We start from the raw sequence: 115,343 nt of genomic DNA on the forward strand, positions 1-115,343 counted from the left end.
AGGCAACACCTGTCAAGAATTTCAAAGAACTACTGCCGCAATTTATCAACAGGGACTTGATATAAATAGATGGGGTTGCTGGGGTGGATACTTTGATCCAAGCGAGTTTGTACATTTTCGCAAGCGGATCGTCATAGAAGGCGCTGAAGCGTTGCTGAAAATCTCGATCCAACTCTTCGGCAGGGAGCTGGTGATGGGTGATGTGTACATCGACACCACAGTTCTGGAAAAGAACGTGACATTCCCCACTGACAGCAAGCTCTATCGAAAAGTCATCGCCCAAAGCCTTATCATCGCCAAGCGTGAAGGCATCTGGCACAAATCAATCCGAATTAGCCAGCTTCGTTGTAAGCTTGGCCTTGGCCTCCTTATTTTCAAATCCTCGTTAACATGGCCTTGACCTTGCTATTTAGCCATCACTAATAATCCCCATCTATACTATACCCGAAAGGGTATATTCTAGTTTTTAATCAGCATTATTATACCCGAAAGGGTGCTATTGTTGCGTGCTTAGAAAAAACATACCCGAAAGGGTGTAATCTAAGATAAAAACACTATATTTACACCTTAAAGGGTATAAAATGAAATTAGCACGTTTTGTCAAGGAAAAGCGAAAAGCAGTGAATCTCACACAGCCTGAGCTGGCAGAAAAAGCGGGTGTAGGTTTACGTTTTGTTCGAGAATTAGAACAAGGAAAGCAAAGTTTACGATTGGATAAAGTAAACCAGGTGCTGCGTTTATTTGGCTATGAAGTAGGTGCTGTTCCTGCTAAAAAGGAAAATGAACAATGAGAAAGGCAATGATAAAAATGGATACGCAATTGGCAGGATGGCTATCGCAAGACGATAGTGGGTATCATTTTGAATATGACAAAGCGTATCTAAGCCAACCAGAAGCAAGACCCGTAAGTTTAACGCTGCCATTGCAGGACGCTATTTATACATCGAATGTGTTGTTCCCATTTTTTGATGGATTAATTCCAGAGGGTTGGTTGTTAGATATTGCCGAAAAAAATTGGAAGTTAAATCCGAGAGACCGTATGGGGTTACTGCTAGCCTGCTGCAAAGATTGCATCGGAGCAGTAAGTGTAGAAGCACTAAAAGCGGAGGATATGCCATGAATAGATGTTTATTTTGCTATCAACCATTGACTGAAAAAGAATTGGACTATCATGGCTCTTGCTCAAAAAAGATATTTGGGCAGCCATCAGCCCCTCTATTGCCATACTCGGAAGCCGATTTAGAGCCTTTAGCAAAAATGGTCATACAAAGTCAAACAGCCGTGACTGGTGTTCAGGCTAAATTATCCCTTCATATAGCAAGCGGTAACAAAGATGATTCGGCGAAAAGATTTACCATCGTTGGACTATGGGGGGGATATATATTGAAACCACCAACAGAATTATATCACCAACTGCCCGAGGTGGAAGATGTAACCATGCATTTAGCCCGTTTAGCTAAAATTAAAACGGCTCCTCATAGCCTCATTCGTTTGGCATCAGGCAACCTTGCTTACATTACCAAACGAATAGACAGAACGAAAAAAGGGAAGCTTGCAATGGAGGATATGTGCCAGTTAGCCGAGCGACTTACCGAAGATAAATACCATGGTAGCTATGAGCAGATTGGCAAAGCCATCCAGAAATATTCTGCCACTTCGGGTTTAGACGTTGTCAATTTCTTTGAGTTAGTTTTGTTTTCTTTCTTAACAGGCAATGCTGATATGCACCTCAAAAACTTTTCCTTATTGGAGCAACCGGGATTGGGTATGGTGCTATCACCAGCTTATGATTTAGTAAATACATCATTGGTCAATCCGGCCGATGATGAAGAGTTAGCATTAAATCTCAATGGGAAAAAAAAGAAACTAAAAAAACAAGATTTTATTGCAGCTATGACCACATTGAAAATAAACGAAAAACAGCAACAAAATATTTTCACGAAAATGGTAAATGCGAGAGCAAAGTGGATGGAGCAAATAGACATCAGTTTTTTAAGTGATGAATTTAAGAATCAATATAAAACAATAATAAATGAAAGGTTGAGTCGTATTGTCTGATTCCAGATGAATGAAAATGAGGTGTTAGTTCTGTTCACTTAATATTTAAACCGTCTCTGAGAGTTTCTCCAAAACATTCAGAGATCTTTGAAAGGCTTAAGACAAACAGTCGAAAATTTTAAGTATCTATATTTTTATATATGATCAAATAATTCTAAATTGAGTTCATGGTTCTTGATTATTTCTAAACATTTAAACATTCCAAGTCATGAACAAACTCATCATTCCTCCCGACCACCAACGTGCTTGCCTCAATGTGTTAGAGCATGTGTCGCAAAACATGCCTTTTAAACGCGACGAATTCAAGTTGCTCGACAGTGCCATCCGATGGATGAAAAAGCCATCGACTCGTTTCACGTTCCAATTTGGCATTCGCCTGTCGTATGGGGGCGAATCGACTTACATCGATATTGAGTATGACGGATGGTTGTTCACCATGTCGCAATGCAACGTGGCACGCTACCCCGATTCGGGCAGTGATTGGTACACTGCTTATGAATTTAAGCGTAGTCCTGATTACCAAAATGAACAGGGTGAAGTGTACAATTGGGAAAACATGGCCATGAATTTATTGGGGTATTATGGGCAGGATGATGTGTGTGAGACGCTTGAAGTGACCATTAGTAGGGTGGGGTGATTTAAGAATGTTTTCAGCATATGAACTCGAATAACTTTCTGTATATCCGTTGGTTTAACACGTGAATTTCTGCTAATGCCTCATTATATGAAATCTTGTGATGCGTAAATTTTCCTAATGAAAATTTACAACAACGCTTTGCTCGCCTCATCCAGCACATCATTCTCAAAACTGTCCAGATAAATTTGAGTAGTGCGTTCACTGTCGTGCCCCATGGCTTCGCTGATCACCGAAGTGGAAATACCGGATCGCTTCAATACCGTTGCGTAAGAGTGACGGGCAACATAAGTGGTAAGTGGTGTCGTGATGCCTAATTGTTCACCAATGCTTTTCAAGTCTTTATTTGTTTGACCCAAAACTTTGTGTACGAGGTTTTGAATACTCACGGGGGTGTTGTGTCTATGTTCATCCAGAATGGGAAAGATGTACGAATCCTTATCTCTATAATTGCTATCTCTGTAAAAGGCGAGTATTTCAAGAGCCGGATCTAACAGCAGGATGTTGTAGTATTTATCGGTTTTCAATCGGGTATAGGTCAGTCGGTTCGCTTTGATGTTATCCCATTTGAGCATTGCTATATCCGAGAAATTTATTCCCCGATTGTAATAACTGAATAAAAAGATGTTTTTAGAGCGGTGCAACTGACTGCCCGGTTCACATGCAAAGTTGCGAATCAATTCAATCTCTGCTTTAGAAATAGCTCGTTTAATGGTCTTTGTGCTTAGATGTGAGATCTTATAGGTGTTGAAAGGATAAATGTCTTTTTTACATGCACCTTCGGCGATAGCTCTATTAAGGACAGCCCGCAATGTTCGCATGTAAAAAGAAATCCCATTGTCAGTGGTGCCTCTCGATTTAAAATCGGCCTCATATTTCTTTAAAAACGATACAGTAATATCCCTAAACGTCAAATCCGTTCGTCCATCTTTTAAAATGAATGTTCGTATGGAATTTTTCAAATCGAAGTAACATTTGGCAGTACCGAGTGAACCTATGCCACAGGGGCAACGGGGGCGTTGACAATCGGTTGGGCAGGCTTCTACCATGTTTCGGGTGAAAAGCGGGACGGTCTCCCTTTGTCCTCCCGATAACACGCCCATGATGAAATCACATGGTGGCACCGTTGCCGGCGCGTGGCCCATCCACCAAAGCACCAGGGTCGATGCCTCCGACATTGTGTCGAACAATCCCCTCCGAACTCATCGTTGGGGGGGCGTGAGCCGGTGGCAGGGACGTATCGGTTGGCGGTGAGGACACCCTTTCGCGGAATCACATTCGTAAAAGCGCCCCGCACAACCACGATTGACAAAACACTACGGTTTGATGACCCGGCTAAAGCATCTTCATCATCACAAGAAAAACAGAGCTTCTATCAAAAGAGCCGCCGGAAACACTTCCCGACGGCTCTTTCAATTATCAGCACAAGCGTGCGAAACCCTTATTTTTTAATGAGTTTCAGCACCCGCTCATTCACTTTTACCAGGTAATTGCCTTGCTTGAGGTGACCCACAGGCACTTCGCCACCCACATCAACCGTGGTGGTAGTCACCACACGGCCGGTGAGGTCGGTGATGGTGACATCGGCAGGTTGCTCAATGCCCGATACCCTAAAGCCATCGGGGGTGGGGTGGAGCGACAGGGGCGCAGCAGGAGGGGTGCTACCAATGTCGGTGAATGTGGTTTTAAGGGCTTTGGTTCCAGATAATGCGGGGAAGGTGGCATTGGTCATTTCGCAATATATCTTTTCGTTTGGGATCTTCAAAAAAGTGAATATGCCTTCGTTATTGGTATAATCTTTTTCGTCTGTCAGGGTGATGCCACTCATGGTTTTCCAGGTATAAGAGGTGTAATAGTCATTGTTGAGGATTAGGCTGCTCAGGTCAATGGGAGTATCGATTTCAAACGAAGTGGCAATGTTTATTAAATTCTGAGGCGCTTAGCACACATGTGTCATCGGTGGTAAGGTGCCAAAGGTCAAATGATTAAAAGAGCAGTCTAGCCCCTCGTAGAATCTATTCGGTGCTACATTGAGCGAGGTGAGCTTGTTATGAGAACAATCGAGAGCAGCCAAAGCCACATTGTGGCGTAAATCGAGCGTGGTGAGTTGATTATAGTGGCACAATAGCCTGAATAAAGCTGTATTATGGGTCACATCCAGCGTGGTGAGCTGATTCGTGCTACATTCTAGTTCTTCTAAAACCGAATTATGCAGCACGTCGAGCGTGGTGAGTTGATTATTGTTGCAGACCAACGTTTTCAACCCTGTATTGTATGATATGTTCAGCGTGGTGAGCTGATTAGAGCTATAATTTAGCGCTTTCAAAGCGCTCTGATGGCTCACATCGAGCGAGGTGATATTATTATTGCTACAATCAAGTGATGACAATGCCTTCACATGGGTCAAATCGAGCGAGGGAATACGATTGCTGCAACAGTTTAACTCTTGCAAAACTGCATTTTGGCTCACATCGAGCGAGGTAATTTTATTATAGCTACAATCAAGTGATGACAAAGCCTTCACATGGGTCAAACCGAGCGAGGTAATACGATTGCTGTAACAGTTTAGCTCTTGCAAAACCGCATTATGGCTCACATCAAGCGAAGCGAGCTGATTCGTGTGACAGATGAGCGTTTCTAAAGCTGTATTCTTTGTGACATCGAGCAAGGTGAGCTGATTCACTTTACAATCAAGGTATGCTAAAGAGCCATTGTGGCTCACATCAAGCAACGTGAGCTGATTCGAGTAGCAGATTAGAGTTGTCAAATCAGCACTTTTTGTGACATCTAGTGCGGTTAAATTTTGGCGGCGGCAATTTAAAACACTGATAGCTGACCCATATATTTTTACAATGCGTGATCCTAAAATGGTGCCATCTATATCATTACAACATGTACTAATTGTTTTAGATACCAACTGACCATCCCCAAAATCTATCTGCACCTCAGTTGGGTCTGATTTGGTGGCCAAACTAAACCAAATGGTTTCCCCCACTTTTTTTGCCGTTGTCATGGTTATCACCGGTTCGTTGGCTAAGGCTTTTGCATTCAGGCAAATCAATGCCAGCAGCAGGAGTAACGTTTGTTTCATGCTTGTCGATTAAATTTTTTGATCATCTGTTTTGTTAAGTGTCGGCTAAAGTAGAAAAAAAGTTTATAACGGTTAAAAGTTAAATACGTTTTAATGATTAAGTTTAACATCGGTTTTGTAAACATGCATCCGCTTTATGGTGGTTGAAGGCTGTGTACATAGGGGTTGCAGCACATTCAATGAATATAAAGATGACTCATTTCGGTTTTAAATGATGTCATTTTAAGTTGAAATGACATCGTTTTAAGTTAGAACAACATCACTTTAATGGGAGATGATATCATTTCGGGTTCAAATGATATGGGTTTTAATGGAAACCACATCATTTGAATGTCGAATGATATCATTCGGCGTTCAAACGATATCAGTCCGTAACTGTATGATATCATTTGTTGGCCGAATGATGTGGTAACGCACTGAAATGATAAAGTTGATGGTTAAAAGCATGCCGTTAAGAAAGAAAAATTGTATCAGCTTAATATTTTATTCACTTAATTAAATCAAATTCCTTATGTCGAAAGTAAAATTGGAACTCAGCAAAAAAACAGCTGCACAAAAAATTGACCTGGGTAAAACCATTGTCTCCAAAATGACCGGCAATGCCACCTTTGCAACCCCCAATCCGCCATTGGCTGCCATAACAACGGCCATTACCAACCTGAGCGCAGCAACCGCCGAAGTGGTGGCTGCCCGCAAAACGGTTGAAGTTAAAATGATTGCTGCTAAACTTGCTGAAAGTACGCTCGACAGCCTGTTGACACAAGAAGGCAATTATGTCGAAAACATCAGCAATGGCGACGAAGCCAAAATATTGAGTGCCGGCATGGATGTCCGAAAAGACGCCTCGGCAGCGGTTGCACTGCCCGACAAAGTGGCCTCGGTCAATGCCACCATTGGCGACAGTGCCGGCGAAATTGACCTGTCGTGGGACAAAATTGAGGGCGCCAAAAGTTACGTGGTCGAAACTGCCCTCAGCAGCATGGATCCTCTGGAGTGGAAGCACATGGTGGTGTCGACCCGCTCAAAAGCCGAGGTAAACACCCTCAAAAGCGGCGTTTCGTACCACTTGCGGGTGGCTGCCGTGGGGTCGGTCGGGCAGGGCCCCTGGAGCGACCCCGTGGTGAAGGTGGCTCCCTAAGCAATAATGCTGCCTATACATCAGATAACAAAAGAGCCGCCGGATACATTTCCGGCGGCTCTTTCTTTTATCATGCACAAGCGTGCGAAACCTTTACTTTTTAATGAGTTTCAACACCTGTTGGTTCACTTTAACCAGATAGGCTCCTGACTTGAGGGCGTTAACAGCAACATAACCATCTATATCCACAATAGAAGTAAGTACCACACGGCCGGTGAAATCGGTGATGGTCACGATAGTTGGTTGCACAATGCCAGACACATTAAAGCCATCCTCACAAGGGTTGGGATAGATAGACAATGTAGGTGCTAAAGAGGCATCTTCAACAGCATTGGAGATGCCAATGGTGGTTAAAGTGGTTCTAAGCACATTGGAACCCGACAAATCGGGAAAAGTGGCATTGGTAATCTCGCAATAGACCTTTTGAGATGGGATGGTTATAAATGTGGTAATGCCATCGTTGATGGTATAATCGGTGCCGGCGGTTAGTGTTGTGCCGCTTTCGGTTTTCCAGGTATAGGTGGTGGTATTATTACCCACAGTGAGCTGGCTGCTTAAGTCAATGGGGGAATTGATAGCATATGTAGTTGCAATAGTTATAGATCTCTGAGGGGCATATTTAAAATAAGTCATCGTACTGAGGGGTAAGGTTGAATAGGTGAGGTAATTGTATCTGCATAATAAAGATGTCAAAGACGTATTCTTGGTCACATCAAGCGAGGTGAGTTGGTTTAATTCACATTGCAAGGTTGTTAATGCAGTATTACTGGTTATATCGAGAGAAGTGAGTTTGTTATTGTCGCAGTTCAAAATTTTCAATGCAATGTTCTTGGTCATATCGAGCGTGGTGAGCTGATTTCGGCAACAGTCTAAAGATGTCAAAGACGTATTCTTCGTTACATCAATGGATGTGAGTTTGTTGTGATCGCAATACAGAGTTGCCAAAGCAATGTTCTGGGTCATATCGAGTATGGTGAGCTGATTATAACTGCAGTATAAGTTTATCAAAGAGGCATTCATCAATACATCAATGGATGTGAGTATATTATTGTTGCAGTACAAATATGCTAAAGCTGTATTTCTGGTCACATCAAGCGAGGGAAGCTGATTGTTGCTGCAGTCTAAAGTTGTCAAAGACGTATTCTTAGTCACATCGAGCGTGGTAAGTTCATTGTTGTTGCAGTACAAAGATGTCAAAACTGTATTCTGGGTCACATCGAGCGTGGTAAGCAAATTGTTGTTGCAGTACAAAGATTTCAAAGATGTATTCGTAGTCACATCAAGCGAGGTGAGCTGGTTAGTATTGCACCACAAACGTATCAAAGCCGTATTTTGAGCTACATCGAGCGTGGAAAGCTGATTATTGTAGCAAGACAATGTTGTCAAAGCTTTACTCTTGGTCACATCGAGCGATGTGAGCTGATTATCGAAGCAATCCAAACCTTTCAAAGATGTATTCTGAGTCACATCAAGCGTGGTGAGTTGATTATGGTAACAGTCTAAATATTCCATAGATGTATTCAGTGTCACATCGAGCGTGGTGAGCTGATTATGGTGACAGGACAAAGATTTCAATGCTGTATTTTGGGTTACATCTAGTGTGGTGAGTTTGTTTGAGTAGCAGTTAAAACTTGTCAATGACGTGTTTTTGGTCAGATCGAGCGTGGTGAGCTGATTTTCATAGCAAGACAAAGAACGAAGAGTCGTATTCTGAGGCAAGTCGAGCGAGATGAGCTGATTCTCGCTGCAGGACAGTTGTTCCAATGTCATATTCTGGGTTAGATTGAGTGAGGTGAGCTGATTTTTTTCGCAGTACAAAGTTGTCAAAGTCGTATTATTCGTGACATCTATTTCTGTCAACATTTGAGAACGACAGGATAAAACGTTGATTCCAGCCCCATATATTTTCACTGTTTGTGAACCCACAAGTGTGCCATCGATAGTTGTAAAATAAATACCAATTGTTTTATTAACCAGTGTGCCATCTCCAAAATCAACCTGAACAACAGTATTAGCATTAGTGGCACTCAAAATAAATGAAATGGATTGATTTAAACTTTTAGCCGTTGTCATGGTTATAACAGGTTCAACAGTTTCGGCCTTAGTGGTGATGCAAATCAATGCAAATAACAGTAGTAAAGTTTGCTTCATGTTTCAGTTTTAAATTGGTTGATAGTATGCTTAATTTAGATTGGCTAAAGTAGAAAAAAACATCACACAGATTAAAAGGAAAACACGTTATATATATAAAAAGGGAGAGAAACAAAAAAGAGCCGCCGGATACATTTCCGGCGGCTCTTTCTTTTATCTGCACAAGCGTGCGAAACCTTTACTTTTTAATGAGTTTCAACACCCGCTCATTCACTTTTACCAGGTAAGTGCCTTGTTTGAGATGACCCACAGGCACATCACCATCCACATCAACCATCGTTGTGAAAACCACACGCCCGGTGAGGTCGGTGATGGTGACATCGGCAGGTTGCTCAATGCCCGATACCCTAAAGCCATCGGTGCAGGGGTTGGGGTAAACCGACAACGAAGGTTTGCGTTCATCGGCAATGCCGGTGCTCAGGGTGATGGTAAACGAAGCCGTGGCCACGTTGCCGGCCGCATCGGTCACGGTTAACACATAGCTGCCCGAGGCATTGATGCCGGTTCCCGATGCATATGCCACAGCTGTGCCTGCATCTTTGGTGAGGGTGGCCGTGCCTTCGTTAAAGGTGGGCGATTGGGCTGAGGTGTAAGTGCCACTGTTAACAACTCCGCTGATCACAGGCGCCTCATTGTCGTAGGTACGTGTCAGCGAAGTGGCTGCCGTGCTGAGGTTGCCGGCTACATCTTGAGCCACACCGGCTGCAATGGCCACGGTGACCAAACCTTGGCCAGATGGTGTTACCGAGAAAGTATAAATAGTGCCATTTCCTGAGAAACTTCCGATAGTGCCATTGGTAAGGGTTACATCCGAATAGATAAAATTAGTTACCGCCTCGCTAAAGGTTACAGTTACAGGAATGGGCGTGGTGTAGGTGATGGCAGCTGATGTGCTTGTAATTGTTACCGTGGGCACAACGCCATCAATCACAATGGCTTTGTTGGCACCCAGCGAGTTGGCCGCGCCGGGGCTGGGCAACGTAAGGATAGCATTGTTGCCGGCAACATCTTTGATGGTTCCTCCGGCCAGACTTAACGAGGAGATGCTTGTATAATCCAAATCGGCAATCACATGACCAGTGCCTACAGTATAGTTAAAAGTCAGCGTTGATGAGCCGCTGCCCATACTGTAAGATGCCGTTCCTCCTGTGGCCAGTGCAAGCGTAGGCGTGCCGGTAACCCCTACAGATTCGCTGAAATTAACGGTGATGGCAATCACATCGCCAATTTTGTAGGCCCCGTTGGCGGTCGTTGAACTTACCGAAGTCACCGTTGGCACAATGGCATCGACTTTCACTCCTGTGGTACTGCCCACACTGATTAATGTAAGGGTGGAATTGTTGCCCGAGGCATCTTTTAATGTGCCCCCATTGGCGGTGATGGCTGAACCCACTGATATGCCATCGTTATCTGCATTGCCTGATGCCACGGTGTAACGGAATATCAATGCAGAGGTGCCGCTGCCGCTGACATAAGTAGCATTCTTCGCTCCCCCCGTGTTGAGTGTGATGGATAAATAGGGAGTGCCACCGGCTGTGACCACCGTGATGGCTTTGTTAAAATTAACTGTGAAATTTAGATTTTGACCTGCCACATAAGTGCCATTGGAAGGAACCGATACCGATGTAACAGCAGGCAACGCATCGGTGGTGAAGGTCAACACCGAGCCATATACCACACCTTCTGAATTGATGGCGTAAGCTCTGACCGAATAGCCGGTATTAGGTGTTAACCCTGACACCGATTCACTAAACAGCCCCAAGCCATTACCATTTGTGTCTTGCGTAACGCCAGTTCCGCCAATGGTTGGGTTGGCATTAACGTTTGTTTGGGCATAAACAACCCCTCGACCGGTCACGGTGGCTCCGCCTGTGGCCGTCACGTTACCGCCCAAAGTCGCCGTTGTGGTTCTAAAGGTGGCAATGGTACTGGTACTAACGGTGGGAGCGTCCAAATTATTGATGGTAATGGTAAAGGCTTTCTCGAAATACAAGCTGCCCTGATCGGTGGTGCGCACCCTTACCGAGTAGCTGTTTTTGGCTTCGAAGTCGGGACTGTTGGTAATGCGCAAATTGGAGCCACTGATGTTGAACGAAGCATTGTCGGTGTCTCCCGTACCCGCAACCAGAGTGTAGGTAAAGGTGTTGCCCGCATTGGGGTCGGAAGAACTAAGGGTTCCCACGGTACTGTTGCCCGCCACGTTCTCGTTGATGGTGGTGGCCGACAATGAGATATTGGTAGGTGTTTCGTTTAAAACGACAATGGTGGTTAATGTGGTACTAAGCGACAAATTGGGGTATGTGCCATTGGTCATTTCGCAATAGACCTTTTGGGCTGGGACTTTAACAAAAGTGGTAATGCCACCACTGATGGTATAATCGGTGCCAACGGCTAAAGTGTAACCGCTCGCTGTTTTCCAGGTGTAGGTGGTGGTGGTACCATCAATGGTGAACTGACTGCTTAGGTCAACCAAACTGCCGGTGTTAATGGTAGCGGGGATGGTGAGATTAGCTTGGGGGGCGTAATTATAGACGGTCCATGTTGATTGTTTAGTGGGAAGCGATGCAAAATTGAGTTGGTTACTGTAACAATTGAGTGTTGTCAGCGCGGTGCACTTGGTCACGTCAAGCGCTGTTAATTGGTTGTATTCACAGGAAAGATCTGTCAGCGCAGTGCACTGGGTCACGTCAAGCACTGTTAATTGGTTGTTTACGCAGGAAAGATCTGTCAGCGCAGTGCATTGGGTCACGTCAAGCACCTTCAATTGGTTGCTCCTACAAGCGAGATCTGTCAACTTGGTGCAGGAGGTCACTACAAGCGACTTCAGTTGGTTGTAGCTGCAGTTCAAAGTTGTCAAGGCGGTGCAGGGGGTCATATCAAGCGCAGTCAGTTGGTTGATGCCGCATTCGAGATATGTCAGTGCAGTGCAGGGGGTCACGTTAAGCGACTTCAGTTGGTTAGCGTTGCAGCTAAGATATTTCAGCGCGGTGCATTGGGTCACGTCAAGAGTAGTCAGTTGGTTTTTGCCACAGGAAAGAGTTGTCAGCGCAGTGCAGGGAGTCACATCAAGCGCAGTCAGTTGGTTGTTATTGCAGAAGAGGGATGTCAGTGCGGTGCATTGGGTCACGTCAAGCGCCTTCAGTTGGTTGTTGTCGCAACTGAGATATTTCAGCAGGGGACAGGGAGTCACATCAAGCAATGTCAGTTTGTTACTGCCGCAACCGAGAGTTATCAGCGTGTTACAAGAGGTCACGTCAAGCGCAGTCAGTTGGATGCCGCCGCAGTAGAGAAAAACAATGCCGCTTCCATAAATTTTTATTGTCTGAGAACCGATTAAGGTTCCTGTAATCGTAGAAGAAGCCTGATCAACATATGCGATTATGGTTTTATTAACCTTGTTGCCATCTCCAAAGTCTACCTGAACAGGGGTGTTTGCACTTTGAGCAGCTAAATAAAACGTAATGCTTTGCCCAACAGCCTTCGTCGTTGTCATAGTAATGGCCGGTACTGGATCTGCAGCCTTAGCGTAAAGGCAAATCACTGCCAACAGTAAGAGTAAAGTTTGTTTCATGTTTTTATGATTAAAGAGTTTGATAATCTGTTATATTAAGTGTTGGCTAAAGTAGAAAAAAAACATCAAACAGGTTAACCCATCTTGCAGCTTTCCATCCAAAATTCATTAAAAAAACACCTTTTTTCACCTCAAAATAGGCTCTTTTGCTCTATTTGCTTTTGTAATACATTGATAATCAGTGTCTGAATTTTCGAAAAATCATTTGTAGTACACAAGGGGGTATTGTATATCAGCGGTTTACATGTTTACTTTGGGGCATGTATTTCAAAGTATCCATGCGCACCAACCCCGAAACGGGAATCTATAGCGGTTATTACCGTGTTTAGTGGAGAGCTAGCGTCATTACGCTACCTTTACAAAGCGAAAATCTGTAGTACACAAATCCGAACTCGAAAATGAACAATTCATTGAAATACAGGCGCTGGCTTTAGGATAGCTGCAAAATGGGTTAATAGGCAAACACGTTATATATACAAATGGGAAGAGAACTGAGGTAAATATAAAACGATGTAGCATCCCGCTACGCCGAAAATTCAACAAAAGAGCCGCCGGAAAAAACAAAAATGAGTTTCAACACCCGCTCATTCACTTTTACCAGGTAAGTGCCTTGTTTGAGATGACCCACAGGCACATCGCCATCCACATCAACCATCGTTTTTAAAACCACACGCCCGGTGAGGTCGGTGATGGTGACATCGGCAGGTTGCTCAATGCCCGATACTCTAAAGCTATCGGTGCAGGGGTTGGGGTAAACCGACAACGAAGGTTTGCGTTCATCGGCAATGCCGGTGCTCAGGGTGATGGTAAACGATGCCGTGGCCAGGTTTCCGGCCGCATCGGTCACGGTTAACACATAGCTGCCCGAGGCATTGATGGCGGTTCCCGATGCATATGCCACAGCCGTGCCTGCATCTTTGGCCAGGGTGGCACGCGATTGGGCTGAGGTGTAAGTGCCACTGTTAACAACTCCGCTGATCACAGGCGCCTCATTGTCGTAGGTGCGTGTGAGCGAAGTGGCTGCAGTGCAGAGGTTGCCGGCTGCATCTTGAGCCACACCGGCTGCAATGGCCACGGTGACCAGGCCTTGTCCCGATGGGGCGATGTTAACGGTATAGGTGGTTCCCGTTCCGGAGATTACACTGTATGTTCCGTTGGTCACCGTCAGGTCGCCAACCTCAAAGCCGGTGACCGATTCACTAAAGGTGATGGTGACAGGGATGGTTGATGCATTGGTTGAACTGTTCGATGCAGAAGTGATGCTAACCGTGGGCGACACATTGTCGAAGGTACGGGTGAGCGAAGTGGCTGCCGCGCTGAGGTTGCCGACCGCATCCTGCGCCACACCGGCTGCAATGGCCACGGTAACCAGGCCTTGTCCCACTGGGACGATGTTAACGGTATAAGTGGTTCCCGAACCTGCGAATCCGGAGGCCGTTCCGTTGGTCACCGTCAGATCGCCAGCAATAAAGCCAGTGACCGATTCACTAAAGGTGATGGTGACAGGGATGGTTGATGCATTGGTTGAACTGTTCGATGCAGAAGTGATGCTAACCGTGGGCGACACGTTGTCGTAGGTACGGGTGAGCGAAGTGGCTGCCGTGCTGAGGTTGCCGGCCGCATCCTGCGCCACACCGGCTGCAACGGCAACGGTGACCAAGCCTTGTCCCGATGGGGCGATGTTAACGGTATAAGTGGTTCCCGAACCTGCGAATCCGGATGCCGTTCCATTGGTCAACGTCAGGTCACCAACCACAAAGCCGGAAACCGATTCACTAAACGTGATGGTGACAGCAATGGGCGATGCATTGGTTGCACTGTTTGATGCAGAAGTGATGCTAACCGAAGGCGACCCAGTGTCGTAGGTGAAGTTCAGTTGGTTAGATGCCACATTGCCCAATTGCGCCACATCGAGTGCCGAAGCGTTGGGCAACGAAATGGATACAGCGCCTTGCGCTGATGGGGTTGCCGTAAGGGTGTACGTTTTTCCACTACCTGATAACGCGCTTAGGGTTGCATTGGTAACACTGAAATCGGACAGTGATAAACCGGTCACATCTTCACTAAAAGTCACCGTCACCGGAATGGCCGCGTTGGTGGTTGAAGGAGCTGTTGTGGAGAGAACAACGGTTGGGTTCACACTGTCGAAGGTGCGGGTCAACGAAGTGGCTGCCGTGCTAAGGTTGCCGGCTGCATCTTGCGCCACACCGGCTGCAATAGCTACGGTTACCAAACCTTGGCCAGATGGTGTTACCGAGAAAGTATAAGTAGTGCCACTTCCTGAGAAACTTCCGATAGTGCCATTGGTAAGGGTTACATCCGAAGAGATAAAATTAGTTACCGCCTCGCTAAAGGTTACAGTTACAGGAATGGGCGTGGTGTACGTGATGGCAGCTGATGTGCTTGTAATCGTTACCGTGGGCACAACGCCATCAATCACAATGGCTTTGTTGGCACCCAACGAATTGGCCGCGCCGGGGCTGGCCAACGTAAGGCTGGCATTGTTGCCGGCCACATCTTTAATGGTTCCTCCGGCCAGACTTAACGAGGAGGTGCTGGTATAATCCAAATCGGCACTTACATGACCAGTGCCTACAGTGTAACTGAAAGTCAGCGTTGATGAGCCGCTGCCCGAACTGTACGCTGCCGTCCCACCGGTGGCCAGTGCAAGCGTGGGGGTGCCGGTGACCACCACCGACTCGGAGAACTGAACCGTGATGGCAATCACATCGCCTATCTTATATGAACCATTGGCGGTCGATGCGCTCACTGTTGTGACCGAGGGCTCAACGCCATCCACTTTCACCCCGGCAGTGCTGCTCACGCTGTTCAAGGTCAGCGTGGCATTGTTGCCCGATCCGTCTTTTAATGTGCCCCCATTGGCGGTGATGGCCGATCCCACGCTCACGCCATCGGCATCGTTGTTGCCTGCTGCAACCGTGTAACGGAACGTCAGAGCTGAGGTGCCGCTGCCACTGTTGTATGCAGCATTCACCGTGCCGCCGGTATTCAGCGTGATGGGGAGGTAAGGCGTGCCTCCGGTGGCGTTCACCGTGATGGCTTTGTTAAAGTTAACCGTGAAATCGAGATTTTGACCGACCCCATAGGTGGCGTTGGCAGGCACTGCCACCGAGGTCACCATGGGGATAGTCCAATAGGTGTACTGATTGGCAGCACCGATGGTACTGGTTCCGCCTGCGGTGGTTACCGTTACGTTTACATTCCCGGCCGAACCCGCAGGGGCAGTGGCCGTGATTTGGGTGGTAGAATTAACTGTAAAACCGGTGGCTGCGGTTGAACCAAATTGAACCGCTGTTACTCCCGTAAAGTCGGTTCCGGTAATAGTGACAGATGTTCCTCCGCCTGCTGGACCACTGGTGGGTGAAATGCCGGAAACTGAAGGAGCTGCAAAATAGGCAACCGTTGGTGCAGTATTTCCAACTTCAACTTTCCATCCTGTGGTTGGAACGTTTGTTGATGTACTTTCGTTATAAAACCGCACGGTTCCTGTTCCACCCCGATCCGTCGATTCCCAAATTTCCCACTCTTCGCCATAGCTTGGATTATTGCGATATTCAAGCCGAAAAGTACTACCAGCCTTGTCGTAAAAGGCTCGGGTGGTTCCCGAAACAGTGGTTGTCCCGGCATAGGTATAGGTTCCGTTGGGTTCAGAACCGGTAGCTACACCCCCCGAGACAACAACCGTTTGGGCTAAAATCGTCCCGCTGGTAAGCAACAAAAGAACCAGCAGCGTGAAAAAGATTTTAATGGATTGCAAGCGTGAAAGGTGCGTCATTGCTTTGGGATGATTGTTACACCCCGGGAGATGATGATTTTGATTCCCGGGAGATTTGAACTGTTGAGAAGTAGTTGTGTCTTTCATTTTTACTGATTATATGGTAAATAATATCATTAATAACTCAAAAATGAACGGATGGGTTGAACTAATTGAACAAATATCGCCCCATCCTTCATCATATTATCTGATAAAAGACTCCTTTTAAGGTCTTACCGGGAAAAGACCTTGCCAACAAATAATATAGTTGAGACCCAGGGTGGGTTGCATGTTGTTGACAGGAGCACCGGTTCCGGTGGCACCAATGGCCTGCGCATTCATTTGCACATCGGTAGTAGCGGCATAATTACCACTGGTATCCTGATTAGGTGCCGGATAGTTGTTCTGAGGGGTCGCCACAATGTTTCGCCCGGTTGCGCTGGCATTGGCATTTAATGGGTGATTATGCGCCGGTAGCTGAGCGGTTGTTAAGGTATTGGTGTTGGTGCCTGTTTTCACTCCCAAATTAATGAGGGTTAATCCAGTTCCCTGGCGAGGTCCGGCAGGCACTCTTCCCCGAAGATCAGGCAAGGCAAAAGTGTTTCTTCCATCACCACCGTAAGTAACACCTATTACTGCATACAATGTCTGATATTGATTAACAGGGAGTAATTGACCGTCGCAAAAAAGCCATCCCTCAGGGGCAAAGTTGCCTGCAAAAAGTACGATTGATCCAACGAAAGCATCTTCCATAATTGAAAAGATTTAAGATAAATGAATTATAAAATAGTTCAAAGGAAGGTATGTACAAGGGCTTCCCAACCTAAGAAGTGGCACTAAACCATAAAGAGTGTGCCAGTCAATGAAATCAAGGACGTGCCGGGTAAAGCCCCTGGCAACAAATAATATAGTTGAGACCCAGGGTGGGTTGCATGTTGTTAACGGGTGCGGGTGTCGCTGTTCCTGCAATACCAATTGCCTGTGCATTCATTTGCACATCGGCTGTTGCGGCATAATTGCCACTGGTATCCTGATTCGGTGCCAAATAGTTGTTCTGAGGGGTCGGCACTATGTTTCGCCCGGTTGCGCTGGCATTGGCATTTAATGGGTGATTATGCGCCGGTAACTGAGAGGTTGTTAAGGTAATGGTGTTTGATCCCAATGCCTGACCTAAATTGATGGGTATTAAGCCATTTCCCTGGCGAGGTCCGGCAGGTACTCTTCCACGAAGGTCTGGCAAGGCAAATGTGGTGGTTCCGTTACCACCATAAGTAGTCCCAAGGAGTGAGAACAACGCATTATACTGATTAATATTCAGTATTTGACCATCGCAAAACATCCATCCCATTGGGGCGTAATTGCCTGCAAAAAGTACGATTGTTCCAAGATAAGCTTCATCCATGATTTGTTGAATTAAAAAGGTTTAACAATTGATTTTATTTAAAGTAAAAAACTTCTTTTTGTCCGGAGAGTTCCATCACTTCGGTGCTTCCTTCTACTTGCATGACAACATTGGGCAAATCGACCTGTTCATACCAAAAATGGAGCATTTGTCCCCACTGACAGGTAATGTCACACACTTTTAGGGGCATATTGAGTGAGCAGTCACCATCGCCCAGCTTATGCCCATTGTACACATCAATGGAGGTGTGTAACTGCAACAGATTGGCATCACAGGGTAAAGCGGGCAGCGATAGCGAGGCCGTAAAGTGATGCAAATGATTGGCATCAACCCGCATGGCTTCGCCTAAAGGGATGCGCACCACATTATCATATGTGTAGGTTTCGTCATTCCATTTCCCCCGCGATGAAAGAATGGCATTAATGGTGATGCGTTGTGGAATAAAAATGCCATGCGAAGGCATCTGTGGAATCAGATTTTGCATAATGGCCACCTGTGGCTCCTTTTTGAGGGCGGCCTGCATGGTTTCGGAAATCACCAGGTCGTACGGGTGCTTCACTTATAGGTCGATGCATCGGCCAGGTGCACTTCGCCCACAAAACCGCTCAGTCCCAGTTTCATCAGTACATCGGCAGTCGATTGCAATGATACCGGGTTGATGTCCATTAAATCGACCGTTAGTTCCCGGGGATTTAAATCAATGAGTAACGGGGTGATGAGAGCAGCATAGGGCCCTGTGCCGGCATACAACACCCTGATGGGGCGATGTGCATGAGTGGAAAGCTGATGGGCAATGGCCTGGTGGATGCCCCTGAGGAAGATGGCCGTTCGCTTCATCTCCAACAAACAATGGGCGGCTTGCGATGGGGAAATGGCCTTGCCCGATGGCAGATAAATATTGGCGTCGTTTTGATCGGTAATGGTGACCGGCGATAGTGATGTGTAAACCCGGTACATCGTGTCGACTGCCTGTTTCATGCAGGCAATGTCGTTGTGGCAATGCAGAATGAGATTTCTTGCCTGCTTTAATGCGTCAATCATTGGCAATCGAATAAGGGTATTGTGGTGGTTTTAAGTCATGTAAAGAAAATGATTAAATATTAAACAATTGTTGTTTGTGAATTTTTTTTTGAATCAATGTGTCAAAAAATCAAAAGGCGTTGTGGCGAGCGGGAGGTGTTGTCTTTCATACAGATGGAGGTGAATTTCTGCCCCTCTTCACGCCAACCTGTATTGCTGCCTCCCAAGTTCGTTCATCGCAAATATTTCCCCCGGCGCCCCTCGGTTAATGACTCTTCCCTGGCGCAGGTGCAGCACGTGCGAAGCCAGGCGGCACACTTCGGCCGGGTCGTGGCTCACCATTAGGGTGATGGTGCCCAGCAGGCGGTGGGCTTTGGCGATTTCGTCCTGCAGCGACAGGCGCATGTCGTAGTCGAGGGCCGACAGGGGTTCGTCGAGCAGTAACAGGTGGGGCTGCGAGGCCAGAGCACGAGCCAGAGCCACGCGTTGTTTTTGTCCACCCGAGAGCTGATGCGGCTTGCGATTGGCCAATGCCCCCAGTTCAAAGCAGTCGATGAGGTGTTGCGCCGATGGTAGGTGGGGTGTGCGCTGGCCAAAGCGGATGTTCTCGAGCACCGTCATGTTGGGAAACAGGGCGTAGTCCTGAAACATGTAGCCCACATTGCGTTGCTGCGGGGGCAGGTGGATGCCCCGCCCGGCATCGAACCACACTGTGCCGTTGAATTCGATGCGCCCGGCATCGGGGCGGGTGAGGCCGGCCAAAATGCGCAGCAGGGTGGTTTTGCCCGATCCCGAATGGCCAAACAGTGCCGTGAGGCTGTGGGGGGCAATGGATTCGCAAATCCTCAGCGGGCGAATGCCCTCGGAGGTCATCATGTTTCGGTGAATGTCGATGTGTAGCATAGCAGTGAGGGATGGGGATTAACGATTCAATGTCGTTGAGTTAGTGCGATTCATAGATGAGACAAGAAGATGATTAGACCAAAGACAGATAGATTAGACTGAAGAGACGAAGAGAACGGATTTATATATCTGTTTTGATCTCATCATCTGTTTCATTGTCTGACATCTTTTTCTCTTCACTAAACGGCATTGATTAACGATTCTCTTTTTTGTGCATGGCGTTGATGCTGTAAATAACCGTGAGCAGCACCAGCGAGGCCACAAAGAGCACCAGTGAGTAGCGGTTAGCGCCGGCAAAGTTGAGGGTTTGCACCTCGTCGTAAATGGCGATGGAGGCCACGCGGGTTTCGCCCGGCATGTTGCCCCCCACCATAATCACCACGCCAAATTCGCCAATGCAGTGGGCAAAAGTCATGGCCACGGCGGTGATGAGCGACGGCTTAATGTTGGGCAGGATGACCCTGAAGAAGGTGGTCAGTCTCGATTTTCCCAGTGTGTAGGCGGCTTCGCGCAGACTCACGGGCAGTGCCGCCAGCCCGTTTTGCAGGGGCTGAATCATAAAGGGCAGGCTAAACAGGACACTGGCAATGAGCACTCCCTCGAAGGTGAAGGCCAAGCGAATGTCGAACTGCTGTTGCAGCCAACGGCCGGGTGCATGGTCGGGGCTGTAGGCCGTGAGCAGGTAAAAGCCCAGCACGGTGGGGGGCAGCACCATGGGCATGCTGATGAGTGCCTCAACCAGCGGTTTGAGGCGGAAGTTATAAAACGCCAGCAGGCAGGCCACCGTCATGCCCACCACCAGCAGGATGGCGGTGGTGAGCAGGGCCAGTTGACCCGTCAGGGCAAGGGTGTCGACAAATGCAGTGTCCATGCGGTGGGGGTTTAAATGGGGTGATTAGTGAGGCGTGGTGTAGCCGTATTTTTCCCAAAGGGGCTTCATCTTCGGGGAGAGCACGTATTGAATAAATCGTTGCGTCTCGGGGTTGGCCACCGGGGTTTTGATGCGTACCAGCGACTGTTCGATGGGGGAGTGCAGCGACGTGTCAATCAGGTAATAGCGACCCTTGGCAGCCATCTCGGGCGAGAGCGCCAGCGATAGGGCAATGAAACCCACCTCGGCGTTGCCCGTGTAGGCAAATTGTGCTGTTTGGGTAATGTTTTCGCCATACACAATTTTGCCGGCCAGGCGTGTCATCAGGTTTTGCGCGGTGAACAGCTCGATGGTGCGGGTGCCGTAGGTGGCCACGTCGGGATTGGCCACAGCAATTTTTTTCACCCGGGTATCATCCAGCAGTGCCAGTCCTTTGCTTACATCCAGGGTGGTGCTGTACATCACCAGTTTGCCTTTGGCGTAAATGATGGCATCGCCCACCGTAGCGCCACGTTGTTTGAGTTTGGCGGGGAAGTCGGTGTCGGCGCTCATAAACAGGTCGAAGGCCGCCCCGTTGAGGATTTGTTGCGACAGCTTGCCCGAACTGCCATAGGTAATCAGGATGTTGGTTTTGGGATGTTCAGCCAGGTAGGCGGTTTTAATGTCGTCCAACACAAATTTGAGGTTGGCCGCTGCGGCAATGTTCAGTTTTTGTGCCTGGGTGGTTATCCCAATGGCGATGAGGATGATGGTGATGATGGTTTTCATGTTTGATGGTTTTTGTTTTGTTTTTTGGGGCGTAGAGACAGGGCATGCCCTGTCTCTACACCCCCCGCAACGCAATGCCCCCGTTATCAACCCAACAGAATAACGAATGATGAAAAAAAATGACCGTTGGGTCATTGATGAATGTTGCCTGTTATGAAAACAGGCAGTTGTTGAGTTGCCGGTTGCATTCCCTGAAGAATTCCATCAGTTCAATTTCCTTTTGGGCGTAGGTGTTGAGCAGTCGCAGCCCGTAAGAGCTTAGTTGGCATCCGCCGCCGTCGCGACCGCCTTTTTGCCGCAGCACAATGGGCATGGGCGAGAGGTGGTTCATGCGGTTGATGAGCGTCCAGGCGTGCTGGTACGACATTTTGAGGTTGCGAGCCGCTGCATTGATGGAGCCGTCCACAACAATTTGGTTGAGCAACCGATATTGTGTAGCCCCCATCAACAGTTCGTCTTTGCAGTAGATGGTGATAGAGCCATCCATGTTAAAGGCTTGTCGTTTGGTGCCGGGGGGGGTGAGGGGCTGGGGGTGTGCATTCATGGTGGGGCGATGTTGGGTTTACACGTGGGGCGCTCATTAGTGGAGTCCTTGAGGTGGTGATGAATGTATTTCAAAGGGTGTGCCTTTTTGTTTAACTGTCATGAAATGAATGGCGTGGTAGTGTATGTGGTGGAACTAAGTGGACGGTGCATGCTACGTATAGGTAGGATTTTTGGGCCTGTCTACATTTTTGTGGGTTTTTGATGCTGCGGTGGGATGTGCGACATGGGGGGGAATGGGAGATAATTGGTTTTTGATGGATGGTTTGAGGTGGGGTGGGTATGAGGCGTGTTTTTTTTGGGTGGAGATGTGTGTTTTGAGGGGGTGTAATCTAAAATCATTATAAATTTCCCATAAAGCCCGGGTGTGGTGGTGGGGTTGTTTTGATTTGATATAGTTTTGTGATGTAGAGTTTCTTTTTGAAAGTAAAAGAAAGTTAAAAGCATTAAAATTGTAAATCATGCCCGATTTTTTTGAACCTGTTGATGAGAATTGTTATGGGGTGAAGGAGTTGAACCTCTTGCTCGAGTTTAGCGATTTGCTGAGCAATAAGGAGATTGATCTGAACCGGGTCATCGGGCTGTTGGGGCAACACATCATGGCCGAGCGGATGATTTTAACCATCCTCAATCGCGAGAGCGCCCGCATCTTTATCGAGGGCACTTATGGCATCCCCGAGAGCGAAACCGCCGAAGTAATTTACAAGCTGGGCGAGGGGGTGGTCGGGTCGGTGATTAAAACCGGCGAAACGGTGTTTATTCCCAGTATTGCCGATTCCAAACTGTTTCTCAATCGCACGCACTCACCCACCTCGGTCGATGGGGTGGCCGTATCGTTTGTGTGTGTGCCCATTCGTTATAAAGATGAGGTGATTGGCACCCTCAGTTTTCATAAGGCCTACAGGCGGCTGCAGGCTTATGCCGAACATGCCCGTTTGCTCAAAATTGTGGGGTCGATGATTGGTCGTGCCGTGCGACGCAAGCAGGAGTATGCCGAGGAGATGGAGCAGCTGCGCTCGGAGAACAGCCAGTTGCGCGGTCAGCTTAAGGAGCGCATCAAGCCCGACTACATCAAGGGCAACTCGGGTAAGATGAACGAGGTGTTTGCACTCATCGACAGCGTGGCCTCCACCGATGCCACGGTGCTCATTCGCGGCGAGAGTGGGGTGGGAAAGGAGCTCATTGCCGATGCCATTCATTATAATAGCACGCGCAAGGCCATGCCGTTCATCAAGGTGAATTGTGCGGCATTGCCCGAGAACCTGATCGAGAGTGAGCTCTTTGGGCACGAAAAGGGTGCGTTTACGGGTGCTAGCAACGTGCGCATTGGTCGTTTTGAAGCGGCCGATGGTGGCACCATTTTCCTTGACGAATTTGGCGAGATTCCCCTCTCCACCCAGGTGAAGCTGTTGCGGGTGTTGCAACAGCGCGAAATTGAGCGCGTGGGCAGCACCAAGCCCATTCTGGTGAATGTGCGCATCATCTGCGCCACCAACCGCAACCTCGAAAAGCTCATTGCCAGCGGAGAGTTTCGCGAGGATTTGTATTATCGCATCAACGTGTTTCCGTTGTATGTGCCCTCGTTGCGCGAGCGCATCAACGACATTCCCGTGCTCACCGATTTCTTTATCGACAAATTCAACAAACGTCACGGCAAAAACATCAAGCGCATCACTTCTATGGCCATCGACATGCTGATGGTGTATCACTGGCCGGGCAACATCCGCGAACTGGAGAACTGCGTTGAACGAGCTTGCATTCTGTGCAACGATGGCGTCATCAGGGCGCACAACCTGCCGCCCACGCTGCAAACGGCCGCATCGAGCAAGACGGGCGAAACCGGAACGCTGGAAATGATTCTCGAGAAACACGAAAAGCAAATCATCATCGACGCCCTGGTGTCGACCAAGGGCAACATGGTGAAGGCCGCCACCCTGCTGGGCATCACTGAGCGAATGATGGGCATCCGCATCAAAAAATATGACATCGACCCCAAGCGCTTCAAGACCAAACATATCGAGGAGGGGGGCTGATTTTTTGTGTCCGCCGGCTAAAGCTGGCGGCAATTCATCTGGCGACAATTCATCTGACTATTTGTCTAAATGCTTTTTTCAGATGTTGAATGAATCTTACCTTTGCCATTCTTCCAGGCTCGGGATGATGCTATAAAGTCTTGCGTCTTGATACTTATGTCTTGATACTCCCATCTTAATACAACTACACAATGCCCCTCATTGACTTTCTGTTTTGCGACTACGAAAATCCCACGCATTTGCAAGAGCTGGCGCGCATGCTCAATCACTACATGGCCGACCCCATGGGCGGGGCCGAGCCACTCAATAAACTTCAACAGCTGCGCCTGGTAGATGGGCTGGCCAATCATCCGGCGTCGTTTGTGTTGTTTGTCACGGTTGATGATCAAGTCGCCGGCATGGCCACATGTTTTATCAATTTTTCCACCTTTAGGGTCAAACCCTACATCAATGTGCACGACATTGTGGTGGATACCCGTTATCGTGGTCAGGGGTTGGGACGGCAACTGATGCAGCGCATCATCGACATTGCCGCCGAGCGCGACTATTGCAAGGTGACCCTCGAAGTGCGCGACGACAATTTCGTGGCTCAGTCGCTCTATCGCAGCCTGGGGTTTGATGAGTGTGAGCCCAGAATGTATTTTTGGCAGAAGGTGCTGTAGTGAAGCAAAGTCCCCTGAAAGCCCCCCTAAATCCCCTGAAGGGGGACTTTGGGTTTGTTTCGTCTTTAATTGCTTTATTAGGTTTGTTTTGCACTTCTTTCCTCAGGCACTTTGTCGCTTTCTTCCTTTGCTGCTTCTCTTTTGCACTCTCCTCCTTTGCCACTTTGCTACTTTCCTCCTTTCCCCCCTCCCCGTCATTTTTACTCATTTTTCCCTACCTAAATGTAGTGCGTAAGATGAGGGGGTGTTTGTTAAGTGGTAGACATTCAGGTGTTAGTGTGTTGTGGTACGGCGTTTGTTTTATCGGCATCAGTAACCCTAAAGCACGAAATTATGAAAGTCGTTATTCCCGTCATCGACAAAAATGCCCAGCGATACACCATTGCCGATGGTTTTAGCGAAACCGAGTGCATCTGTATTTACGACACGCACGACAATGATGTGGTGTGGCTCGAGAAGCGCTCCATCAGTCAGGACATGAGCGAGCTGCTGCCCGAGCTGGCACGCAACCAAATGACTCACATCATCACCCGATCGGTGCAGCCCATGGCTTTGAGTGTGCTTACGCGCAGTGGTTTCTCGGTGTTCAAGTCGATGGGCGACAACTTGTTTCTCAATCTCGAGTTGTTCAATCGTGAGTGTCTGCCCATTTTCAATATGAACGCGGCGATGCTCAATGCTTCGTCATGTGGCGGCGCCTGCAGTACCTGCCGGTCGGCCGACTGTAAAAACTGATTGAACCACCTTAAAAACCATTTCACCATGTCCATTGCCAATGCCATGACGTTCATTAAGAATGTCGAAACCAACAAGTCGCTGCGCAAGGCTTGCTATGCCTGCAAAAGCAAAGATGAGTTGCTGGCCATGCTGGCCGGCCAAAAAATGGCCTTCTCGCAGTTTGAGTTCGATGAGGCCGTGAATGTGATGCTTTTTAAGTGTCAAAGTTACGAGCAGGCCGACTCGGTGAAGCAGACCGAGGTTTGGTTCAGCCTTTTTAGATGAATGCCATCCATCCATCCATTAAAATCAACTCTCATGATACACGACACATTATCTGCCGCACCCCTTTCGGGGCAACCGGTTCGCTTTAATAACCTCGACAAGGTTCGCTTTATCATCAAAGATGCCACCAGCCTGGATGTGGCTTATGCTTACGACGATTTGGTGTTTGCCGAAAATGCCGTCTTCATCCTGCAATTCGACCCGCTGGATACCCGTGCCTATTTTTGCTATTTCAATGCCGACTGTCATGAGGCCAATCGGGTGGCCTTGATGGCCAGTCTGCATGCTTCGGCCGAGCTTAACGCCGCATCTATCACTTATAAGGGGCAGTTTGAGCTGTTGATGAACGGGCAGGAGGATACTTTTGGTGTGCGCTTTTTTTAATATGAATGTTTGAATATTTGCCGTTGAAAAAGGGTGCCGCATGCGGCACCCTTTTTTTGTTGTTGATTTGGTTTAAACCTTCGGGGTTTTTAAAACCCCGAAGGTTTGAACCATCAATGCAATTAACCCAATGAATTTATTCTTTTTTCGACCAACGCTTTTATTTCGCCAATGCCGGTGATCATTTGTTCGATGTCGGCATCGGTGGGGGTGCGGTAGCCAAAGCCTTCGAGAGAGCAGATGGCTTCAAATTTGCCCACCAAAATGCAGGTTTGTTTCATGGTGTCGGTCAGTTCGGGCTCCACGGCTTTAGTTTCGTTGAACAGGGCTTGCGGCATGTGGTGTTCGGCGTGTTGGTCGTAGCTGGCCAGCAGACCCACGAAGTATTTCTCAACGCACATCACGGCCATGTTGTAGCGCAAATCGTTGTTGAATCGTTTGGAGCTGGTGAGGCCGCGCAGCAGAGCCATGTAGTAGCCGTTGGCATATTCTATGCAGTCGGTGGCCAGTTTTTTCATTTCGAGGTCTGTGGTGAGTGTTTCCATAATTGTGCGTTTTAGTAGGTGAATGATGCGTCAGGGGAAAGCCTGTGAGGGCATCAATGCAAATGGCATACCGAAAACAGGATGGCGGTGTGTTTGTGTGGGGGTGCCCTCTTGTTTGTGAGGGGGTAATGTGTGGTAAATGTGTGTCTATTGCGCACTTGACCCTGTATTGATAAGGGTGATTGGTTGAAATTAACTTGAAATGACCGATGATGCCAAAAAATACCGTGCCAAACTTCTCTTGTAAAGCTACATTAATGTAGGACACCCCCCGGGGAGGTACATATTTGTAAAGGTTTGAAATCCCTTAGTACCCCCATTAGATTATAATCATTCTTGATAAAAAACATATAAATCTGAAAAAGAACCCCTTTGATGATGGGGTGGTGTGAATTTGAAAAGGTGTATTTCGGTTTGGCATGGTTGTTTCTATACCCTTGTCAGGTTAAACAACTAAAAAACTGGAAAACATGAGAAAAATTGCAATTTATGGGAAAGGCGGTATCGGGAAAAGTACCACCACTCAAAACACAGTGGCCGGTTTGGCTGAATTGGGAAAAAACGTGATGGTAGTGGGTTGTGACCCCAAGGCTGACTCCACCCGTCTGTTGCTTGGCGGTTTGGCTCAAAAAACAGTTTTGGACACCCTGCGCGACGAAGGCGAGGACATTGACCTGGATGATGTGCTCAAAAAAGGATTTGGCAACACCAGCTGCGTTGAGTCGGGTGGTCCTGAGCCGGGGGTAGGATGCGCCGGTCGTGGTATCATCACTTCCATCAACCTGCTGGAACAGTTGGGCGCTTACGATGACGACAAACAACTCGACTACGTGTTTTACGACGTATTGGGTGACGTGGTGTGCGGTGGTTTTGCCATGCCAATCCGCGACGGGAAAGCTCAGGAAGTGTACATCGTTTGCTCGGGTGAGATGATGGCCATGTATGCTGCCAACAACATCTGCAAATCTATCGCCAAGTTTGGAAAAGTAGGCGATGTGCGTCTGGGCGGACTCATCTGCAACTCACGTAAAGTGGACAACGAAGCCAACATGATTGAAGAGTTTGCCAAACAGTTGGGAACCCAAATGATTCACTTCGTGCCACGTGACAACATGGTGCAGCACGCCGAAATCAACCGTAAAACCGTAATTGACCATGCTCCCGCCCATCCGCAGGCCGACGAGTACCGTGCCTTGGCTAAAAAAATCAACGATAACACCATGCACGTTATCCCAAACCCCTTGTCCATCGAGAAACTTGAGAAGTTGCTCATCGACTTTGGTATCATGAACTAACAAACGGCGAAGAGCGATGATTGGGTTCCGGACAGACGGACAAGACAAAAAAACGGATGCTCTATTCTTGATTTATCTTCTCTGTCTGTTTTCCGCGCCAATCATCGTCTTCCCTCACAATCATCAATTCATTGTCCATAAAAAGTAAAAGGAGGAAACCCTATGTTTTTATTAAGAGCCATTGTACGTCCCGAAAAATCACCCGTGGTGATGAAAGCGTTGTTCGATGCCGGTTTTCCGGCGGTAACCAAAAGCTCCGTGTTTGGTCGCGGTAAGCAGCGTGGTCTTAAGGTTGGCAACGTCACCTACGACGAACTGCCCAAAGACCTGTTGATGATCATGATTAACGAAAAGGACAAGGACTTTGTGGTGGAAACCATCATGAATGCGGCTCGCTCGGGCGAGAACGGTCAGTTTGGCGACGGTAAAATCTTTGTCACTCCGGTGGTAGAGTCATACACCATCTCAAGCGGTAAAAAGGAAATTTAACCAGCGGGGAGTCTTGGTGTGGGGCTTAACACAGAGTCAGAATAAACGCAAAGGCGCGAAGGCGCTGAGTTATTTTGTTGCGCCATGCGTTTAAATAACAAAGCAGATAACTCAAAAGAGTTATATAATAGATGTTAAGATACAGAGGGAGAATCGGAGTTCCTGTGTCAGGCATTGAAAACTCTGTGCCTCTGTGTTCATTGAAAACTCGGTGTCGAGAAATCAGTTTCACATTAAAATCTATCATCATGAAGTTAATACTTGCCATCATACGCATCGCTAAGATGCAGGAGACCAAGGAGGCCCTCTCGGCCGTTGATCTCCCATCTTTCACCGCCATGTCGGTGCTCGGGCGGGGTAACGGCCACGGCGACCTCGAAAAGGCTGCCGAAGTGAGCGCCCAGTACCACGAGCTCATCACCGACATGCCACGTCTCAAATCCAAACGGATGATCACCCTGGTGGTCACCGACGACAAAAAAGATTTGGCCGTGCAAACCATTATTAAAGCCAATCAAACCGGCAAAAGCGGCGACGGGAAAATCATTGTGGTCAATGCCACCGATTCTATCCGCGTGCGCACCGGCGAACGAGGCGATTCGACACTTGATTAATTGAGGAGGACAATACTATGGGCGACAAAAAGAAAGTGGACTTGACGACCTTTAAGGACGCAGTCCTGGATAAATACCCCAAAAAAGTGGGGAAAAAACGGGCCAAGGCCATCATCAATAACGACCCCGACAATATGCCGGTCATTCAGGCCAACATCCGCACCATCCCCGGCATCATCACCCAGCGCGGGTGTACTTACGCCGGTTGTAAAGGGGTGGTGCTCGGGCCTACCCGTGACATTGTGAACATCACGCACGGCCCCATCGGTTGCGGTTTTTACTCGTGGCTCACTCGACGCAACCAAACTAAAACAGAAAGCGATCAGGATGCCAACTTCATCCCTTACTGCTTCAGCACCGATATGCAGGACAGCAATATCGTGTTTGGCGGAGAGGAAAAACTGAAACAAGCCATCCGCGAAGCCCGCGAACTCTTCAATCCCAAGGCCATTGCCATTTTTTCGACCTGCCCCGTGGGGTTGATTGGTGACGATGTGCACCGTGTGGCCCGACAAATGAAAGAGGAGTTCAACAACGAGGTCAACATTTTTGGGTTCTCGTGTGAAGGTTACCGCGGTGTGTCACAAAGTGCCGGTCACCACATTGCTAACAACCAGTTGTACAAAAACCTTATTGGCAACGACGACAACGTCACGCCCAAATCAAAGTTCCGCGTCAACCTGTTGGGCGAGTACAACATTGGCGGCGATGCTTTCGAAATTGAACGCATCTTTGAGAAATGCGGCGTTGAGCTGGTCTCTACCTTCTCGGGCAACTCCACCGTGTCGTCGTTTGAGCAGGCTCACACGGCCGACCTCACCCTGGTGATGTGTCACCGTTCTATCAACTATGTGGCCGAAATGTTGGAGACCTCCTTTGGGATACCCTGGTTCAAGGTGAGTTTCATTGGCGCACAGGCATCGGCCAAGGCCATGCGCAAGGTGGCCGCTTATTTCAACGATCCCGAGCTCACCGAGCGCATCGAAAAAGTGATTGCCGAAGAACTCAAAATTGTTGAAGCCGCTCGCCAGGTGGCGCTGCCCAAAACCAATGGCAAAACGGCCATGCTTTTCGTAGGCGGATCGCGGGCTCACCATTATCAGGATCTGTTTGAAGAATTGGGCGTGACCACCCTCTCGGCCGGTTACGAATTCGGTCACCGCGACGATTACGAAGGACGCCGCGTGATCCCAACCATCCAAATTGATGCCGACAGCCGCAACATCGAGGAAATCACTGTCACCAAAGACGAAGCCCGCTTTAAGGAGCGCATGACCCCCGATGTCCTCAAGAAAATGGAAGACGCCCTGGGCAAAGACGAAGTGGAATACAACGACTACAACGGTCTCATGGCTCAAATCGGCAAAGGAGCCCTGGTGATTGACGACCTCAGCCACTACGAAATGGAAAAACTCATCGAGCTCTACCATCCCGACATCTTCTGTGCCGGTATCAAAGAGAAGTATGCTGTGCAAAAAATGGGCATCCCTCTCAAACAGCTGCACAACTACGATTCGGGCGGCCCTTATGCCGGATTCCAAGGCGCCATGAACTTTTACAACGACATCGCCATGATGGTTTCTACCTCCATCTTCAAGGAAATCAAAGCCCCCTGGGAGCGCGAAGAAGTCGTGGAAGCTTCCTATGTCTATTGATATTTCTCATCCTGTCAGGGTGTGAAACCCTGACAGGGTCAGAAAAAATTGAAACAATTTAAAACATCATTCCCATGCTACTACGTCACACAACCCCCAAAGAAATAGACCGGCAGGCCCTTACCATCAACCCCGCCAAGACCTGTCAGCCCATCGGTGCCATGTACGCCGCCTTAGGATTGCACGGATGCCTGCCCCACAGCCACGGCTCGCAAGGTTGCTGCTCTTACCATCGAAGCGCCCTGACCCGCCATTTCAAAGAGCCCGTGATGGCCGCTACCAGCTCCTTCTCCGAAGGCTCTTCGGTGTTTGGCGGTTCGGCCAACCTCGTGCAGGCCATCGACACCATCTTTACCGTCTATAACCCCGACATCATTGCCGCCCACACCACCTGCCTGAGCGAAACCATTGGTGATGACATGACCCAAATCGTGTCCAAAGCCCACGAAGACGGTGTGGTACCCGAAGGCAAGCACGTCATCTATTGCAACACCCCCAGCTACGTGGGAACCCACGTCACCGGATACGCCAACCAGGTGACCGCTTTTGTCAAATTCTTCTCAAAGGCCACGCCCAAAAAACGCAACGTCGTGAACCTGGTGGCCGGATGGATGGAACCCGCCGACATGCGCGAAATCAAACGCATGGCCAACGTCCTGGAAGCCCGCACCATCATGTTCCCCGACATGTCCGACGTGCTCGACGCGCCTCTCGACGGCAAGCACCACATGTACCCCAAGGGTGGTACCACCATCCCCGACATGGTGGCCACCGGCGACAGCAAGTTCTCCATCGGATTGGGCAAATACACCACCGAAGATGCCTGCATCCTGCTCGACAACAAGTGCAAGGTTAAATTCGAAGTGGTCGATATCCCCATCGGCCTCAAGGCCACCGACCGATTCATCACTTCGCTCAGTCGTCATGCCAACGTGCCCGTGCCCGATGCCATCACCGACGAACGCGGCCGTCTCATCGACTTCATTGCCGACAACCACGGCCACTTCTATGGCAAACGCGTGGCGCTGTGGGGCGATCCCGACACCCTCATCCCGCTGTGCGAGTTCCTCGTTTCCATGGACATGCGTCCCGTGTACATCGTCACCGGAACTCCCGGAAAACCCTTCGACGAGCGCATGGCCGCCATCCTCAAGGACATCCCCGAGGTTAAGTTCATGAGCGGCGAACGCGCCGACATGTTCCGCATGCACCAGTGGATTAAGCAAGAAGGCGTCGACCTGCTCATCGGAAACACCTATGGCAAGTACATTGCCCGCGACGAGAACACCCCCTTCGTGCGACTGGGATTCCCCATCGCCGACCGTGCCGGACACAACTTCAACCCCAAAACCGGCTACGTGGGCGCCACCAACCTGGCCATCGACATCCTAAACGCACTGCTCGATCACCGCGACCGCACATGCGCCGAGGAAAAATTCGAATTCCAACTATAGTCTCTCTCTTCTGTATCGCGTTTTTTTCAACCCTGCCCCAACGTTTTGTTGGGGTGGGGTTTTGTGCGTTCCGTCCGTTTTGTCCGTTTCGTCCGTAGAGACAGGGCATGCCCTGTCTCTACCTGCATGTCGTGCCGGCAATGCCCCCCTAAAAATGTTACAACCCGAAATTTCGCCTCCGTTTTTTGCTGCAAACGTGCAGCAGCCTAAAATTCCTCGTGGATAGCTCCTGCACGTCTGCAGCAGCCTAAAATTCCGCGTGGTTTGCTCCTGCACGTCTGCGGCGACCTAAAATTCCGCATTTTGACCTGCTGCACGTCTGCGGCTGGCCGTCGTGTCGGAATGGCGGTCGTCGTTATCGTCATTGTCATCGTCATCGTAGAGACAGGGCATGCCCTGTCTCTACCCCCCCCCGCCCAATCCTACCCAAACGTAACATTCCCCCCATAACCCCACCCCGATGTACCCCTTTTCAACGCCCCTGTTTTAGGGTGCGAAAATTATCCCGCACACCATCAGTTGGTTATGTGTGTGGTAAATGTTAAAATCCAGGCGTGGCACGGTTTTTAGATATCCTTCATCACGCAATACAGTCATACAATCGTCAAACCAACGATAGAGGAGGGTGAACCGATGAGCTACATTCTGAACGAGAGAAAAAATCAAGTGTCACACGCCGGCATCAACGCCGACACCGTGGCCTGCAACAAGCCCAGCCTGGCCGGAAGCGTGAGTCAGCGCGCCTGCGTGTTTTGCGGCTCCCGCGTGGTGCTGTACCCCATTGCCGATGCTCTGCACCTCATTCACGGCCCCATTGGCTGCGCGGCCTACACCTGGGACATCCGCGGATCCATGTCGTCGGGCCCCGAGTTGCACCGCATGAGCTTCTCAACCGACCTGCACGAAAAAGAAGTCATTTTTGGCGGCGAGCCCAAACTTTATGCCTCCCTCATCGAGCTCATCGACAAGTACCAGCCCAAGGCCGCCTTCGTTTACACCACTTGCATTGTGGGCGTCATTGGCGACGACGTGGAGCGCATTTGCCGACAAGTGACCCGTGAAAAAGGCATCCCCGTGCTTCCTGTGCAGGCTCCCGGATTCCAGGGTTCAAAAAAGGATGGATATAAGGTGGCCTGCGAAACCCTTTTCAACCTGGTGGGAACCCTTAATCTGCCCACCCCTAAGTACAGCATCAACATCCTGGGCGACTTCAACCTGGCCGGAGAGCTGTGGATATTGCTCGATTACTACAAGCGAATGGGGGTGCACGTCAATGCCACCATCACCGGCGACGGCCGTGTCGATGCCATCCGCAACGCTCACAACGCCGCCCTCAACGTGGTGCAATGCTCCGGATCGATGAACTATCTGGCAAAAATGATGAAGGACACCTACGGCATTCCCTCCATGCGTGTCTCCTACTTTGGTATCGAGGACATGAGCGACGCCCTTTACGATGTGGCTCGTTTTTTCAAAAGCGATGAAATGATGGACAAAGCCCGTGATCTCGTCCGCGACGAGTTTCAGCGTCTGATGCCTGCCCTGGCCTGGTATCGTGAGCGACTGCAGGGCAAAAAAGCCGCTATTTACGTTGGTGGTGCCTTCAAGGCCATCTCGCTCATCAAAGCGCTGCGGCTCATTGGCGTGCAGTCGGTCATCGTGGGCTCGCAAACCGGCACCCCCGAAGATTACGAGCTCATCAAACAGCTCTGCGATGAGGGAACCATCATTGTCGATGACTCCAACCCTGTGGAGCTCTCCAATTTTGTGAAGGAAAAGGAGGCCGACATTTTCATTGGCGGCGTCAAGGAACGACCCATCGCCCACAAAATTGGCCTCGGGTTTTGCGACCACAACCACGAGCGCAAAGAGCCTCTGGCCGGTTACGAAGGCATGATGAATTTCGCCAAAGAGATATACGCCACCGCCATGAGCCCCGTGTGGCGATTCACCAAATAATTGTAGAGACAGCCCATGGGCTGTCTCTATCCATCAAAAAAACAAAAAAATATGAAACCCACATACACCTCCACCCGCAACGCCTGCAAACTGTGTGCTCCCCTGGGCGCCTCGCTGGTATTCAAAGGCATCGAAGGCTGCGTGCCCCTCATTCACGGGTCACAGGGCTGTGCCACCTACATTCGCCGGTACATGATCAGCCACTACAAAGAACCGGTGGACATCGCCTCGTCCAACTTTAGCGAAGAGACCACCGTGTTTGGCGGCAACAAAAACTTCATCACCGGCATCAATAACATCCGCTCACAATATCATCCCGATGTGGTGGGCATCGCTTCCACCTGTTTGAGTGAGACCATCGGGGAAGATGTGCCCGGGCTGATCCGAGAGTATGGCGAAGTGAATGCCGGGACGCACATCCCCCGATTTGTCAACGCCTCCACCCCCAGCTATTGCGGTACCCACATGGATGGCTTTCATCACACCGTCACTGCCACCCTCAAAGCCATGGCTCAGGCCGGAACCCAAGGGGAGCACATCAACATTCTGCCCGGGTTTGTGTCGCCGGCCGACCTCCGCTATCTCAAAGAGGTGCTCGAAGATTTTGGCATCGACTACGTGTTGTTTCCCGATTACTCCGAGAGTCTCGATAACGTGCACACCCGCGAGTACCAGCTCATTCCCTCGGGTGGCACACCGGTGCGGCGCATCGAAATGACCGGAACAGCCAAGGCCACCATCGAGTTTGGTACCGTGTTCAACAAAGGCGCCGTGCGCACCAAGGGACCCAATCACATCGAGAGCGCCGGCGAATATCTTCAACGCGCCTTCGACGTGCCCAACCATCAGATGCGCATGCCCATTGGCATTGATGCTTCCGACAAGTTTTTCGACACGCTGGCCACCCTCAGTGGTCGTCCTGTGCCCGAGAAGTATCAAAAGGAACGCGGCCGCCTGATTGATGCCTATGTGGATGCTCACAAGTACGTCTTTGGCAAACGGGCAGCCCTGTACGGCGAAGAAGATCTGGTGCTGGGAATGGTGGGTTTCTTCGAGGAGATTGGCGTGCACACCGTGTTGGCCTCTTCGGGCGGCGAAAGCGGCTTGCTCAAGCGTGAGGTCGATAAGCTGCTGCAAACCGACAACGACACCCGGGTGGTCAATGGCATGGACTTCGCCTCCATCCGCGAAGAGGTGAAGGCGCTTGCCCCCGACTTCCTCATCGGCAACAGCAAAGGTTACTACATCAGCCGCGAGCTGCAAATCCCCCTGGTGCGCATCGGTTTCCCCATTCATGATCGTTTTGGCGCTGCCCGCATACACCACATCGGCTACCGCGGCACCCAGGAGTTGTTCGACCGCGTGGTCAACGCCATCATCGAATACAAGCAAGACCATGCTTCGGTAGCTTACAAATACATTTAGGTGAATTGATGTGAGATATAAGACACAAGTATCAAGACACAAGTATCAAGACGCAAGATGAATTTAGTAGAGATTTAGGATGCTTGATACTCACATCTTGATACTTGATACTCGAAAATTAAATTTAAAACCAACAGCCATGACAACCACCACCGCACAACACCCCTGTTTTGACGAGAGCGCCAAGCACACCCATGCCCGGGTGCATCTGCCAGTGGCGCCGCAGTGCAACATTCAGTGCAACTACTGCAACCGCAAGTTCGATTGTGTCAACGAGAGCCGTCCCGGGGTGACCTCGTCGGTGCTGGCGCCTTTTCAGGCGGTGGCGTACCTCAAGGCGTTAGACGAGCGCATTGAGAACCTCTCGGTCATTGGCATTGCCGGCCCTGGCGACCCGTTTGCCAACCCCAAAGAGACCATCGAGACCATGCGGCTGGTGAAGGCTGAGTTCCCCGATAAAATCTTTTGTCTCTCGACCAACGGGCTTAATTTGGAGCCTTACATCGACGAGATTGCCGCTCTAGGCGTTACTCACGTTACCATCACCATCAACGCCATCGACCCCGAAATCACTGCTAAGGTGTATCGCTGGGTGCGGTTCGAGAAAAAGGTGTATCGCGGAGTTGAAGGAGCGCGGTTGCTGCTCGAACGTCAGCTGGCCTGCATCCCCAAGCTCAAGGCACATGGCATCACCGTGAAGATCAACAGCATCATCATGCCCGGCATCAACGAGGATCACATTGTGGAGGTGGCCAAACACTGCGCTTCGCTCGGAGCCGATGTCATCAACTGCATCCCCATCATCCCCACGGCCGAAACCGAGTTTCAGGACATGCCCAAGCCCGATAGCAAGATGGTGTTCAAAACCCGTCTGCAAGCCGGCGAATACCTCAAGCCCATGAACCACTGCGCCCGTTGTCGCGCCGATGCGGCCGGCTTGCTGGGGCAGGATTTGAGCGACACCCATGTGCTGCTCAAGGAGTACGCCTCGCGCCCCAAAGTGGATGCTTCCGATCGTCCCTACGTGGCCGTGGCTACCAACGAAGGTTTGCTGGTGAACATGCACATGGGCGAGGTGAGGGACATCTACATCTTTAAGCAGTCGCCCAAGGGATTCCAGTTTGTCGAAACCCGCAAGGCGCCCAAGGCCGGTGGCGGCGATGCCCGATGGGTGGAGCTGGCGCGACTGCTAAGTGACTGCCGGGCCATGCTGGTGTCGGGCGTGGGCGAAACCCCCAGATCGATTCTCGACAACTGCGGTGTGCGCGTGGTTGAAATGACCGGCCTTATCGACGAGGGGCTCGAGGGCATTTATCACAATAAACCCATCAAGAGCATTGCCAAACCCGATGCCTTTAAATGCGGAAGCGGATGCAAAGGAAATGCACAGGGGTGCGCGTAGTAGATACGCCATTAATGGCGTATCTACCGCCCCCCATAAAATGGCGTCTCTACCGCCTAAAAATACCATTTTATAATTCAATCTATCTGTCATGAAAAAACCAACTTATCACATTTTGGTGTGCAACTCGTTTCGGGTTGCCGGCGATGCGCAAGGCGCGTGTAACAAAAAAGGGGCAACCAACCTGCTGCAGTACCTTACTGAGGAGTGTTCCGACCGGGGCATTGACGTGGCTGTGTCGTGCACGGCTTGTTTGAACGTCTGTTCTGAAGGGCCGGTAATTGTCATCCACCCCAACAACTTTTGGTATGGCAAGGTGAACGGCGAAGAGGCCATCGACGAAATCCTTGATGCCCTCGAAAACAACGAGCCTTGCGAAAAGTACCTGATCTCGAATTGAAAGACACTCTCTTCTGCTCCTCTCTGAAAACGATCACTTGATTCTTGTTCTGAGCAGATGCCTTTGCGGCTTGCGCCGGTGCTGTTTATTTCTCTCTCTCTCCTCTACCGCCACGGAGTGTTTTGCTAAACGTAGTTCTCTCGCTCCGGTTCTTTGCACCGCGCGCAAGCGCAAAGGCTTTTAATGAATGATTTGACCACTTGTAACATCTGTTGCCATGACTGCTTCCGCTGCCCCTTATTTTATCGACACCACTCTTCGCGATGGCGAACAAGCCCCGGGTGTGGTGTTTGGGTTGAACGACAAGATTGAAATTTGTCGCCTGCTCGACCGCATTGGTATTCCCGAGATTGAAATCGGAACGCCGGCCATGGGCGACCGTGAGGTGAACGACATTAGGGCGTTGGGCAAAATGAATTTTGGCTTTAAAACTCTGGCGTGGTGTCGTGCCAATAAGGGCGACATACGTTTGGCCACCCGCAGCGGCACCCATGGGGTACACTTGTCGTTTCCGGTGTCGGAGGTGTTGTTGCAGGCCATGCACAAAGATCGGGCATGGGTGACCCAAAGCATGAAAGAGTTGATGGATTTTGCCCGTTCGTATTTCGACTATGTGACGGTGGGCGCCCAGGATGCTTCGCGTGCCGAACCGGCTTTTCTTAACGACTTCATTGGGATGGCCATCAGCCATGGTGCCTCCCGCATCCGCCTGGCCGACACGGTTGGCATTCTCAACCCCCTCACCACCGACATGCTTATTCGCGGGGTGCGCGCCGTGCATCCTCACATCCCCATCGAGTTTCATGCCCATAACGATCTGGGCATGGCCAATGCCAACGCTCTGACGGCTTACCTGGCCGGGGCGCAATGCCTGAGCGTGACCGTCAACGGGCTGGGCGAACGTGCCGGCAACGCTGCCCTTGAGGAGTTGGCGATGGCTTTTGAATTGAGCGCTAACATCAGTTGCGGGCTTAAAACCGAGGTGTTCGCCCCCCTGTCGCAGCTGGTAGCCGGGCTGTCGAACCGTCCTTTACATGCTTCCAAGCCGGTGACCGGCCATATGGTGTTGTCGCACGAATCGGGCATACACACCAATTGCCTGCACAACAACCGTCAGAGCTATCAAATTATTGAGGCTCGCAAGGTGGGGCTGGCCGAGAAGCCCTTCGTTTTTGGCAAACACAGTGGATGCAAAAGCCTGGTGCATTTTTTTGCCAAGCACAACCTGCCCATGACCAAGGAGGTGTGCGATCAATTGTTGGCTCGTCTCAAGCAGCAGTCTGAAATGTTAAAGCGCTCACTTACCGAGGGCGAGTTGCGCGAGCTGTATGTTGATATCCGAAAAGAAATTTCACTTGCCGATGCCCGTCCCGGACGCAAAGCGGTGGGGCGGGTTGTGCCGGCATCGGCGGGGTTATAAGCATTGAGGCATGGCTCATCGTCCATGCATGATGGCCTCCATCTCCATGAACGTTTGGTTTTGAAGCGTTTTGTCGTGCTCCGAAACGTTGTTGCTGCCTTTCAGATAAGTAAACACATGCAGATCTGAATCGACCATTTTTACGGTCGGTTTGCCGGCCGAAGTGCTGATTCCCTTGTAGAGCAGCAGGGCGCTGACGGGGTCGGCTGAGGCATCGCGCAATGATTTGTAAACCGTGAGTGTCGTGCCGGGAGGCAGGGTGATGTCGTCCTCCAAATCATGGCGCACACGGTCGGTCAGTCGCAGTAGTTGATTGAGCGCTTCATGCGGTCGGTATTTGTAATAATGGCCGTTTTCGGCTTCATCGAGCGGCGTTTCAACAAATCCCATTATCGGCCCCACGAATCCAACCAGTGATAGAAATTTATTGGACGGAATGATGATAGGGTCAATCATGATGATGCTTTCAGGACGTTGACTTCCCGCGAGTTTGCCCGAGGCCATCAGTTCCAGAATGAGTGTGGCACCCGTGGATGACCCTGCCAGATACAAGTGTTTGTAGCCCATGGCCTCCAGTCGTTGGTATTCCTCCAAAATGGGGCGTTGCCATTCGCCCCATGACGCCGTTTTAAATGCCTGGTAGTCGATGCCGTGCCCGCCCAGCAACACTTGTGAGGTGAGCAATTGTCCCCGGTCGTGGCTCCACTGGCAAAACTCGTCCCACTCCCAGGTGCTGGCGCTAAATCCGTGCACGGTAATGGCCACCGGCAGGTTAAGTTGGTCGGAGGTAGGCGCCGGGTGCTGGTACGACAACAGGTATTGCTCGGGATGTGCCAGCGACGGGTCATATATCTGTGTTCCGTCCAGGTCAATGGCATCGTCGATGTCGGGTGAAAGGTTGCAGGCTGTTGTCAGCCATAGCAGGGCAATAAACCCCAGTGTTTTAAAATGCAAAGGCATACGTCATGGTGATTTGATAAAAGATCGGATAGAGTGTACCCGGCCCTGAAATGCCATCGCCGGTAATGAAGTTATACCCCAACGAGGGGGCGACCCTTAGTGGTGTGCGGAAGCGGAGCCTGATGCCACATTCGGCCGACAACAAGAGAGACTGATGTGGCAGTACTTCAAAAATGGCCTCTTCCATGTCGGCCCAAAAGTAACCTGTGTTTGCTCTGATAAAGGGTTGCCATCTTTTTTCATGTCTGAAGTAGTAGGTTCCCGAAAGCAGGTATTGATCCTGCCGGATGGCGTTGGAGTGCCATGCCGATCCCCAACGGCTGGTGGCGTAGGTGAGCCCTGCGTGCAGGTCGCCACGCAGCACTCCTGTATGGGCATAGTGAAGGGTGAATCCGTTTTCCCAATAAAGATGCAGGCTCTTTTGAAGGCGCACGCCCACGTTTATTTCGTGCGATTGCGCCCAAACCATGCCCGGCCAAAGGGGCATCCACAGCACGAGTAGGATGGAGCAGAGGGGGTGACGATGTTTGATGTTGAGGTCTCTTTGCATGGTGAGGATTGGGCAACATTCATAGGAGTGTCTTAAGGTAGCTGTATTGTTGGGCTGTTGTCAAGATGTTTTTATGAGTGGTTGAACCTGTTAACAACACTTTTTGGTTATTTGTGTGCACACATTGGTTGGTAGGTTTAAATCAAAGGATGAAGAAGTATTGGCAGAATTGAGTGTTTTTCGGTCTTCAAAATATTTCCCTTACCCGTTGAAAATTATAAATTTGTGCCCTCATGGGTCTCAAATCTTTTTTTTATGCATAAAAAAATTATGTTGCTGGGTTCCGGCGAGTTAGGTAAAGAATTTGTGATCGCGGCCAAACGGTTGGGACAGACCGTTATTGCCGTCGATCGGTATGCCGGGGCGCCGGCCATGCAGGTGGCCGATGCGTTTGAGGTGATTAATATGCTCGATGGTGATGCGTTGGATCGCATTGTGGAGAAGCATCGTCCCGACTTGATTGTGCCCGAGATTGAAGCCATTCGCACCGAACGTTTTTACGACTACGAAAAGGCCGGCATCCGCGTGGTGCCTTCGGCCAAAGCTGCCAATTATACCATGAACCGCAAGGCCATACGTGACCTGGCGGCCAAAGAACTGGGTTTGAAAACGGCCAATTATCGTTACGCCACATCCTTTGACGAGCTCAAGGCTGCCGTGGCTCAGGTGGGCATCCCCTGCGTGGTGAAGCCCCTGATGTCGTCGTCGGGCAAAGGACAATCGACGGTGAAGGCCGAGGCCGACATCGAAAAGGCCTGGCAAATAGCCGCCGACAAGGGACGGGGTGATGTGGCCGAGGTCATTGTGGAGGCATTTGTGCCCTTTGTGAGTGAAATTACGCTGCTCACCGTTACTCAGATGGATGGCCCTACGCTCTTTTGTGCGCCCATTGGCCACCGACAGGAGCGCGGCGATTACCAGGAGAGCTGGCAGCCGGTATTGTTGCCCGATGGTTTTCTGGAGCAGGCGCAAGAGATGGCTGATAAGGTAACTCGCGCATTGGGCGGTGCCGGAATTTTTGGGGTGGAATTTTTCATCACCCGCGAAGGGGTGGTTTTCTCCGAACTTTCGCCCCGTCCCCACGATACCGGCATGGTGACCCTGGCCGGGACTCAAAATTTCAACGAATTTGAATTGCATTGCCGCGCTGTGTTGGGCTTGCCCATTCCCGAAATCCGGCAGGAACGCCCAGGTGCCAGCGCTGTGGTGCTTTCATCCATCGATACCATGCATCCCGTGTACACCGGCCTCGAGAAGGTGTGTGCCCATCCCCGTGCCGACATTAAACTTTTCGGAAAAGAAGAAGCACGCCAGTATCGCCGCATGGGCGTGGTTGTGCTCAATGCCGAGCCCGGTGCCGATGTGCTGGCGCTGCAAAAAGAAGCTCGACAACTGGCCGATCTCATTGAAGTAAAAGTACCCAAATAATTGTAGGATTGTTCGTTTTGGTGTGAGCGGAATTGTTTTGATTCCGATACTTATAAATTTGAACGAAACAGGCGGAAGTCACCCTTTGGTGAGCCTTCCGCCTGTTTTTTGTGTTTCAAAATTCTAAAGCACGTCCGTATTTTCAATGTCGTTTGGGCTGTTGTATCTGGATAAAAGACAGGAAGATCTTTAGACGTCAGACAGACAGATTAGACTAAAACGACAAAGAATCCATCTGCAAAATCTTCCTTTATCTTATCATCTGTCTAATAATCTAATGTCTTTTTCTCTAAATTAAATTACTTTTTCACTTCCGCACTTTTGTACTTTCTCACTCTTGCACTCTTGTCTTCTTGCACTTTTCTCAATTGCCCTTCAACAGATCCAGCAAATCGGCCGTTGACAATTTGGCGCTTTGGTCGGTTCCGTCCAGCAGGCTGTCGGCCATGTCGCGTTTGGTGGCGTGTAGTTTCACTATTTTTTCTTCGATGGTGTTTTTAGCCACCAGTCGGTAGATGGTCACCGGGCGTGTTTGCCCCATGCGGTGGGCACGGTCGCTGGCCTGATCTTCAATGGCCGGGTTCCACCACGGATCCATGTGCAACACGTAGTCGGCGGCCGTGAGGTTGAGTCCCAATCCCCCTGCTTTCAGGCTGATGAGAAACACATCGCCCTTGCCGCTTTGAAAGGCTTTGACGGCCGCTTGGCGATCGGCAATGGGAGTGGAGCCGTCGAGGTATTGATAGGCAATGCCCTCCTTGTCGAGCGCTTGCCGCACGATGGACAGATGACCCACAAACTGGCTGAAGACCAGAGCCCGGTGTTTGTTCTCGCGTAGTTCGTTGATGATGTCAAAAAAAGCCTCGAGTTTCGAAGAGGGGAGCTGAATGTCGTTGCGAACCAGTGAGGTGTTGCAACACGCCAGACGCAGTTTGGTGATTTCGGCCAGTGCCTGCAGGTGTTGCTGACCGTTGTTGCCCTCGCCGTTTTCGAGGTTCTCGATGGCTTGTTGGCGCAATGCTTCGTAGAAGGCCATTTCGGCTTCGCTCAATTCTACCGTGTGGGTGATTTCGGTTTTGGCAGGCAGTTCGTCCAGAACCTTGTTTTTAGTACGGCGCAGGATGAAGGGCGAGATGATTTTCTTGAGATGTGCCTTTTGTGCCGGGTTGTCGTTTTTCACGTAACGATCGGTGAAGGCCTGATGTGAGCCCAACAACCCCGGGTTGCAAAAGTTGAACAGGTTCCACAGTTCGCCCAGATGGTTTTGCAGGGGCGTACCGGTGAGTGCCAGTCGGAAGTCGGCCTGGATGCTCATGGCCGCTTTCGACGATTTGGTTTGCGTGTTTTTGATGGCATGCGCTTCGTCGAGCACGGCTACGGCCCAGTTGACGGCACTCACCCGCTGTTCCTCGGTTTGCAGCAAGCCGTAGGTGATCACCAGAACGTCAAAGGGAGCTAGGTTGGTAAACACTTCTTCGCGGTGACTTGGTCGCAGCACAATGGGGTTGAGCGTGGGGGCGAATTTTTGCAGTTCGTTGCACCAGTTGGGAACCACCGAGGCGGGGCATACCACCATGCTGGGCCCTGCTTCGGCTTTGTGAAGCATCATGGCAATGGCTTGCAGAGTCTTGCCCAAACCCATGTCGTCGGCCAGGCATGCGCCGCTGCCCCAGGCATTGAGGCGCACCATCCATCGAAAGCCTTCTTCCTGATAGGGGCGCAGTTCGGCATCGAGGGTGGCAGGCACGTCAATGTTCAGCTTGTCTGCTTCAGCAATGCGTTTCTGAAGGTCTTTCCATCCTTTGTCGCCCTTGAAGGAGGCAGCTTTTTGGGTGATTTCATCCAGCGCATGAATGGCGAAGGAGTTGATTTTGACTCCGTTTTTGTCGGTGGTGGCGATGGCCTGCAGGTCGTCGAGTTGTTTTTTCAGCTCTTGCGAAATGGCCAGGAATTCTCCATCGGAGAGTTCGATGAATCGTCCCTTGCTCTTGGCCGATCGGGTGAGCAATTCTTTGAGGGAGATCACGGTTTTTGGGTCAATGGTGAGCTCTCCTTCTATGTCGAACCATTGTCCTTTACCTTTTGCGCGTAGCGAAAGGTCTTTGAATGATGCCGATCGTTTGAGGCGGAAGCGTTCACCCTCGGGCCATTCCACCACGGCAATATCGTGGTGACGACCAATGGTTTCGAGCAGTTCTAAGCATTGATACGGATCTTCAAACATCACGGCATCGTTCTCTAGGTCGGCGTCAATGGTTTGAGACAGGTCGTTGGTGATGCGCTGGGCGTATTCGTTTTCTGTTTTGAGCGGTCTGACGGCCTGGGCTTTTTCTCCGTCAATGGTGCCATACATCACTTTGCCGCCTTTGCCGGGTTTGGCGTAAGGGGGAACGGTGTTGAAGGGTTTGACGAACATCTCGGCTTTGAGGCCATCGCCAATGGGCAGTATTTGAATGCGAATGCGCGCATCTGCCTCCACGACCGGCAGTTGGCTGTTTTCCTCCTCCAAGTCGGATTGCACGTTCATCAGGTGGCTCAATCCTGCCACGGTTTTCATTAGTTTATCTCTGCCGCTTTCAGGAATGGTGAGCCCGTTGTTGAGCATGCGGATGACTTTGCGTTGCGCCTCGTTGAGAGGGATGACCTTGTAGCGCGTTTGGGTTTCTTTGACGATGATGACATCATCGGAATCATCGTCCTTGATGTTGGTTTTGAGGCAGATGCCGTTTTTAGTTTTTTCGGTGATGAGTTCGGGCTGTCCCTTAATGAGTTCGAGGGCAATGTCGGGCTGATTGGACAAAAACAGGTAAGGATGGCCACACAACTCAGTGATGGCTTGGGCAAAGTCGATGTACCAATCGTTGTTGCCGTAGTAGCCTCTCGAATAGGAGGTGATGGCTTTTGTCACCCGAATGTCCTGCTCGGTCATGCCTTCCACTTCCCGCTCCTTGAACCGTTTGAGGGCGATGTTGCGGCCACCGGTCCAGCCCCGTGCTGTTCGGGTTTGCAGGATGGGTTGGATGTATTTGTTATTTAGGTTGATGTGATAGCAGATGCGCGAGGTGTTCTCATCTTTACTTTTTGATTTGGTTGTGCTTGAGCCCGATAGCATGAGCAACCCTTCGAGGGTTTGTTCCCATTTTTCCTGCTTGACCAGTCGCGAGAACAGGGGGGAGGGGAAATCCTTGGGGATGGCATTTTTGAGTTGTGACGGGAGTTTGGCGCCCGATTGGGTGAGGATGTACAGCAACTCGTTGAGATAGAATAAAAAACCATCCAATTGCAGATTCTGTGCCAGGGAAATGCCCTTGGATAGGTCGTTGTTGTTGAGTTTACCGCTAATCAGGTATTCGTTGAGCAATTGATAAAAGGCATGCGCCTGCATTTGGACGCTAAATTTGTTCATCGCCTTATAATTGTTGTGATAACTTTCGGCTTCCTCAAATTCGTTTTTAATAAAATGGAGTAGAGGAATCGTCACTCTTCCGGGGACGAAACTCGATTTTCTGAGCTTACGATTAAAGGTGTCGGCTTTTTTGATGAAATTATCCCGCTGCCACAATGCAAAAGTGAACCAGTAGAAGTATTCGTGAAAATATTCAAAGTCTTGTTTGGTTATTTTGTCCTCATTCATGTCGCTCGTTCTGGCCAAATCGAACAGGGAGACTGCCATGGGGTAATCCCCTTTGCTGAGGTTGAGTAACGATTTGCAGATCAGTGCCTGAGTGTTGTTGAGATTGAGGCTGAGTTGATGAGCCTGTTCAAAACGCCCTTTCATGAGCGCATTGTGGGCTAACCAAGTGTTGGCATAATGGCTGATTTGGGACGGGAGTGGGTTGCGTTGAAAAAATTGTTCCAGAATCGCGTAGTTATCCAGCAATTGGTGGTTAGTCCAAATGATGTGATGGATTAATGGAGTGGTTAGTAAGGGGTCAATTTTCCAAAATGAATCCCACTCCGGCATATCCATCATGGCTATTAAGGTCGGGTAAAGTTGATGCGCATTTGATGTGATGCGATTGTATTCCCAAGAAGTGAATTTTTTGGCAGGCGAATCGGGGTATAGCAGTAATTTTCTGAAAGTGTTTTGCCATTCGGCGTCGTAGGAGTATGCCGGAACGTGGGAGGTGGCAATGTCTTTGGCAGTTTTTTGGCCTTCGGGGGTTTGCAAGGCCTTGGCAATGAGATGCATTTTCAGGCTGGGCACCACTTCGGTCTGATAGGCTGAACTAATTACCAGCCCCTTATCTTTTAAGCTTTTAAGGATGTTCCCGATCATCTTAGCGGTCATCGGCATCGGCAGGTAGTCTTTAATGGCCGAGTCGAAGCGTTTGGTACTGTCGAAATACAGCAGGGCTGAGGTTTCCAGAACCATTTTTTCGTCTCCGGTAAGCGTTTCGTATTTTTTTTGTAGTTCGATGGTGGTTGAATTCATTGGTGTTTGCTTTAGTCCCCTCAATTGCCCCAAGGAGGTCTTTGGTTTAATTTAGCCCCCTCATCCCCAAAAGGGGGACGTTGAGCCGTATCTTTAAATATGATTGCGTTCTCGTTCTTTCGTACTTTTGTACTTCTTCACTTTGCCGCTCTGTTGCTTTCTTTGCTATGCAAAGCGACTTCGTCGATTAGCCGCTTAGCTGCTAACTCTATTTCTCTCTTCTTTCCATCGGCATGTCTCCGTTGTATGTTCTTCTGATTTGGATGCAAAGATAATCGACTTGTATATTGGCAGTTCATTTATGGGGTGCCCTTATGCTGATTTCTTGCCCGGTTGCGTTATTTTTGCCCATCATCAAAACCCCGTCGTGTTATGGAAGTTCGTATGGAAGCCGGATGGCAACAATTGTTGCAGCCCGAATTTGAGAAAGAATATTTTAAACGTTTGACCGATTTTGTCAATCACGAGTACCGAACTGAGGAGGTGTTTCCCCCTGAAGGGTTTGTTTTCAACGCTTTCAATTTATGCCCGCTCGCCCAAACGCGTGTCGTCATCCTGGGGCAGGATCCATATCACGATGTGAATCAAGCTCACGGCCTCTGTTTTTCGGTAAATGAGGGGGTAAAGGTGCCGCCCTCGCTGGTGAATATTTATAAAGAGATTGAAGCCGACCTGGGGCGCCAATGCCCGGCAAGCGGCAATCTGGAGCGATGGGCGCGTCAAGGGGTGTTGCTGCTCAATGCCACCCTTACCGTAAGGGCTCATAAGGCCGGATCCCATCAAAAAAAGGGATGGGAACAGTTCACCGATGCCGTCATCCGCCTGCTGGCTTCTGAAAAGGAAAATCTGGTGTTTTTGCTTTGGGGTAACTACGCCATCAAAAAGACGCAACTGATTGATGCCAGTCGTCATTGCATTCTCACATCGGTGCATCCGTCGCCCCTGTCTGCTCATCGGGGGTTTTTTGGGTGCCGTCATTTTAGCAAGACCAATGGTTATTTGAAGGAGAAGGGATTGGAGGAGATAGAGTGGTGATTGGGGGTGTTGGTGGTCAGATGATTTTTTTCTTGGAATTCGCTTTAAATTCAGAGAGTATCATGACTGAAATTTTGGGGAAATCAACTGTTTGCAAAATGTTGAAATGATTGTCATTCGATGCCAGGCAATATGTGTTTGCAGAAATTGTACAATTTATAAATTTGTTGTCGTCTTCGTCTCTTTTATTAGATGCCAATGGAAAAAAATATCAACCCATAGAACATTAGGGGATGATAGGAGAAAACTGACAATGTTCCGTGCAATCTCCTTGTTGGTTTTTTGAGTAAGTATTTCTTCGTATTCTAATAAAATGTCACTGCTAATACACAATCTGAAGATGCCATTTCTTTTTTATATAAAATCCATCTGTTAGGGGATTTGTTTCCCTATATCGTGATGAATATGTTGGTGTCAAGGATGATTTTTTATGCCTGTTGTGCTCATTCGTCCATTGCTTCATGGTGTTATTGTTCCAGTCGTTTACCTCCCATAGCCTGGCAATTTCATGACCTGCTTTTTCGGCGAAATAATCACTCAGCAGTTTCTTTATCTCGAGTAATTGCTCTTCGGGAATGTTGGTGGAAAAAAATTTTAATAATTCTTGTTGTATGTTGCTGAGGGCGATGCTCATGATTCTGTTTTTTACAAAAAAAAGCAAATTATGAAGGGAATGCGTTTTTTTGTGCTTGTTGGTTGATTTCGGGTGGTGATGATTAATGGGGGCGCATAAAAAAAGCGGGCACCCACACCGGGTACCCGCTTCGATATTAAAAACTTGACTATTGGCTTTAACCTTATTCCACTCTTGCCGGGAATACAGCCACGTAGTCCTCGAGGGAACCATCGTGCAGGCACACGTTAATGATGTCGCGGCCAATGGGGCTCAATTCTGGGGTCATAAATTTCTTCACCTCACGCTTGAAGAAGTCCGACAGCATTTTGGCTCCCGCATCGTAACCGGCTTCGCCAACTTCGGGCTGACGGTACACTTTGAGGAAACGGCTGGGGATTTTCGAACCCTCGATGGTCAGGTAGTTGAGTTCGTAACCCAACAATGGGCAACGGGCCGACTGGTATTGGTCTTCGCGCAGTCGGAGACTTCCTCGACGGGTGAGGTATTCGCGCATGAGCAACTGGGGTTTAAAGCCCACCTTCCAGGCACCGATGTGCTGGTTGGGCGTCAGCGTGTAGCTCACGCGGGGTGTGCTCATGATTTGGTGCAGCAGCATGTTGGCATGGTGCACCTGCTTGCCGGTGGCAAAGGGCCAGTATGAACCCACACCCTCGCTGTCCATGTCACCAGAGCTTACGATGCTTGGGTTGGCATAACCGCGTGGAGCCACCAGGCGCCACAGCCAGGCCAGTGCCGGGGGCAGGATGTGAAATACACCCACGATGCTGTATGAGGGTTTCTCGGACAGGAATGGCGGGGTGCGCACCCCAAAGCTACGCACGTCAACCGAAACAGGCTTGTCAATCACGTCGGGCATGATGTCGCGCGGAACCACCACGCGGGGGTTTGGACAAGCCTTGCCGGGAGCATCTTCGATGTGATCCCAAATAAGGGCTGTACTGCCCGGCTCAGCATCGATGTTGAGGAACAACAGCGGCTTGGACGGGTTGATGGTCACTTTTTCCAAATCGGGCTCGCTGCCGTATTGTTTAATGCCGTCGGTACGGATAAACCATCCGTTTTCGGCGTCAATCACGCGCAGTTTACCGTTGTTTTTTTGCAACGATGTGTGGCAGATGGCCATATCGTCGGTCACAGGGGCGAACTTGCAGAACTTGGGGATGTTGATAAAACGCTTTTCACCATTGTTGATGTTCTCGCCAATGAGGATTTCGCCATCGGCCTCGCGCACGATGTTTTGAAGCATCTCGCTTTTGCCGCCACCACTGGCACCTTCGTGCATAAAAGTCATGGTGTTGTCGTAAGGGCTGATCACCCGCACGGTCGAACAGTGGGTGGTAATCCAGTTCTCCTTTTCGCCTTTGTCGAGCAGGGCGCTGTAAACCCCTTTCTTGGCACTGGGGCCGGGATAGAGGTTGAACGAGAAAATCTCGTGTATTTTTTTAGTACGATTGTGTACCACCACCTGTTTGCCGTCGAAATGGGTGTGACGGAAAGGGGGAGCCACAAAAATGATGGATTCAAGGTCGTAGTAGTGAGGCAGGTTGTTGCTGTCGAGCATCGATTGCAACATGGCCAGACCCAGGGCAAAGAATGCCGCGTTGGCTGGTACGATGGCCATGCCACCCAGTCCCACGCCGTGATGCCCGGCCCAAAACAAAAACACGCCCAAATCTTGTTGCTTCAACCAGTCGTAAGTTTCCTTTTTCAGTTGGCCGAACTCGTAGCCCATCTTGTCCTTAAACAAGGGTTTGTCGGTGGGCAGTTCATCGGCAATGAGCATGGTGTTTGGATCCCGACGACGCATGTAGGGTTCGGTAAAATTGGCTGCGATGCCATTTTTTACTTTATGCACCACCACTTCGGTGACTTCGCCCTTGCCTGGTACATTGTATTTGACATCAAATACTTTGTTGTCGGGGCCATTGGTAGAGGCATCTACCAACTCCTGAACCGTGTTGAACACCCGGCAGCTTTTGGCCTGAGTGAGCAGCTCAATAATCTCGGCGGGAAGCTCTACGTTCCGGCCTTTCAAAATCGACACTAAATCCTTCATTCTTAATTCTGTTTTTATTTCTATTTAATTCATCCGGTTAATGGGCGCTCTTGGCGCGTTTGCATTTTCTTCATTGCTCTATTTATTTACTTCCTCATTCTTAAAAGGGGGAATGAGGGATGTATTGAATGTTTGTTTGTTGTCAGCGAACTTTTGCACGCTTGCGGTACCTCAATTTCCTCATGTCGCCCATTGGTGACATGAATGGTTTTAATGCAAGATGTTTGTTCGGGCTGTCATTTTAATAACAGCACCTTTTTGTAAAAAGTTCTGCGTTGCTAAGATAATTGTATGTGGTGTAAAAACAATAGTTTGCCTTGTAATTATCTGAATAATAATCGTTTCGATGTGTGAATATCCTATAAAACCCCCTTTTTTGTTAAAGTCTGATTTCGGAGTAGGGGAGGATGATAAAAATTTAACGCGTCAACGAAGAGGGTGTTTGTTGATTTTGCAAAAAGCGGGGATAAATTACTTCAGAGATCCGCTTAAAGTGGGGTTCGTGGGCGATGATTTTGAGATAGATGCGGTTGGCTTGTGCGCTTTGATCGGCCGTTTCGCATGCACCGGCCCATAACGTGAGTGTGTGAAGGTAGTACCAGTGTCGTTGTTGATGGGCTTTTTCGAATGCGGCCACCGCCTGTCCGTATCGTTTTAGAGCCTGCTCGCGGTCACCGCCTGCCATCGCTGGAGCGTGCCACAGGTAGAGGGCGCGTTCGGTCAGGCAATAGGCATCGGTGGGTGATAACGCCATGGAGCGACGACTGGCTGATACCAGTTTCCATCCGTACCAAGCGGCCTGATAGGGCGATAAGGCCATCTCCAGTTCGTAATAGGCACCTTGCAGGGCACTGGTTTTGCCCGATTGGGGCCATTGTTTTGCCAGCATCTCTACCAATGGCCATCCGGCATCCATGTGAGCCCGGGCATCCTCCTTCTGTTTGTGTTCGATGCAGTAGCCGGCGTAACCATATCTCCCTAGGGCTTCTTCAAATAATGTGTCGAAGGTCGGCGACTTGGCGTTGACCGCCGACAGTTGCTCGAGCGCCTTTCGCCAGTGTGCCATCTCGCCACTCACATACGACCGGTACATCAACTGTTGAGGGGATGCGGATTGTGCGTGAATGAATTGGCATGTGCCCCCTAGCAACCACAGGGTCGCAAGGAGTTGAATTACGATAAAATGTTGCAGGGATGCCTTCAAAACAATCCATTTTCAGGCGAAAGTATCAAAAAAATATCGTTCAACCGGTTTTTCCATTAGTTTTGAGACGCCAATAAACAGGGTGGGTTGAAACAAACCCATTTTTGTGATGTTATTGGTGAAAACACAGCCACTTTATCAATTGACAGACGATATGAATTCACAAGACGCTTTTGAGCAGTATGTCCGGCTCAAGTATCAGTTGTTCAACAGCCTGTTCATCACCTTGCCTTTTGAGGAAACTCGCAATACCGGCCATTTTTTACCTCTGTTGGCCGGGAAATGTGCCGAGGGGATGAAGCAGGAGGCCACGCCCGCCGAAATTATCGAGGCCTTTTTTCGTGATAATTATGCCGACCTGGAACTCGGTGACCGGGTCGATTTGCTGTTCCGTTTCGTGCAGTACATCGAGCGGCAGGTGGTGCTTTTTGATGCCATTGAGGATGCAGCCTTCAAAAAGGTGACCGACATTCGGGGCAAAGGAACGTTTCACCACCTGTTGACCAAAATCAACACGCAGGAACAGAAACAGCGCTTCGTGGAGAAGCTTAACGATTTTGGCATCCGAGTGGTGCTCACAGCTCACCCCACGCAGTTTTATCCCGGCAATGTGCTATCCATCATCACCGATCTGGAGCAAGCCATCCGACACAACAATGTGCAGGAGATTAATCTGCTCATTCAGCAGTTGGGGCTCACGCCCATGTATCGACGCAAAAAACCCACGCCCCTCGATGAGGCCATCGCCCTTATCTGGTACCTGGAAAATATTTTTTATCAAACCGTTGGTGACATCATTGGTGATCTCAAAAATCGTTTTCCCGGTGTGGAGGTCAATCCTTCGCTCATCCGACTGGGCTTTTGGCCGGGCGGCGACCGTGATGGCAATCCCTTTGTGACGGCCGACACGACTCTTACTACTGCACGCAAGCTCAAGGAGTCGGTGGTGCGTGCTTATCTGGCCGATGTGCGCGACCTCAAACGCAAGCTGACGTTTCCCGAGACCGATGGTGCCATTCGCCGCATCGAAAATAAGTTGCAAACCACCATTTATCGTCACGATGATCAGTATTATGCTTCAGCCGATGAGTTGGTTACCGATCTTGAGCTGATACGTCTCAAGTTGGTGAACGACTACCGGGGCATCCATGCCGATTTGTTGCAGGCGCTCATTGACCGCGTGCGGGCTTTTGGATTTTTCTTTGCCGAGATGGACATTCGTCAGGACAGCCGTGTGCACCGCAAAATTGTGTCCGATATTTTGACTGCTACCGGCAATCAGGCTCAGTACGAAGCTTGTAGCACGCTGGCTGCGAAGGCCGATTTCTGGGCGAATCTGAATGTGAATGATCTTCATCCCGGAGCCTTTGAGGGCATCACCTCTGATAGCATCCGCACCATTGAGGTGTTGCGAACCATTCATCACGAGAATGGTAGCGAGGCTTGCCACCGTTACATCATCTCCAACACCCGTAATGCCGAGGATTTGTTTATTCTTCATTTCCTCTTCAGGGCATCGGGATGGGAAGGTCAATTGCCCTTCGACCTGGTGCCGCTGTTCGAGACCATCGACGACCTGGAAGCATCTTCCGAAATCATGGAATTCCTTTACACGCATCCATTTTATAAAGCCCATTTGGCGCAGCGTGGCAACAAGCAAACCATCATGCTTGGTTTTAGCGACGGCACCAAGGATGGCGGTTACGTGGCGGCCAACTGGAGCATTTTTAAAGCCAAAAAACATCTCACCGAGCTGAGCCGGAAATACGACGTGAAGGTGCTCTTTTTTGACGGTCGCGGCGGACCTCCGGCACGCGGGGGGGGCGATACTCACGACTATTATGCAGCCCACGGTCGCAGTGTTGAGAATCACGAGATTCAGCTCACCATTCAGGGGCAGACCATCTCGTCGAAATTCGGCAACCACGAGTCGGCGCGTTACAACATGGAACAGTTGCTTACGGCCGGACTGGGTAACCACGTGTTTCAGAGTGATAAACAGGAGTTGACGCCTGAACAGGAGGCGCTGATGGATGAGCTGGGACAATTGAGTCTTGACGCATACACCCGCCTGAAGGAACATCCCAAATTCATCGATTACCTCGACCAGGTGACCGTGCTCAACTTTTACGGCGAAACCAACGTGGGATCACGCCCCAGCAAGCGCAGTGCCGGTGGAAAGCTCAACCTCGACGACCTGCGAGCCATCCCCTTTGTGGGTGCCTGGGCCCAGATGAAGCAGAACGTTCCCGGCTACTACGGTTTTGGCGACGCATTGCGTGCGGTGGAGGCATCCGGCCGGGGTGCACAACTGAGGGAGCTTTACGGCAAGTCGCTTTTCTTCCGTGCTTTGATATACAATAGCATGCAGGCGCTGGCCAAAACGCGTTTTGAGCTCACTTCATATTTAAAACACAACCCCGAGTTTGGCGAGTTCTGGACGCTGCTCAAGCAGGAAACCGACCTCACCGTTGAGTATCTGCTACAGCTGTCGGGGTACGACCGACTGCTGCAAGAAGCGCCCGTGAACCTGAGTTCCATTGGCATGCGCGAGGAGATTGTGCTGCCTCTGCTGGTGATTCAGCAATATGCCCTTAACGAGTACCGACAGGCCATTGCCCGTGGTGAGGACGGCGAATTGTGGAAAAAAATGGTGGTGCGTTGTTTCTTTGGAAACATCAATGCCAGCCGAAATTCGGCATAGGTCGTTTGAGTTTATTTTTTTGATAATGAAAAAGCGAGGGGATGAAAATCTGCCTCGCTTTTCGTTTTTTATGACCAATTCTTCATCAAGATCACGTGAAATGACTTGGAGGTTCTATCATCAATTATTATGGATGGCAACAAATAATTCAGGTATTTGCATGTGTATGCAAGCTTTGATTGGTTTTGAGTTCCCGGGCTTGGTTTTACCAATGTGGTTAGTTGCCTGTTGATGCCACTCGAAAAAGTTGACGTGCATAAAGCTGTTTTATATTGCATTAGCTGCCATTTCTCTTTACCTTGGGATTGTTGCCGAGTTACCAACCACGCCTTTTCTGCAACGGATAGCTTCGTTGTATCTCAATAGTTCCAATCGTCTTTATCCGAATCGTTGGGTTGACAAGTGCTTGGTGCAACCATCAAGCGGTATCGCGTTAGCGGGGTATGACATTTTGGTTAAAACTTTAATCAAAGAAGTGGTTGTTTGGCGGGATTGGTGGGTGTTATGCCCAAAACTTTTGACAAATAATTGTTAATCTCAAATAATGACTGAATGATGGAACATGAAAACAAAATGAGTCAATGCCCTGTCACCGGGGCAACGGCAAAGCATCATGCCGGCAGCGGCGGCACCAAAAACCTCGATTGGTGGCCTAATCGACTGAAGTTAAATACCCTGCGTCAGAATTCGGCGTTGAGCGACCCCATGGGGGAAGGCTTTAATTATGTGGAAGCCTTTGAGAGTCTCGATTATCAAGCTCTTAAAGCTGACTTGAAGAAACTTATGACTGACTCCCAGGCGTGGTGGCCGGCCGATTTTGGCCATTACGGTCCTCTTTTCATTCGGATGGCCTGGCACAGTGCCGGAACCTATCGCACGGCCGACGGTCGCGGCGGTGCCGGGGGCGGGCAGCAGCGCTTTGCCCCGCTCAACAGTTGGCCCGACAACGTGAACCTCGACAAGGCGCGGCGGTTGCTCTGGCCCATCAAACAAAAATATGGCAACAAAATCTCCTGGGCCGACCTGATGATTCTTGCCGGTAACGTGGCACTTGAATCCATGGGTTTCAAGACCTCTGGTTTTGGCGGCGGGCGTGCCGACACCTGGGAACCCCAGGAGGATGTGTACTGGGGGGCTGAAGCCAAATGGCTCGAAGGCGACCAGCGTTACTCGGGCGAACGTGACCTGGAGAACCCCCTGGCGGCTGTGCAAATGGGACTCATTTACGTCAATCCCGAAGGCCCCAATGGGGTGCCCGATCCGTTGGCGGCTGCCCATGACATTCGCGTGACCTTTGCCCGCATGGGAATGAACGACGAAGAGACGGTGGCTCTGATTGCCGGGGGACATACCTTTGGTAAAACCCATGGTGCCGCCGATGCTGACAATTTGGGTCCTGAACCCGAAGCTGCTCCCATGGAAGAGATGGGCTTGGGCTGGAAAAACAAATATGGCACCGGTCATGGCGACGATACCATCACCAGCGGCCTGGAAGTGACCTGGACGCAAACGCCTGCCAAGTGGAGCTATTATTTCTTCAAAAACCTGTTTGAATATGAGTGGGAGCTCACCAAAAGCCCCGCAGGCGCTCACCAGTGGGTGGCCAAAAATGCTCAGCCCGAAATGCCTTATGCTCAGGATAAGAGCAAAAAACAGCTCCCGGCCATGCTTACCACCGACCTGTCGTTGCGTTTTGATCCTGCGTACGAGAAAATTTCCCGCCGTTTTTATGAAAATCCATTGGAGTTTGCCGATGCCTTTGCCCGTGCCTGGTTTAAGCTCACGCACCGCGACATGGGGCCGGTAACCCGATACAAAGGGCCCGAAGTGCCTGCGGAACGCCTCATCTGGCAAGATCCCATTCCGGCCGTTGATCATCCTCTGGTGAACGATGAAGATATTGCAGCCCTCAAGAAAACCATTCTGGCATCGGGGCTCCCCGTGTCGCAATTGGTGGCCACGGCTTGGGCATCGGCGTCCACTTTCCGTGGTTCCGATAAGCGAGGGGGCGCCAACGGAGCTCGCATTCGACTGGAACCCCAGAGAAATTGGGCTGTGAACAATCCTGCACAATTGACAACGGTATTGGCCAAGCTTGAGACCATTCAGCAGGCGTTTAATGGTGCTCAGGCGGGTGGTAAAAAAATATCGCTGGCCGACCTGATTGTGCTGGCCGGATGCGCTGTCGTGGAAAAGGCTGCTGCCGATGGCGGGGTGAAGGTGAAAGTGCCCTTTGTGCCCGGTCGCATGGATGCCTCCCAGGAGCAGACCGACGTTGAATCGTTTGCCGTGCTGGAGCCGGTGGCCGATGGGTTCCGTAATTATCTCAAGACTCGTTTCACGGTATCCACCGAAGAATTGCTGGTGGATAAAGCGCAACTGCTCACGCTCACAGCTCCCGAAATGACGGTGTTGGTGGGGGGCTTGCGTGTGCTCAATGCCAACTACGACGGCTCCCAACATGGCGTATTCACGGCTCGTCCCGAGGTGCTTTCCAACGACTTTTTCGTCAACCTGCTCGACATGGGCACTGCCTGGATGCCGGCCTCTGACGATAAGGAGTTGTTCAGCGGCCGCGACCGAAATTCCGGGCAGTTGAAATGGACAGCCACCCGCGCCGATTTGGTGTTTGGGTCGCACTCCGAACTTCGCGCTTTGGCCGAAGTGTACGGCAGTGCCGATGCCGGGGTGAAGTTTGTCAACGACTTTGTGGCCGCCTGGAATAAGGTGATGAACCTCGACCGGTTTGACTTGGCTTAACGCCTGCCGTATTTCACTTTTTGTGCATGTCATTGGGGTGATCCGATAGTGGCGTATATTACAAGCGTCATATCGGACACTCTTTTTAACCTCAATATTTTATATCAGATTTATGAAGGAAAAAAGCATTGAGTTTTTAAACAAAGCCATTGCCGACGAACTGTCGGCCGTTCATCAGTACATGTATTTTCATTTCAGGTGCGATGATTTGGGTTACGACCTGATTTCGAACCTCTTTAAGCGGACGGCCATCGAAGAGATGATGCACGTGGAGCGTCTGGCCGAGCGCATCTTGTTTCTCAAAGGTGAGGTGGAGATGCAAGTGGGGCACCCGGTGCAAAAAATTCACGACGTGAAGAAGATGCTCGAGCTGGCCTCCGAAATGGAAACGCAAAGCGCCCGTGACTATAACCTGTGGGCCAACGAGTGTTCGCAAAATGCCGATTCGGCCACCAAAAAAATCTTTGAATCGCTGGTGGATGACGAGGAACGCCACTTCGATCAATACGACAAGGAGATGGAAAACCTCATTAAGTTTGGCGATAACTATCTGGCGCTTCAGTCCATTGAGCATAGCAAAAACGTAGCTTCGGGGCGTCCGTCCGAAACCTGATGGTTCCAATTCGCAGTTGATGTATCCTATCCTGCGATGTACACACGCCACAGCGCAACGTCGGTTTCAACAATGGGTTGAGATGGCGACGTTGCGTGGTGGCGTTTTTTTTGATGGAAAAGTACAGTTTGTAAAGGCTACTAAATAATGTCGATGTAAGGTTGCGATTGTTATCGACTGCTTTAAATAAGGACACACAAATAATCTCAGGGAAAGACAAAAGAGATGTTGGCTTTGATATGACCAGGGGGGTATTATAAATTTCCCCGTAGGGGAAAAAGATCGGTAGTAAATAACATTGATTAGCTCTTTTGCCCCGGATGGGGCAAGACAAAACGATATTCTCCTTCCTTTATGACGAGCTTTCGATGAGATGAAAACAGATGTTTAAATGGGTTCTCTTCGTCTCTTTAGTCTAATCATCTTCTTGTCTCTTTTGTGAATCGCACTAACTTAACGACATTGCATCATTCATAAAAAATCTCTGTGTCTCCGTGCCTCTGTGTTTTTTTTTTCTCTGTGTGCCCTTACCCAATTCATGTGTGTTTTACAAGGTGGTTGCAATCAGCACCTCCTGATCGACGCCTTTTTTTGTGTGTTGAATGAGTTGGATGAGTTGCTGCACCTCGGGCTGAGGGTTTTGTGTGGTGGCGGCATGCAGGGTTTGTTGGGTGTAGCGCTCTTTGTTCCCGTATTTTTCGAACAGCAGTTCAACGTTGTCGGGCACGAAGAAGTGTGCCCGTTCGGCCAGGTGTTGGTAATATTCTGTGTGGTAAATGTTGAGGCCGGCAGCATCCAAATCGCCAAAATGGAGGTAGGGATTGGGGAGGGTTTGCAGCCATTGGCGCAAATCGTTGCTTTGCGGGTATCGGCTCACAAACAAGGGGCGGAGTTGGTCAAACAGATGCGCCTGTGCGGCCACGTGAAAGAAATTCTCGGCATTTTCAACGCCCACCACGGTCACGTCGTGAGGAATTTCAAAGGAATGAAAATCGGAGATGAAGGTGCAAGCACCCTTGATGGGCATGAGCGTGAAGGGTTGGGCATGGAGTTGGCACGTGAGCGGAAGCAGCACATTGACTGGGAATCCCCTGAACGATCGGTGGTTTCCCGATTTTGAGTCGCCGGTCGCTTGCGCCATTTGTGCCCGGGAATTGGCTCCGTGGCTGAGAACGGCACTGAGTTCTTCAAGGTTGTTGGCCAGTCCTTGTCCTTTTAAGTAGGTGTTGAGTGCCTCGGGACGGGGCAGTCGAAGGCTTTTGCGCATGCCCGAGGTGACCACCTCCAGCACCTCGTCGGCCAGGAGTTTGCTGCGCAAATGCCCGGGCAGGTCGCTGTACGGAAGCGAGTGACCCTGCTTGAGGTGCAGCAGCTTTTGAACCTGAATGGCGGTGAGGTGGCGTGGCATGGTATCAGATGGTTTTGACAGAACTGATTTCAGGCAAAGATGGTAAGAGAAACTGAATTTTTAAAGGCAGTGCCGTGATTCATTCATCGACAGGAAACAATGGCGTGTCCATTCTGAGGGCAGGGGGGGGTACCCTAAATGTAGACGCATCCGCATATTTTGCGCATCGATGCGCAAAATATGCGGACCGATGCGCAAAAAATGCGCATTGATGCGCAAAAAATGCGCAACGATGCACAAAAAATGCGCATCGTTGCGCATTTTTGGTACCCCCCCCTGCCCAAAATGCGCATCGTCGCGCAAATTATGCGCGTCATCGTTCAAAATGGGTACCCCCCCCTTGGTTTTTGGTCAGTCATGCCGGGGGTGGGAATTTATTTCAATGTCATTGATACAAGAGAAGAAGACGAGGAGACCGATGATCAGATGAAAAAAGAGGCTCTATATCGAATCCTGTGGGTAAACAAAATATGGAAGCACGAAATTAACACAAGGTAACTAAGCCGCCTTCGGAAAATGGCGTTAAAAAAATCATAGGCCTGAGCGTTAAAAAATATGCGCTGTTTGAGCTTGCGAGTTCGCAGATTTTAGCGAGGGCCTATGATTTTTAGCCATTTTACGTCAGCGGCGGCCTTTTTTGCTTACTTTTTGGGGCTGTAGCCAAAAAGTAAGAGCCCGCCCGGCTAGAGGGCACGAAATATAGGTTTGAGTGAATACATACTTATAATTACCCATATGAATCAGAATAGAGCCAAAAAAGATATTCATATCTGTTCTCATCCTCTCATTCGTCTCATCTATCTGTCTGAAGTCTAATTATCGTCTTGTCTTTTGTCCAATGGGATTGTTAAACGGCATTGAATGCGCGTTTCAATATTCCCGGGTTTGTTAAGCGTCTTTGGTGTATTGGGTAATCAAACGTTTTACAATGGTGACGCTGTTGGGATCTTTTTCCAGTTTGTAGATGTGGCGATAGGCCAGGGCATCGTTTTCGGTGGGTGATCCGTTGATGAGCAGGATGTTGCGGTCGTTGGCAAATTTGAGGATGCCGCGCACGTTGGCCGGGTGCAGCTTGCCGATTTCGTCCATCATGCAATGCAGGCGAAACTCCTTGAAGCGTTTGGAGGCGCCTTCTTTAAACACGTTGAGAAGCATGATGTTGATCATGGCCTTCACCAGCACATCGGTTCCGTCGGAGCCCACATTCGAGAGTTTTTCGACCCAGCCGGTGTCGTTGTTGTTCTCCACTATGCGGAACTGAAGTTCAAAGGTGTGCGACAGCGAGATGTAATCGTTGCGGAAGTCGTGAATGGCCTTTACCATCTGCCGCAGCAGTTCCACGGCCTTTTGGTTCTTCACCTGCTGGTCGTGACGCGAAAAGAGGTTGGTTTCGCCCAGTCCCATGCCGTGCTCGTCGTTAAATTTTTTCACGTCGAGCAGCAGACGCACCACAGAGTTGGCGCTTTGTTCCATGCGCAGCTCAATGTTTTTGATCACCCCGGCAAAGTTACGTTCCTTAAAGTCGCGGTTGATGTCGTTGATCACGCGCTGTATCTCGCCCTCCTTCGACACCAGAATGGCCGTGTCGTGGCCAATGAGCTTGATGATGTCGGCAAAGCGCTCGTTAAAGCGTTTTTCAAATTCGGCAATCTTGTTGAAGGCCACAAAGTCGGTGAGTTCGTCGGCAAACTGCAGGTACTCGGTGCGCTCCACCAGGTTGGTTTTGAAGTTGAAGATGTTGTGCGACGAGAAAATGCCCAGAAAGGTATTCACCGCCTCGCGCAGTTCATCTACACGGTTGATGCTTTTGTAGTAGGCATCGGTGAGCTCGCCCACCAGTTGTTTGGTGCGTTTGGGGGTTTCATCACCCGCGTTGCCCTCGTCGAGCCGTTCGGCCACGCGTTGAAAGGCATCGGTTTTGCAAAAGTTGTGAAACTCCTTCAGGTCGTCGGCAATCCAGTCGAGTTCTCGTTGAATGGCTGCCAGCGTTTGGCGCAGCTCATCGATCTCGGTGAGTCGTTCCTGTTTTTTTTGCAAATGCTTATGCTCCTCTTGTTGCAACTGGCGCTCCAGCAGGTTTTTGTTGGCCTTGAATTCGTCCACGCGATCCAGCAGCTCGCGCTTGTCCTTGTTGTAGTCGGCCAGGGTGTCACGTTTTTGGTCGATGAAAATCAGCTCGGCATCAATGAGGGTCAGACGCTTGTCAATGGCGGCAATGCGCTCGGTGTCGGCGCCTTCGTTGGTGAGTTGTTTGCGCTTTTGTTGCTCTAATTCGGCCAGACGGCTTTGGTGGGTCAGGCGCAGATTTTTGAGGGTCACTTCAATTTCGGCCTGTTTGGCCATCAGGGTGGCCTGGCCTTCTTCTATCTTTTTGTCGCGTTCGTTTTCTTTGTTTTTGATTTGACGTTTGATCGATTCGCCGGCTTTGCGCAGGTTGTCGTTGGCCACCAGCAGTTCGTTGTTGGCTTTGTTGATGGCCTCATCCACCCCCTTCATTTGCTCCTGTTTTTCGCCGGCGGCACGTTGGGTCAAATCGTTGAGGCGCAGCGTCACGGTGTCGCTTTTTGTGGCGCATTGTTGCGACTTGTACTCCTGTTCGCGGATGTTTTCCTTGATGTCCTTGATTTTTTGCTGGTAGCGTTTTTTAATTTTTTCCGATTCATCGTTAAACAGGTCAAAGAGTTTGGCAATATCGGCCTGATATTGTTCTTCTTCCTTTTGCAGGGTGGCCATTTCGGCCTGATAATCGGCCACCGTCTTCACGTTCTTGGCGATGTCGTTCAGGTCAATGTCCACGCCGTAAAACGAGTCGAAGGCCTTTTCGGAGAGGGCGGGCGAGAGGTTTTTGCTAAAGAGGATCTCCTCGTCGCACACGCGCCCGATGGTCTCTTCCCAGCCGGGTTTTTGCTCGTTGAGCCATCCGTAAAACGACTCTTTGCTGTTGTCGATTTTTTGTTGGATGCCCTTGATGTGTTGGCGGCAGCGCACAATTTTCTCCTCCAGGCGTTCGCGGTCGCGGCCGTAGATGGCTTTGCGGCCATTTTCTTCGGTCTCCCACTGTTTCTGGATGGTTTGCACCTGTTGGCGCAGGTGCTCGGTTTGGTTGTCGGCGCGGTTTTTATCGTTGCGCAGGCGGGCGAGTTCTTCTTTGAGCTCGTCAATTTCCTTTTCGTAAAGGCGCTGGTGGCGGATGCCTTCTTTGCGAATGCGCAGTTCGCTCAGGGCGTTTTTGCACTCGTCGGCCACCTGACGTGCCTGTTTCATCTCTTCGTCGAGCAGCTTGTTGAAGTCGTCGATGAGTTTTTTGTAATCGGTCACCAGCTTCTCCTTCATCGACAAAAAGTCGTCTTTGAGTGCCAGTTTGGTGTTTTGGGCATCGTTTTCCTGCTCCTTCATGCGGTTTTGGGCGTCGCGTTCCAGGGCTTCAAAGCGGGCGGCGATTTCCTTAAAGCGGGCCGTGAGCAGCTCGCGCTCGTTGAGCAGGGCGGTGCGTTCCTTGTCGAGTGCCGGCTTTTGGGCGATGCGGGCAATGATGTCGCCAATGTTGAGCTTGGCGTAATAGTCCTGACGCTCGTGGGCGCGTCGGATGTCGCTCTCCACAATGCCGATATCTTTTTGCCACTTTTCTTTTTTCTCCTGAAAACGGGCTTCCATGTCGGTCACCTGGGTTTCGCGGGCGGTGAGCTGCCCCTGGTGTAGTTCGAGCGACTTCTCGAGTTCGGGCTGGTGGTTGGCGGCTTTGCGGTGTGCCCACACCAGATGGTTGCCCAGCTGGTCAATCTCGTTGTTGAGGTATTTGATGGCCGAGTGCAGTTCGGCAATGCGCTCGGATGCCGCGCGTGTTCGCGGGTCATTGAATCGCTTGATGTCGGCCAGCTGCGGTTCAAAGTCGCGCAGGTGATGCAGGTAGTTGGTGAGGTCGATGCGGATGTCTTCCTCGTTGAGCGACATGATGATGGTTTGTTTGATGAACTCGGCTTCGAGTTTCGAGTTCAGCAGCACGTTTTGAATGGTTCGGGGGATGTTTTGGTATTGCCGGCTTTCGATGATGGCGAACTGTTTCATCTCCTTTTTGCCCTGGGTGTTGCCGTAAATGATGTCGCGATACTCTTCAAAGCGGTCAATCTTGCGGGTGAAGGCCACGTTGTCGGCATCCATGGCCACGCGGCATTTTTCCCATTTGTCGTGCGCCAGGCCATCGGCGTTGATGTAGTGATGGCGCTGGTAGGGGCCTTCGATAAATCGGAAGCACACCTTGCCCTGGCTCTTGAAGGTCATCACGCAAAAGGGGCCGGTTTCGCGCACCACTTCGTACACCACGTACGAGTTGGCGTAGGGAAAGTAATACTCGGCATAGCTTTTTTTCTCCTTCGACAAGCCCAGGCGGAGGGCGTCGGCATTGTAAAAGAAGAGCACCGAGCGCAACAGGGTGCTTTTGCCCACGCCCTGGGTGCCGATGAAGTGGATGTTTCCGTCGAGCTGCACCTCGGCGTACTTGACCGAGGCGCTGTTAATCATCACAATTTTATTCAGATATCTCATGGATGGCGTCTTCTTGGATGTGGATAGCAAGGATGAATTGTTCGAGGTACTTGAATGAGGTCAGCACCTTGTAGGTCATCGAGATTTCGTTTTCGAGCTCGATGTAGTTGTCGCGGCTCAACAGGTCGAGGAGCTTTCGCACGCTGTCGTCGAAACGTTCCTGTTGGGTGTATCGTTTGAGGCCTTCGAGCTTGGCCTTGAGTTCGGCATCGACGTTGAGCCGCACCAGAATGTCGCTGGGCGTGAATCGGTAGCCGGGACCAAAGGAGTGATCCACGGTTTTGAAAAAGTCCACAATGTCGATCCATCGGAAGGCCGCTTCGAGCTTGCGTTCCAAATCGACCCGGGCCTCACCGCGTGTGAAGTAAAAAAACTCGTCGCCCTTTTCGAGCGAAAAGTTGATGGCCGCAAAGTAGTCGTGCAGCGCCTCAAAGTTCTCGTCAATGACGTCGTACAGCTTGGCTGTGGCCTCGTTGGGACTGTTGGAACAGATGAACTGCCCCTTGCTGAGGAGTTCGAATATGTCGGAGGTTTGTTTGGGGATGTTCATGGTCAATGATGATTATATTTTAGAGAAGAAGATTTTTAGATATCAGACAGATAGATGAGACTTAGGAGATTTTTAAATGTCTAAGCATCTCTTCAGTCTCATCTGTCTGTCTAAATGTCTCTTCGTCTTCCTCTCTTATCCAGGATACACTACCGCAAATTCAATCTCCTGATGTTGCATGAATTTGTCGGTGACATTAAAATCGTTTTCGTAGAGCGAGAGCATTTGGCAAAAAATGGTGACGCGCTCGGCAAAGGGCACTTCCTTGGGGAACTGGTACCGCATTACAAAGTCGAACAGGTGATGGCCCGATGCTTCAAAGCCGTTTTTCACTTCTTCGAGGTTGATGTGTATCTCCTCCAGTGTGTGACCCATGATGTATTCGGTGGCGATGGATCCGGCCGATGGCAGCCGCGGTCGCAGTCCCACTTTGAGTTTTCGGTTCACCTTGGCAATGACCTCAAAGGCTGTGTCGGATTGCAGGTAGTCGAGCGAGAGTTTGAGCGGGTAGGTGGGGTTGGTTTCAAACACCACGTCGTTGCTGCGGCGCAGGTAGTCCATCAGGTTGGTTTTGCTGCGTATCTCAAACTGATCTTTGAGGTACTTCAACTGTCGGATTTTCTCCATCAGGCGGCTTTGGTGCCTGATTTGGTTGAGGTACTCGAGAATTTGTTTCTGAATTTCGATGAGGTTGTTGCGCGCCTCGCTCAGCAGCAGGCGGAGGTGGTTGACAATCTGCGCCAGCTCCACGTCCATGGCCGCGCGAAAAAACGTCTCTTCTTCTTCGGTCACCAGCAATTCGGTTTGGTCAATGAGGCGGTTGATGTCCACGCGTTTGTTGTCGTAGTTCTCCAGCTTGGCGATTTTGACCTTGTAGTTGGGTTCGGTTTTAAAGGTGTTGTCGATGTTGCGTTTGAGGTCGATGATGTTGCGGATGGTGATGCGGCCAATCTTCACCAGCGAGCCTTTCACGGCTTTGAGGTACGAGAAACGGCGCATCTCGCTCGATTCCTGCAGGTAATAAAGGATGTTTTGCTTGACGTGGCCAATGTTTTCGTGAATGTATGAGGTGTTGATTTCTTCGTTCACCTCAAGCACCTGTTCGAAAAACCGCAGAAACTGCTCATCGAGTTCCACAAAGGCCCCATTGGGTCGAATCACCGATCGTTCCATCAGGTATTGCAAGCGCTCCTCTTTTTGATCCACCAGTTCGAGGGCAAACTCCTGCCGATACGAGAGCGTTTTGCGCTTCTCGAACATCTCGGCCAGCAGCTTGTGCTCGCGGCTCAGGGTGTTGAGGAGTTCTTTTATGGAGCTGAATGTGCTCATGGTTTGTGGTTTGAGGGTTTATTGCTCGCATTTTTTTGCGGGCGGTAAAGATAAAAATCATTCATCATGGCGGTGAACGTCGGGATGGGCTTTTAAAGTGATGCTGGTTAATTGTTTTAAAATGAGGGTGTAAAAATATCAACAGGGTGTTGATAACCTCAGTGCTCTTCCCATTTGTGATTCTCCTTTGTCATTTATGATTAAAGAAATCTCAAAAAATAAGATTAACCACTTGGTTAAAACAAATGCATGTTGTAATTTTGACCAGTTGGTTAAATCAAGTGGTTAGTTTTGGTGTGCCTTCAATGTCAGTGTAATAATAAAACAAGAAGATATGACCGATCAGGCAAAAGAGAAAGAGACGCGTGAAAGCATCCTTCGGGCCGCCCGGGAGGTGTTTGTTGAGAAAGGGCTCAATGGCGCCCGCATGCAGGAGATTGCCAATCGTGCCGGCATCAACAAGGCGCTGTTGCATTATTATTTTAATAACAAGGAGACCTTGTTTGATTTTGTGTTCAAAGAAGCGTTTTCGCAATTCTGGCCGCGCATCAATGAGGAGCTGTTGCGCGATGTTCCGTTTCGCAGTGTCGTGAAGGCGGTGGTGCATGGTTATATGACCATGCTGCGGGAACGGCCCTATTTGCCCAATTTCATTCTGAACGAACTGCATACCAATCCCGACCGACTGGAGCGATTGATGAAGGAAGCCGGGTTTCATCCCGAGGTGCTCATTGCCAAAATTCAACAGGAGATTGAGCACGGGACTTGCCGAGCCTTTGATCCCCGAGAAATCATCATCAATGTGATCTCGTTGTCAATGTTCCCCTTTGCTGCCCGTCCGTTGATGCAGCGGGTGTGGTTTGGTAACGATCCGGAACAATACGAGCAGTTTATCAACCGCAGGGCTGAGACGTTGGTGCAGTTTCTCGACAGTGCCCTGTTTTTTAACGCCCAGCAAAACCCTGAAGGTTTGTAAAACCTTCAGGGTTTGACAACGGGTTTGACAATGTACCGACTTAATATTTTTGCAATGAAAAACTTCTTACGTGTGTTGCTGCTCATGATGCCCGTGAGTCTGATGGCACAGAGCGGCGATTTGTCGCTGACCGATTGCATCAGCCGGGCAAAAGCCAATTATCCGCTGGCCAAATCGCGCATGAGCATTGATGAAAGCGCCCGGCTGAGGTTGCTCAACCTTCAGTCGCAGTATTATCCACAGTTTGATGTCACCGGCCAGATGACCTGGCAAAACGATGTGCCCCATGTGGCTGCGTCGGGGTTGCCATTTCAGATGCCCACGGCTCCCAACGATCAATACAAGGCATACTTGGATGTGAAACAGGTGATTTACGATGGAGGCGCCACTTCGGCTGCCAAAAAGGTGGAGCAATCTCGTCGCGACACTGAGTTGAAAGGCATTGAGGTGGAGCTTCGCCAGGTGGAAGCGGGGGTGATTCAGGCCTGGTTTGTGGTGCTCTCCATCGACAAGCAGCTGGAGCAAATGCATCTGACCATGGCCACTCTTGAGGCTCGCTTGCAGGAGTTGGACGTGAAAATCAAAAACGGATGGGTGTTGTCATCGCAGGGCGACCAGTTTAGGGTGGAGCTGTTGCAGTTGCAGCAACGCCAAGCCACGCTGGTGCAGGCACGCTTGTCGGCCATTGCCATCCTGAACGAATACTCGGGAATGGCCATGGGCGATTCGGTGCGGTTGCAGTTGCCGTTTCAGGTGGCCGACAGTGTGGGCTTGCGCCCGGAACTGGCACAAATGTCTGCACAACTCACTCAGCTCGAGGCGTCGCAAAAAATGGCCGCCGTGGTGCGAATGCCCCGTGTGTCGGCCTTTGCACAATTGGGGTATGGCAATCCGGGCTTCAACATGTTGATGGATAGTTTTGAGCCTTTTTATATGGTGGGGCTGCGTCTCAACTGGACGTTGTGGGACTGGCAGCGCAGCCGTCATGACCGGCTGGTGATTGGTCAGCAACAGCAAATGGTGCAGCAGCGTCAGGAAGCGTTTGTGAAGCAGCAACACATTCAGCAGTTCGATATGGTTGCCCGCATCGAGGGGTTGAGAAAAACGCTACTGTTGGATGAACAAATCATCGCCCTTCGTCAAAACATCACCCAAACGGCTCTGTCGCAATTCAACAATGGCACTATTACGGCATCGGACTACATCTCGCGCCTCAACGAGGAGGCCATGGCTCGCCTGTCGGCTCAGCTGCATCAGGTGGAGTTGAGAAAGTTGCAGGTAGAGCTGGCTTTTGTGAATGGGCTGAAACTTTAATGTTTTTCTTTAAAACGCAAAGGCGCGGAGAGAGGAACGCCAAGTGCGCAAAGTCTGTTTCTTGGCGACCTTTGCGAAAACTTGGCGTCTTAGCGGTTAAAATGGGAAACGCTGAATTTTAAATAATAGTCAAATCAAACACATACATTATATGAAACGATTTAAGTATTCATACATCTGGATGATGCTTCTGTTGTCATCTTGCGGCAACGGCAACCATCGTTCCGATGCTTACGGTAATTTCGAGAGCACCGAAATCATCATCAGTGCCGAAGCTGCCGGAAAAGTGATGGCCGTCTTTGTGGAGGAGGGCGACCCAGTGATGGCGGGCGATGTCATTTGCCTGATAGATACAGTGCCTTTGCATCTTCAAAAGCAACAACTGATTGCCGGCAAAACGGCGGTGATGACCGGGATGCGCAAGATTTCGACAGCCATTGACGTGCAAAAAGCCCAAAAGCAGATGCTCGAAAATGACCTGGTGCGGTTAGAAAAGATGAAGGCCGGCAATGCCGCCACCGCCAAGCAATACGACGATGCCACGGGGCAGATGGATGTCATTGATCGTCAGATTGACAATACCCGTGCCCAGCTCGATGGCATCCATGCCGAGCTGACGCTGGCCGATGCCAAAATAGCCTCTCTCAACGACCAGTTGACCCGATGCACCGTGAAGGCTCCGCAGGTTGGCACCATCCTGAGCAAACTCACCGAGGTGGGCGAGCTGCTCACCCCGGGACGCCCCATTGTGAAGCTGGCGAACCTCAACCCCATGATTTTGCGAGCCTACATCAGTGGCGACATGCTGCCACAGGTGAAAATCGGCCATGAGGTGAACGTGCTCATCGATCGCGATGGCAACGCCAACGACACCCTGCCGGGCACCATCACGTGGGTGTCGTCGACGGCCGAGTTCACACCCAAAATCATCCAAACCAAACAGGAGCGCGTCAATCAGGTGTATGCCTTTAAGGTGACGGTGCCCAACGATGGCCGCATCAAAATAGGGATGCCGGGCGAAGTGGTCTTAATTAAATAGTGGAGGGTTTCGGGTTTCTGGTTACGGGGTACGAGTTGCGGGTTTTCGAACCAGAAACTCGAAACTCGTAACTCTAAACCAGTAACTAGCAACCCGCAACAAATCAAAAACATCAGAATCATGATCACCATTCATCAACTCACCAAGCAGTTTGGGCCGGTGACGGCCGTTGACCGGGTGTCGCTGACGGTCAACGGGGGGGAGCTCTTTGGTTTTATCGGCCCCGACGGCGCCGGCAAAACCACCCTCCTGCGTATGGTGAATTCGCTCATGCTGCCCACTTCGGGCGAGGTGTCGTTGTGGGGGCTCAATCCGGTGACCGATTACAAACAGGTGCGTACCATGATTGGTTACATGCCCGGCAAATTCTCGCTTTATCTCGATTTGACGGTCGAAGAGAACCTGCAGTTTTTTGCCTCGGTGTTTGGAACCACCGTTGCCGAAAACTATCATCTGATTGCCGACATCTATTCGCACATCGAGCTCTTTAAACATCGCAAAGCGGGACAGCTGTCGGGGGGCATGAAGCAAAAGCTGGCGCTGTCGTGTGCCCTCATTCACAAGCCACGGTTGCTCATTCTCGATGAGCCCACCACGGGTGTGGATGCCGTGTCGAGGGGCGAATTTTGGGAGATGCTTCGCAAACTTAAACACAGCGGCATCACCATTCTGGTGTCGACGCCCTACATGGACGAAGCCGCCCTTTGCGACCGGGTGGCACTGATGCAAAACGGCAACGTGCTGCAGGTGGATACCCCGATAGGCATCACCCAGGGGTTTACCCGGCCGTTGTTTGCCATTCGCACCCAACACCGGCACGAGGCTTTGCAATCGTTGCGTGGATGGGAATATGTACACAAGGTATATCCCTATGGCGAAACATTGCATTACATCGATCATCGTCAAGGGGTGACGGTCGATGACATTGAAGCATATTTGTCGGTTTGTGGCATTGCCCATCAGGGGGTACAGCGGGTTGCACCGGGCATCGAAGACCGATTTATGGAATTGATGGATGGGTAGAGACAGGGCATGCCCTGTCTCTACCCACGCGATACAATCATTCAACCAAAATCATCAACCTATGACACATACCGAAACCGTTATCACCGTTTCACATCTGTACAAAAAGTTTGGGAAGTTCACGGCCAACGACGACCTGAACTTTGAGGTGTACCGGGGTGAGATATTTGGTTTTTTGGGCGCCAATGGCGCCGGCAAAACCACTGCCATGCGCATTTTGTGCGGCCTATCGTCGCCCACCTCGGGCACGGCCATGGTGGCCGGTTACAATGTGGCCGAACAACCCGAGCTGGTGAAGCGCAACATCGGTTACATGAGCCAGAAGTTTTCGCTTTACGAGGATCTCACCATTTGGGAAAACATGCGCCTGTATGCCGGCATTTACGGTGTTACGGGCAAGGCTTTTCGCGACAGGGCTGAAAATTTGCTGTCGGAGCTGCACTTCCTCAATCATCGGCACGAACTCATTGCCGGCTTGTCGTTGGGCTGGAAACAGAAACTGGCCTTCACGGTGGCGTTGATTCACCGTCCGGCCATTGTGTTTCTTGATGAACCCACCGGCGGTGTCGATCCGGTGACACGCCGTCAGTTTTGGGAGATGATATATGAGGCGGCGCATCAGGGCACCACCATCTTTGTCACCACTCACTACATGGACGAAGCCGAATATTGCGACCGCATCACCATCATGGCCGACGGTAAAATTAAAGCCCTCGACACCCCTGGCAATCTTAAAGCATCGATGGGGGTGGAGACCATGAATGAGGTGTTTGTGGGGCTGACGAGGTGAGATGTGAGATATAAGTAGCAAGATATGAGACGTAAGTATCAAGACACAAGACCCAGTTTTAATGATGCTTTCATCTTGATACCTGATACTTTCTCTTGATACACTAAATAAATAACCCATGAAACAACTACAAGCCTTTATTCGAAAGGAGTTCAAACATATTTTTCGCGATGGCCTCACGGTGTTGATATTGTTTGTGATGCCCATTGCGCAACTGTTGATATTTGGTTACGTGGTGAGCACCGAAATGCGCGATGCTCACATCGGCATTCTCGACCATGCACGCGACGAGGCCACGCGCGAAATCACCCGCAGGATGGCTGCATCGGGGTATTTTAAAATTGATGCCATGCTCTCGTCTGAGGCCCAAATTGAACCGGCCTTTCGGCAGGGACGCCTAAAAATGGTGGTGGTGTTTGAGCCCGGTTTTTCGCAGCGACTGCAAAAGGACGGCACGGCATCGGTGCAACTGTTGGCCGATGCCTCGGATGCCAACACGGCTCAACTGCTCACCGGTTATAGCAATGGCATCATCCAAAAATTTGCCATGGAGCAAAATGTTGCTTCGGGAGCGATGCCGTCTATCCACACGCAGGTGCGCATGTTTTACAACGAAGCGCTAAAAGGGGTGTTCATGTCGGTGCCGGGCCTCATGGCCATGATTTTGATGATTGTGTCGGCCATGATGACCTCCATTTCCATCACCCGCGAAAAGGAATTCGGATCGATGGAGGTGTTGCTCATTTCGCCCCTCAAACCCTGGCAAATCATTGTGGGGAAAGTGATTCCTTATTTGTTGCTGGCGTTTGTCAACATTCTTACCATATTGTCAATGAGTTATTGGGTGTTTCAGATGCCGGTGAACGGGAGTCTGGCTTTGCTGCTGGGGGTGAGCACCCTGTTTACTTTGGTGGCGTTGAGTTTGGGCATTTTTATCTCCACGGTAGCCTCTAACCAGATGGTGGCCATGTTTATCTCGATGTTTGCCCTCATGTTGCCCACCATCTTGCTGTCGGGCTTTATTTATCCCATCGAGAATATGCCATGGGCGTTGCAAGTGCTGAGCAACATCATGCCGCCCAAGTGGTTCATCATTGCCATCAAACGCATCATGTTGCAGGGCGGTGGCATGGAGTATATTTGGAAAGAGGTGCTCATTTTGAGCGGTTTTGTAGTGCTCTTCATCACCCTGTCGGTGAAACGTTTCAATGTGCGAATCGGTTGATGGTCATCATTCAAAAAAAACAGACACATGCGTACCCTGTTGTTTCTCATTCAAAAAGAGTTTTTGCAAATATTCCGTAATAAAGTGTTGTTGCGGTTGATGTTGGTGTTGCCCGTGGTTCAGTTGATTGTGTTGGTCAATGCGGCCACGCTCGATATGAAGGACAACTGTGTGATCATTGTCGATCAGGACGGCACGTCGATGTCGCAGGGGCTGATTTCGAAGTTCAATGCGTCGCCGTTCTTTCGGGTGCTCGACATTACGCCCGAACTGGAACCGGCCATGAAACGCTTTCGAGGCGAACGCATCGATGCCATTTTGGTGATCCCCCATCGGATGGAGAAGGATTATCATCGCAGCGGCTCATCGTCGGTGCAGTTGCTGACCAATGCCATCAACAGCACACGGGCGCAGCTCACTTACAGTTACACACAAGCACTGGTGAACGATTACAACGGGCAGATTGGCATTGCACAGTCGTCGGTAACCGGCTCGCCGGTGCGGGTGAACGCATCGTGGCGCTATTGGTTCAATCCCGAACTCAATTATAAGTATTACATGTTGCCAGGCATCCTGGTGATTTTGGTGACCATCATCGGCATGTTCATGGCAGCCATCAATCTGGTGAGGGAAAAGGAGATGGGCACCCTCGAGCAAATCAACGTCACGCCCGTGCGCCGTTCTCAGTTTATCACGGCCAAACTGGTGCCTTTTTGGATGATCGGGATGTTTGAATTGGCTTTGGGGCTCATTATTGGCAAGTTGCTTTATCACATTCCCTTCGAAGGCAGTCTGGTGGTTCTTTTCTTATTTGCGGGGGTGTATCTGGTGGCCATGCTGGCGCTGGGGTTGCTTATTTCCACTTCGGTTCAGACACAGCAGCAGGTTCTGTTTATGAGCTACTTCTTTTTGCTCATTTTTATCATGATGAGCGGCTTGTTTACCCCTGTTGAAAACATGCCCGACTGGGGGCAGGCGTTCAATCGCATCAACCCGCTTTATTATTTTATCGAGACCATGCGACGGGTGTTGCTCAAAGGCAGTGGTTTTGCTGATATTTTGCCGTTGCTGGCAGGGGTGGGGGCTATCGCGTTGGTGGCTTTGCCGTTGGCCATATATTCTTACAAAAAAACCAATTGAATGATGCGTTTTGCCGATCATACTCGGTCTCAATAAAATCATGCAATGACTATACGGAGGGACATATTTCAAACAACTCCGGCGGGAAATTGGGATGTTACCTTTAAGGATTCATTAAGATATGAAGACGTCAGACGATGAGACAGATGATGAGAGATTTTTAGATCTTTTTTAGTCCCTTCAGTCTTATCTATCTGTCTTTAGTCTAATAATCTTCATGTCTTTTATTCGAATCGCACTCACTCAACGACATTGATTAAGGATTGGTAATCAGTCAAACGTCTGGTTCAAAAAATAATTGAGGTGTTTTGGGGAATAATGTTGGATTGCATTGGGGGCTGCATGAACGTGATATTTCATTTTTGTGTTAAGAATTTTACGAAGCTCTTGGTGTTGGTTAGAATTTTATTTGAGCGTTTTTTGTGTGATTGCGGTGAAATGTTAAAAGATGAAACCTATTTTGCGCATTTTATAATGAATTGAAAGATTGGGTTTTCGGAAAGTGTTATTTTGACATCTTAAATGTGGAATAATTCTAAATTGCAAATGTGCTTCGATGTGTTGGATTTAACAGACAGATAGCGATTTACAGGTAAATTTCACAAACGTACCCGCCTATTAGATATGCTAAAAGCAATATATGTGAAAAACAGGCTACTTATTAATATATAGATGTTTAGATATTAAGGAAAAATGTCTCTAATGACATGATGTGAATGCCTTTGATAACGAGCGGCTTAAAGGCGTAAATTTGCCCCGTTTTAAAATTCTAACGCATGGGAATTGAAGCCGTGGTTTTGTTATTTGTCGTGGGACTGTTTCTGGTGGGCAGTGCCGTGATTTTTGCGCATTTTTTTGCACCAAAATCGGAAAACCATTCCAAATTCGAGGCTTACGAGTGTGGCATCCCTGTCAGGGACGGAGCCTGGATGCAATTTAATGTGGGGTATTATATGTATGCCCTCATTTATTTGGTGTTTGATGTTGAAATAGTGTTCCTCTTTCCATGGGCCGAGGTGATGCACGACATGGGCACATCGGCCTTTGTGGAGGTGGTCATCTTTTTTGCGGTGTTAGGATTGGGATTGGCCTATGCCTGGAAGAAAAACGCATTGAAATGGCAATAAAAATTAAATCGATGAAGGAAGAGGACTTCAACGACAACGATACGTTGGAGCTCTTCAAACAAACCGGGGGGAGCGTGTTGCTCACCACCATCGACGACGTCATCAACTGGGGACGGAGCAATTCGATATGGCCGCTCACTTTTGCCACCAGTTGTTGCGGCATTGAAATGATGGCGACCGGGGCAGCCCGTTATGACATGGCGCGCTTTGGTATTGAGGTGTACCGCCCTTCGCCGCGTCAGGCCGACGTGATAGTGGTGGCCGGCACCATCGTGCACAAAATGGCGCCTGTGCTCAAGCGTCTTTATGACCAAATGGCCGACCCCAAATACGTCATTGCCATGGGCTCGTGTGCCATCTCGGGCGGGCCGTTTTATTGCAACAGTTACTCGGTGGTGCGTGGAGTGGATCATGTGATTCCCGTGGATGTGTATGTGCCCGGTTGTCCGCCTCGGCCCGAAGCCCTGTTGTATGGGGTAATGCAACTGCAACGCAAAATTAAAGCCGAGGGACGTGATAATCGCACGGCTAACCGACGGGATTTTGTGTGAGGGGGGAGTGAGCGAAGAGACAAAGTAACTAAGTGGCAAAGTGCCTAAGTACCTAATTGGGAATGCAGGAGAGTGTAAGAGGATGAAGAGGGAGATAATTATAATCATATAATCACAGAAACTCGATGTCAGAAACAATCATATGAACCATAACGAATTACATCAATTGCTGTTGTCGCACTTTTCGGAGGTGGAAGTGGCCGTGGGCAGTCAGTTTATTGAGATGACGGTGGCTCCGGAAGGGCTGCATGAGGTGGCCAAGCGGCTTTGTGAGCATCATGCGTGCCGCATGGATTTTCTTTTTTGCCAGTCGGGTGTGGATGTCAATGGCCGGTTGGGCGTGGTGTATCATGTGCGTTCCACGACGTTGAAGCACGCTTGCGTGCTGAAGTGTTTTGCTGAACAGCGCGAAGGAGCAGTGCTCGACAGCGTGTATGACATATGGCCGGCGGCGTATGCTTTTGAACGTGAGATATACGATTTGCTGGGGATTACTTTTCATCATCATCCCGACCTTCGACGCATCTTTTTGGAGGACGACTATCGGGGCTTTCCGCTTCGCAAGGATTTTATTGATGAGATAAACATCATTCATAATTAAACCGATCATGGCTCAAACATCTGACTCCCATCAGGTCATCATAGGGGAGCACGAACAATATACCATCAACATGGGGCCACAGCACCCCAGTACGCACGGGGTGTTGCGCTTTGAATTGTCGCTCGAGGGCGAGACGGTGGTGGGGGTGCGCTCGCATTGCGGCTACATTCACCGCGGCATCGAAAAGATGTGCGAGGTGAGCACTTATCAGCAAATCATTCACCTGACCGACCGCATGGATTACCTGTCGGCGCACATCAACAACGAGGCTGTGAGCCTGTGTGTTGAAAAGGCTTTGGGCATTGAGGTGCCCGAGCGGGTGAAGGTGATTCGCACCATCCTTTCGGAACTCACCCGGGTGGGGTCGCACCTGTTGTGGTGGTCGGCTTTTGGCATGGACATGGGCGCTCTTACCACCTTTTTTTACGGCATGCGCGACCGCGAAAAGATTCTCGACATCTTTGAGGAGAGTTGCGGCGGGCGTTTGTTGCAAAGTTTCATTTGTCCGGGCGGGTTGATGCACGATGTGCACCCCAATTTTGTGGCGCGCATCAGGGAGTTGATCCCTTACCTGCGCAAGAAACTGCCCGAATATGATCGTCTTCTCACCGGCAACATCATTTTACAGGAGCGAACCCGTAATATTGGCGTGCTGAGCCGGCAACAGGCCATTGCCTGGGGCGTCACCGGTCCTTCGGGACGGGGCTCGGCCTTCAGCTGCGACGTGCGTGTGCATGAGCCTTACAGTGCCTACGACCGGGTGAAGGTCAATGAAGTGCTGTATCATCAGGGCGATACATTTGCGCGGTATCGGGTGCGTTTGGATGAGATTCACGAGTCGCTGAGCATCCTCGAGCAGCTCATTGATCAGATACCCGAGGGCAACGATTATGCCGTGAAGATGAAACCCATTATCAAACTGCCGGCAGGCGACTACTACCAACGGGTGGAGACCGCGCGTGGCGAGTTGGGGGTTTACATGGTGAGCGATGGCGAGAAATACCCTGTGCGGGTGAAGTTTCGCAGCCCCAACTTCAGCAACCTCTTTGTGATTGAACAGCTGGCCGTGGGGCACAAAATTGCCGACCTGGTGGCCATCAGTGGATCCCTCGATTTGGTGATTCCTGACATTGACCGATGAGGGGGGGAATTCCCACCCTTCATTAGCCCTTTCGCTCTGTCACTCTTTTGCACTCTTGCACTCTTGCACTTTTTTACTTTGCCGCTTAGTTACTTTGCCACTTAGTTACTTTGTCACTTTCACATATGAACTTATACGATTTTAGTTCACTTACCCAATCTATCCACCAGGGGCTGTCGGCCATGATGGCGCCGGCGTGGGTCACCGTTACCGAGATGGTGCTGGTGGGGGTGGTGTTTTTACTCTTTTATGCGCTGGTGGGGCTGGCGTTGGTGTACATTGAGCGTAAGGTGTGCGCCTTTATTCAAAACCGACTGGGGCCCAACCGTGTGGGACCTTATGGATTGGTGCAAACGGTGGCCGACCTCATTAAGCTTCTTTTTAAGGAATTGTTGATGGTACACAAGGCCGACAAGTTTTTGTTTAATCTGGCACCTTTCATCGTGATTATTGCCTCATTTCTGGCCATTGGGGCGCTGCCCTTTGCCAAAGGGTTGCAGGCACTCGATTTGAACGTGGGGCTTTTTTACATCATTTCGGTGACGTCGCTCACGGTGTTGGGCATTTTGCTGGCCGGGTGGTCGAGCAATAGCAAATACTCGCTGTTGGGAGCCATGCGCAGCGGCGCACAGGTCATTAGCTATGAGCTGTCGGTGGGCATGTCACTGCTCACCATCATCATCTTTTCGGGCAGCATGCAATTGTCGGTCATTGTTGACAGTCAGGCCGATGGCTGGTGGTTGTTTAAGGGGCATGTGCCGGCGTTCATCGCGTTCGTGATATTTTTGGTAGCATCGACGGCCGAGACCAACCGTGGCCCTTTTGATATGGCCGAGGCCGAGTCGGAGCTGACGGCCGGTTTTCATACTGAATATTCGGGCATCAAGTTTGCCTTTTTCTTTCTGGCCGAATACATGAACATGTTTTTGGCCGCCGCGCTGGCTGCCACCGTGTTTCTGGGTGGCTGGCAACCGCTGCACTTTGGCGGACTGGAGGCCTTTAACCGGGTGATGGATTTTATTCCGCCGCTGGTGTGGTTTTTTGGCAAGACCTTCGCGCTCATCTATATCATCATGTTGTTTAAATGGACTTTCCCCCGGCTGCGCATCGATCAGTTGCTGACGTTGGAGTGGAAGTATTTGTTGCCCATCAACCTGGTGAATATCCTGGTGGTGTCGTGGGTGGTGCTCAAGGGGTGGCATTTTTAAGATGGTGAGAGTCGATATCGTTATACTGAAAAAGATAGGAAGATGATTAGACTTTAGAAAGATGATGAGATGAAGAAAGATGTTTAGATCCGTTCTCTTTGTCTCCTCAGTCTAATCTATCTGTCTTCAGTCTGTGAATCTTCTTGTCTTTTATATGAATAGCAGAAATTAAATGACATTGAATTATTATTGATAAAAATGGTTGACGTTTATGATAAATCATCCAAATAAAGAATTGGGAGGCTGGCAGTTGTTTCGGAAATATTTTTCGGAGCTGTGGTTTGGCATTCGAACGCTTTTAAAAGGGTTGCGCATCACTTCGGGCTATTTTTTCAGCCCCAAGGAGATCATTACCGAGCAATATCCCGAGAATCGGGCCACGCTCAAGATGTTCGACCGTTTTAAGGGCGAGGTTATCATGTCACATACTGCCGAAAATCGTCATCGCTGCACCGGATGTGGCATTTGTGAGATGAATTGCCCCAATGGCTCCATTCAGGTCATCACCCGCAAGGAGACCACGCCCGAGGGAAAATCGGTGCGGGGGCTGGATAAACATATCTATCACCTGGGCATGTGTACTTTTTGCGGGTTGTGCGTGAAGAGTTGCCCGTCGGATGCGCTGGCCTTCGGGCAGAAGTTTGAGCATGCTGTGTTTAATCGCCATCATTTGACCAAGGTGCTCAATCAACCCGGGTCATTACTCCAAAAAGAAATAAAAGCATCATGAGTTTACACGAAATTCTGTTTATCGTCTTCTCAACGGTTGTGCTGCTGTTTTCGCTCATGACTGTGCTGAGCCGTCGGATTTTACGGTCGGCCACTTATTTGTTGCTGGTGTTGGTGGCCACGGCGGGCATTTATTTATGGCTTCAATATGAATTTATGGCGGCGGTGCAGGTGGCGCTTTATGCCGGGGGTATTGTGGTGATTATCGTGTTCTCCATTTTGCTCACGCACCATATTCATCACCGTTCCAAGCCGTTTCCGCCCGTGCGGGTGATTACCGGGCTGGGGGTAGCCGGACTGGGAGCTGCCCTGACCATCTGGGCCATTTTACAGCACGATTTTCACTATCATGAGGCCGAACCGCTGGAGGTGAATGCCAAAGTGATTGGCCAGCATTTGGTGAATACCGGTGATGGGGGGTACGCCCTGCCGTTTGAGGTCATCAGCGTGCTGTTGCTGGCGGTGCTGGTGGGCGCCATTGTGGTGGCCAAAAAGGATAAGGCAAATGAACAAACATCCGAAAATAAGTAAGTTATGCTGCATACCATTCCATTGCACTATTTCCTGATTGTGGGCACGCTGATGTTCTTCATCGGGGTGGCCGGGTTCATCATCAGGCGCAACCTGATTACCATCCTTATGTCGGTGGAGTTGATGCTCAATGCCGTCAATATTAATTTTTTGGCAGTGAACCGTTATCTCTATCCCCACCATCTCGAGGGGCATTTTTTCACCCTGTTCATTGTGGCCATTGCCGCTGCAGAAGCGTCCATTGCCATAGCGCTGATCATTAACATCTACCGCCGCTTCAGCACCATTGACGTGGATCAGGTGAGCGACATGAAATATTAACGCATCGGGAGCGGATGCTTTTAAAAACAAAACAGTAGTGATATGATTTCATTCGATTATACTTTGCTCATTCCGGTGTTGCCTTTGCTGATGTTTTTGACGTTGGGCATTGGTGGTCATCGGCTCAAACCACTCATGGCAGGCTTGCTGGGAAGTGCTGCAATGGGGGTGGTGACTGTGTTGTCGTACCTGACGGCCATACAGTACTTTTTTGTCGGGGGCGGCATGGGTGCCGATGGCTATGTGGCGTTGATCCCGTTTCAGTTCACCTGGCTGGCGTTTACCGATACGTTGCGAATTACCCTGGGCGTGATGCTCGACCCCATTTCGGTGATGATGCTGGTGGTGATTTCGACCGTGTCGCTGATGGTACACATTTATAGCCTGGGCTACATGAAGGGAGAGAAGGGCTTTCAGCGGTTTTATGCTTTTTTGTCGTTGTTTTCATTCTCGATGCTGGGGCTGGTTTTGGCCACCAATATTTTTCAGATGTATATCTTTTGGGAGCTGGTGGGGGTGTCGTCGTTCCTGCTCATTGGGTTTTATTATCGCAAGCCGTCGGCCATTGCGGCGTCTAAAAAAGCATTTATTGTGACTCGTTTTGCCGATTTCGGCTTCTTGCTGGGCATCCTTATTTTGTCGTATTACACGGGGACGTTCGACTTTGGCATCCTCACGCAACCTGAAACATCGCCGGTGGCATCGATGGCTGGTGTGTCATTCATGGGGCTGTCGGTGGTGTCGTGGGCCATGGTGTTGGTGTTTATGGGGGGGGCAGGTAAGTCGGCCATGTTTCCTTTGCACATTTGGTTGCCCGATGCCATGGAGGGACCTACGCCGGTGTCGGCACTCATTCACGCGGCCACGATGGTGGTGGCAGGCGTGTATTTGGTGGCGCGCCTGTTTGTGGTGTATCATTTTTGGGCGGCCGACATACAGGAGGTCATCGCATGGGTGGGGGCTTTTACATCGCTGTTTGCCGCGGTGATTGCCATCACGCAGCACGACATCAAGCGGGTGCTGGCTTTTTCGACCCTTTCGCAAATTGGTTACATGATGCTGGCTCTGGGTGTGTCGGGTTACGGCGGAGCAGAGGGAACGGGGTACATGGCTGCCATGTTTCACCTGTTCACGCATGCCATGTTTAAAGCGTTGCTGTTTTTGGGTGCCGGGTCGGTGATTCACGCTGTTCACAGCAATTTGATGACCGAAATGGGCGGTCTGCGAAAATATATGCCGGTGACGCACATCACTTTTCTGATTGCCTGTCTGACCATTTCGGGGGTTCCCTTTTTATCGGGATTCTTTAGCAAGGATGAGATTTTGGTGGCCGCGTTCGAACACAGCAAGGTGTTGTTTGCCATCGAGTTTTTGGTGGCCGGGCTCACGGCCTTTTATATGTTCCGACTCTATTTTAACGTGTTTTGGGGGCAGGAACGTCATTATCACCACACCCCGCACGAATCGCCGTGGGTGATGACGGTGCCTTTGATGGTGCTGGCTTTTGCCTCGGTTTTCTCAGGATATCTGCCATTTACGCATCTGGTGTCGCCCGATCGTTTGCCTTTCGAGGTGCATCTGCACTGGGGCATCGCCATTCCGTCGGTGCTCATCGGACTGGCGGGCATTGGGCTGGCCTGGGTGCTATACAAACGTCCGAGCCGTGTGCCCGACCGCATGGCTGCTGCCATGGGTGGGTTTTATACCACGGTGTATCACAAATTTTATATCGACGAGGTTTACCTGTTTGTGACTCGTCGGGTGCTCTTTAACCTGGTGTCGCGCCCCATTTCCTGGTTCGATCGGCATGTGGTGGATGCCTTTATGAATGCGCTGGCCAATGTGACCAATGGTGTGTCGGATCGCATCAAGGGACTTCAGTCGGGGCAGTTGCAGATGTATGCCGCCACTTTTGCCGCCGGGGTGATTGGGCTGGTGTTGTTGGCGTTGTATTATTTGGGGAGTGCCTGAGGAGGGAGTGCGAGAGTGCAGGAGTGCGAGAGTGCAAGAGTGTAGGAGTGTAGGAGTGTAAGAGTGTAGGAGTGCAAGAGTGCAAAAGTAAGAGAGTACAAAAAGGTTGGGTGGTTGGCTAAAGAGCCTGGAACTAAAAAATTAGAAACAATATCAAAATGAACATACTTCATTTCCTCATCATCATTCCGGTGCTGACATTGGCCGGGGTTTTGACATCGCGAAGCCTGAAAGGGGTGCGTTGGGTGTCGGCGGTTGGGATGTTTGCCCAGTTGCTGGTGGCCATTGCGGTGATGGTGACTTACATGGGGCTGCGCAAAGGGGGCGATTCGGCTGAGATGGTGCTCATGGAGAGTCACACCTGGTTTGCATCGCTCAACATTCATTACACCATTGGAGTGGATGGCATTTCATCGGCCATGATTTTACTCACGGCCATCGTGATGTTTGCCGGGGTGTTTGCCTCGTGGGAACTCGAGTATTTGCAAAAGGAGTTCTTTGTGTCGCTCATTTTGCTGGTGACGGGCGTGTACGGTTTTTTCATCTCGCTCGACCTTTTCACCATGTTTTTGTATTACGAACTGGCGGTGATTCCCATGTATCTGCTCATTGGTATTTGGGGCACGGGGCCCAAGGAATATTCGGCCATGAAGCTTACGCTGATGCTCATGGGCGGCAGTGCGTTGCTCATTGTGGCTTTGTTTGGGATTTTTTACGGGGCGGCCGACGGGGTGCATACTTTCAACTTGCTCGAATTGGGTCAACACCCCATGCCGGTGGAGATGCAGCGCTTCATCTTCCCGTTCGCCTTTTTGGGCTTCGGGGTGCTGGGGGCATTGTTTCCCTTTCACACCTGGTCGCCCGATGGTCACGCTTCGGCGCCCACGGCCGTGTCGATGTTGCATGCGGGTGTGTTGATGAAACTGGGGGGCTTTGGCATCTTTCGGGTGGCCATGTATCTGATGCCTCAGGCGGCGCAGGAGCAGGCCTGGATTTTTATCATCCTTACCAGCATTAGTGTGGTGTACGGTGCCTTTGGTGCCATCTGGCAAAAGGATTTGAAGTTCATCAACGCCTATTCGTCGGTGAGCCATTGCGGCCTGGTGATTTTCGGGCTGCTGATGATGAATCGCACGGCCATGGACGGCGCCATTTTGCAAATGATTTCGCACGGGCTGATGACGGCGCTTTTTTTTGCCCTCATTGGCATGATTTACTCACGCACCCATACGCGTCAGATTCACGAGATGGGCGGCCTCATGCAGGTGATTCCCTTTTTGGCGGTGGTGTATATGATTGCCGGTTTTGCCTCGCTGGGGTTGCCGGGCTTGAGCGGGTTTGCAGCCGAGATGACCATCTTTGTGGGGGCGTTTCAGCATGGCGATCTCTTTCACCGGGTGGCCACCATCATGGCCATTTCGGCCATTGTGGTCACGGCCGTTTATATACTTCGTGTGGTGGGCATCTTGCTGCTGGGGCCGGTCAAGAACGACCATTTTTTGCACCTGAAAGATGCCACGTGGTATGAGCGGCTCAGCACCCTTACGCTGGTGGTGGCTGTGGCCGGGGTCGGTCTTTACCCGCAGTGGCTTTATCGGTTGATTTACGATAGCCTGGGGCCGGTGGCCGAGAAGTTGTTGGCTGCCTTGTGATGCAAATCGATTGTTTTTTCTTTAAAGAATATTGGCAGATGGGTTCTGCTTGTTAAATATTGTTGTTCAATGAATTCACAAAATCTGTGGCTGATGCGCCACGAATTGATGCTGGCCGTATCGGTGGTGGTGCTGCTGGTGGTGGAGATTTTTTCGTCGGCAAAGCACAAGACCAATGTGGTGTTGCCCTTGTCCATTGCACTCATGGGGCTGTCGATGCTGGTGGGCGGGATGTATCCCGAGGCGGGGACGCTCTTTGGCGGCATTTACCGCACCGATGCTCTGCGCACGGCAGTGAAGCTGGTGTTGGATGCCGGTGCGTTGCTGGTGTTTTTTCAGGTGTACGGCTGGATCCGTCGTCCCGAAAACAGTGATAAGGTCTCGGAGTTTTTCATTCTGGTGTTTTCGACCCTCATAGGGATGCATTATATGGTGTCGGCCGGCGATTTTATGATGATGTACCTGGGGCTGGAGTTGGCCTCCATTCCTTTGAGTGCCCTGGCGGCCTTCGATCGCTACAAGCGTGTGTCGGCCGAGGCGGGCATCAAGTACATTCTTTCGTCGGCCATGTCCACTGCTTTTTTGCTTTTTGGTTTGTCGTTTATCTACATCACTGCCGGAACGTTGCATTTTGATGCGTTGCAGGCGGCCTTTCGTCCCGATGTGCTGACGATTTTGGGACTGGTTTTTTTCATGGCCGGCATGGCTTTTAAAATCTCTTTGGTACCCTTTCACCTTTGGACGGCCGATGTGTACGAGGGGGCACCGGTGGCTGTAACGGCTTATTTTTCGGTGGTGTCGAAGGGTGCGGCGGTGTTTGTGCTCACCTGGGTGTTGTATCATGTGTTTGGCGCTGCTGTTGAGCAGTGGCGCATCATTTTGGTGACGCTGGCGGTGATGACCATGACAGTGGGGAATCTATTTGCCCTTCGTCAGCAAAATATGAAACGGTTCCTGGCCTTTTCGAGCATCGCCCAGGCGGGTTTCATCCTGTTGGGCATGTTGGGGCAGGGGGCTTTGGGCATGGCTTCGGTGGTGTTTTACCTGCTGGTGTATGTGTTTACCAACATCGCGGCCTTTAGCGTGGTGGCAGCCATCAGCAATGCCACCGGTAAGGAAAACATCGACGACTATCGTGGACTGTATGCCACCAATCCCCGCCTGACGCTGGTGCTGATGGTGGCATTGTTCTCATTGGCCGGCATTCCCCCTGTGGCCGGCTTTTTTGGTAAGTTGTTTCTGTTTAACGCAGCCGCATCGCAGGGCTATTATTGGCTCATTTTTGTGGCGGTGGTCAATGCCACCATCTCGCTTTACTATTACCTGCGTCCGGTGCGAGCCATGTTCATCGACAAAAATGAACACCCCATCGCCTTTTTCAAATCTGATGCCTACATGCGCATGGGACTACTGCTGTGCATGGCCGGGATTTTTGCCACCGGGTTCATCAGCTGGTTCTTTGAGTATTTGTTTGCGGTGAGTTAATGTCTTTAAATTGTAACCATTCAATCATTTATCAACATGGCACTCAATCAAATTAAAGTCACAGTTCAAGAGATGGGCGGCAAGCGCTGCGTGGTGGTCGAGTCGGGTATGGAAGCCCCGCGTGCTGAATTTCTGAGTCGCTTATTGCTGCACAATGGCTATGAAGTGATGGCAAATGCCGACGTGCAAGGCCGCATCACCCTGGGCGTCACCGACCTGCTGTTCAATCCTGTCATTGATGTGTACGAGCGTCGCCTGCGCAGCTTCACCGGGCACAAGGTCACCCCGGCCTATTGGTTGCAACGCTCGGATGCCGAAACGGTCGGGGAGGTCACTTATTGGAAACATGGGGAGTAACCATGTTTAGGGGAAGGTGAGTGCGTTGTCGTGTAAATATTAAACGCGGAGGCTCAAAAAACTCATAGGTTTTTATTGTTTTGACGTGAGTTGGGTAGTGGCTCTCTTCCTTCATTTAGAGATGCAGATAACTCATCAACCTTCGTATCTGGGCTTATTCAAGCGTTTCAATAAATTGCTTAGCTGTCATTGTTGGCAATTTTGAATTTTTAAAATCTTTAAGGTTTCGAGTAATAATCAATTCTTGCTCATTTTCAATTGCTGTAAAGTATTGAAGTCCATCTTCAAAATCTGAATAAGTATCGTCATTTAAAGCCAATCCAATTATTTTATCATCTAATGGCAAAACATTAAGAATCAACCGAAGTTTCCTTAAAACCGATTTCGCTTTATTGGAATCCATTTGTCTCAACAATACATAACTGGTATTTGCAATCGTCAAAGATGAAACAGATAAATCGATTTGCTTTTTATCTGCAAGAGAAAATAATTCTGCGGCTTCTTCAAAAAAGGGTTCTCTTCTTGATAATAAATCAATCACAATATTTGTATCAACGAATAATTTTTTCATTTATACTTTTCCTCCAAAAAATCACGATATTCTTTTTTGTGATCAAAGTCAGCAGGCAAGTCAATCACACCACTTAAGCTCTCAACAAGAGGAGTAATTGAAATCTTTTTCTCTTCTTCTTTTTGTTTCGTAACGCTGTCAAGATAAGATTCAATCATCTTAGAAAGACTAATCCGATGACTACGTGCATAAATTTTAGCTCTTTCGATAACATGATCATTTAGTCTCAATGTTAATTTCGTTTCCATAATTTCCATATTAAAATACGTACAAATATAATAAGTCAGTACGTCACATGCAAGATTTTCGTTGTGCTGGCTTGTTGCTAAAAGGACATAACGCATGTGGTTTTAACGACATGAAGTCTGTTACGAACCACAGTTATTTTCATAATGTGAATTTTTAAGTGGGCTTCTTTTCAACTCAGGCAGGGATCTATTTCCCGATAGGGTTCGGCATACAACGTATGTGTGTTGTTGGTACTGCATATCCGTTGTGGTCATCCGTGGGCGACCATTTTGGTCATATCTACATAAAGTGTGTTGCGAACTACAGACATTTCCATAATGTGTTTTTTCAAAGACCTTTCTTGGGGTGATGGAGGGGGCATTTCACTTCCCCACCTGCGATGGGTTCACGCCAAACCGTTCCTTGTAGCATTTGCTGAAGTATCCCGAGTCGGAAAAACCCGTGAGGTAAGCCGTTTCGGTGACGTTGTGGTTGGTGGTTTCGAGCAGCTGGCGTGCCTTTTCCAGACGGCTCTCTTTTACAAAGTCGATAGGGGAGAGGCCGGTGAGCCCTTTCAGCTTGTCGAAGAATTTGCTGCGTCCCATGGCCAACTCGCTGTAGAGGTCGGCGATTTTAAAGTCGGGGTCGCTCAGGTGTTGTGCCACAATGGCACGCACCTGATCAAGGAATTGCTGGTCGCGTTCGGTGAGACCCGGTTGGGGCATGGCCGGGGCAGGTTGCTGTGTGTAACACTGGCGCAGATGGTCGCGTTGGCGCATCAGGTTATCGAGTTGTGCTTCCAGTTGCTGTATGTTGAAGGGTTTGGTCAGGTAAGCATCGGCGCCATAGCGCAACCCCTGAATGCGGCTTTCCACCGATGCGCGTGAGGTGAGTAGCACCACGGGCAGATGGCTTGTGTCGAAGTCCTCCTTGAGGGCTCGCAGCAATTCAATGCCATCCATTACCGGCATCATCACATCGGTGAGGATCAGGTCGGGCTGCCACGTTCGGGCTTTCTCCAGAGCCTGGCGACCATCTTCTGCTTCTTCCACCCGATAACGAGGCTCCAGCCTTTGGCGGATGAAACGGCGCAAGTCGGCGTTGTCTTCTACAATCAGCACTTTTTTATGGTCAGGCAATGGGGGCGTGGCCTCCGTTGCCGGCATGGGTTCTATTGTTGGCGTTGCCTCTGTCAAAGGGGTGAACACCGCGTCTGACGTGCGTTGTGCTTTTTCAAATAGCATGATAAAAGTCGCCCCCGCCGCCGGGTGTGGGACGGTAAACGAGGTCGCCCCCGTGTTGCCGCATGATGGCGCGTGAATAGGCCAGCCCGATACCGGTGCCGGGCTGATCGTTGCGTGTGGGGCGGCGATGACTGGCAAACACTTCAAACAGGTTGGGTGCCAGTTCGGGGGCGATGCCCGTGCCGTTGTCGATGATAGCCACGCTAGGTTGTTTCGATGCATCAGCATCTTGCACCACCAGCCGGATGTGACCTCCCTTTGGGGTGTGGGCGATGGCATTGGCCAGCAGGTTGGTGAGCACACTTTCGGTTTTTTCGGCATCGAGGTTCAGGACGCAAGGCGTGGGCGAGGGTTCGTGGGTCAGGACGATGCTTTTTTGTGCCGCCAGTGCTTTAAAACCGGCACACATTCGCTCTGTGAGGACGTTCATATCCACCGGAATAAGCGTCAGGGGCATCTTGCCACTCTCCATCTTGCGAAAGTCGAGCAGTTGTGTGACGATGCGCAACAGGCGATTGGCATTGTCCTCGATGAGACGTGCCATGTCGTGCGCCCGAGATGGCAGTCGGGTGTCGTGGCGCAGTTCTTCGGCCGGCCCCAAAATGAGCGTCAGCGGCGTGCGCAGCTCATGCGATAGGTTGGTGAAGAAGTTGAGCTTGATGTCGGTGAGTTCTTTTTCGACGGCCACTTTGTGTCGAAGCTTCAGGATGGTGCCAAAAAACCGGCGGATGATGGCACCCAGCACGATGGCCACCACCAGGTAAAGGATCATTGCGGGGGTCGATTTCCAGGCGGGCGGGCGAATGGTGATGCGCAGCGATCGCGTGGCATTGACCGCCTGCAGAGCCGGGTTGCTGAACCGGACGTGAAAGTTGTATTTTCCGGGGGGCACGTGGCTGTAGTCGGCCTGATGCCCGGTTCCGGCAGGGCGCCACTCCCGGTCGTAGCCCTCCAGGTCGTATTCGTAAGTAGGGCGGTCGGTGGTGGGGCTGTTGAGCGTTGTCCACCCAATGGTGAATAGGTTTTGCTGGTGCGTCAACTCCAAGTGGTCGGTTTGGGTCATCGATTGGTGCAACGGGCCTTCGGGTGAGGGTTTAACCGCTTTGCCCATGAGCTGCAGGGAGGTGAAGGTGAGGTTGCCCGGCGACGAAGGCATGATGATGCTGTGCGGATGAAAGGTGTACAGCCCCTTGTTGGTGCCAAAGCTGATGGTGCCGTCGTACCGCCGGGCCACGGCTCCCTCCGAAAAGGCTGTGTTGGCGATGCCATCGTGGCGCCCAAAATGGTTGATGGTTTTGGTCGTGGGCTCATAGGCGCAGATGCCGTTTTCGGTCGACATCCACAGTTGTCCCCGGTCATCTTCGGCCAGGGTAAAAATCATGTTGCTGGGCAGTCCGCTGGCTTGCGTCAGTGTCTCGAATGTCAGATGGCGGGTTTGCGGGTCTGTTTCTTTTAAAATGGAGAGGCCACCACCCAGTGTGGTAACGTACAGGGTGCCAGCGCTGTTGCAAAGCACCTGAAACACGTCGTTGCTCAGTAGCCCAGAGGTGTTGCCCAGCGATGGGGTGAAGAGCGTAAAGCGGGTTTCGTGATGGTCGGCGGCGTGGGGTTGCGCCAGCATCAGGCCGTCGGTGGTGCCCAGCCACAGGTTTCCTTGTCGATCCTGTGCCAGATGGCGAACCTTGAGTCCTTGTTGGTCGGGATAGTTTCCAAACTCGTTGCCGGGGTTGATGAAGCGCTCTCCGTCCATTAGGTTCAGTCCGCCCCCGTAAGTGCCTATCCAAATGCGTCCCCGGTTGTCCTGTAGAAGGGAATAAATGTTGTCATTCGAGAGTGAGTATGCATCGTCGGGGTGATGGCGATAGTGACTCACTTCATATTCGAGCTTGCCCCGTCGGGTGAGTTTGAAGAGTCCGTTTCCCTTGGTGCCGGCGTAAATGTTTCCCTGATGATCGTGCAGCAGAGCGTAAACCATGCCCGGTTGTTGGGTGTTGGTGAGCGTTATTTTTTTGACGATGCGATTGAGCGAATCGAGCACAAAGAGTTCCTGCTTTTTGGTGGCCACCCACAGCAGGCCGTCGTGGTCGTAAAGCAGAGCGCGTACTTCGTTGGCGATGCTTAGATTGGCCTGTGGTGTCGGCTGTACAAAACGGAACCGCTCACTGGCAAAGGTTACCTTTTCGATGCCCTTAAAATAGGTGCTCAGCCACAGGGTGCCCGAAGCCTCTTTATAGAAACAGTTCACAAAGTTCGAGACTTTACTTTGCGGGTCGCCGGGGCGATTGTGAAAGTAAGCGATGTGGTCATGTTCGGGGTCGTAGTAACCAAACCCACCGCCTTTAAGGGTGAGCCAAATGCGGTGGGTTTCATCTTCCATCATCCCGCATTGAGCCGTGGGACGTAAGTCGGGTGCTACATCCAACGGTTGTTGATAGTGGCGTGTTAGCCCGGTGGTCGGGTCTATTTTAACAATGCCGGGTTGTCGGGTCTCGACCCATATCAGCCCCCGGCTGTCGACATATAGTTTCAGCACATGGCCGATGGCCGGATGGTGGTAGTGGTGCACCAGGCTTCCGCTGGCTTCATTCACCACTGCTATGCCACCTTGTTGTGTCCCTGCCAGCAGCTTACCTTGGTTGTCGCACGCCAGTGTGGTGATGGCGGCCGAGGAGGACATGGGGATTGTTTTGAGTTGACGGGTTTGGGTATCGAATCTCAGCAACAACCCTTTGTCGGTTCCCATCCATACAGCCTGTTCGCCGGCAATGACCGCGGTAATGGCGCCTTGTTCGCGAAGGTACGATGGCATCGTGCGTAGGGGCACCGGAGTCATTCCGTGGTTGACACTGTCTTGGCTTAGGCAGGTCACGCTCTTCGCACCGGCCAGCCAAACGCTGCCCCCGGTATCTTCAATAATGTGCGTGACATGGTTGTCGGGCAGGGGAATGCTGCTTTGTTCGTTGAAGGATTCAACGGTGGTTTGGTTGTTGGTTGGGTTGGTGACGATGCGGCAGGCGCCATGGCCGGGCAGGATGATCCAGGTGTCGCCCCGTGGGGTGTGTGTCAATGACCCGATGGTGGGAGGTGTGGGCTTGCCGGGAAGGGGCGGCAGTGCTTCGAATCGCTCGGTCAACCGGTTGAGGCGGTAAGCCTTTCGATCTACAGTGGTCACCCATATATTGCCATGGCCATCTTCACTGAGTCCGTCAATGCGGTTGGAGGCGCCGGGGTGGTTGTCACCAGGTTTAAAGGTGACAAAGGCATTGCCGTCGTAACGGTTTAGGCCGTCCCAAGTGGCAAACCACATGAAGCCCTGTCTGTCCTTTAGCATGCCCGACACGTGGCTGTGCGACAGTCCGTTTTCGGTGCCCAGATGTTCAAACAAGTGGCGCTGCCCATTGTCGGCCATCAGCACAACGGTGGACAGAATCCCTAGCATTAGGGGTAGGAGGTGTGGCCGGGGGACGAAAAACTTCATTGCGTGACTTTTAACAAAAATAGACAATCGTGTGTCGGGTGTCAGGGGTGGTTTTGCCTGTTTTGGGGTGATGATTTGTTGGTGTGGTGGGTGGTTGTTGTGTTAATGTGTTGTGTTTGTGATGATTTGTTGATGAATGTTTTGTGCTGGTTCTGGTGTTGTTTTCTTTGTGGCTGCGGTGATTCCTTCAGGTTATTCGGCAATATCTTCAAATGGTTCTCTTTTGATTGCGATAATTTTGGTTTGTTAACATTTGCTGCGGGCGTTGCCCGGCAAAGGTCAAAACATCGCATTGTTTCATTAATAGTTATACCAATGAAAAAAATCATTTTATCGGCATGGGGAGTGTTGCTGGGAACCACGCTCGCGGTGGGTCAGTTGACAGAACCCCCGTTTTACGATTTCACGAACACAGTCCCTGAGGGCATTCAGATGGATTATGCCACAGGTATGAGTACCGACAATCCCTCGACTCTCAGCCTGAACGGGGGGAGTTATAAATTACATGGAACCACTTATGGTTTGAACATGAAGGTCGATGGTAACATCAACCTGGCTGTGTCTGGGAGTAGTACGGTTCGCTTTCTGGGTTCGAAGTATTCGGGGCTTAAAATGGCAGGGACGGCTACCTATCAGGGGGATTTGGGCGAGCAGGTGACCAATGTGGTGACAGATTTGGTCGATACATACGATTTTGTGTATGATGGCGGCGCTGCAACCCTCAACTTTAAAACCATTGCCGGTACGGGGAATGATCTTTATTTGCCCCGCATGACGGTCATTCCTGCCCAGTTGGGAGGTAGTATTTCTGAACCCGAAAAGAACATTATTTACAACTTTGACCTGCGTGATGGCAGCATCATTCCTACAACCACCGATGGCAAGTCTACTATCGAGCAGGGGCTGTTTAAGATTGAGCCGGGCGCCTCAAATGCCTATGGATATAATGGCTCAACTCACGGTTCTGTTCTTAAAGCTGGGAATAAAATCACCCTTAAGGTGGCCGGCAATTCTTACATAAAATTGGGAGGATGTCAGTATTCAAACGGTACAGTGGATGTGAGCAGCACCACCGGGGCATTCGATAAGACCTCTCAAGATACCAAAACCACCATGTGCTTTCATGAGGATGGCTCAATGGTCGATTTTCTTTACGTGGGAACGGCCGGAACCGTGGAGCTTCTCTTTTCCGGAACCACCTATATTCCCATGATTCAAATTTTGCCCGTTCCTTACGAGGTGACTCTGAATCCGTGGGTGCAAAAAACGGGGACTATCACCATTAATGGCACGCAAATCAGTTACACGGCCGGTGCCGATGCAGCTGCCAAGCCGGTGGTGTCGCTGAGTGCCGGTGAGTTGATGTATGATGCATTGCCTGATATGGCCGGGGTGATCATCGATTTGGGCGGTGCCGCGCTTTCGTCGTTTACGCCTGTTTTCACGGGCGATATCGCTTCGGTAACCGTCAATGGAAACCAGTTGGAGGTGACTTTTACAGGCGAAAGCTCTTTGCCCAACAGCTGTGCAATAACTGTGAGTGATAGCCATGCCGTTGAGGCGCAGGCCGGAACCTCTCACAATTATCCTTTCAACGATGGCAGCGTCTTGCCTCAGGTGAGTTACACCTCGTTGCGTTATCATTGCTTCATTACCGCCGATGGGTTGGTGTCGATGAAAAGCAATACGACTACCAATTCTCTCATGTTTGGATTTCACGATGGCACGCATGGGGCGACCATGTATTCAGGAAATAGCATCGACTTTACTGTGGCCGGTAACGCCACCATCACGTTTGGGGTGTGTCAGTACGGGAGTGCAACGGATGCGGTGTTTGAATTCTCCGACTCCGATGGTGCGGTTTTGGGAAGCATTCCTGCTAAAGGTAGCGGAAGTTGTTCTACCAGTAGTTTCTCATATACCGGCAATGCCGGGGTGATTACGGCCACTTTAAAGAGCGTTGCTTACCCCAATGCCGAGATTTATATTCATGGCGTGTCGGTTGAGAACGCTGCTTTGATTCTTCCATCCGAAGGTAAAACCGACGTGTGGGATTTTGGCGCCCAGCAGCTCGACGAAGCCCTTTACAACAACCAATTGACCGAAGCAATCATCAATGCCTGGTATCCGGCGTCGGTGACGGTTGGTTCAACGAACCTTAACTTCCCCAGTTCCGTTTCGGCCGGCGTGATGAGCTGGGTGGGTGGCAGCAACGACCGTTTGCGCACCTCCAACACCAATTTGACCCGATACGATGAAGAGTTGGGTGGGGTGGGTTACGTTGGTCGTTTGTATGTCAATGCCGGTGCTGCGGTTGGTCGCTACATGAGTTTGACTTTGAGCGAAGACGATGAGGTGACCTTGATGATGAAGTCCGATGGCGGTGGAAAAATCAACTTTAAATACGTGGCCGATCCCGAGGCTCAAACCGATAAGGTGGCCATCACTGCCGAATTAACCGAGCTGAAGTTTGTGGCAAAAAATGCGGGTACCTATCATATTTTTGATGAGGTGGGTAAGCCCAGTTATTATCGTGTTTATCGGAAAGATGCTGTTTACAAAAACCTCACCGGAGCGGTCGATGTGACTGCGGCATCCGATATCCCTGAAGGGTACGCCATTGCTTTTACCAATGCGGCCGGTAAAACCTGGAAGGCCACCATGGGCAGCAATAGTTATTCGGTGAGTCTGCCTGTGGGGTACAGCTACGAAGTGACGTTGACCGATGCCAATGGCTACATCATCTCCTCCTCGACCTCTGTGGAGGTGACGGAAGCTTCCCTTGCCTTTGATGTGACGATAAAAAAAGTTGAATTGTTTGCTGTGAGCGGTTCGATTGTGGGATTGGAAGGCAATATATCCCAAATGACCTTGGTATTGACCCCCGATGCGGCTGCCAATAAAATCTATCAACCCCAACCGGTCATCAACACCGCTGATGCCACTTACACCGTGATGTTGGAGCCCAATTGCGAATATACTTTGTCTGCCTCTGGCGTGAACGATTACTACATTCCGTTGGACAAATTGACCATTACCGATGCCACGACCACTGACATTTCTTTTGCGTTAAAACCAACCCACAATGTGGCTGTTACGTCACCGGGACTGACTACGGAACAACTTGGAAAGTTGTCTGTATCGTTTACCAATCTTAACGAAGCCGGTTATAGTTACCATTTTGCATCGGTGAGCGGTATCGCTTTGCGCGATGGTGTGTATGCGGTGACTTGCGCTGGTTTGGATGAGTATCCGCTGGCTTTGGCGTTGACTTCAAATCTGACGGTTAACAGTTCTGATGTATCGAAAGAGCTGGCGTTTGAGCCTGTGACCAACTGGTCGTTCGACGACCAAACTATTGCCAATGGTACGCCTGCTTATAAGGGGATGTTGTTTTCCGGTAGTGCTTACAACGAGGTGGCCAAAGGTCATCTGGTGGCCGGTGCAGGAGCCACTGTTAAAGTGCCCGTGAACGTGGGCGAGAAGATAGCCATCACCTATTATTATGCCGCCAACTTCAGCATCGAAGGTGGAGAGCCCATCACCACTGCAAGTGGAAGCACCTCGGTATTTGAAAATACCGAATATGTCTACAACGGCACTGATCCCGGTTTTGTCACCCTTTCGGTGGCTGGAACCACCTATTTTACTCATGTGAAAACGAGTGTGGTGGTGCCTTACCAGGAGGTGATTACCGTGGGAGCCGACAAGCAATGTCAAACCATCAACGAAGCACTCGAAATGGTTCGACAAATGGCCAGAACTGCCGATCAACGCGTCACTATTCAAATCGACCCGGGCAATTACGAAGAGATGTTGGTGGTGGATGTGCCCAGCGTGACTTTGAAAAACGCATCGGCCACCCCCGATATTGCTCTGCTGAATAAAGGTATTGACATCTCGGCCAATGCCGTGCGCATCACCTCGTACTATGGCCACGGTTACAGTTATTACAGCATGGCATCGAACCAGAAATGGAATGCCGATGTGTTGCGTGTCAACAAGGAAAACGGATACCTGTCGTACGTCAATAAAGGTTCAGGAACCACCAATGGTTCATACTGGAACGCCACTGTGGTGGTAAGCGCTGCCGGTTTTCAGGCCGAGGACATCATCTTCGAGAACTCGTTCAATCAGTACATCTCACAAAAAGAGTCGCAAGACGTGGTGGTGATGTGGGAAAGTGGCAGCAAGGGCGCCCGTCCCACCGATATGGGCAATACTGACGTGCAAAACAAGAGTTTTGTGGAAAGGGCTGCGGCCATCGCCTTCTTAAGCAGTGCTGATAAGGCCATTCTTAACAAGTGTCGTGTGGTGGGGCGTCAGGATTCGTTTTATGGCGGTCAGAATGCTCGTGTGGTGGTGTACAAAGGCGCCATGATGGGCGGCACCGACTATTTGTTTGGCGGTATGGTGGCCACCTTCTACAAAACCGATTTGGTGATGAATACCAGCGATGTCTCTACCGATGTGTGCTATATCACCGCAGCCCAGCAGGCTTCAGGACGGGGGTATCTGATGTATGAGTGCAACGTCACTTCGGCCATTCCGGGCACTGAAACGGCTTCAGCCTATCTGTCGAAACCCAGTTATTTCGGCCGTCCCTGGCAGGCAACCACCAGCGAAGTGGTGTTCTTCAATACCACTGTTCAAACCACCGATTTCACAGGGTTTGCAGGCAAATCGATGATTGCTCCGGTTGCCTGGTTGAACTCATTGGGGGGCGAGTCGAATAAGATGTACGAGTTTGGAACCGTTGAAAAGTCGGGTGAAAACAATACGGCCAGCCGAGCCTCGTGGTCAACCGTGCTCACGCAACCCACGCTCACTGACGGTACTGCCATCACCACCTTGAATTTCACCAAAGGGAGTGACGGTTGGGATCCCATTCCGGCCTTGGTGGCTGCCGATCCATCCACATCGGTGGTGAAGCCCGGTGCCCCATCGTTCATTGAGGTGTATGCTGCCAATGGACGCATTGTTGTGGCTAACGTTAATGCCGCTGCCACCATTCATCTCTACAACATCGGCGGTGCTCTTATCCGATCTATTCAAACGGATGGCGACATCGATCTCGATGCTCCGCGCGGCATTTATGTGGTGAAGGTGATGGCTCCCGATGCCAACAAAACTGTTAAAGTGGGGCTCTATTAAATTTTGGTTGATATAATATGCCCTGCAAGAGGATGTCCGTCATGGATGTCCTCTTTTTTAATTTAGGAGGCCGAAATTGCAGGGGAGTGGCAAGTCTTTGGTGATTTCGTAGATGTTTTTGTAATTCCATTTGGATACGGAACGGTAATGGCCTGTTTCATTTGATAGAAATTCTTCTCTTGAGGATTTTTCCGGGAAATGGTTGAGGTTTCCAGCTAATTGGATCAGTTCATTTTTTTAATCATTCGGGCTGCTGGAATCGATTTTTTTTGCGATGTGATGGTAGATGTCGTCTAAATGTTTTTTTTGCCAATCGATCCCATCGGATGGGAAGTGAAACTCGATTTACCAATTTTCAACCTCCTTGTTCATTTCTTCCTGGGCTAGGTAATCACCTGATTTTGCACGATCACTGGCTGCGCTAATTCGCTCGGCTAGTTCTTGTTGTGTAATGGGTTAGCCGTTAGTATTATACCCGATAGTACTTTGGGTAAATGAATATTCCTGGCTCAAGGCATAGACCCTATTTAAAAAATCTTCATCAGCAAGGTTGATGTAAGCGTGCAATTCTTTTCTTAATTCAGCAATTTCCATAATCTGTTTGTTTGATACAAAAGTACGGCATATTCTTAGTGTGATTTACAATAAAATTATTGCCAAATTATTATGGATGTGAATGAAGGGTTGGTGTATTTCCGCGAAACTCTGTCTCCATTGTGTTACTCTTTTATGTAACAACATTGTAGTTGTTATTATGACCGGATTATTACATCGGCTAATCAGGGACTACTATATAACTCTTTTGCAGCGTGACACTGAGGTTTCTTCTCTTCACTGGTTCTCATCTTATCTCACTGCAACTCAGCGTCATTTCTTAGTTGTTTGCACTTTGGACGATGTGTTTACACTGAGTTGAATGGATGTTGATTTGCAACAAGTTAAATAAGTGTTTTCATTCCACCACACTCATTTCCTCCACCAAATACCCGGCTCCGGCATACACATCAATGAGCCACAGCACATAGCGGATATCCACGGCAATGTTGCGCGATCGGTCGGGGGCATACATCAGGTCGCTCATCACACCCTCCCATGCCCGGTCGAAGTTAATGCCGATGAGTTCGCCATGGGCGTTGAGCACCGGGCTGCCCGAGTTTCCCCCCGTGGTGTGGTTGGTGGCTACAAAACACACCGGCAGCGTTCCGTTGGAGGCGTAACGCCCGTAGTTCTTGTTGCAGTAGAGTTCCTTGAGCCGTGGCGGCACTCGGTAATCATATATATCCGGATTTTCTTTGGCCATGATGCCGTCGATGGTGGTTCCCGGGAGGTACTGCACCGCATCGGCCGCCCGGTAGCCCATTACCTGTCCGTAAGCCACGCGCAGTGTGAAGTTGGCATCGGGGTAAAATGCCTTTTGAGGCTGCATGGCCATCTGCGCGGCCATGTACCGGCGGTTCAGTTGCGACAGCTCCCGGTTCAATTCCGTCAGTGATGGATAGATTTGTCTGGCATACACCATGTAAAAACTGCGATAGAGCTCACAGGCCGGGTCGTTCTCAAGGACCTTGAGCAGTCGTGAGGGCTTTTCGGCTAGCAGTTGCGACACTTTTTGTGGCGTGGTGAGTTGCGAGTGTTGCATCAGGTATGCCACGTATTTGTCCATGTTGCCCTTAAAATGCTTATCGATGTGCATAAAGGTCACCGGGTGAAACATCTCCGGAACTGTGGCTCGGTACGATTTGAGCAGTGCGATGGTCATTTCCCTGTCGATGGGCGGGTGGTAGTCCTTGAAGAATTGTGTGGCACGGGCTGCTATTTTATTCATCTCGTCGGCCAGGCGGGTACTGTCTGTTTCTCCGGCTTTGAGCTGGTGGTTGAGTTGTGCAAATGCTCCTGCAAATTCGATCAGCTCCATGCCATTGCGCCAAATCATCTCCAGCAGGTAGCTTTCGGCCAGGCGAAACAGCGTCAGATCGGCATACAGTTTTTCGTAACGATGCAGCAATTCCCGATGGCTTGGGGGGGCCAGGGTGTCGGCCCATTGTATAAAATCCTGTTCGAAGGCCTGTTTTACAGCGATGGCTCTGTAGCGATCCATGCCTTTGATTTCGCCAATCCACCGTTTCCACGAGTTGGCGATGGTAGCCTCTTTGGCTGTGTATTTTAGGCGTATCTCGCTCGATTGCTTCATGTGGCGTTTGATGATGTCGAGCTTTTGTCCCCTTAGGGCAATCAGGGGCGGGTACAGGTCGTGACGAAGCATGGCCAGATGGTGCGATGGTGCATACTGCGACGTGTTGCCCGGGAATCCCATCAACATGGTGAAATCGCCTTCTTTCACCCCTTTCAGGGAGATGCTCAGATGCCGCGCCGGCCGGTAAGGCACGTTGTGGGGAGAATAACCGGCGGGGCGGTTGAGGCTGTCGGCATAGATGCGAAACAGGCAGAAGTCGCCCGTGTGACGTGGCCACATCCAGTTGTCTGTATCGCCGCCAAACTTGCCGATGGCCAAGGGTGGCGTGCCCACCAGCCGCACGTCTTCAAATACCTCGTACAGGTGCATGAAGTATTGGTTGCCATGAAAATAAGGCTTGATGTCGATTTTGAACCGGCACGTGTCGCCGGTCTGCTTAATCAGCGCAGCACTGTTGCGGTCGATGATACGCTGGCGTTCCGTTTCGGGAAGGGTGTCGCTCACATCTTTAAGCACTTGTTCTGTCACGTCGTGCATCTGCCGAAGAAAGGTGACCGTGAGGTCGGGCGTGACAAGCTCTTCCTGAGCGGTGTGTGCCCAAAAGCCTTCGTTCAAATAATCGTTGGTTGCCGTACTGTGCCGTTGAATCATCTCCAGTCCGCAGTGGTGGTTGGTCAGCAACAATCCTTTGGCCGACACCACTTCGCCTGTGCAGCCTCGTCCGAAAATCACCACGGCATCCTTTAGGCTGGCTTGGTTGATGCTGTAAATATCTTCGGCGCTGAGCCGAAAGCCTTTGGCTTGCATCTGCAACAGGGTGTACTTTTCCAGCATCACGGGTAGCCACATGCCTTCATCGGCACGTGCCGGAGTGAGTAGTATGACAAATAAAATCAGATGTGCGAGTCGTGTGAGCATGTTGCTGATGGTTGGTTAATGCCCCACGGGCATATTCAGAAGCAAATGTTGCGAAGGGCTGAGTTGAAGGTTGGTGCGAAGCGTTTCAATGTTCATCGAGGCGCGCACTCGCGTTTGTAGACCGATTCCGGCACAAAAAAGTGAGATGTTTTGCGACACGATGCCGGCATCCATCGCCGCCCAGGTCATTTTTTTGGCCTCGTCGCCGCTTTTGAAGCGTGAAATATCCGACACCAGCACAATGAATACCGGCGCGTTGGCAAACTTGGTCTGGCGATCGGCGGCAGCAGCTCTCAGGTCGTTCTTGACAATGGGGATGAGTTGATGTTTTAATGCATCGTAGCGATAGGCTCCCTCTGTTGTTAGTACGTACAGGTCAATGTCTTGTGCGTTAATGGCCGATGGGGCAGTGCGTTTGCCTTCGCTGGGGCGGTTGATGCCATTGGCCGCCCACAGCAAGTCCGAAAGGTCTTGTTGCGATAATGCCTTGTCGCTGAAGGCTGTGGCCGATGCCCGTTTCTCGAGCGCCTGCATCACGGTCAGGCCGCGCGTTTTGTTGGGGGTGTTGAGGGCAACGGGGGTTTGTGCAGCGAGCCATACCGTGGCTAAAAGAAGGAATGGGAGGATAAGTAACTGTTTCATTTTTTTGGTTTTCATGGCGTGAAACCAAATATACGGAAACTCTCTGTTTTTTGAAATTTCGGTGTTTACCCCTGTTTTTAGCGACGTTTTTTTACTCCATTTTTTTCTCTAAAACTTCCCCAATTCCGCATACAATCGCTGCACCGGCAATCCCATCACGTTAAAGTATGATCCATCAATTTTTTCGATGCCCACATAGCCAATCCATTCCTGAATGCCGTAGGCTCCTGCCTTGTCGTATGGTGCATATTGGGCAATGTAAAAGTCAATTTCAGCATCGCTCAGTGTTTTAAACCACACCTTTGTGGAAGCGGTGAACGACACCGTTTTGTTGGCGCTTTTAATGGCCACGCCCGTGAGAACCTCGTGCTGGCGCCCCGATAGTAGACGCAGCATCCGGAGGGCTTCCGCAGCATCGGCCGGCTTGCCCAGTATCTGATCATCAACCACCACAATGGTGTCGGCTGTAATCACAATGGTGTGCCCGTTGGAAAGTTCGGTGGCATACGACTCCGATTTGTGGTGAGCCAGGTATTCGGCTGCCTGATGTGCGCCGATGTGAGGCGGAAGGGTTTCTTTAATTCCCTCTTTGACGTAAACGGTGAAGGGGATGCCCAGTCCGCCCAGTAATTCCTGTCGGCGTGGTGATTGCGAGGCCAATAGAATGTCATATCCGGCCAGGTTGGGCAGTAAATGGTTCATTTTTTTGAGCGTGTTACTTGTTGGGGGGTGGGGATGGGAGAAGGGACAGCAATTTCCACTTAGCTTACCCCAATCGTTGTCCTTATTGAAAAAACATGCCGGCAATCACGATGTAGAGAATGCCTGTGAGCATGATAATCTTTGATGCCGTTGAGGCCATGTGGAATTGATGTGGCTGGCGTGCCTTGCGAATTTGCCACATCAAAAACAGATACGGCAGGGTGATGGCCACCGAAAAATAGACAGCCGTCAGGGCGCTTTGGCGAAGCTGTGGAACCGATGCAAACACCAGCCACAGCACAGCCACCGAAAACATAGCCAGCATCATCACCAATGCCTTGGTGTATCTCACACCCAGAGCGATGGGGAGTGTGTTGCATCCGTTGGCAGTATCGCCTTTCACATCTTCCATGTCCTTTATCATTTCGCGCATCAGGTTACTTAGAAACGCGAAAAACGCAAAGCCAGTGGTCCAAAACCAGGCCGTGGAGCAGGCAGCCGATTGAATGATGGCTTCGCCCATTTGACGTCCCATGGCGGCAAACTCTACCGACACCACCACCCAGGCCACCAGCGCCGTCAGTATGGAGATGAGCAGGTTACCCACCAAAAATTGTTTCTTGAACGTGGTGGAGTAGTACCACAGCAAGGCCGGAATCAGTAGAAACATCACCACGTAAATCTCTTTACGCGTCACATAAGCCAAAAAGAATCCTGTGAATACACCGATAAATGTCAAAATCAGGTGCAGCAACAGTGCCTTGCGGCGATCAATGGTGCGCCCGACCAGTACTTTCTTTGGGCGGTTAATTAAGTCGGTCTGAATGTCGAAATAATCGTTGATGGCATATCCTGATGCGGCCAGACAAACGGTGGCCAGCACCAATAGGGCAAACCGTAAGTGCGACAAGGCCGGCATCACGTCGTAATACTCCAAAATGGGCAATATCAATTGGTATCGGAGCAAATATTGCAACAACACAATGATGATGAGATTCTTGTAGCGTACCAGTCGGAGCCAGGCCATTTTGTTGGGGTTTGTGTGCTGCAATTATTCGGTGCAGCTTCATATTTAAAAAAATCAGGCGGTGGTTCGCGTTCTGCTTTTTCCACCAACCTGTGCGTATTGTTGTGATGATTACCAGGTGTAGTCCTTACCCCATTTCCCATGGGCGCGAAGCACTTGTTCCATCACGTCGCGCACGCATCCTTCGCCTCCGTTGCGGTGCGAGATGTACTTGCACAGACCTTTTATTTCTTCCACGGCATCGTTGGGGCAAACGGGGATGCCAATGCTGTTCATGATGGGATAATCAGGAAGGTCATCGCCCATGTAAAGCACGTTTTCGGCCGATAGGCCATGCTTAATGAGCCAGCGCTCAAACACGGGGAGCTTGTCCTGCACCCCGGTGTATACGTCCTGCACACCCAGGTTGAGGTAGCGCTTGCGAACCGCTTCGGTGTTTCCTCCTGTGATGATGGCAATTTGATATCCCAGTTTTACGGCCAACTGAATCACAAACCCGTCTTTAATATTGGCCGTCCTCATGGGTTCGCCCGATGGGTGCATGGGCACAATTTGCGATGAAAGCACCCCGTCTACGTCAAATGCGAAGGCTTTTACCTTCATCAAATCTTCTTTGAAATTGCTCATACCTTTGTGTCTCTGTTTGTTATTTCAATTGGTCTGTTTTGTACGGTTCTTTGGGTTGCCCGAGGGCATGAATGGCGAAATTAGGGATTTCCCCGACATATCGTCTTTTTAATGTGTATGTTGTACATCATTTTTTTACTTTTTTTGATGGCTCGCCATGATGTGTGCCGATAGTTGACGGTAAAGGGTTTGTAAATCAGGAGCAGTTGCCAGTGTTTTCAGGTGCTTTTCCATTACCTTATCATCGTGCCGCACCGCAGGTCCTGTCTGGGCTTCGTGTGGGGGCAGTGTCCATATTTTTGCTGCAGTTTCTTCTATCAGTGGTCTGATTAGGGCAAAATCAAGCCCTTTTTCGGTCAGCAGTCTATGGGCGATGGCGTACAGGTGATTGGTGAAGTTACAGGCAAACACAGCCGCCAAATGGAGTTGCTGGCGCTGTTCACTGGTGACCATTGTCACCCGATTTGAGATAGTTTTTGCCAGTTTGCCCAATTGATCCGTGGTCGTGGGGGTGTTGCCTTCAATTAGTAGGGGCACTTGTGTCATGTCAATCTCTTTTTGACGGCTCAGAGTTTGAAAGGGGTAGATGACACCGTGGTTGTTAAAGCATTGTAATAGTGACATGGGCATGCTGCCGGCAGTGTGCGTCACCAAAGCAGTCGTGACAGGTAATTCGGCAATGATGTTTTCTAACGCGTTGTCGCTGACCGCGATGATAATCAGTTCTGCGTTGGGATCCACTTTTTGTGTCGAATCATCAAATCGGCAGTTTAGCTGTTGTGCCAAGTCATGTCCTGTTTGCGCGTTGCGTCCAATGATTTGAACAATGGTGTGATTGGCTGCTTTGAGCGCCACTCCCAAACGTGTGGCCACGTTGCCGGTTCCTATAATGGTGATGTTCATGTGTTATAAATGCAGGCTTATCAGCCCAAAGTTACCCATTTTGAAATTCTTCACAACAGGTCGTTTTTTCTTGTTTGCCGTGATCTTCTGTTTGTCAAATTTTTTTCATCAAGCAATGCGATAATGTTGTAAATTGTTTGGCATTGGTGTTTGATAATCACTGGTTTAATTTGTTAATTTAATTATCGCTTATGAAAACCCTGTTTGTCCTGATGATTTGTATGATGCCCTGGTGTGTCTGGGCTCAGTTTGATATCAAAGGTAAGTTGAAGGAGAAAATCATGAATCGTGCCGAAGAGCGGGTCGATCAAGGCATTGATTCCGGGCTGGATGCTGTGGAAGACGAGGCCAAAGACGCCGCCCGCGACAAGTCGGAACCGAACGATTCTGAGCCTGCCGATGAACCCGATGCTGCTGAGGTGAGTGCTGAACCGCGTTCAGCTTCTGCCGAAAAAATCGTCTCTTTTACCAAATACGATTTTGTGCCGGGTGATCAACTTCTTTTTTTTGAGGATTTTTCACAAGATGCCATTGGCGATTTCCCGGCTCTGTGGACTACCAATGGCGGCGGAGAAGTGCGATTGCTGCAATCCTTGTCCGGCAATTGGCTTTACATGAATTCGCGTGACAATGTTTATTGCCTGATGAATGATTTAACACTCCCCGCTAATTTTATTCTCGAGTTTGATATTGTTCCCACTTCCGGGGAGGATGGCGGTGATTATGCCGGCTTCAACTTGTCGTTGTATAGCAGTCCTGACGATTTTCTCAACGATGATCTTTATCCCGGCGCAGGTGGCCTGCATGTAGAGTGTGCCACTGACCACTGGAATGTGATGGGATACCTTGACGAACCCGGTAAATCAACCAACGCACGGAGTGAGTTAGCTCCTTTGGTTCTCAATCGTTCCAATCATGTGATCATTTGGGTGCAAAAGCGTCGTTTGCGAATCTATCATCAGGGGATGAAAGCTGTTGATTTGCCTACGGCATTGTACGATAACCTGAAATATAATCGTTTGCGGTTCTCGTTATGGTCGCAGGCCGGCTTCCATTTTTTGTCAAACATCCGACTCACTTCTGCCGCGCCTGATACCCGAAGCAAACTGTTGACCGAAGGTAAATTGGTGTCGTACGGCATCTATTTCGATGTCAATAGCGACCGTGTGAAACCTGAATCGAATGGCGCGCTGGCCGATATTGCCAAGGTTCTCAACGAAAACCTCGGGGTTTCGGTTCGCATTGTCGGGCATACCGATAGTGACGGCTCTGAAAGCAGCAATCTCGACCTCTCCAAACGACGCGCCCTCGCTGTTAAAAACGAACTTTGCAAAAATTATGGTGTGACAGCCGATCGCCTCCAAACCGATGGCAAAGGCGAAAGCCAGCCGCTAGTGTCCGGGCAAACACCTTCCGCGAAAGCCCAAAACCGACGTGTGGAATTTGTGAAATTATGACATGCCTTGTAGACGAAATCATTGATCCCGTTGCATTGTGCTCTTCATTACTGATTCGTCACCCATTTGTCAACGTTTATCCACTTTTTTCAACGCCTTTTAAGGGATATTTGCATAGTGAGATCATTTGTGTAATCAAGTAATTGCAATTTTATTATGAAACAGTGTTTTAACCTGTTGGTACTGGCAAAGTCATCCATGGTGTTGACTCTGTTTGCGATGTCTGTTGTGGGCATGCAAGCTCAAAAGAACAAGAAAAGTCATCCGGTTGTCGATCCGCACAAAGCCGGTAACCCTGTCATCACCGAAAAATATACAGCCGACCCCGCTGCATTGGTCTATCGCGACACGGTGTGGCTGTTTGCCGGTCACGACGAGTGCAAGCCTCAAGGCAATTTCTACGAGATGCACGAATGGCTCATCTATTCATCTACCGACATGGTCAATTGGAAGGAAGAAGCCGCTGTGCCAGTGAAAATATTTGATTGGGCACAGGGTGATGCCTGGGCTGCTCAGGCCATTGAGCGAAACGGGAAATTCTACTGGTATGTTACTGTCACTCATAAGGACATACATGGCAAGGCTATTGGCGTGGCTGTGGCCGACCATCCCCGAGGGCCTTGGAAAGATGCGTTGGGTAAGGCGCTTATCACCAACGATATGACCACCCATGTACCCATTTCGTGGGACGACATTGACCCGTCGGTGATGGTTGATGATGACGGTCAAGCCTATCTCTTTTGGGGCAATCAGCGTTGTAAATACGTCAAATTAAAGGAGAATATGCTTGAGATGGAGGGTGATATTCAAACTGTTGATTTGCCTTTCTTTACCGAGGCGCCATGGATTCACAAGCACAAGGGATGGTATTACTTGTCGTATGCTTATCAGTTCCCCGAAAAAATTGCCTACGCCATGAGCCGAAGCATTCATGGTCCCTGGGAGTACAAAGGCATCCTCAACGAAGTGGCCGGAAATAGTAATACAAATCATCAGGCTATCCTCGAATATAAAGGAAAATGGTATTTCATCTACCACAATGGAAGCATTCCCACTGAGGGGGGCAGTTTCCGCCGCTCGGTTTGCATCGATTATTTGTATTATAACAAGGATGGTTCCCTTAAGCGCGTGGTGATGACCACCGAAGGCGTTAAGCCTGTCGGAACCCGATAAGTTTTTCTGAGTTTGTTTTCGATATCGAAGCATGGTTGGCACTTTATTGCCGGCAATGCTTCGATATTTTTTTGTGCGCTTGGGGTGGATGACTTAATTTTTCTAATTTTGGTCTTGCTTAGATGATTGAACTGATGCGATTCCATTTTTCCCCCATGAAAGGAGCTGGAAGTTGTTGTGATATCGAATCTTGTGTCTTGGTGTTGTCTTAATGCTTTAATAAACAGTTGAAACGAGCCGTGACGATATTGTTAGACACACAGGAGATAGAAAATTCATCGTCTTGCGTTTTGATACTCATGTCTTAATACTTTTATAAACAGATGAAAATCGCAGTAGTAGGAACCGGCTATGTGGGCTTGGTAACAGGAACCTGTTTTGCCGAAACAGGCATCAATGTCACTTGTGTGGATATTGACGAAACAAAAATCTCCAAACTCAAATCAGGGATCATTCCCATTTATGAGCCGGGACTCGACCAACTGGTGCTTCAAAATGTTGAAAAAGGGCGTTTGCATTTTACCACCAATGTGCGCGAAAGCATCGAACAATCCGAGCTGGTTTTCATCGCCGTGGGCACACCTCCCGGTGAAGATGGCAGTGCCGACTTGCGTCATGTGCTCGAAGTGGCCAGGCAGGTGGGGCGTTTCATGACCAACTACCTGGTGGTGGTGACCAAAAGCACGGTGCCCATTGGTACGGCCGTGAAAGTGAAAGCGGCCATTCAGGACGAACTTCAGAAACGTGGTGTGGAACTTGATTTTGATGTGGCTTCTAACCCTGAGTTCCTTAAAGAAGGCAATGCCATCGACGACTTTATGAAGCCCGATCGTATTGTGGTGGGTACTGAAACCGAGCAGGCTCAAAAGGTGCTTAGCAAACTCTATAAACCGTTTACCCTCAATGGACATCCTATTTTGTTTATGGATGTGCCTTCGGCCGAGATGACCAAATATGCCGCCAACGCCATGCTGGCCACGAAAATCAGCTTCATCAACGACATTGCCAACCTTTGCGAACTGGTGGGGGCTGACATTTCGATGGTGCGTCAGGGGATTGGTTCTGATGCCCGAATTGGTAATAAATTTATTTACGCCGGTGCCGGTTATGGCGGTTCTTGTTTCCCAAAGGACGTGAAAGCCATCATTAAAACGGCTGAATCGTACGGTTATCGCTTGCGACTGCTCGAGGCGGTTGACAACATCAACGAGGATCAAAAGAAAATTCTCGTCAAAAAAATTTCACAGCACTTCAAAAACCATCTCGAGGGCAAGACGTTTGCCGTGTGGGGTTTATCCTTTAAACCACATACCGACGACATGCGCGAGGCGCCTTCGGTGGTTATCATCAAAAAACTCATCAAGGCCGGTGCCAAGGTGAAGGTGTATGACCCTGTGGCCATGCATGAGGCACAAAAGGTGTTTGGCAATACCATCGAGTACGGCAAGGATCCCTACGATGTACTCATTGATGCCGATGCGCTCGTTCTCATTACCGAATGGCCTGAGTTCCGAATACTTAATTACAAAATTCTTGAGAAACTGCTCAAAAATAAGGTGGTGTTCGATGGACGAAACATTTACGACATGGCCGAAATGACCGAAAATGGGTTCGATTATTACGGAATCGGTCGAACCAATGTTAAAGAGGATTGATGGGGCTTACTTTATGATATTTCTCTTTTAGACCCTCGCTTGAGGGACTAAAAGAGATTTTTTATTGAATTTTAATAACCAGACTTGAATGAATAGAGTGTTAGTGACCGGGGGGGCCGGTTTTATCGGGTCGCACCTGTGCGACCGTTTGATTGCCGAGGGCAATGACGTGGTTTGTCTTGACAACTATTTTACCGGCAGCAAAGCCAACATCGTGCACTTGCTTGATAGCCCTTATTTTGAACTGGTTCGACACGATGTGACGCATCCTTTTTTTGCCGAGGTGGACGAGATTTATAATCTGGCTTGCCCTGCTTCGCCGGTGCACTATCAGTATAACTCGATCAAAACCATCAAAACGTCGGTGATGGGTGCTATCAATACGCTTGGGTTGGCCAAGCGGGTGAAAGCAAGGATATTACAGGCTTCCACCAGCGAAGTGTATGGCGATCCGTTGGTGCATCCCCAGCCCGAGAGCTACTGGGGTAACGTTAACCCCATTGGCATCCGCTCGTGTTACGATGAAGGCAAACGGTGTGCTGAGAGCTTGTTTATGAATTATCACTCTCAAAATGGGGTGAAAATCAAAATCATCCGCATCTTCAATACTTATGGCCCTCGCATGAATCCCAATGATGGGAGGGTGGTTTCCAATTTCATCGTTCAGGCACTCAAAGGTGAAAATATTACCATTTATGGCGATGGCAAGCAAACGCGCAGCTTCCAGTATGTCGATGACCTGGTGGAAGGGATGATGCGCATGATGGCTTCGCGGGAGGGGTTCATCGGCCCGGTGAATATTGGCAATCCACATGAGTTCTCAATGATTGAGCTGGCTCAACAGGTCATCGACCTTACCGGTTCGGCATCTAAAATTATTCATTTGCCCTTGCCAGCCGATGACCCCACACAGCGTCAACCCGACATTTCGTTGGCCAAAGCTGAGCTCAATGGCTGGGAGCCCAAGGTGCAATTGCGCGAAGGCCTCATCAAAACCATTGCCTATTTTGATGATTTGTTGAAAAAAGGGCAATGAGCATTTTTATGATCACGAATAGTGAAGTTGAGCACTTCCACCGTCTTGATACTTGATACTTCAATCTTGATACTAAACATATGAAAGGAATTATTTTGGCCGGAGGTTCCGGCACGCGCCTCTATCCGGCAACCAAAAGCATCTCCAAACAAATCATTCCGGTGTATGATAAGCCGATGATTTATTATCCGTTGTCGGTGCTCATGCTTTCGGGCATCCGTGAAATTCTCATTATTAGTACACCGCACGATTTGCCTTTGTATCGCAAACTTTTTGGCGATGGTCACCACATGGGCATTCATCTTGAATATGCCGAGCAGCCCTCGCCCGATGGTCTGGCTCAGGCGTTTATCATTGGTGAACAGTTTATTGGTGACGACAGTGTATGTCTGGTTTTAGGAGACAATATTTTTTATGGATATGAGTTTAGCCGCGTGTTGCAAGAGGCAGCCTCATTCACCGATGGTGCTGTGGTGTTCGGCTATTGGGTGAACGATCCGCATCGCTATGGTGTGGCCGAATTTGATGAGTCGGGTAAGGTGCTCAGCCTTGAGGAGAAGCCCGCCCAGCCCAAATCGAATTACGCGGTGACCGGTCTTTATTATTATTCCAACGATGTGGTGGCGAAAGCCAAGGCCTTGAAGCCATCTAAACGCGGTGAACTCGAAATCACCGATCTCAACCGCCTTTATCTTGATGAAGGTCGATTGAATATGAAGTTTTTGGGGCGTGGCATGGCCTGGCTCGATACCGGCACGCATCAAAGCCTGTTGCAGGCATCTAACTTCATTGCCACCATCGAAACCCGTCAGGGATTGAAAATTGCCTGTCTCGAAGAAATTGCTTTTAACAAGGGGTGGATTAATAAAGAGCAAATTCTTAAATTGGCCGAACCCATGAAAAATAGTGAATATGGGCAATATATGATTCGGATTGCCAACATGAAATCGTAAACTAACACAAACACACAAAATATGAATCAAGAGTTAATGAACGGCGTGAATGCCAAAGCCCAACAGTGGCTCAATGGGAACTACGATGCTGCGACCAAAGAGGAAATTCGCCTGTTGATGGCCAAAGAGGATAAAAACGAGTTGATTGATGCTTTCTACCGTGACCTGGAGTTTGGAACAGGTGGACTGCGTGGCATCATGGGCGTGGGTTCTAACCGCATGAATATTTATACTGTTGGTGCCGCCACGCAGGGATTGGCCAATTATTTAAAAAAAGAATTTGCCTCGTTGCCTCAAATCAAGGTGGTGATTGGACACGATTGTCGTAATAACAGCCGTTTGTTTGCCCAAACCGTGGCCGACATTTTCTCAGCCAATGACATCAAAGCATATATGTTTGACGATTTACGTCCTACACCCGAAATTTCGTATGCCATTCGTCAGTTGGGATGCCAAAGTGGGGTGATTATCACCGCTTCGCACAATCCCAAAGAGTACAACGGCTACAAAGCATATTGGAATGATGGCGGTCAAATTATCGCGCCTCACGATACCAATATCATCGACGAAGTGAACAAGATTGCTTCGGTGGATGACATTAAACTTAAAGGCAATCCGGCTTTAATCGAGGTGTTAGGCGCCGAAATGGACGAAAAGTTTCTCAATCAGGTGAAAAGCATTTCGCTTGACCCCGAGGTGATTAAGCGTCAAAACGACTTGAAAATTGTTTACACCCCCATTCACGGAACCGGGGTGAAACTGGTGCCTGCCGCACTTCGCAAAATTGGCTTTACGAACATTATTAACATTCCCGAGCAGGATGTGGTGAGTGGTGATTTTCCTACTGTCGTTTCGCCCAACCCCGAAGAGCCTGCAGCCATGGAGATGGCCGTGAAAAAAGCTCAACAAGTAAATGCCGACATTGTGATGGCTTCAGATCCCGATGCTGACCGTTTGGGGGTGGCCGTGAAAGATGATAAAGGCGAATTTGTGCTCATCAATGGCAATCAAACAGCTGTGCTGCTCACCTGGTACATGATTAAAAAATGGAAGGAAACCGGTAAAATCACGGGTAAGGAGTTTATCGTGAAAACCATCGTGACTTCTGAAATTTTGAAAGAAATTGCCGTGAAAAACGGTGTTGGGTATTTCGATGTGTACACCGGTTTTAAGTGGATTGCTGACATCATTCATCAGCTCGAAGGCAAGCAAACCTATATTTGTGGTGGCGAAGAGAGCTATGGCTTTCTGCCCGGCGACTATGTGCGCGACAAAGATGCCGTGGGTGCCATTACCATGATGGCTGAAATTGCAGCTTGGGCAAAGGATAACGGGCGTTCGCTTTACCAACTCATGCAGGATATTTATTTGGAGTACGGCTTCTCAAAAGAGCGCATGAAATATGTGGTGCGTAAAGGGCAACAAGGTGCCGAGGAGATTAAGCAAATTATGAAAAAATTGCGCGAGAACCCTCCCGCCACTTTGGCTGGGTCAAAACTGGCGTTAATCAAAGATTACTTGTCGCTCAAGGCCATCGATCAGGCGAAAGGTTCTGCCACTGCCATTGATTTGCCAGTGACTTCCGATGTTCTTCAGTTCTTCACCCAAGATGGTTCAAAAATTTCGGTTCGCCCATCGGGTACCGAACCTAAAATCAAGTTCTACTTTGAGGTGAAATATCCCATCAACAATCGCAATCAGTGGGACGAGGCCAACGTAAAAGCCGACGAACGCATTGAGGCCATGATGAAGGATATGGGGCTTTAATTTATTGCTGCTAAATAAAAAAAAACCGGGCTTTGACCCGGTTTTTTTATGTCTGCGAAAGGCTAAAACACCGGAATAAGCCGGGATTCAACTTGCTTCATTTGTCGAAAAAAAACATTTTCTCAGTTCTTTATTTTTTTTGTAATTCAGCGCATTTTTCCCTGTCAAGACTCAAATTGATTGTCCGGGAAGTTGATGAGGTAAACTCTTTCGGTGGCTCGCGTGATGGCCGTGTAGAGCCATCTTAAATAGTCTAGGCCTTTGTCTTCGTCGGCAATCATGCCCTGGTCGATGAACACGTTTTTCCATTGCCCGCCTTGTGCCTTGTGGCAGGTCACGGCATAGGCAAACTTCACCTGGAGGGCGTTGAAATGTGGGTTTTTTCGCATTAGCTCCCATTTTTTGCGCTTGTTTTTCTCGTCGGCATAATCTTCCATCACGGCTTCGTAAAAACGTTGTTGTTCGGCCTGAGTGAGACCGGGGCCTTCGCTGGTGAGCGTGTCGAGGACCAATTTGACATCGGCTTCTAAATAACCGTGGTCGATAAAACGCACCGTAGCGTTCACGAAACGCAGCCCGTAAAGCTCTTCGTGACGCCTGATTTTAACCACTTCCACGATGTCGCCGTTGGCAATGAAATCGAGTTCCTGGCTGCCATCCAGCCAGAAGTAGTTGTTTTTGACCACCATCAACAAGTCGCCCGGCGTGAGTTCTTCTTCGCGATACAGCACCGATGCGCGGATGCCCTTGTTGTAGATGTTGGCGCGTTTGTTGCTCCGGCAAATGACCATGGTTTCGTCCATCCCCGTTTTGTCGTAGCTTTGGTTGAGGGTTTCGATGAGTTCGGCTCCCGACAGGCGTATGAAATCGGGGTAGCCTTGGGTTTGAAACAAGGGGAGGATGCCATCGTTTTCGATGTTGTCCATGGCTTGGCGTAGCCGATTGGCATTGTGCAAGATGCCGCTTGTTTCGGATTGACGCACCACATCGTTCAAAAAATAGGCATCGGGCGAAAAACCCAGTGACTCAAGATTGTGTGCATCCAGTGCCGGGCTTTCGGTGCAGCCCACCGGGGGCAACTGCGCTGAATCGCCTATGAGCATCAATTTGCAGTTATTGCCCTGATGAACATACTCAAACAGGTCGTCGAGGAGTCGGCCGCTGCCAAACATCGACGTCTCGCTGTTCGAATTGGCAATCATCGATGCTTCATCGACTAAAAAAAGTGTGTCTTTGTGTTTGTTCCAGTTGAGCTGGAAGTTACCTCCTCCCGATTGTTGACGGTATATTTTTTTGTGGATGGTGAAGGCCGGTTGTCCGGCATAACTGCTGAATACTTTGGCGGCACGACCCGTGGGAGCCAGTAGCACGCAGGGGATTTGCATGTCGGTGAGGGTGCGTACCAAGGCGCTTGTGAGCGAGGTTTTACCGGTTCCGGCAAAACCTTTCACTAACAGCGTTTTTTCCTCGTCGGGAGTGATGATAAATCGCCCTATGCCTTCAATCAGCGTCTGTTGTGATGGCGTGGGTGAATGCCCTAAGTGGTTTTCGATGAGTTTCGCGATATGTTGTTCGAGCATATTTTTAAGAAATAAGCCGTTGAAAAATGTTCATTTGAAATTTTTTCTAAATTTGTGCATTCGTTTTATAAAATAAACAAAACTCAAAAATAATGAAAACAGCATTGCAAATTTTATTGACCATCGCCATTCTTGCTCTTGGATACTGGACTTGGGAAAGCCTTCAGCAGCCCATTCGTTTTCAGAAAGCTATGGGTGAGCGTCGTACCAAAGTGATTGAACGCCTGACGCAGATTCGCGATGCACAGGTGGCTTATCGTTCGGTGAATGGCAAATATACTGCCAGTTTTGATACGTTGATCTCTTTTGTCAAAACAGCTCAATTGCCGCTGGTACGCATGGAAGGCCGCTTGACCGACAGTATGTATGCTGCCGGGATGACCGAAGTGGAAGCCCTTAAAATTGGCATCATCAAGCGTGATACGGTGATGGTATCTGTGATTGACTCTTTGGTGAAAGGTAAATATGTGCCCGATTCATTGGCCTTTGTTCCCTTTACCAATGGCGAGAAGTTTACAATGGGGGTTGGTGCAAAAACCACTGCTTCGGGGTTGGTGGTACAGCTTTTCGAAGCTAAAGTGCCTAATAAAGTGTATCTCAATGGCCTCGATGAGCAAGAGGTCAAAAACCTTGATGCAGCTGCCTTTAAATTGGAACGTTTCCCGGGCTTGCAGGTTGGCTCATTGGAAGATGCGAATAATAATGCCGGAAACTGGGAATAATTAGATAGTGAATGGACCAATTTTCGGTTGTTGACGAGAGTTTCGATTCGCAGTTGTCGTCATCATATTATCTATCCATCCGGATTGCTCCGGATGGATTTTCTTTTTGTGTGCTTGACCCCATCTATAATCGGTTTATCCTGTTTAAGGAGGGGCGTTTTAAAAAAATCGATGGTCATTGGCAGCAAACCATAGCGTTGTTGCGTAACGAGCCATTGTTTCTTTTGGGATTTAAGCGAAAAACAATTGTGATTGAAAACGATCCCATTGCGCTGGTCCCCAATGCGCTCTATCGCCCCGAAAATGCCGGTGAATTGATCGACGGAACCTATGCCGTCGATAGAACCGGCATGCATATTCTCGAAAATCCCATGCGTATGGTTGATGCTGTCAATCTTTTCATGGTTCCGGATACGTTGCATGGTGTGATTCGCGACTTGTTTCCCGATGTGCGTATGTTACATCATGTGACCCCGTTGCTTGAGGCGACCATGCTCGATGATTATTCTTCTCCGGAGCGTCATTTTGTGCACCTGTATTTTCGGCATGGCGTTTTTGATGTGTTGGTGATGGGACAGCGCGATTTGAAATTGATCAATCGTTTCTCTTTTTCCGACGATAATGAAGTGGTATATTATCTTCTTTTCGTGTTTGAGCAGTTGAAGTTGCAACCGGGCAAAACCGATGTGATTGTGGCCGGTGATATTGATTTGCTTGCTGCTCGTTTTTTGCTCTTGAAGAGTTATTTTAAAACGGTGAAAATGGCTGTGTTGCCTTCGCATTTTCAGGTTGCCGATGCGTTGTTGTCCGTGTCGTTAGGGCGTCATTTGTTGTTGTTTAATAGTTTTTTATGCGTATAGTTAGCGGTGATTTAAAGGGAAGGCGTTTTTCGCCTCCGCCCTCGTTCAAGGCTCGTCCGACAACCGATTTTGCCAAGGAGAACCTTTTTAATGTATTATCGAATCGTATGGATTTTGAATCCATACGGGTGCTCGATTTGTTTGGCGGAACCGGAAGCATTTCTTATGAGTTTGCATCGCGTGGCTGTACCGATGTCACTTGTGTGGAGCTTAATTTTAATCATTACCGATTCATTTGCAAGTGTGTGGATGAGCTGGGGCTGAAAAAGGTCATTCACCCGTTAAAAGCCGATGTGTTCAAGTTTTTGGCAAAATCTGCAGGGGCATCCTTGTCGGGATATGACTTGGTTTTTGCGGATCCCCCTTTCGATATGAAGGAAGTTGACTCATTGCCCGCGTTGGTGCATGAGAGTGGTGTGTTAAAGCCTGGTGGTTTGCTGATTTTTGAGCACACTGATAAAAAAAGTTTTGCCATGGCTCCCGGATTTGTGGAGGTGCGTGATTATGGAAAGGTCAATTTTTCTTTCTTTCAATTTGATTAAGCACAATAAAAAAGCGGTTCCCGACAAGGAAACCGCTTTTTTATTGTGTGTTTGGATTGTTATTGCACCACCTCTTCTTCGTTGGCAAAGATGTCAAATACTTTATCCAGCTTCATCAGGGTTAATAAACTGGCAACGTCTTTTTGAATGTTGCACAGCTGAAAGGTGGCTTCGTGCTGTCGTGCCGTTTTAAGCGCCGAAATCAGGGCGCCGATACCGGTACTGTCAATGAATCGGATGTTACTCAAGTTGAGTAATAAATGGGATCCCGAATTGGTGAGTCGTTCGTTCAGTTGTTGTTTTACCAGGTGGGCATTGGCCGCGTTCAACCGATCTGTTTCATGGATGGCGCCAATGCTGATGCCGTTGCGTTGAGTAATTGTTATCATGGTTTTTTCAGGTTATTTGCCAAAAGTTTGATGGAGTTCTTCGCGAGCTTGCTCACAAATTTTCACAAATTTATCAATTATTTCTTTCATCGTTGCATCATTGGCATTTTGTATGACCCAAATTTGTTTCTCGGGGGGATAACTCTTTAAATTGGCATCAAGTGAGGTGTATTCTTTCTTGGCTTTTTCGTCTTGGTGATTGGCTAATTCTTCACATTTGCGCTGTTTAGCCAATAGTTCCAGATTTTTGAGGTCGATGTTGCCCAGTTCTTCCATTCCCATCGATACCACCGACGATTTTGCTTTGTGGGACAGCGAGGCGATTGTGCTCCAGTCGTGCCTTTCATAAGCGGTGCTGAGGCCATCTGTGAATTCGGGTAGTTGTTCTAAAAAAATGTCTACCAGTTCTTTTATTAAGTTTTGGTCGTTGTCGGCTATACTCGTCAGGTAGCTAAGGTCGATGTGTTTTTGTTTGTGTGGCATCGTTGAGGTGGTAAGAGGACATTATTTTCAGTTAATTCATTATTGGGCTTATTACGGTAGTTTGGTTTCTTAAGTTATAATTTTTGTAAAAAATATCATAAAAAACACGAAGAGAACTGCGATTGAAGATTTTAAAGTTTTGAAATAGCCGCTGCTGACTTATTATGGATTGATAGGCGGAGATGTTTTATCGTGTATCTTTTACGATGTCGTGACATCACAAAAAAAATCCCCGGCTAGTTCGCCGGGGATGAAAAATCAAAAAGGGGTGTTTTTTACTTTTTAGATGCTTCCATCGATTTGGCAATGCCCATCTCCAGTCCCCGGAGTTCGGCCAAGCCCCTGAGGCGTCCGATGCATGAGTAGCCGGGATTGGTTTTCTTTTTCAGATCGTCAATCATTTGATGGCCGTGGTCGGGGCGCATGGCGATGGAGGTTTGGCGGCGTTGTTGCAGCTCCAAAAAGGCTTTCATCACACCGTACATGTCTACGTCGCCTTCCAGGTGGTTGTCTTCGTAAAAGTTACCCTCTGCATCGCGTTTGGTGCTACGGAAATGCACAAAATTGATGCGGTCGCCAAACTGCCGCATGATGCCGGCCAGGTCGTTGTCATTTCGTACGCCAAAGGAGCCCGTGCAAAGGCATAAGCCGTTGGATATATTGGGTACTTCGTTAATCAATCTCTGGAAATCGTCAGCAGTGCTCAGGATGCGTGGCAGTCCGAGGATGGCATACGGGGGATCGTCGGGGTGAATGACTAATTGAACGCCCACTTCATCGGCTACCGGAGCTATCTGCTTGAGGAAATGCACCAAGTTGGAGCGAAGCTTTTCTGCATCAATGTCATTGTAACGATCCAGTGCTTGCTGAAACTGTTCTACGGTGAAGCTTTCTTCGGAGCCCGGCAAACCGGCAATCATGTTGCGGGTCAGCAACGTCTTTTCGGCGTCACTCATTTGTGCAAAGCGGGCGCTTGCTTTTT

96 protein-coding genes and 1 pseudogene (1 of these 97 running past the window's edge) are annotated in these 115,343 nt (G+C 49.8%); 57 read left to right on the top strand and 40 right to left on the bottom strand.

The genetic code is table 11. The features are described from left to right. The 5 genes and pseudogenes from LX69_RS17720 to LX69_RS06090 form a co-directional block, all read left to right on the top strand. Window positions 1-400 (top strand): annotated as a pseudogene (locus tag LX69_RS17720) (hypothetical protein); the annotation flags it as partial. Between the two features lie 181 nt (window positions 401-581). Next, on the top strand, window positions 582-791 hold the full coding sequence (locus LX69_RS06075; RefSeq protein ID WP_111444942.1) for a helix-turn-helix transcriptional regulator: 210 nt from the start codon (window positions 582-584) through the stop codon (window positions 789-791). Beyond that, window positions 788-1,120, top strand: a complete 333-nt coding sequence (locus LX69_RS06080; RefSeq protein WP_111444943.1) for a HipA N-terminal domain-containing protein — start codon at window positions 788-790, stop codon at window positions 1,118-1,120. Before LX69_RS06075 ends, LX69_RS06080 begins: the two co-directional genes overlap by 4 nt. Further along, entirely contained in the window at window positions 1,117-2,058 is a 942-nt protein-coding gene (locus LX69_RS06085) for a HipA domain-containing protein (RefSeq protein WP_111444944.1), read from the top strand. The genes LX69_RS06080 and LX69_RS06085 overlap by 4 nt, the downstream gene beginning before the upstream one ends. A gap of 208 nt (window positions 2,059-2,266) precedes the next feature. Next, on the top strand, window positions 2,267-2,695 hold the full coding sequence (locus tag LX69_RS06090; RefSeq protein ID WP_111444945.1) for a hypothetical protein: 429 nt from the start codon (window positions 2,267-2,269) through the stop codon (window positions 2,693-2,695). Between the two features lie 125 nt (window positions 2,696-2,820). Here the strand turns inward: LX69_RS06090 and LX69_RS06095 are convergent, their stop codons facing one another. Continuing rightward, a complete protein-coding gene (locus LX69_RS06095) occupies window positions 2,821-3,837 on the bottom strand; it encodes a tyrosine-type recombinase/integrase (RefSeq protein ID WP_317046397.1) in 1,017 nt (338 codons plus the stop codon). On the opposite strand from LX69_RS06095, the gene LX69_RS17725 reads away from it, so the two are divergent. Further along, window positions 3,794-3,946: a hypothetical protein gene (locus LX69_RS17725; RefSeq protein WP_170124263.1), complete on the top strand. Its 153-nt coding sequence runs from the start codon at window positions 3,794-3,796 to the stop codon at window positions 3,944-3,946. The genes LX69_RS06095 and LX69_RS17725 overlap by 44 nt on opposite strands. A gap of 187 nt (window positions 3,947-4,133) precedes the next feature. Here LX69_RS17725 and LX69_RS06100 read toward each other — a convergent pair whose 3' ends face one another. Further along, the gene (locus LX69_RS06100) at window positions 4,134-4,520 is read right to left on the bottom strand and encodes a T9SS type A sorting domain-containing protein (protein WP_111444947.1); all 387 of its coding nucleotides are present in this window, start codon (window positions 4,518-4,520) and stop codon (window positions 4,134-4,136) included. A gap of 111 nt (window positions 4,521-4,631) precedes the next feature. Further along, window positions 4,632-5,783 carry a leucine-rich repeat domain-containing protein gene (locus LX69_RS06105; RefSeq protein ID WP_111444948.1) on the bottom strand — a complete coding sequence of 384 codons (1,152 nt, stop codon included), beginning with the start codon at window positions 5,781-5,783 and terminating at the stop codon, window positions 4,632-4,634. A gap of 511 nt (window positions 5,784-6,294) precedes the next feature. On the opposite strand from LX69_RS06105, the gene LX69_RS06110 reads away from it, so the two are divergent. Beyond that, the gene (locus LX69_RS06110; RefSeq protein WP_111444949.1) at window positions 6,295-6,921 is read left to right on the top strand and encodes a fibronectin type III domain-containing protein; all 627 of its coding nucleotides are present in this window, start codon (window positions 6,295-6,297) and stop codon (window positions 6,919-6,921) included. 93 nt (window positions 6,922-7,014) lie between these two features. On the opposite strand, the gene LX69_RS06115 is transcribed toward LX69_RS06110, so the two are convergent. From LX69_RS06115 to LX69_RS06165, 11 genes are all read right to left on the bottom strand, one after another. Further along, complete coding sequence (locus LX69_RS06115; protein WP_170124264.1) at window positions 7,015-8,691, bottom strand: T9SS type A sorting domain-containing protein; 1,677 nt, start codon at window positions 8,689-8,691, stop codon at window positions 7,015-7,017. 559 nt (window positions 8,692-9,250) lie between these two features. Then, window positions 9,251-12,643, bottom strand: coding sequence for an Ig-like domain-containing protein (locus tag LX69_RS06120; RefSeq protein WP_111444951.1), 3,393 nt, complete (start codon window positions 12,641-12,643; stop codon window positions 9,251-9,253). A gap of 523 nt (window positions 12,644-13,166) precedes the next feature. Further along, window positions 13,167-16,439 (bottom strand): Ig-like domain-containing protein, encoded by a 3,273-nt coding sequence (locus tag LX69_RS06125; RefSeq protein WP_170124265.1) that lies wholly within the window; start codon window positions 16,437-16,439, stop codon window positions 13,167-13,169. 204 nt (window positions 16,440-16,643) lie between these two features. Further along, the gene (locus LX69_RS06130) at window positions 16,644-17,171 is read right to left on the bottom strand and encodes a phage tail protein (protein WP_111444953.1); all 528 of its coding nucleotides are present in this window, start codon (window positions 17,169-17,171) and stop codon (window positions 16,644-16,646) included. A gap of 115 nt (window positions 17,172-17,286) precedes the next feature. Continuing rightward, entirely contained in the window at window positions 17,287-17,820 is a 534-nt protein-coding gene (locus LX69_RS06135; RefSeq protein ID WP_111444954.1) for a phage tail protein, read from the bottom strand. Window positions 17,821-17,854: 34 nt separating this feature from the next. After that, window positions 17,855-18,379 carry an SAM-dependent methyltransferase gene (locus LX69_RS06140; protein WP_111444955.1) on the bottom strand — a complete coding sequence of 175 codons (525 nt, stop codon included), beginning with the start codon at window positions 18,377-18,379 and terminating at the stop codon, window positions 17,855-17,857. Then, on the bottom strand, window positions 18,376-18,861 hold the full coding sequence (locus tag LX69_RS06145; protein ID WP_111444956.1) for a hypothetical protein: 486 nt from the start codon (window positions 18,859-18,861) through the stop codon (window positions 18,376-18,378). The genes LX69_RS06140 and LX69_RS06145 overlap by 4 nt, the downstream gene beginning before the upstream one ends. A 177-nt stretch (window positions 18,862-19,038) precedes the next feature. Continuing rightward, window positions 19,039-19,716, bottom strand: a complete 678-nt coding sequence (locus LX69_RS06150; RefSeq protein ID WP_221621290.1) for an ABC transporter ATP-binding protein — start codon at window positions 19,714-19,716, stop codon at window positions 19,039-19,041. Window positions 19,717-19,936: 220 nt separating this feature from the next. Continuing rightward, complete coding sequence (modB, locus tag LX69_RS06155; protein WP_111444958.1) at window positions 19,937-20,614, bottom strand: molybdate ABC transporter permease subunit; 678 nt, start codon at window positions 20,612-20,614, stop codon at window positions 19,937-19,939. A gap of 24 nt (window positions 20,615-20,638) precedes the next feature. Further along, complete coding sequence (gene modA / locus LX69_RS06160) at window positions 20,639-21,382, bottom strand: molybdate ABC transporter substrate-binding protein (protein WP_111444959.1); 744 nt, start codon at window positions 21,380-21,382, stop codon at window positions 20,639-20,641. A 151-nt stretch (window positions 21,383-21,533) separates the two neighbouring features. Continuing rightward, a complete protein-coding gene (locus LX69_RS06165) occupies window positions 21,534-21,926 on the bottom strand; it encodes a winged helix-turn-helix domain-containing protein (protein WP_111444960.1) in 393 nt (130 codons plus the stop codon). Window positions 21,927-22,386: 460 nt separating this feature from the next. On the opposite strand from LX69_RS06165, the gene LX69_RS06175 reads away from it, so the two are divergent. From LX69_RS06175 to LX69_RS06195, 5 genes are all read left to right on the top strand, one after another. After that, the gene (locus LX69_RS06175; protein ID WP_111444962.1) at window positions 22,387-23,958 is read left to right on the top strand and encodes a sigma 54-interacting transcriptional regulator; all 1,572 of its coding nucleotides are present in this window, start codon (window positions 22,387-22,389) and stop codon (window positions 23,956-23,958) included. A gap of 191 nt (window positions 23,959-24,149) precedes the next feature. After that, window positions 24,150-24,620, top strand: a complete 471-nt coding sequence (locus tag LX69_RS06180) for a GNAT family N-acetyltransferase (protein WP_111444963.1) — start codon at window positions 24,150-24,152, stop codon at window positions 24,618-24,620. 333 nt (window positions 24,621-24,953) lie between these two features. Continuing rightward, complete coding sequence (locus LX69_RS06185; protein WP_111444964.1) at window positions 24,954-25,355, top strand: hypothetical protein; 402 nt, start codon at window positions 24,954-24,956, stop codon at window positions 25,353-25,355. A gap of 27 nt (window positions 25,356-25,382) precedes the next feature. Further along, window positions 25,383-25,622: a Nif11 family protein gene (locus LX69_RS06190; RefSeq protein ID WP_146260654.1), complete on the top strand. Its 240-nt coding sequence runs from the start codon at window positions 25,383-25,385 to the stop codon at window positions 25,620-25,622. A 33-nt stretch (window positions 25,623-25,655) separates the two neighbouring features. Next, window positions 25,656-26,006 carry a hypothetical protein gene (locus LX69_RS06195; RefSeq protein ID WP_111444966.1) on the top strand — a complete coding sequence of 117 codons (351 nt, stop codon included), beginning with the start codon at window positions 25,656-25,658 and terminating at the stop codon, window positions 26,004-26,006. A 122-nt stretch (window positions 26,007-26,128) separates the two neighbouring features. On the opposite strand, the gene LX69_RS06200 is transcribed toward LX69_RS06195, so the two are convergent. Beyond that, window positions 26,129-26,551, bottom strand: coding sequence for a hypothetical protein (locus LX69_RS06200; RefSeq protein ID WP_221621291.1), 423 nt, complete (start codon window positions 26,549-26,551; stop codon window positions 26,129-26,131). A gap of 470 nt (window positions 26,552-27,021) precedes the next feature. On the opposite strand from LX69_RS06200, the gene nifH reads away from it, so the two are divergent. The 10 genes from nifH (at window position 27,022) to LX69_RS06250 (ending at window position 38,664) form a co-directional block, all read left to right on the top strand. Beyond that, on the top strand, window positions 27,022-27,846 hold the full coding sequence (gene nifH, locus LX69_RS06205) for a nitrogenase iron protein (protein ID WP_111444968.1): 825 nt from the start codon (window positions 27,022-27,024) through the stop codon (window positions 27,844-27,846). Between the two features lie 162 nt (window positions 27,847-28,008). Then, window positions 28,009-28,335 carry a P-II family nitrogen regulator gene (locus LX69_RS06210; RefSeq protein ID WP_111444969.1) on the top strand — a complete coding sequence of 109 codons (327 nt, stop codon included), beginning with the start codon at window positions 28,009-28,011 and terminating at the stop codon, window positions 28,333-28,335. A 248-nt stretch (window positions 28,336-28,583) separates the two neighbouring features. Then, the gene (locus LX69_RS06215) at window positions 28,584-28,949 is read left to right on the top strand and encodes a P-II family nitrogen regulator (RefSeq protein ID WP_111444970.1); all 366 of its coding nucleotides are present in this window, start codon (window positions 28,584-28,586) and stop codon (window positions 28,947-28,949) included. Window positions 28,950-28,966: 17 nt separating this feature from the next. Beyond that, complete coding sequence (locus tag LX69_RS06220; RefSeq protein WP_111444971.1) at window positions 28,967-30,604, top strand: nitrogenase component I subunit alpha; 1,638 nt, start codon at window positions 28,967-28,969, stop codon at window positions 30,602-30,604. A 74-nt stretch (window positions 30,605-30,678) separates the two neighbouring features. Further along, window positions 30,679-32,058, top strand: a complete 1,380-nt coding sequence (locus tag LX69_RS06225) for a nitrogenase component 1 (protein ID WP_111444972.1) — start codon at window positions 30,679-30,681, stop codon at window positions 32,056-32,058. 633 nt (window positions 32,059-32,691) lie between these two features. Beyond that, window positions 32,692-34,017: a nitrogenase iron-molybdenum cofactor biosynthesis protein NifE gene (gene nifE, locus LX69_RS06230; protein ID WP_111444973.1), complete on the top strand. Its 1,326-nt coding sequence runs from the start codon at window positions 32,692-32,694 to the stop codon at window positions 34,015-34,017. Window positions 34,018-34,068: 51 nt separating this feature from the next. After that, window positions 34,069-35,442 (top strand): nitrogenase component 1, encoded by a 1,374-nt coding sequence (locus LX69_RS06235; RefSeq protein ID WP_111444974.1) that lies wholly within the window; start codon window positions 34,069-34,071, stop codon window positions 35,440-35,442. 139 nt (window positions 35,443-35,581) lie between these two features. Further along, window positions 35,582-36,844: a nitrogenase cofactor biosynthesis protein NifB gene (nifB, locus tag LX69_RS06240; protein WP_111444975.1), complete on the top strand. Its 1,263-nt coding sequence runs from the start codon at window positions 35,582-35,584 to the stop codon at window positions 36,842-36,844. Between the two features lie 91 nt (window positions 36,845-36,935). After that, entirely contained in the window at window positions 36,936-37,244 is a 309-nt protein-coding gene (locus LX69_RS06245) for a (2Fe-2S) ferredoxin domain-containing protein (RefSeq protein ID WP_111444976.1), read from the top strand. 217 nt (window positions 37,245-37,461) lie between these two features. Beyond that, a complete protein-coding gene (locus LX69_RS06250; protein WP_111444977.1) occupies window positions 37,462-38,664 on the top strand; it encodes a homocitrate synthase/isopropylmalate synthase family protein in 1,203 nt (400 codons plus the stop codon). 15 nt (window positions 38,665-38,679) lie between these two features. On the opposite strand, the gene LX69_RS06255 is transcribed toward LX69_RS06250, so the two are convergent. Both LX69_RS06255 and LX69_RS06260 read right to left on the bottom strand, forming a co-directional pair. Then, on the bottom strand, window positions 38,680-39,624 hold the full coding sequence (locus LX69_RS06255; RefSeq protein WP_111444978.1) for an alpha/beta hydrolase: 945 nt from the start codon (window positions 39,622-39,624) through the stop codon (window positions 38,680-38,682). Next, complete coding sequence (locus LX69_RS06260) at window positions 39,608-40,174, bottom strand: hypothetical protein (RefSeq protein ID WP_146260655.1); 567 nt, start codon at window positions 40,172-40,174, stop codon at window positions 39,608-39,610. Before LX69_RS06260 ends, LX69_RS06255 begins: the two co-directional genes overlap by 17 nt. A gap of 255 nt (window positions 40,175-40,429) precedes the next feature. Between LX69_RS06260 and purT the strand changes: the two genes are divergently transcribed. After that, the gene (gene purT / locus LX69_RS06265) at window positions 40,430-41,602 is read left to right on the top strand and encodes a formate-dependent phosphoribosylglycinamide formyltransferase (RefSeq protein WP_111444980.1); all 1,173 of its coding nucleotides are present in this window, start codon (window positions 40,430-40,432) and stop codon (window positions 41,600-41,602) included. Window positions 41,603-41,966: 364 nt separating this feature from the next. Here purT and LX69_RS06270 read toward each other — a convergent pair whose 3' ends face one another. After that, entirely contained in the window at window positions 41,967-46,037 is a 4,071-nt protein-coding gene (locus LX69_RS06270; RefSeq protein ID WP_111444981.1) for a DEAD/DEAH box helicase, read from the bottom strand. 372 nt (window positions 46,038-46,409) lie between these two features. On the opposite strand from LX69_RS06270, the gene ung reads away from it, so the two are divergent. Then, a complete protein-coding gene (gene ung / locus LX69_RS06275) occupies window positions 46,410-47,072 on the top strand; it encodes a uracil-DNA glycosylase (protein ID WP_111444982.1) in 663 nt (220 codons plus the stop codon). A gap of 322 nt (window positions 47,073-47,394) precedes the next feature. Here the strand turns inward: ung and LX69_RS06280 are convergent, their stop codons facing one another. The 3 genes from LX69_RS06280 to LX69_RS06290 all read right to left on the bottom strand — a co-directional run bounded on the left by LX69_RS06280 (window position 47,395) and on the right by LX69_RS06290 (window position 50,969). Next, a complete protein-coding gene (locus LX69_RS06280) occupies window positions 47,395-47,706 on the bottom strand; it encodes a hypothetical protein (RefSeq protein ID WP_111444983.1) in 312 nt (103 codons plus the stop codon). 163 nt (window positions 47,707-47,869) lie between these two features. Then, window positions 47,870-49,765, bottom strand: a complete 1,896-nt coding sequence (locus LX69_RS06285; protein WP_111444984.1) for a DUF4914 family protein — start codon at window positions 49,763-49,765, stop codon at window positions 47,870-47,872. A 418-nt stretch (window positions 49,766-50,183) separates the two neighbouring features. Beyond that, a complete protein-coding gene (locus LX69_RS06290) occupies window positions 50,184-50,969 on the bottom strand; it encodes a hypothetical protein (protein WP_146260656.1) in 786 nt (261 codons plus the stop codon). A 154-nt stretch (window positions 50,970-51,123) separates the two neighbouring features. Between LX69_RS06290 and LX69_RS06295 the strand changes: the two genes are divergently transcribed. The 3 genes from LX69_RS06295 (at window position 51,124) to LX69_RS06305 (ending at window position 57,046) form a co-directional block, all read left to right on the top strand. After that, window positions 51,124-53,673, top strand: a complete 2,550-nt coding sequence (locus LX69_RS06295; RefSeq protein ID WP_170124266.1) for a phosphoenolpyruvate carboxylase — start codon at window positions 51,124-51,126, stop codon at window positions 53,671-53,673. A 552-nt stretch (window positions 53,674-54,225) separates the two neighbouring features. Next, window positions 54,226-56,433 (top strand): catalase/peroxidase HPI, encoded by a 2,208-nt coding sequence (katG, locus tag LX69_RS06300; protein WP_111444987.1) that lies wholly within the window; start codon window positions 54,226-54,228, stop codon window positions 56,431-56,433. Between the two features lie 112 nt (window positions 56,434-56,545). Continuing rightward, window positions 56,546-57,046, top strand: a complete 501-nt coding sequence (locus LX69_RS06305) for a ferritin-like domain-containing protein (protein ID WP_111444988.1) — start codon at window positions 56,546-56,548, stop codon at window positions 57,044-57,046. 547 nt (window positions 57,047-57,593) lie between these two features. Here the strand turns inward: LX69_RS06305 and LX69_RS06310 are convergent. After that, window positions 57,594-58,454, bottom strand: coding sequence for a DUF7281 domain-containing protein (locus tag LX69_RS06310; protein WP_111444989.1), 861 nt, complete (start codon window positions 58,452-58,454; stop codon window positions 57,594-57,596). Between the two features lie 159 nt (window positions 58,455-58,613). Here LX69_RS06310 and LX69_RS06315 point away from each other — a divergent pair, with 159 nt between their 5' ends. Next, the gene (locus LX69_RS06315; RefSeq protein ID WP_146260658.1) at window positions 58,614-58,952 is read left to right on the top strand and encodes a hypothetical protein; all 339 of its coding nucleotides are present in this window, start codon (window positions 58,614-58,616) and stop codon (window positions 58,950-58,952) included. Between the two features lie 390 nt (window positions 58,953-59,342). Here the strand turns inward: LX69_RS06315 and LX69_RS06320 are convergent, their stop codons facing one another. The 3 genes from LX69_RS06320 to LX69_RS06330 form a co-directional block, all read right to left on the bottom strand. Beyond that, window positions 59,343-62,996: an ATP-binding protein gene (locus LX69_RS06320; RefSeq protein WP_111444991.1), complete on the bottom strand. Its 3,654-nt coding sequence runs from the start codon at window positions 62,994-62,996 to the stop codon at window positions 59,343-59,345. Further along, window positions 62,980-63,546, bottom strand: a complete 567-nt coding sequence (locus LX69_RS06325) for a condensin complex protein MksE (RefSeq protein ID WP_111444992.1) — start codon at window positions 63,544-63,546, stop codon at window positions 62,980-62,982. The genes LX69_RS06320 and LX69_RS06325 overlap by 17 nt, the downstream gene beginning before the upstream one ends. A gap of 135 nt (window positions 63,547-63,681) precedes the next feature. After that, window positions 63,682-64,875: a hypothetical protein gene (locus LX69_RS06330; protein ID WP_111444993.1), complete on the bottom strand. Its 1,194-nt coding sequence runs from the start codon at window positions 64,873-64,875 to the stop codon at window positions 63,682-63,684. 334 nt (window positions 64,876-65,209) lie between these two features. Here LX69_RS06330 and LX69_RS06335 point away from each other — a divergent pair, with 334 nt between their 5' ends. From LX69_RS06335 to LX69_RS06425, 19 genes are all read left to right on the top strand, one after another. Then, on the top strand, window positions 65,210-65,851 hold the full coding sequence (locus LX69_RS06335) for a TetR/AcrR family transcriptional regulator (protein WP_111444994.1): 642 nt from the start codon (window positions 65,210-65,212) through the stop codon (window positions 65,849-65,851). A 54-nt stretch (window positions 65,852-65,905) separates the two neighbouring features. Next, a complete protein-coding gene (locus tag LX69_RS06340) occupies window positions 65,906-67,165 on the top strand; it encodes a TolC family protein (RefSeq protein ID WP_170124267.1) in 1,260 nt (419 codons plus the stop codon). Between the two features lie 151 nt (window positions 67,166-67,316). Beyond that, on the top strand, window positions 67,317-68,204 hold the full coding sequence (locus LX69_RS06345) for an HlyD family secretion protein (RefSeq protein WP_111444996.1): 888 nt from the start codon (window positions 67,317-67,319) through the stop codon (window positions 68,202-68,204). A gap of 120 nt (window positions 68,205-68,324) precedes the next feature. Further along, window positions 68,325-69,227, top strand: a complete 903-nt coding sequence (locus tag LX69_RS06350; RefSeq protein ID WP_111444997.1) for an ABC transporter ATP-binding protein — start codon at window positions 68,325-68,327, stop codon at window positions 69,225-69,227. 61 nt (window positions 69,228-69,288) lie between these two features. After that, window positions 69,289-70,017 (top strand): ABC transporter ATP-binding protein, encoded by a 729-nt coding sequence (locus tag LX69_RS06355; protein ID WP_111444998.1) that lies wholly within the window; start codon window positions 69,289-69,291, stop codon window positions 70,015-70,017. A 118-nt stretch (window positions 70,018-70,135) separates the two neighbouring features. Further along, complete coding sequence (locus LX69_RS06360; protein WP_111444999.1) at window positions 70,136-71,242, top strand: ABC transporter permease; 1,107 nt, start codon at window positions 70,136-70,138, stop codon at window positions 71,240-71,242. A 27-nt stretch (window positions 71,243-71,269) separates the two neighbouring features. Beyond that, window positions 71,270-72,382, top strand: coding sequence for an ABC transporter permease (locus LX69_RS06365; protein WP_111445000.1), 1,113 nt, complete (start codon window positions 71,270-71,272; stop codon window positions 72,380-72,382). Between the two features lie 776 nt (window positions 72,383-73,158). After that, window positions 73,159-73,509 (top strand): NADH-quinone oxidoreductase subunit A, encoded by a 351-nt coding sequence (locus tag LX69_RS06370; RefSeq protein WP_111445001.1) that lies wholly within the window; start codon window positions 73,159-73,161, stop codon window positions 73,507-73,509. Beyond that, a complete protein-coding gene (locus LX69_RS06375) occupies window positions 73,500-74,060 on the top strand; it encodes an NADH-quinone oxidoreductase subunit B (protein ID WP_111445002.1) in 561 nt (186 codons plus the stop codon). The genes LX69_RS06370 and LX69_RS06375 overlap by 10 nt, the downstream gene beginning before the upstream one ends. Window positions 74,061-74,202: 142 nt before the next feature. Next, window positions 74,203-74,661 (top strand): NADH-quinone oxidoreductase subunit C, encoded by a 459-nt coding sequence (locus tag LX69_RS17950; RefSeq protein ID WP_111445003.1) that lies wholly within the window; start codon window positions 74,203-74,205, stop codon window positions 74,659-74,661. A 7-nt stretch (window positions 74,662-74,668) separates the two neighbouring features. Beyond that, window positions 74,669-75,802: an NADH-quinone oxidoreductase subunit D gene (locus LX69_RS06385; RefSeq protein ID WP_221621292.1), complete on the top strand. Its 1,134-nt coding sequence runs from the start codon at window positions 74,669-74,671 to the stop codon at window positions 75,800-75,802. 125 nt (window positions 75,803-75,927) lie between these two features. Then, window positions 75,928-77,010, top strand: coding sequence for an NADH-quinone oxidoreductase subunit NuoH (nuoH, locus tag LX69_RS06390; protein ID WP_111445004.1), 1,083 nt, complete (start codon window positions 75,928-75,930; stop codon window positions 77,008-77,010). A 211-nt stretch (window positions 77,011-77,221) separates the two neighbouring features. Continuing rightward, window positions 77,222-77,740 carry a 4Fe-4S binding protein gene (locus LX69_RS06395; protein ID WP_111445005.1) on the top strand — a complete coding sequence of 173 codons (519 nt, stop codon included), beginning with the start codon at window positions 77,222-77,224 and terminating at the stop codon, window positions 77,738-77,740. Further along, complete coding sequence (locus tag LX69_RS06400) at window positions 77,737-78,270, top strand: NADH-quinone oxidoreductase subunit J family protein (protein WP_111445006.1); 534 nt, start codon at window positions 77,737-77,739, stop codon at window positions 78,268-78,270. The genes LX69_RS06395 and LX69_RS06400 overlap by 4 nt, the downstream gene beginning before the upstream one ends. A 3-nt stretch (window positions 78,271-78,273) precedes the next feature. Next, the gene (nuoK, locus tag LX69_RS06405) at window positions 78,274-78,591 is read left to right on the top strand and encodes an NADH-quinone oxidoreductase subunit NuoK (protein ID WP_111445007.1); all 318 of its coding nucleotides are present in this window, start codon (window positions 78,274-78,276) and stop codon (window positions 78,589-78,591) included. 42 nt (window positions 78,592-78,633) lie between these two features. Continuing rightward, window positions 78,634-80,562, top strand: a complete 1,929-nt coding sequence (gene nuoL, locus LX69_RS06410; RefSeq protein ID WP_111445008.1) for an NADH-quinone oxidoreductase subunit L — start codon at window positions 78,634-78,636, stop codon at window positions 80,560-80,562. A gap of 158 nt (window positions 80,563-80,720) precedes the next feature. After that, window positions 80,721-82,214, top strand: coding sequence for a complex I subunit 4 family protein (locus LX69_RS06415; protein WP_111445009.1), 1,494 nt, complete (start codon window positions 80,721-80,723; stop codon window positions 82,212-82,214). A gap of 69 nt (window positions 82,215-82,283) precedes the next feature. Continuing rightward, complete coding sequence (locus LX69_RS06420; RefSeq protein ID WP_111445010.1) at window positions 82,284-83,699, top strand: NADH-quinone oxidoreductase subunit N; 1,416 nt, start codon at window positions 82,284-82,286, stop codon at window positions 83,697-83,699. A 36-nt stretch (window positions 83,700-83,735) separates the two neighbouring features. Beyond that, entirely contained in the window at window positions 83,736-84,056 is a 321-nt protein-coding gene (locus LX69_RS06425) for a hypothetical protein (protein WP_111445011.1), read from the top strand. Window positions 84,057-84,210: 154 nt separating this feature from the next. On the opposite strand, the gene LX69_RS06430 is transcribed toward LX69_RS06425, so the two are convergent. From LX69_RS06430 to LX69_RS06445, 4 genes are all read right to left on the bottom strand, one after another. Next, on the bottom strand, window positions 84,211-84,627 hold the full coding sequence (locus LX69_RS06430) for a type II toxin-antitoxin system VapC family toxin (RefSeq protein WP_111445012.1): 417 nt from the start codon (window positions 84,625-84,627) through the stop codon (window positions 84,211-84,213). Then, window positions 84,624-84,875, bottom strand: a complete 252-nt coding sequence (locus LX69_RS06435) for a DUF6364 family protein (RefSeq protein ID WP_111445073.1) — start codon at window positions 84,873-84,875, stop codon at window positions 84,624-84,626. Before LX69_RS06435 ends, LX69_RS06430 begins: the two co-directional genes overlap by 4 nt. Before the next feature lie 363 nt (window positions 84,876-85,238). Next, window positions 85,239-86,021, bottom strand: a complete 783-nt coding sequence (locus LX69_RS06440; RefSeq protein ID WP_170124269.1) for a response regulator transcription factor — start codon at window positions 86,019-86,021, stop codon at window positions 85,239-85,241. A gap of 67 nt (window positions 86,022-86,088) precedes the next feature. Then, window positions 86,089-89,577, bottom strand: coding sequence for a sensor histidine kinase (locus LX69_RS06445; protein WP_111445014.1), 3,489 nt, complete (start codon window positions 89,575-89,577; stop codon window positions 86,089-86,091). 315 nt (window positions 89,578-89,892) lie between these two features. Between LX69_RS06445 and LX69_RS06450 the strand changes: the two genes are divergently transcribed. Further along, window positions 89,893-94,731: a pectinesterase family protein gene (locus LX69_RS06450; protein WP_111445015.1), complete on the top strand. Its 4,839-nt coding sequence runs from the start codon at window positions 89,893-89,895 to the stop codon at window positions 94,729-94,731. 456 nt (window positions 94,732-95,187) lie between these two features. On the opposite strand, the gene LX69_RS17730 is transcribed toward LX69_RS06450, so the two are convergent. The 7 genes from LX69_RS17730 to LX69_RS06480 form a co-directional block, all read right to left on the bottom strand. Beyond that, window positions 95,188-95,325, bottom strand: a complete 138-nt coding sequence (locus LX69_RS17730) for a hypothetical protein (protein WP_170124270.1) — start codon at window positions 95,323-95,325, stop codon at window positions 95,188-95,190. Window positions 95,326-95,683: 358 nt separating this feature from the next. Beyond that, window positions 95,684-97,843 carry a S46 family peptidase gene (locus tag LX69_RS06455; RefSeq protein ID WP_111445016.1) on the bottom strand — a complete coding sequence of 720 codons (2,160 nt, stop codon included), beginning with the start codon at window positions 97,841-97,843 and terminating at the stop codon, window positions 95,684-95,686. 15 nt (window positions 97,844-97,858) lie between these two features. Continuing rightward, on the bottom strand, window positions 97,859-98,485 hold the full coding sequence (locus LX69_RS06460) for a SagB/ThcOx family dehydrogenase (RefSeq protein WP_111445074.1): 627 nt from the start codon (window positions 98,483-98,485) through the stop codon (window positions 97,859-97,861). Window positions 98,486-98,593: 108 nt separating this feature from the next. Then, window positions 98,594-99,187: a Maf family nucleotide pyrophosphatase gene (locus tag LX69_RS06465; protein ID WP_111445017.1), complete on the bottom strand. Its 594-nt coding sequence runs from the start codon at window positions 99,185-99,187 to the stop codon at window positions 98,594-98,596. Between the two features lie 82 nt (window positions 99,188-99,269). Beyond that, window positions 99,270-100,214: a geranylgeranylglycerol-phosphate geranylgeranyltransferase gene (locus tag LX69_RS06470; RefSeq protein ID WP_111445075.1), complete on the bottom strand. Its 945-nt coding sequence runs from the start codon at window positions 100,212-100,214 to the stop codon at window positions 99,270-99,272. A 111-nt stretch (window positions 100,215-100,325) separates the two neighbouring features. Next, complete coding sequence (locus LX69_RS06475; RefSeq protein ID WP_111445018.1) at window positions 100,326-100,841, bottom strand: KdsC family phosphatase; 516 nt, start codon at window positions 100,839-100,841, stop codon at window positions 100,326-100,328. Between the two features lie 135 nt (window positions 100,842-100,976). Beyond that, window positions 100,977-101,744: a Rossmann-like and DUF2520 domain-containing protein gene (locus LX69_RS06480; RefSeq protein ID WP_111445019.1), complete on the bottom strand. Its 768-nt coding sequence runs from the start codon at window positions 101,742-101,744 to the stop codon at window positions 100,977-100,979. A 191-nt stretch (window positions 101,745-101,935) separates the two neighbouring features. On the opposite strand from LX69_RS06480, the gene LX69_RS06485 reads away from it, so the two are divergent. The 6 genes from LX69_RS06485 to LX69_RS06510 all read left to right on the top strand — a co-directional run bounded on the left by LX69_RS06485 (window position 101,936) and on the right by LX69_RS06510 (window position 109,785). Beyond that, on the top strand, window positions 101,936-103,201 hold the full coding sequence (locus tag LX69_RS06485) for an OmpA family protein (protein ID WP_111445020.1): 1,266 nt from the start codon (window positions 101,936-101,938) through the stop codon (window positions 103,199-103,201). Between the two features lie 156 nt (window positions 103,202-103,357). Then, complete coding sequence (locus LX69_RS06490; protein ID WP_245934950.1) at window positions 103,358-104,374, top strand: glycoside hydrolase family 43 protein; 1,017 nt, start codon at window positions 103,358-103,360, stop codon at window positions 104,372-104,374. A 323-nt stretch (window positions 104,375-104,697) separates the two neighbouring features. Next, window positions 104,698-106,029 carry a UDP-glucose dehydrogenase family protein gene (locus tag LX69_RS06495; RefSeq protein WP_111445021.1) on the top strand — a complete coding sequence of 444 codons (1,332 nt, stop codon included), beginning with the start codon at window positions 104,698-104,700 and terminating at the stop codon, window positions 106,027-106,029. An 88-nt stretch (window positions 106,030-106,117) separates the two neighbouring features. After that, a complete protein-coding gene (locus tag LX69_RS06500) occupies window positions 106,118-107,065 on the top strand; it encodes a UDP-glucuronic acid decarboxylase family protein (protein ID WP_111445022.1) in 948 nt (315 codons plus the stop codon). Window positions 107,066-107,145: 80 nt separating this feature from the next. Beyond that, entirely contained in the window at window positions 107,146-108,018 is an 873-nt protein-coding gene (rfbA, locus tag LX69_RS06505; protein WP_111445023.1) for a glucose-1-phosphate thymidylyltransferase RfbA, read from the top strand. A gap of 21 nt (window positions 108,019-108,039) precedes the next feature. Further along, a complete protein-coding gene (locus LX69_RS06510) occupies window positions 108,040-109,785 on the top strand; it encodes a phospho-sugar mutase (protein ID WP_111445024.1) in 1,746 nt (581 codons plus the stop codon). Between the two features lie 164 nt (window positions 109,786-109,949). Here LX69_RS06510 and LX69_RS06515 read toward each other — a convergent pair whose 3' ends face one another. Continuing rightward, a complete protein-coding gene (locus tag LX69_RS06515) occupies window positions 109,950-111,365 on the bottom strand; it encodes an ATP-dependent DNA helicase (protein WP_111445025.1) in 1,416 nt (471 codons plus the stop codon). 92 nt (window positions 111,366-111,457) lie between these two features. Between LX69_RS06515 and LX69_RS06520 the strand changes: the two genes are divergently transcribed. The 3 genes from LX69_RS06520 to LX69_RS06530 are packed head-to-tail and all read left to right on the top strand — an operon-like array spanning window position 111,458 to window position 113,489. After that, window positions 111,458-112,087, top strand: coding sequence for a hypothetical protein (locus tag LX69_RS06520; protein ID WP_111445026.1), 630 nt, complete (start codon window positions 111,458-111,460; stop codon window positions 112,085-112,087). Between the two features lie 11 nt (window positions 112,088-112,098). Beyond that, window positions 112,099-112,947 carry a DUF3822 family protein gene (locus LX69_RS06525; protein ID WP_111445027.1) on the top strand — a complete coding sequence of 283 codons (849 nt, stop codon included), beginning with the start codon at window positions 112,099-112,101 and terminating at the stop codon, window positions 112,945-112,947. Further along, window positions 112,938-113,489, top strand: coding sequence for an RsmD family RNA methyltransferase (locus LX69_RS06530; protein WP_111445028.1), 552 nt, complete (start codon window positions 112,938-112,940; stop codon window positions 113,487-113,489). The genes LX69_RS06525 and LX69_RS06530 overlap by 10 nt, the downstream gene beginning before the upstream one ends. A 59-nt stretch (window positions 113,490-113,548) precedes the next feature. Here LX69_RS06530 and LX69_RS06535 read toward each other — a convergent pair whose 3' ends face one another. The 3 genes from LX69_RS06535 to uxuA all read right to left on the bottom strand — a co-directional run. Then, on the bottom strand, window positions 113,549-113,878 hold the full coding sequence (locus LX69_RS06535) for an STAS domain-containing protein (RefSeq protein WP_111445029.1): 330 nt from the start codon (window positions 113,876-113,878) through the stop codon (window positions 113,549-113,551). A 12-nt stretch (window positions 113,879-113,890) separates the two neighbouring features. Beyond that, the gene (locus tag LX69_RS06540) at window positions 113,891-114,361 is read right to left on the bottom strand and encodes an Hpt domain-containing protein (RefSeq protein WP_111445030.1); all 471 of its coding nucleotides are present in this window, start codon (window positions 114,359-114,361) and stop codon (window positions 113,891-113,893) included. Between the two features lie 275 nt (window positions 114,362-114,636). Next, window positions 114,637-115,343, bottom strand: the 3' portion of a protein-coding gene (gene uxuA / locus LX69_RS06545; protein ID WP_111445031.1) for a mannonate dehydratase. It continues 475 nt past the right edge of the window; only the last 707 of its 1,182 coding nucleotides appear in the window; the start codon falls outside the window, past its right edge; its stop codon occupies window positions 114,637-114,639.

This window comes from Breznakibacter xylanolyticus, from assembly GCF_003254275.1.
Taxonomy (GTDB): Bacteria; Bacteroidota; Bacteroidia; order Bacteroidales; family Marinilabiliaceae; genus Breznakibacter; species Breznakibacter xylanolyticus.

What these genes read in the sequence shown, in the direction of transcription:
- LX69_RS06075 (WP_111444942.1), top strand. Translation starts at nt 582, where the DNA reads ATGAAATTAGCACGTTTTGTCAAGGAAAAGCGAAAAGCAGTGAATCTC.
- LX69_RS06080 (WP_111444943.1), top strand. Translation starts at nt 788, where the DNA reads ATGAGAAAGGCAATGATAAAAATGGATACGCAATTGGCAGGATGGCTA.
- LX69_RS06085 (WP_111444944.1), top strand. Translation starts at nt 1,117, where the DNA reads ATGAATAGATGTTTATTTTGCTATCAACCATTGACTGAAAAAGAATTG.
- LX69_RS06090 (WP_111444945.1), top strand. Translation starts at nt 2,267, where the DNA reads ATGAACAAACTCATCATTCCTCCCGACCACCAACGTGCTTGCCTCAAT.
- LX69_RS17725 (WP_170124263.1), top strand. Translation starts at nt 3,794, where the DNA reads ATGATGAAATCACATGGTGGCACCGTTGCCGGCGCGTGGCCCATCCAC.
- LX69_RS06095 (WP_317046397.1), bottom strand. Translation starts at nt 3,837, where the DNA reads ATGGGCCACGCGCCGGCAACGGTGCCACCATGTGATTTCATCATGGGC.
- LX69_RS06100 (WP_111444947.1), bottom strand. Translation starts at nt 4,520, where the DNA reads ATGAGTGGCATCACCCTGACAGACGAAAAAGATTATACCAATAACGAA.
- LX69_RS06105 (WP_111444948.1), bottom strand. Translation starts at nt 5,783, where the DNA reads ATGAAACAAACGTTACTCCTGCTGCTGGCATTGATTTGCCTGAATGCA.
- LX69_RS06110 (WP_111444949.1), top strand. Translation starts at nt 6,295, where the DNA reads ATGTCGAAAGTAAAATTGGAACTCAGCAAAAAAACAGCTGCACAAAAA.
- LX69_RS06115 (WP_170124264.1), bottom strand. Translation starts at nt 8,691, where the DNA reads ATGACATTGGAACAACTGTCCTGCAGCGAGAATCAGCTCATCTCGCTC.
- LX69_RS06120 (WP_111444951.1), bottom strand. Translation starts at nt 12,643, where the DNA reads ATGAAACAAACTTTACTCTTACTGTTGGCAGTGATTTGCCTTTACGCT.
- LX69_RS06125 (WP_170124265.1), bottom strand. Translation starts at nt 16,439, where the DNA reads ATGACGCACCTTTCACGCTTGCAATCCATTAAAATCTTTTTCACGCTG.
- LX69_RS06130 (WP_111444953.1), bottom strand. Translation starts at nt 17,171, where the DNA reads ATGGAAGATGCTTTCGTTGGATCAATCGTACTTTTTGCAGGCAACTTT.
- LX69_RS06135 (WP_111444954.1), bottom strand. Translation starts at nt 17,820, where the DNA reads ATGGATGAAGCTTATCTTGGAACAATCGTACTTTTTGCAGGCAATTAC.
- LX69_RS06145 (WP_111444956.1), bottom strand. Translation starts at nt 18,861, where the DNA reads ATGATTGACGCATTAAAGCAGGCAAGAAATCTCATTCTGCATTGCCAC.
- LX69_RS06150 (WP_221621290.1), bottom strand. Translation starts at nt 19,716, where the DNA reads ATGATGACCTCCGAGGGCATTCGCCCGCTGAGGATTTGCGAATCCATT.
- modB (WP_111444958.1), bottom strand. Translation starts at nt 20,614, where the DNA reads ATGGACACTGCATTTGTCGACACCCTTGCCCTGACGGGTCAACTGGCC.
- modA (WP_111444959.1), bottom strand. Translation starts at nt 21,382, where the DNA reads ATGAAAACCATCATCACCATCATCCTCATCGCCATTGGGATAACCACC.
- LX69_RS06165 (WP_111444960.1), bottom strand. Translation starts at nt 21,926, where the DNA reads ATGAATGCACACCCCCAGCCCCTCACCCCCCCCGGCACCAAACGACAA.
- LX69_RS06175 (WP_111444962.1), top strand. Translation starts at nt 22,387, where the DNA reads ATGCCCGATTTTTTTGAACCTGTTGATGAGAATTGTTATGGGGTGAAG.
- LX69_RS06180 (WP_111444963.1), top strand. Translation starts at nt 24,150, where the DNA reads ATGCCCCTCATTGACTTTCTGTTTTGCGACTACGAAAATCCCACGCAT.
- LX69_RS06185 (WP_111444964.1), top strand. Translation starts at nt 24,954, where the DNA reads ATGAAAGTCGTTATTCCCGTCATCGACAAAAATGCCCAGCGATACACC.
- LX69_RS06190 (WP_146260654.1), top strand. Translation starts at nt 25,383, where the DNA reads ATGTCCATTGCCAATGCCATGACGTTCATTAAGAATGTCGAAACCAAC.
- LX69_RS06195 (WP_111444966.1), top strand. Translation starts at nt 25,656, where the DNA reads ATGATACACGACACATTATCTGCCGCACCCCTTTCGGGGCAACCGGTT.
- LX69_RS06200 (WP_221621291.1), bottom strand. Translation starts at nt 26,551, where the DNA reads ATGGAAACACTCACCACAGACCTCGAAATGAAAAAACTGGCCACCGAC.
- nifH (WP_111444968.1), top strand. Translation starts at nt 27,022, where the DNA reads ATGAGAAAAATTGCAATTTATGGGAAAGGCGGTATCGGGAAAAGTACC.
- LX69_RS06210 (WP_111444969.1), top strand. Translation starts at nt 28,009, where the DNA reads ATGTTTTTATTAAGAGCCATTGTACGTCCCGAAAAATCACCCGTGGTG.
- LX69_RS06215 (WP_111444970.1), top strand. Translation starts at nt 28,584, where the DNA reads ATGAAGTTAATACTTGCCATCATACGCATCGCTAAGATGCAGGAGACC.
- LX69_RS06220 (WP_111444971.1), top strand. Translation starts at nt 28,967, where the DNA reads ATGGGCGACAAAAAGAAAGTGGACTTGACGACCTTTAAGGACGCAGTC.
- LX69_RS06225 (WP_111444972.1), top strand. Translation starts at nt 30,679, where the DNA reads ATGCTACTACGTCACACAACCCCCAAAGAAATAGACCGGCAGGCCCTT.
- nifE (WP_111444973.1), top strand. Translation starts at nt 32,692, where the DNA reads ATGAGCTACATTCTGAACGAGAGAAAAAATCAAGTGTCACACGCCGGC.
- LX69_RS06235 (WP_111444974.1), top strand. Translation starts at nt 34,069, where the DNA reads ATGAAACCCACATACACCTCCACCCGCAACGCCTGCAAACTGTGTGCT.
- nifB (WP_111444975.1), top strand. Translation starts at nt 35,582, where the DNA reads ATGACAACCACCACCGCACAACACCCCTGTTTTGACGAGAGCGCCAAG.
- LX69_RS06245 (WP_111444976.1), top strand. Translation starts at nt 36,936, where the DNA reads ATGAAAAAACCAACTTATCACATTTTGGTGTGCAACTCGTTTCGGGTT.
- LX69_RS06250 (WP_111444977.1), top strand. Translation starts at nt 37,462, where the DNA reads ATGACTGCTTCCGCTGCCCCTTATTTTATCGACACCACTCTTCGCGAT.
- LX69_RS06255 (WP_111444978.1), bottom strand. Translation starts at nt 39,624, where the DNA reads ATGCCTTTGCATTTTAAAACACTGGGGTTTATTGCCCTGCTATGGCTG.
- LX69_RS06260 (WP_146260655.1), bottom strand. Translation starts at nt 40,174, where the DNA reads ATGCAAAGAGACCTCAACATCAAACATCGTCACCCCCTCTGCTCCATC.
- purT (WP_111444980.1), top strand. Translation starts at nt 40,430, where the DNA reads ATGCATAAAAAAATTATGTTGCTGGGTTCCGGCGAGTTAGGTAAAGAA.
- LX69_RS06270 (WP_111444981.1), bottom strand. Translation starts at nt 46,037, where the DNA reads ATGAATTCAACCACCATCGAACTACAAAAAAAATACGAAACGCTTACC.
- ung (WP_111444982.1), top strand. Translation starts at nt 46,410, where the DNA reads ATGGAAGTTCGTATGGAAGCCGGATGGCAACAATTGTTGCAGCCCGAA.
- LX69_RS06280 (WP_111444983.1), bottom strand. Translation starts at nt 47,706, where the DNA reads ATGAGCATCGCCCTCAGCAACATACAACAAGAATTATTAAAATTTTTT.
- LX69_RS06285 (WP_111444984.1), bottom strand. Translation starts at nt 49,765, where the DNA reads ATGAAGGATTTAGTGTCGATTTTGAAAGGCCGGAACGTAGAGCTTCCC.
- LX69_RS06295 (WP_170124266.1), top strand. Translation starts at nt 51,124, where the DNA reads ATGAATTCACAAGACGCTTTTGAGCAGTATGTCCGGCTCAAGTATCAG.
- katG (WP_111444987.1), top strand. Translation starts at nt 54,226, where the DNA reads ATGATGGAACATGAAAACAAAATGAGTCAATGCCCTGTCACCGGGGCA.
- LX69_RS06305 (WP_111444988.1), top strand. Translation starts at nt 56,546, where the DNA reads ATGAAGGAAAAAAGCATTGAGTTTTTAAACAAAGCCATTGCCGACGAA.
- LX69_RS06310 (WP_111444989.1), bottom strand. Translation starts at nt 58,454, where the DNA reads ATGCCACGCCACCTCACCGCCATTCAGGTTCAAAAGCTGCTGCACCTC.
- LX69_RS06320 (WP_111444991.1), bottom strand. Translation starts at nt 62,996, where the DNA reads ATGAGATATCTGAATAAAATTGTGATGATTAACAGCGCCTCGGTCAAG.
- LX69_RS06325 (WP_111444992.1), bottom strand. Translation starts at nt 63,546, where the DNA reads ATGAACATCCCCAAACAAACCTCCGACATATTCGAACTCCTCAGCAAG.
- LX69_RS06330 (WP_111444993.1), bottom strand. Translation starts at nt 64,875, where the DNA reads ATGAGCACATTCAGCTCCATAAAAGAACTCCTCAACACCCTGAGCCGC.
- LX69_RS06335 (WP_111444994.1), top strand. Translation starts at nt 65,210, where the DNA reads ATGACCGATCAGGCAAAAGAGAAAGAGACGCGTGAAAGCATCCTTCGG.
- LX69_RS06340 (WP_170124267.1), top strand. Translation starts at nt 65,906, where the DNA reads ATGAAAAACTTCTTACGTGTGTTGCTGCTCATGATGCCCGTGAGTCTG.
- LX69_RS06345 (WP_111444996.1), top strand. Translation starts at nt 67,317, where the DNA reads ATGAAACGATTTAAGTATTCATACATCTGGATGATGCTTCTGTTGTCA.
- LX69_RS06350 (WP_111444997.1), top strand. Translation starts at nt 68,325, where the DNA reads ATGATCACCATTCATCAACTCACCAAGCAGTTTGGGCCGGTGACGGCC.
- LX69_RS06355 (WP_111444998.1), top strand. Translation starts at nt 69,289, where the DNA reads ATGACACATACCGAAACCGTTATCACCGTTTCACATCTGTACAAAAAG.
- LX69_RS06360 (WP_111444999.1), top strand. Translation starts at nt 70,136, where the DNA reads ATGAAACAACTACAAGCCTTTATTCGAAAGGAGTTCAAACATATTTTT.
- LX69_RS06365 (WP_111445000.1), top strand. Translation starts at nt 71,270, where the DNA reads ATGCGTACCCTGTTGTTTCTCATTCAAAAAGAGTTTTTGCAAATATTC.
- LX69_RS06370 (WP_111445001.1), top strand. Translation starts at nt 73,159, where the DNA reads ATGGGAATTGAAGCCGTGGTTTTGTTATTTGTCGTGGGACTGTTTCTG.
- LX69_RS06375 (WP_111445002.1), top strand. Translation starts at nt 73,500, where the DNA reads ATGGCAATAAAAATTAAATCGATGAAGGAAGAGGACTTCAACGACAAC.
- LX69_RS17950 (WP_111445003.1), top strand. Translation starts at nt 74,203, where the DNA reads ATGAACCATAACGAATTACATCAATTGCTGTTGTCGCACTTTTCGGAG.
- LX69_RS06385 (WP_221621292.1), top strand. Translation starts at nt 74,669, where the DNA reads ATGGCTCAAACATCTGACTCCCATCAGGTCATCATAGGGGAGCACGAA.
- nuoH (WP_111445004.1), top strand. Translation starts at nt 75,928, where the DNA reads ATGAACTTATACGATTTTAGTTCACTTACCCAATCTATCCACCAGGGG.
- LX69_RS06395 (WP_111445005.1), top strand. Translation starts at nt 77,222, where the DNA reads ATGATAAATCATCCAAATAAAGAATTGGGAGGCTGGCAGTTGTTTCGG.
- LX69_RS06400 (WP_111445006.1), top strand. Translation starts at nt 77,737, where the DNA reads ATGAGTTTACACGAAATTCTGTTTATCGTCTTCTCAACGGTTGTGCTG.
- nuoK (WP_111445007.1), top strand. Translation starts at nt 78,274, where the DNA reads ATGCTGCATACCATTCCATTGCACTATTTCCTGATTGTGGGCACGCTG.
- nuoL (WP_111445008.1), top strand. Translation starts at nt 78,634, where the DNA reads ATGATTTCATTCGATTATACTTTGCTCATTCCGGTGTTGCCTTTGCTG.
- LX69_RS06415 (WP_111445009.1), top strand. Translation starts at nt 80,721, where the DNA reads ATGAACATACTTCATTTCCTCATCATCATTCCGGTGCTGACATTGGCC.
- LX69_RS06420 (WP_111445010.1), top strand. Translation starts at nt 82,284, where the DNA reads ATGAATTCACAAAATCTGTGGCTGATGCGCCACGAATTGATGCTGGCC.
- LX69_RS06425 (WP_111445011.1), top strand. Translation starts at nt 83,736, where the DNA reads ATGGCACTCAATCAAATTAAAGTCACAGTTCAAGAGATGGGCGGCAAG.
- LX69_RS06430 (WP_111445012.1), bottom strand. Translation starts at nt 84,627, where the DNA reads ATGAAAAAATTATTCGTTGATACAAATATTGTGATTGATTTATTATCA.
- LX69_RS06435 (WP_111445073.1), bottom strand. Translation starts at nt 84,875, where the DNA reads ATGGAAACGAAATTAACATTGAGACTAAATGATCATGTTATCGAAAGA.
- LX69_RS06440 (WP_170124269.1), bottom strand. Translation starts at nt 86,021, where the DNA reads ATGCCGGCAACGGAGGCCACGCCCCCATTGCCTGACCATAAAAAAGTG.
- LX69_RS06445 (WP_111445014.1), bottom strand. Translation starts at nt 89,577, where the DNA reads ATGAAGTTTTTCGTCCCCCGGCCACACCTCCTACCCCTAATGCTAGGG.
- LX69_RS06450 (WP_111445015.1), top strand. Translation starts at nt 89,893, where the DNA reads ATGAAAAAAATCATTTTATCGGCATGGGGAGTGTTGCTGGGAACCACG.
- LX69_RS17730 (WP_170124270.1), bottom strand. Translation starts at nt 95,325, where the DNA reads ATGGAAATTGCTGAATTAAGAAAAGAATTGCACGCTTACATCAACCTT.
- LX69_RS06455 (WP_111445016.1), bottom strand. Translation starts at nt 97,843, where the DNA reads ATGCTCACACGACTCGCACATCTGATTTTATTTGTCATACTACTCACT.
- LX69_RS06460 (WP_111445074.1), bottom strand. Translation starts at nt 98,485, where the DNA reads ATGAAACAGTTACTTATCCTCCCATTCCTTCTTTTAGCCACGGTATGG.
- LX69_RS06465 (WP_111445017.1), bottom strand. Translation starts at nt 99,187, where the DNA reads ATGAACCATTTACTGCCCAACCTGGCCGGATATGACATTCTATTGGCC.
- LX69_RS06470 (WP_111445075.1), bottom strand. Translation starts at nt 100,214, where the DNA reads ATGGCCTGGCTCCGACTGGTACGCTACAAGAATCTCATCATCATTGTG.
- LX69_RS06475 (WP_111445018.1), bottom strand. Translation starts at nt 100,841, where the DNA reads ATGAGCAATTTCAAAGAAGATTTGATGAAGGTAAAAGCCTTCGCATTT.
- LX69_RS06480 (WP_111445019.1), bottom strand. Translation starts at nt 101,744, where the DNA reads ATGAACATCACCATTATAGGAACCGGCAACGTGGCCACACGTTTGGGA.
- LX69_RS06485 (WP_111445020.1), top strand. Translation starts at nt 101,936, where the DNA reads ATGAAAACCCTGTTTGTCCTGATGATTTGTATGATGCCCTGGTGTGTC.
- LX69_RS06490 (WP_245934950.1), top strand. Translation starts at nt 103,358, where the DNA reads ATGAAACAGTGTTTTAACCTGTTGGTACTGGCAAAGTCATCCATGGTG.
- LX69_RS06495 (WP_111445021.1), top strand. Translation starts at nt 104,698, where the DNA reads ATGAAAATCGCAGTAGTAGGAACCGGCTATGTGGGCTTGGTAACAGGA.
- LX69_RS06500 (WP_111445022.1), top strand. Translation starts at nt 106,118, where the DNA reads ATGAATAGAGTGTTAGTGACCGGGGGGGCCGGTTTTATCGGGTCGCAC.
- rfbA (WP_111445023.1), top strand. Translation starts at nt 107,146, where the DNA reads ATGAAAGGAATTATTTTGGCCGGAGGTTCCGGCACGCGCCTCTATCCG.
- LX69_RS06510 (WP_111445024.1), top strand. Translation starts at nt 108,040, where the DNA reads ATGAATCAAGAGTTAATGAACGGCGTGAATGCCAAAGCCCAACAGTGG.
- LX69_RS06515 (WP_111445025.1), bottom strand. Translation starts at nt 111,365, where the DNA reads ATGCTCGAACAACATATCGCGAAACTCATCGAAAACCACTTAGGGCAT.
- LX69_RS06520 (WP_111445026.1), top strand. Translation starts at nt 111,458, where the DNA reads ATGAAAACAGCATTGCAAATTTTATTGACCATCGCCATTCTTGCTCTT.
- LX69_RS06525 (WP_111445027.1), top strand. Translation starts at nt 112,099, where the DNA reads ATGGACCAATTTTCGGTTGTTGACGAGAGTTTCGATTCGCAGTTGTCG.
- LX69_RS06530 (WP_111445028.1), top strand. Translation starts at nt 112,938, where the DNA reads ATGCGTATAGTTAGCGGTGATTTAAAGGGAAGGCGTTTTTCGCCTCCG.
- LX69_RS06535 (WP_111445029.1), bottom strand. Translation starts at nt 113,878, where the DNA reads ATGATAACAATTACTCAACGCAACGGCATCAGCATTGGCGCCATCCAT.
- LX69_RS06540 (WP_111445030.1), bottom strand. Translation starts at nt 114,361, where the DNA reads ATGCCACACAAACAAAAACACATCGACCTTAGCTACCTGACGAGTATA.